This is a genomic window from Parafrankia colletiae, assembly GCF_001854655.1.
Taxonomy (GTDB): Bacteria; Actinomycetota; Actinomycetes; order Frankiales; family Frankiaceae; genus Parafrankia; species Parafrankia colletiae.
The window spans coordinates 1-110,755 of the sequence record NZ_MBLM01000123.1 but is presented as its reverse complement, the minus strand read 5'-3'; the positions used below and the strand labels follow the sequence as shown (position 1 = coordinate 110,755).

The following is a 110,755-nucleotide window of genomic DNA, read 5'->3' as shown; positions in this document are numbered from 1 at the left end:
CCAACGCCGCGAACGCGCCCGCGTCCGTTCCGAACGCCAACAACGCTGGGGACGCCCCCGAACACACGCCGCCTGACCAAACCGAAAAGGATCGCGGTCAACGCACTAGCCCGTGGGGCAGGGGCGCACCTCGACAGAGCCGCCCGCCTCGGACTTCCGGCCGTCGAGGTCGGTGGCCACCACGGTGTAGGCCAGGGTCCCCGGCGCCGGGGCGGGCCCGATCGGGCCGGACCAGGTCGACCGGTCCTCGATGGCGGTCACCAGTGCGAGCGGGGCGGTGGTCTCCGTACCGTCCGGCGCGCGGGTGCGCACCTCGACACCGAGGACACCGGTCGGGTCGACGACGGTCGCGGTCACGGTCGCCTGGTTCGGCCCCTGGCCGGCCGCGCAGGTGGCGACGAGGATCTCCGCCGGGGCCGCGGCGACGCTCAGCGACGGCGCGCCGGACACGGTCGCGGTGATCCGCAGGCTGCCGCCGCCGGACCCGTCGACCGCGCGGACCGGCACCGACAGGTCGACCGTGCCAGGTGGGGCGGTCTCCCTGTCCAGGGTGACCACGAGCGGCACCCTGGCGCCGGGATCGACCACGTCCTGGCGCGGCACGACGCGCACCCAGGCGGGGGTACCGCCGACCCGCACATGCGCCGGCGCGGTCCCGACGCCCAGCAGGTCGACGCTGACCGTCGACTCGACCGCGCCGAACGCGACGCTGGTGCTGCTCAGGCCGATCGCCGGCCCGACCTGCTCGGTCTCGGGCGGGGCACTTCCACCGACGCCGGGTGCCGGGCTCGGCGGGCCGGGCGACGGTGCGTCACCGGGAGCGGGCGCGCCCGCGTCGGTCGGGACGACCGCCTCCCCGGCAGGGCCGGCGAGGGCGTCCGTTCCGGCGGTCGGTGCCGCCGTCGGGGCGGCGGCCGGGTCCGGCCCGGGGTCTGTGGGGGCCGGTCGGTCCGGCTGCGAGGTGACCATCGACGTGGCCGCGACGGCCGGCTCGGAGGCCGACGGTGACTGCCTCGGGCTGCTGTTGTGGACGAGGGCGAGGCTGACCGCCAAGGCCGCGGCGGCGGCGACCGCGGCCACGATCCGACCCCAGCGGATCGGCAGGATCCGCCGGGAACGGCCCCAGGGCAGGCGGTGACGACCCGCCGTCTCGGCCTTGCCCTCCGTCCGTTGCCTCATCGCCCCCGAGCGTAGGCTCAGAAGTGGAAATGGGCGCCCGATTCACTCGTTTCCGTGACGAACCCCCCACCAGATCCACCACACCAGGGTCTGGGTCACCATCGCGAACCCGAACAGCAGGTCCTCGACCGGCGCGTGGACGAGGCGCAGGCCGGTGATGGTGTCCGGGTCGTACCGGACGATGTCGAAGCCGGTCAGGATGCCGTTCGTGACCAGCTGGAAGAACACGATGATCGCGTAGGACGTCCAGAAGAGCCGGCGGGTGACCAGCCGCGTGCGCAGGATCCACAGGTCGAGGGCGAGGGTGACCCCGACGCCGGCGACCGCCAGCACGGTGTAGCTCATGGGTCGGGGCGGTCGGGTTCGTCACCGGCCTGCCAGCCGGTCACCGCCCGCACCGCCTCCAGGGCGAGGATGGCGCACACCGGCACGACCAGGAAGAAGAGGACCTCGTCCAGGGGAATGCCGCCGGGCAGGATGATCCCCGTGGTCCGCCGCGGGTCGAAGGTCCAGTGGCCGTGGGCGATCGCGTAGAGGTCCCAGCCGACGAAGACGGCCAGCACCGGCGCGACGGCCAGGGCCAGCCGGCGGGGCCGGGCGTAGACCCTGGTCCGCAGCAGGATCTCCAGCGGTGCGGTCGCGAGCAGGCAGCCCAGCAGCACCGCGAGGTAGCTGAGGTGTTCCCACCGGCTCACGACGGGCGCTCCGCCACCGGTCAGGCGGAACGAAGGCGCCTGGCGAGGGCGGCCGCGGCGGCCCCGGGGTCGGGCGCGTCGGTGATGCCGCGCACCACCACGACCCGCCGCGCACCGGTCTCCAGGATGGCGTCGAGGGTCTCCAGGTCCATGCCACCGGTGACGAACCAGGGCTTCGCGCCGGGCGCGAAGGGCGGTGCGTGTCGGGCCGCGAGCCGGGGCAGCTCCAACCCGACCGGAGCGCGGCCTTCCTTCGTCGGTGTGGCGTGCACCGGGCCCACACAGACGTAGTCCACATCCGGGTCGGCCAGCGCCGCCAGGAACTGCTCGGGGTCGTGCGTGGACCGGCCGATGAGCACGTCCGGCCCCACCAGCTCCCGGGCCAGCCGCGGCGGGATGTCGTCCTGGCCGACGTGCAGGATGTCGACACCGGCGAAGACGGCGACGTCGGCTCGGTCGTTCGCGCTGACGAGCGCCCCGGCGGCGGTGGCCGCGGCGGTCATCCGGGCCAGGCCGGCGAGCTCGTCACGCCACTCCAGCCCCTTCTCCCTCAGCTGGATGAGGTCGACACCGGGCGCGTCCGGTGTGCCGAGGACGTCGGTGTAGAAGCCGCTGCCGTCGCCGCGGCGCGCGGTGCACAGGTACAGGCGGGCGTCGAGCAGGCGGGCGATCCGGTGGGCGCGGGTACCGGGCATCGACTCAGCCTCCCGCGACAGCACGGACGATCTCCAGCGTGTCACCGTCGGCGAGCCGGACGGAGCCCGCCTCCGACGGGGTGAGCGCGGCCCCGCGCAGCTCCACGACCACCGACCCGGGCCGCAGACCGAGCTGGGTCAGCAGGTCCGGCAGCGCCAGCCCGGCCGGGATGTCACGGGCCTCCCCGTTGACGACGATCCGCGCCCGCGGTGGGCCGGCGGACGCCGCGGAACCGGCACTGGGTGCGGTGGGCTCCGGGGCCGGGCCGGAGCCCACCCCGGTCGGACGATCGACCATGTACCCGACCCTACGGGAGCCGGCGCCGGCGCTCCCGCTCCTTCGGCCGAGCGACCCCGCCCGCGCCGCCACTCCCCGGAACGGCGCTCTCCGGAGCGGCACTCCCCGAGGCGGCACGGAGGCGGTCGGGGCAGCGCGGGTCAGAATCCCAGTGCCTGGGCGCGGCGCCGAACCTCCTTGCCACGGTTCGCGGCCATGGCGGCCGCGGGGGTGCCGGGCAGGCTCGGGTCCTCGCGAAACATCCAGTCGAGCGCCTCGTCGTCGCTGAACCCGGCATCGGCCAGCAGGGTGAGCAGGCCCGGTAGGCCCTTGACCACCGTGTTGCCGTCGATGAACAACGCGGGAATCTTCAGAACGCCGTCGATCCGCCTCGCCAGGAACGTGCGATCGCGGATCATCTGGCGCACCCGGGTGACGGGCACTCCGAGTGCGTCAGCCACGTCGGGAACGTTGAGCCAATCCATGGTCAAGAGTAAACACCCTGGCCAGCGGAAGTCAGGCGGGCGTGGTCAGCGCACCTCCGGCTGCCGCGGACCGGCGGGTCGCCTCCAGGACGGAGACCAGCGTGCGGTCCCGCTCCAGCGGGTCCCGGGACAGCGGCCAGCCGGCCAGCAGGGCGTCCGCGAGATCGCGGTGGAACCGCGCCGGATCAGCCGGCGGGGTGGGCAGCGTGGTGCGCCGCCCGTCGTGCGTGACCAGCCTCGGCGAGCGCCGCCCGCCGGGCCCGCCGCGGGCATCCGCGCCGGGCCGGGTGTCCGGTCCGGCGGCGACCAGTGTCCCGGCCGTGCCCAGCACCCGCATCCCCGGCCGCACACCGGCGGCGACGTCCGAGATCGTCACCTGGGCCTCACAGCCGCCCGCGAAGCGGATCAGAACCCGGGCGTGATCGGCGTTCGTCACGTGGTGCCACACCCGCTTGTGCCCGGTCGCGCTGACCCACTCGACCTGGTCGTCGACGAGGTCGAGGATGCGCGCCAGCGGCGCGGCGCCGCGGTCGAAGATCAGGCCGCCGCTGATCCGCTCGTCGTCGTGCCAGGTGCCGGCGGGACGTCGCAGGCCGCCGGAGAAGATCTCGATCCACATCGGCTCGCCGATCTCCCCCCGCCGCATCGCCTCCCGGACGGCCAGGTGGTCGGGGTCGTCGCGGCCTGCCGGGTAGACGGCGAGCAGGCGCGAGCGGCCCGTGGCCAGCTCGGTCAGCTCGTCCACCTCGTGGGTGGTGAGGCACAGCGGCGCGTGCACGACGACCTGCTTGCCGGCCTCCAGCGCGCGGCGGGCCCACTCCGCGTGGGTGTGGGTGGGCGTCGCGACAATGACCAGGCCGAGCTCCGGGTCGTTGACCAGGTCGTCCGGGTCGTCAACGAGCCGCACGCGCCGCTCGGCGTCCTGCCCGGGAGTGCGGGCCATGCCGCCGTCGCACAGCGCGGCGAGTTCCAGGCCCTCGACGTCGGCCAGGGCCGTGACGTGCACGCCGAACACGTCCGGGGCGCCGACCAGCCCGGCCTTCACCGGCCCGTCGTCGGCCGCGCCGAGCGCGTGCCGCAGCCACCGCCCGACAAGCCGGTGGTAGCGGGGGTCGGCCAGGACGTCCCCGCTGGTCCCGAGCGTGAACACGCCGAGGCCGGTGGACGGCCGCCAGGTGCAGATCGGGTGCTCGCCCATCTCGTGGCGGACCATGAGCAGCCGTTCGACGTCCTCGGCCACCTTGTCGGGGATGATCCACGAGTCGCGGGGGGTGAAGGAGCCGAGGCGGGCCCCGAGGGCGGCGCCGTCCGGGCCCGGCACCAGCGCCAGCTCGTAGGCGGGCGGGACCCTGCCCGGGGTGAGCCCGGACGCCTCGACGAGCGGGCTGTCCGCGGGCAGTGACCGGACCGTGGGGCCCGCCAGCAGCACCGGGACGGACTGGCGGGCTCGATCGAGCAGTTCCTGCTCGACGTGGTCGAGCGGACGGTCGATCAGCACCAGCAGGGCGTCGGCCGAGCGCTGCGAGGTGGGCCCCAGCCCGGCGGCGCGCAGGTGGTCACCGAGCGCATTCACGCCGGGGAGGTTTGATACCAGGTGAATGCTTGGCACGCGGGCACTTTAGTGCAAACGTCCCGGACAGGAGCGAAGTCCGCACGTTCCGTGCGGCCTGCGCCTCCTGAGCGCGGCACCAGGTGTGCGGCTAGGTGTGCAGTTCCTTGAGCGCGATGTCCGGGTCGGCGAACTTCGCCGCGTCGGGAGCGGCGTCGGCGAGCAGCATCCGCCGGCCGGCGACCATGTCCAGCGGCCGGGCGACGGTGACCAGGGCGACCATCCTGCCGTCCGGCGCGAACCAGCCCGCGGACCAGCCCGGCGCCCGCTTGGCGCCGGCCGGGGCGACGGCGGTGGGATCGCCGCGCAGCACCAGGGTGCTGTCCGGGCCGGGCAGCCCGGCGAACTGGACCATCCGGCCGAACTGCTGCGACCAGAAGTACGGCACCGGGTTGTACACGCTGTCGGAGTCAGCGCCGGCCTCCCCGGGGGCCGGCTCGCCGCCGGCGAGGGACCGCAGCAGGGTGGCGACCGCGACCCGGGGGGACTCCTGTGCGCACTCCCAGTGCTCGACGCGCATGCGACGCTCGTAGCGCCGCGACCACCAGGCCGCGCAGTCTCCGGTCGCGACGACCGTCCCGGGCCGGTAGCCGCTCGCCGCGCCGCCGCCGGCAGCGTCACCCGCGCCGGGGACGGCCGAGAGCCACTCGTCCACGACGACGCCGCGGTCGAGCAGCAGCCCGGACGACTCCAGCCAGCGGACGTCGGGACGCACCCCGACCCCGACGACGACGATGTCGGCGGGCAGGAACTCGCCGCCCGCGAGCTCCAGACCGTCCGCCCGGATCTCGGCGACGGCGGTGCCGACCCGTAGCTCGATACCGGCCTGCTCGTACCAGGGCATCGTGTGTCCGCCGATCTCGGGACCGAGCGCCGCCAGCAGCGGGGTCGCTCCGGCCTCGACGACGGTGACGGTCACGCCGTGCGCCGCCGCGTGCGTGGCCACCTCGGCGCCGATCCAGCCGGCGCCGACGATGGCCAGCCGCGCCCCCGGGCGCAGCTCCTCACGCAGCGCGCGGGCGTCGTCGATGGTGCGCAGGACGCGCTGCTCGGGGGCTCCGGGCAGCCGCACCGGCGCCGCGCCGGTCGCGAGCACCAGCCCGTCGAACTCCACCGGGCCGCCGTCCGTCTCCAGCACACCGGGGCGCAGGGCGGTCGCGTGCCGGCCGAGCAGAAGCTCGGCGCTGTCCAGGTCGAGCGGCAGCGTTGTGTCGTCCGTCCGGCCAGAGAGCACCGCCTTGGACAGCGGCGGCCGGTCGTACGGCCGGTGCTCCTCGGCGCCGACCAGCGTGATCGTGCCGGAGAAGCCCTGCTCCCGCAGCTCCACGACTGCTCGCCCACCGGCGAGCCCGCCACCGACGACAACGATGCGGTCCATCAGCCCACCCGATCCATGCGGCCAGAGGCTACTTGGGTTGGATGTCCACCGTCGCGCGCGAGTAGCCCCGGCCACACTCGCGCGCGACGGCCGGCCGCGCGGCGCACCATCGATGGCCGGCGCGGCGGTCAGCCGGCCGCGTCGACCAGCGGGAAGGCGTCCTTCCAGACCGGCTCGTAGCCGGCGGCCACCAGCATCGCGGCGATGTCCGCCGGGGAGCGCTCGTCGGAGATGGAGAACTGTTCCTGCGCGGTGCCGGGCCGGCCGTAGCCGCCGGGTTCGGTGGACGAGCCGGCGCTCATGGTCGTCACCGCGATGCGGACCAGCCCGTCCCGCAGGGCGGCCGGTTCCCGGGTGGACAGCGAGATCACGGCGTCCGGTTCGAACAGCCGCAGCGCGGCGTGCGCCTGGACGAACTCGGCGTCGCCCACCACCACGGTCGGCGGGAAGCCGCTGGCGCTCGGCTTGATCCTCGGCAGCGCCACCGAGACCTCCGTCCGCCAGAAGCGGCGTGCGAGGAAGGCGGCGTGCGCGGCCATCGCAAGCACGTCGGCCCGCCAGTCCGGTGCCAGCCCGAGCAGCACGCCGAGGCCGAGGCGACGCACCCCGGCGCCGGCAGCCGTCTCGAAGGACGCCAGCCGACGGTCGTAGTCGCGTTTCCAGCCGGCGACGTGGACCTGCGCGTAGCGCTCCCGGTCGTAGGTCTCCTGGTAGTGGATGGCGCCTTCGAGACCGGCGGCGACCAGCCGGGCGTAGGTGTCGTCCGACCAGGTCTGGGTCTCGATGGAGATCGAGGACACGAACGGGCGGAGCCGCTCGACGATCTCGACCAGGTAGTCGGCGGAGACCTCGACGCGATGCTCCCCGGAGACCAGCAGGAGATGCCGGAAACCGCGGTCGACGAGCAGCTGTGCCTCGGCGGCGGCCTCCTCTGCCGTCAGCGTGCGGCGGACGACCGCCAGCCCCTTGGCGAACCCGCAGTAGGTGCAGGACGACAGGCAGGCGTTCGAGACGTAGAGCGGGGCGAACAGCCGCACCGCCCGCCCGAAGCGCCGCAGCGTCGTGGCCTGCGCGAGCTGGGCAAGTTCCTCGAGCCGGCCGGTGGCGGCCGGCGAGAGCAGCACCGCGAGGTCCTCGAGGCCCAGCCGGCCGCCCGCGTCACCGCGCGCCGTGGCCCCCCGCCCGGCGGCGGCCGCGCGGCGCAGGACGGCGTCCACCTGCTCGGGGCCCGCCTGCGCCGAGGCCAGGGCCAGCGCGGGAATGTCCAGACCCGCCAGCTCGCGTGCGAACAGCCCCGGCGGGCTCGCCATCAGACGGCTCCGCCGGACGGAGCCCCACTGCCGGACGTGGACCCGAGGAAGCCGGTGAGCGGTGAGGACGCCGAGGCCTCCGTGGCGCCACCGGCCCGCGCGCGGCCAGCCAGCCGGGCGAGCCGGCCGGCCAGGGTGGCCAGGGCGAAGGCGCGGGCCATCGCGACCGGGTCGGCACTGATCGCGATCGCGGTGTTGACCAGGACGGCGTCCGCGCCGATCTCCATCGCCTCGGCCGCGTCCGACGGTGCTCCGAGGCCGGCGTCGACCACCACCGGGATGCCCGCGGTCTCCACGATCGCCTCGATCGCGTCGCGGGTGCGCAGGCCGCGGTTCGAGCCGATCCAGCTGCCCAGCGGCATCACGGTGGCGCAGCCGGCCTCCTCCAGCCGGCGGGCCAGCACCGGGTCGGCCGAGCAGTAGGGCAGCACCGTGAACCCGTCGGCGACCATCAGCTCGGCGGCCCGCAACGTCTCGATCGGGTCCGGGGCGAGGGTGCGGGGGTCGGGCGTGACCTCCAGCTTCACCAGCCCGGTGCCGGTCGCCGCGCGGCCCAGCCGGGCCAGCCGCAGGGCCTCGGCCGCGTCCAGTGCGCCGGACGTGTTCGGCAGCAGCGTCATCCCGGCCGGGACGAAGTCGAGGACGTCGCCCTCGCCGGCCCGGGACAGGTCCACCCGGCGCAGCGCGACGGTGACGATGTCGGCCCCCGAGGCGATCAGCGCGTCGCGCATGACCTGGTGGCTGGCGAACTTGCCGGTACCGACGAGGAGCCGGCTCAGGTAGGTCGTCCCGGCGACCCGGAACGGGTCCTCCCCCACCAGGGCGGCCGCCGCGGCGAGCGCGGAGCCGGTGGCGCCGGTGGCGCCACCGGGACGGCCCGGCGTCGCGGGCTCCTCCCGGGTGGCCTCCTGTGGCCGGGCCGGCGTGACCTGCTGTGTCATCAGACGGTTCCTCCCCACGCGCGCATGACCGCGATCGGGTCTGCGGGTCGCCGGCGGCATCGTGGCCGGCCTCTCAGCCCGCGTCCGCGGGCTCCCCGGTACAGGCACAGTCTAGGCGCCCGACGCGCCGGGACCAGTGGCTCCGGCATGTCCGACCCGACCGTGGACGTCCCGTTGACCCGGATCTCCCGGATCTGTGACGAAGATCCCGCCCGTTCGGGTCGAACGTGAGGGATTCTGCGCAGTAAGACCACTGTCCGACAGCTCGAACGGCCGATCGTAAACTGTCCCCGTGGATGCCACGGTGGCCGACCCTGTGATAGGCCGTCTTCTCGACGGTCGGTACACGGCCCAGGAAAGGCTCGCGGTCGGCGGGATGGCGACYGTGTACGTCGCGCACGACAACCGGCTCGACCGGTACGTCGCTCTCAAGATCATGCATCCGAACCTCAGCCACGACCCGGAGTTCGTAGCCCGGTTCCACCGGGAGGCCAACGCGGTCGCCCGGCTGAGCACCCCGCGCGCCGTCTCCATCCTCGACCAGGGCTCCGACCAGACGCCGACCGGCATCCTGCACTACCTCGTCATGGAGCTGGTCCGCGGCCGGTCGCTGCGCCAGTACCTCGGCAGCCGCGGGCGGCTGTCCGTACCCGAGGTCGTCGAGATCTTCGAGCCCGTCGCCGAGGCACTCGCCGCGGCGCACGCCGCCGGCATCATCCACCGCGACATCAAGCCGGAGAACATCCTGCTCGGCGACGACGGGCAGGTGAAGGTCGCCGACTTCGGGCTCGCCCGCCCGGTCAGCCAGGCCACCCAGGCCATGACCGGCGGCGTCGTCATGGGCACCGTCGGCTATCTGGCCCCCGAGCAGGTCACCCACGGCACCGCCGGGATGCGCAGCGACGTCTACGCCGCCGGCGTCATGCTCTTCGAGATGATCACCGGCTATCTGCCGCACACCGGTGAGACGCCGATGTCGGTGGCCTACCAGTCGGTCCACGGCGACGTGCCCGCACCGTCCACGGTCGTCGCCGGCGTCCCCGCCGAGCTGGACGCGCTGACGCTGCGGGCGACGGCCCGCGACCCCGACCACCGGCCGGCCGACGGTGCGGCACTGCTCGCCGAGCTGCGCGCGATCCTGCCCTACCTGCCGGCGCCGGACGCCGACGAGGACTACCACTCCGGCTTCACCGGGCCGATGGAGTCGCCGAAGCCGCCGGCGCCGAAGCCGGCCCCGCGACCCGGGCCGCCGGTCGCACCCACCAGCGTGATCAACACCGGCGGTGGCCAGGGGCGCCGTCGCCGCCCCCCGGCGGGGCCGCGTTCGGGCCGACTGCCCGCCGGGCCGGCGGTCGTGGCCGGGGTGGTCGTGCTCTGCCTCATCCTCGCCGGCCTCGCGCTGAAGGCGGTCGTGGGCAGCGGCGATCCGCAGGTGCCGCTCCTCACCGGGCTGAGCCGGGAACAGGCCGAGAAGGACCTGAATGAGGCCGGGCTGGTTCCTCGCTACGGCGAGGTGATGGCGAGCACGTCCATCCCCGCGGGCCACGTCGCCGCCCAGGATCCGAAGGACGGCGCCGCCATCAAGGATGGCGCCGTCGTGACGCTGCGGCTGAGCTCCGGGCCGCCGAGGACCAACGTCCCCAACCTCGACGGGAAGCCCGCGGACCAGGCCCCGACCGAGCTGACGGCGGCGAAGCTGTCCGTGGGCGGGCGGACGACCGAGGCGAGCGACACCGTGCCCGCGAACTCGATCATCAGGACCGACCCGGCGGCAGGCACGGAGGTCGATCCGAACACACCGGTCTCCCTCGTCGTGAGCTCGGGGCCGTCGTCGGTCGAGATCCCCCGTGACCTCGTCGGGCTGACCTTCGACGAGGCCAAGGCCCGCCTGGACGCCCTCAACTTCAACCTCACTGTCCAGCAGCAGTCGGTGAGCAGCGACGAGCAGGACCCGGGCCGCGTCGTCCGCACCTCACCGGACCCGGGCCAGCGCGTCGGCTCGGCCAGCACGGTGACCCTGTATGTGGCCAGGGAGGAAGAGGACGACAGCGGCGGCGGCGACGGCAGCGGCGTCAGGGTCACGGTGCCCGACGTCGTCGGGAAGTCCTGGCCGGAGGCCGAGCGGATTCTGAACCGCGCCGGGCTGCGGGCCGACGGATGGTCGCTCTTCGGCGGCACCGTCAGATCGCAGTCCCCCAAGGCCAACAGCAAGGCCGAGCGGGGCAGCACCGTCCGCCTGCAGCTGAGATCCGGGCTGGGCGACTGAGCGGCCCGCCGGCCCGGATCGGCGGGACACGGTCCGCATCACGGGCGGGACCGGCACTGTCAGGTAGAGTCGATCTTCATCGGGCCGGCGATGGCGGCCGGCGACGGACGAGCCAGAGCCCGGGGGGGACGGCGTGGCGGCGAGAGGTGAACCGCGTCGGCGCGGCGCGCGGGCTGACCGGGCGGCCGAGCTGCTCGACGGCCGGCGCCCGCCGCGGAACGAGGCCGAGGAGCAGCTGGCCCGCACCGTCGCCGCGCTGCGGGCGGTGCCGGCGCCGGCGATGTCCCCCGCCGCCCGCGCGCAGACCCGCGCCCTGCTGCTCGGCCCGCAGGCCGCTACGCCTCCCGCCCTGGGCCTGGGCGTGCCGCCCGCTCGCACCGGCTCCTCGCCGGCGCCGCGCCGGGTGACCCGTCCGGACGGGTCGGGCGCCCGGCAGGCGTTGCGCTCCGCCCGGCCGGCGCTGATCGGGGCGCTGGCGGCGTCCGTCACCGCTGTCGGCGTCGCGGTGAGCGCCGCGCACGCTCTGCCCGGCGAGCTTCTCTACGGCGTCAAACGGCAGGTCGAACAGATCCAGGTCAGCCTCGCGGCCAACCGGGTCGACCGCGCCAAGGTCCAGCTCGCCGTCGCCCGCACGCGGATGGACGAGCTCGCCGCGGTGGTCGGCCCGACCGCGACCGCCTCCGGCGCCCGATCCGAGCACGGTGGCGCCGGTGGCGCCGGTGGCGCCGAGGGCCAGCCGGTCGTGACGGGCTCCGCGGTCGGCGCCGGTGAGGCTGACGGCCGCACCGGCGCCGGCGAACTGCCCTCGGGCGGGCTCGAGTCCGGCGGTATCCCGCCGGACGGCTCGCCGCCAGAACCGCCCGCGGCCAGCGGCCAGCCCACTCCGGAGGCCGAGGACCAGCCCGTCGCGCCGAGTGCGGCGGGCGCGTCGACTCCCCCGGGCTCGTCAGACACCTCAGACACCTCAGACACGTCGCGTGCAGCGAGCCCGCGGCGGGACGCCGACGGCCGGCCGCAGGAGATCGGTGGCCGGGAGATCAGCACCGCCACCACACTGCTGCGCGACTGGTGCGAGGACGCCGCCGCCGGCAGCGAGGTACTGATCGACGAGGTCCGATCGGGCAACGCCGACGCCTGGCGCATCCTGAACGACTTCGCGGCAGACCAGTCGACCCGCCTGAACGCGCTGCTCGGCGCGTTCCCGGACAGCTCCGCGCCCGAGGTCGCCGAGGCGCGCCGCATCATCCGCGAGGTCGGTTCGGTCCTGACCTACACGACCCCGGGCGACGGCAGCGCGGCCCCGCGTGATGGCGAGGCCCCGCGCGGCGGCGATCGGGCGCCGGCCAGCTCCTCGATCGATCCGGAACGATCACAGCCCAGCCCGTCCACGGATGCGGAAGGCACTGGCGGACAGCCCGGTCCCGGCCGCCCCTCCACCGAACGCGGCCAGGAACCGGGCGGTGCACTGCCGATGCTGCCGCGGGCCAGTTCCACGCCGCCCGGCCCGGCCGGCAMCCCGCCGGGGGCCCTCGACGTGAACCGGGACCTCGACGTTGATCAGGCCCCGGGCGAGGAGCAGCGCGCCGGCGAGGAGCAGGCATCGGCCAGCAGCCCGGCGACACCCTCGCGGAGGGTGGGGGTCCCCGCCTCCCCGACTGCCACCAGTGATGGCCTTCCGGTGATGCCGGACGTGCTCGACTCGCTGCGGATCTTCGAGGCGCCGGCGGAACCCGATCCGTCCGCCGCGGCCGCGCCGACAGGCCCCGACGGCGGTGCGGCCGGCGGGGAGCCGTCCGATGAGGCCGCACTCGCACCGCCGACATCCTCGACACTGGCGACGCCGGCAACGCCGTCAGCAACGGCAACGGGTGCGCCGCAGTCGGCGGAGCCTGCGGGCGCTGTCGCCGGGATCCCCGCGCCGCCCCCCGACGCCCCGGTACCTGAGGCCGCCACGGCGCCGGCGCCCGACGCGCCTCTGGTCAGCTCCACGGGAGCGGCGCCGGAGGCGTCCACCCAGGTTCCCTGACGCCACCAGCACTTCGCAGGTGCCGACTGGCTAGCTGCTGGTTACCGTCAGCGGTGGTGGCTGTTCCGGTCGGCACGGGTCTGCTGCAGCATCTCGGCGACGAGGAAGGCCAGCTCGAGCGCCTGCCCGGTGTTCAGCCGCGGATCGCAGGCGGTCTCGTAACGGCCACCGAGATCCGCCTCGCCGATCTGCTCGGCGCCGCCGAGGCACTCGGTGACGTTCTCACCGGTCAGCTCGATGTGCAGGCCACCGGGATGCGTTCCGAGCCCCTGGTGCACCTGGAAGAACCCGAACACCTCGTCCAGGACGTCGTCGAAGTGCCGCGTCTTGATGCCACCGACGTCGCGGGTGTTGCCGTGCATCGGGTCGCACGACCAGACCACGGGATGCCCGGCGGCGTTCACCTTGTCGATGATCGCCGGCAGGACGTCCCGCACCCGCTTGGCACCCATCCGCGCGATCAACGTGAGCCGGCCGGGGATGTGGTCGGGGTTGAGGCGCTCGGTCAGCTCCACGACCTCGTCCGGTGTCGCCGACGGGCCGATCTTGCAGCCGATCGGGTTGCCGACCCGGGAGAGGAACTCGACGTGCGCCCCGCCGAGGTCGCGGGTACGCTCGCCGATCCAGATCATGTGCGCGGACAGGTCGTAGACCTCGCCGGTCGACTCCTCGGTGCGCGTCAGGGCCCGCTCGTACTCCATGAGCAGGCCCTCGTGGCTGGTGAACATCTCCACGCCGGTCAGCGCGGCCGTGCGGTCGAGGTCGATGCCGCAGGCGGCCATGAACGCCAGCGCGCGCTCGATGTCGACGGCCATCAGCTCGTAGCGGCGGCCGGCGGCCGAGTCACGCACGAACGCCTTGTTCCACTCGTGGACCTTCGACAGGTCCGCGAAGCCACCGGTGGCGAAGGCACGCACCAGGTTCAGCGCGACCGCGCTCTGGTGGTAGGCCGCCACCATCCGCTTCGGGTCGGGCCGGCGGGCCTGCGGCGTCGCCGCGATGTCGTTGACGGCGTCACCGCGGTACGACGGCAGGCCCGTGGACGCCTCGATGTCGGCCGACCGGGGCTTGGCGTACTGGCCCGCGATCCGCGCGACCTTCACCACCGGGGTGCTCGCGCCGTACGTCAGCGCGACCGCCATCTGCAGGAGGGTCTTGACCTTGTCGCGGATCTTGTCGGCCGTGTTGGCCGCGAAGGTCTCCGCACAGTCTCCGCCCTGGAGCAGAAAGGCCTCCCCGCGGGCGACCATCGCCAGCCGGTCGGTCAGCGACCGGACCTCGGGCGCGGTCACCAGCGGGGGCAGGCCCGACAGCTCGGCGAACGCCGCCGCCAGTTCCTCCGGGTCGGGCCAGGAGGGCTGCTGCCTGGCCGGCAGGGTCCGCCAGATGTCCAGCTCGTTGCTCACGAGTCACCAGGGTACGACCCCGGCGCCGACATCTCCCGTGTTTCCATCAGCCGAAGAAGACTTCGGCCTCCGCATACAGCTGCTCGGGTACCAGCTTGAGCTCGCCGGTGGCCTCGGCGAGCGGCACCCGTTCGACCCTTGTCCCGTGCAGCGCGACCATCGTGCCGAAGTCGCCGTCGTGCACGGCGTCGACGGCGTGCAGGCCGAACCGGGTCGCCAGCCAGCGGTCGAAGGCCGTCGGCGTGCCGCCCCGCTGGACGTGCCCGAGAACCGTCGCCCGGGTCTCCCGCCCGGTCCGCCCCCGGATCTCGGTCTCGAGCAGCGTGCCGATCCCCTGCAGCCGCTGGTGACCGAAGGCGTCCAGCTCGCCCTCCTTGACCACCGTCGTCCCGGCGATCGGAGTGGCGCCCTCGGCGACGACGATGATCGGCGCGTACCGGGTGGCGAAACGCTGCTCGACGAACGCGCAGACCTTGTCGATGTCGAACGGCCGCTCCGGGATCAGGATGACGTTGGCGCCGGCCGCCATGCCACTGTGCAGCGCGATCCAGCCGGCGTGACGGCCCATGACCTCCACGATGAGCACGCGGTGGTGGCTCTCGGCGGTCGTGTGCAGCCGGTCGATCGCCTCGGTGGCGATGTTCACCGCGGTGTCGAAGCCGAACGTGTAGTCGGTGGCCGACAGGTCGTTGTCGATCGTCTTCGGCACCCCGACGACCGGGATGCCCTCGGCGTGCAGGCGAGCCGCCGCGCCGAGCGTGTCCTCGCCGCCGATGGCGATCAGCGCGTCGACGCCGGTGCGTTCCAGGGTCTCGCGCACCCGGGCCGGCCCGTCCGCGGCGGCGTACGGGTTCGTCCGGCTGGAGCCGAGGATGGTGCCGCCGCGCGGCAGGATGCCGCGCACCGCGGCGACGTCCAGTGGGACGGTGTCGTTCTCCAGCGGGCCGCGCCAGCCGTCCCGGAATCCGACGAAACTGTGGCCATAGACGCCCACGCCCTTGCGGACGACGCCGCGGATCACCGCGTTCAGGCCGGGACAGTCACCACCGCCGGTCAGCACACCGATCTTCACGCCCAGGGCCCTCTCTTCCCGAGTCGCCCCCGATCTCTCGCGTTTCCGGTGGAAGCCTAGCCCGCAAACGACGCCGCTCCGCAATCTTTCGCACACACGGCGTGGTCGATCGGTCGACGGGCTGGTCAGGCAGACGGATCGACGGTCAGGCAGGCAGCTGGCTGGTCAGGCTGGCTGYGTCCCGGCCATGACCCGCGCCCGCAGCGGGACGAGGATCTCCCAGCGGGCCAGGTTGTGCCGGGCGTCGGCGAGGGCGTCGTGCGCGTCGGGCGGGGGCGGCGGCAGCGCCGGACTGCCGACGTCCTCCCAGAGCTGGCGCAGGTCATGCGTGAAGCGCGGCATCCGCCGCGGCAGCGCCGGCATCTTCCCGAACAGCTGGCAGAGAGCAACATGGTCGTAGGCGGCGTACCAGGCCCACAGCTCCGGCGCGCCGTCCGTGATCAGGAACCGGGCCACCTCGTCGCGGATCCGCTCCCTCGACATCCAGACCGGGCTTGACGGCGAAGGCAGCCGGTCCAGGACGTTGCGGCGCACCCAGGGCACCGCGTAGGACGGATCGAACTCCGTGGAGACCGCGTAGAACTCACGCGCGCCGTCCTCACTGACGATGCCGATGCTCACCAGGTCCAGCCAGTGATGGCCGGCCTCGTCGCGCTCGATGAACTCGGTGTCGTAGAAGAAGCGGGCGCCCACGGGGTCCAGTGTGCTCCGCCGCTCCGAACGCCCGGCCGGGGCCACCCTCTTCCGGGCCGACCTGCCGACTTCCAGGTCGACCAGCGACCTTCCGGGGGCGCCGCGTGAAGCCGATGGACGTCCGCGGCGGCGTTCAGCGACGGCGCAGGCGCACGAAGACGGGGCCGAGCACCGCCGCCGTCAGCGCGGCGCCCAGCAGTGGAAGGACCAGCAGCAGCAACGACGGGTCGGCGTCCGCTCCCGCTCCCGCTCCCGCCGCCGGCGCCGCGGCCGGGGTGCCGGCACCGGGAGAACCCGGTGCACCTGTCCCGCCCGCCGCGTCCGCCGCGGCAGCCCCGCCGGTCGGGCCGGTCGGGCAGTTGACGGCACCGGCCCTCGGCGGGGCCACCGGGGCAGTGCCCTCCGCCGGCACGATCTCGACCCGCACCTCTGTCGCGCCCGCCGCGGTGACCACACAGAGCACACCCGCGCCGGGCGCCGAGGTGACCTGGCCACCGGTCACCCGAGCCTGGTAACCCGCCGAGTAGTTCCAGCCCGGCACGATGACCGCGGTCGGCGTGCCAGCCGGCAGAGCGCCGCCACCAGCCCGCACCGGCCGGTAGACCAGCCGGAACACCCCGGCCCCGTCGCTGCCGTACGACGTGGGCACTCCGGCCACCGCGGCCGGGTAGGGCCGGACGATCTCCGCCGGCGGCGTCGCCGCGTCCCGGACCTCGCCGGGCCCGATGCCGGTCGCCGGGCGGCCGTCGGCATCCGGAGCGTCATAGAACCAGCCGAGACTGAACGCGTCGCCGGCGGCGGCCAGCTGGGCGGCCCGCGCCGGGGTGCCTTCCGCCCAGGCGGTGATGTATCCGGCGCCGCCGTTCGCGGCGACCTGCGCAGCCGGGTCGAACGGCGCCTGCTGCCCGACCCACAGAGTGCGGTGCGGGTCGGCGGCCCGCAGGGCGGTGGCGAGATCCCCGGCGGCGGGTGTCGGCGGCACCTCGAAACCGATCAGACCACCGGTGGTCCGGAACCGTTCCGCCAGGCGCCGCAGCCCGGCGGTCAGGTCGGACGTCGACGGCTGGTAGCCCCGGGCGCCGGGCACGATGCTCAGCACGACCGTGAGGCCGTGGTCGGTCAGGTCAGCCACCAGCGCGCCCGCCTGTTCAAGCCCGCCCTGCTCGCGGTCGCCCGCCGGCGGCTGCGCACCGGTGGGCGGGAAGCCGCCGCCGACGGTCATCGGCAGCTCCAGCCGGGCGGCGGTGAAACCGTAGTCGAGCCAACGCCGCAGCTCCTCGGCGGTGGGCACGGCCCCGGCCGGCACCGTGACGCCCCGGGGCAGAACAACCCGCCCGGCGGCGTCCGTCAGGAAGTTCGCTGTTCTCGACACCGTTCCCGGCGGGACCTCGGCGGCCGTCGTGGACGCCGCACCGACGCGCCCGGCCAGCCCGACGCCCTCTCCGGAAGCGACCAGAAGACCCGCCAGCAGGCCCACCAGCAGCGTCGCCGGCCACCTCTTCGGGCGCCCGGCCCAGCGGCCGGACCCGATTCGCGAACCACCAGTCAAGCCGCGCACCGTGCAATAGTGCCGTGCTTCCCCCGAACGGGTCAGACCGCCCTGGGTCCAACGATCGGGCCTGGCTCCGGCAACTCCGGCCCGGCCCGCCGCGCGGGACCAACCTTGCTGGTCATGGCCTCACTGCCGGGTGACGGGCGTCGGCTCGGGGTCGGTCGGCTCCGCGGCGAGCGGCTGCTCCGCCCCCGGACGGGACTCGACGGCTCCCGGCGGGGACTCCGCGCGGGACGGCGCTTCGGCGCGGGCCGGGGCATCCGGCCGGGTCGGGGCATCCGGCCGGGTCGGGGAGCCCGGCCGGGCCGGCGGCTCGACCCGGCCCGGGGACTCCGCCGCGGCCTGCGCCTGCGCCTCTCGGGCGACGGCAAGATCCTCCTTGCGCCGCTGCGCGTACATGTCGACGTACTCCTGGCCGGACAGGACAGCGACATCAGCTCGTACATGATCTCGTCCGTCATCGACCGCAGCACGAAGCGGTCGTCGGCCATCCCGGCGTAGCGGCTGAAGTCGAGCGGGCGCCCGATCCGGATCCCGACCCGGCGGATGCGCGGGACGTGCCGGCCGAGCGGCTGTACCTCGAACGTGCCGATCATGGCGACGGGGATGACGGGCACCCCGGCCTCCAACGCCATCCGGGCAACGCCGATCTTGCCGCGGTAGAGGCGCCCGTCCGGCGAGCGGGTCCCCTCCGGGTAGATGCCGAGAAGCTCACCGGAGTCGAGAACCCGGACACCGGTGCGCAGCGCCCCCTCGCTGGCGCGGCCGCCACTGCGGTCGATCGGGACCTGGCCGACCCCCTTGAAGAACTTGCGCTTGCTCCAGCCCTTCAGCCCGACCCCGGTGAAGTAGTCGCTCTTCGCGAGGAAGGTGATGCGCCGCGGCACGACCAGCGGCAGGAAGAACGAGTCCAGGAAGCTCAGGTGGTTGCTCGCCAGGATCGCCGGCCCGCGGGTGGGCACGTGGTCGAGGCCCTCGACCCACGGCCGCCAGAACACCCGTAGCACCGGTGTCAGGATGGCCTTGACGACCCAGTACAACACGCAAGCTCCCAGCTTCGTCGCGCCGCCGCCCAGGGACGGCATTCCCGGACGCCCGCGCCCGAACCCACCCGTGCCCGCACATCGAGGAACGGGCGCGGCCGGGATGCCCGCGGTGACCATATGGACCCCTCACGACATCGTCCACCACGCGGCACCGATGTCGGAGTGTCATTGTCCGTGGCCGGCACGGCCGGGTGAGCCCGGGTCCGCCCGGCGCTACACGAACGCCGCACGATTGCCGCACGAACRCCGCACGATTGCCRCACCAGACGGACACAGTAGGAACACACCGGAAGATCGGCTGGTTCGTCCGGGATGATGGAAAAGCACATGACCATGGCCAGTCGGCCCCCGGCGTGCGAGCATGCGAAGGTCGGTGTCGGTTCCCTCACGACGAGGGGCGCACCGGGCCACCCCTGACGAACCCCGCGGGAGCCGGCCGGCAGCCGCCTCGGCGGCACCGAGGGCGCGCGAACCGGCCGGCCGGTCGGCTCACGGGCGATCGGTGGCACGGCGCCCGCCGTCCACCGGAGCACCCGATCGGTGGCCGCGGCGGGTGCGTTGCGGGCGCTCGAGGCGAAGGGAGCGGATGACCATGGCGGGAGTCCCGGTGTCGGCTGTCCTGCCCGGCGCCGAGCCCTTCGACCTGCCCGGCGGGGGTGACGGCAGCACCGGTGTCCTGCTCGTGCACGGCTTCACCGGTTCGCCGCAGAGCATGCGACCCTGGGGCGATCACCTTGCCGCCGCGGGCCTGCGGGTCCGCTGCCCGCTGCTGCCCGGCCACGGCACCCGCTGGCAGGACATGGCCCGCACCACCTGGCACGACTGGTACGGCGCGGCCGACGCGGCCTTCGGCGAGCTGAGCCGCTCGTGCGAGCGGGTCTTCGTGATGGGCCTGTCGATGGGCGGCACGCTGACGCTGCGCCTCGCCGAGGTGCACGGGTCGCGGGTCGCCGGCACCGTGACCGTCAACGCGAGTCTCGGGACGGACCGGCGGGTGGCTGTCCTGGCCCCGCTGCTGTCGCGGGTACTGCCGACGGTTCCCGGGGTGACGAACGACATCCGCGCCCCCGGAGTCCGCGAGGTGGGCTACTCCCGGGTCCCGACCCGGGCCTTCGCGTCGCTGCGCGAGCTGTGGGCCGTCACCCGTGCGGATCTCGGGCGGGTCGTCTGCCCCGTCGTGGCCTATCGCAGCACCACCGACCACGTGGTGGAGCCGACATCCGGGCGCCTGCTGCTGTCGGGGTTGACCGCCGCACCCGTCGAGGAGCGGCTGCTCCACGACAGCTACCACGTGGCGACACTGGACAACGAAAAGGAAACGATCTTCAAGGGCAGCGTGGATTTCGTCACGGCCCGGTCCCGGCCAGACGAGTCCCGTCCCCACGTGCCGGAGTCGGGTGACCATGACTGAGAGCTCCGCTGGATTCGGGTCCCCCGGCGCGGACCCTGACCGGATCCCCGACGAGCCTGCGCCGCCCGCCGGCGCCACCACGCCACCGGCCGCGGGCCAGGGCCAGGCCGGTCGGGACGCGCTCACTGCGGGCACCGCCGGCCACACCACCGGCGACAGCGGCACGGCGGCCGAGACCGATCCGGGTACCGGCGGTGCCGGTGGGGCTGCCGGTACCGGTAGCGCCGGCGGCGCCGCTGGTGAGGCCGGCGAGGAGCTCGCGCAGGCCTCGACCGAGCAGTCCCCGGAGTCAGCGCCTGCCGGCGGGACCGACCACGGGGGTGGCCGGGGCACCGCCCAGGACCCCTCCCCCGCGAGCGTGCGGAAACCCCGGTCACCGGCTGCGGACGAGGCCGCCTTCCTGGACCTCGTCGCCCGCTTCGACCAGGATCCGGTGCCCGGCGAGCGGCGCTGGCCGGCAGCCGAGGACATCGACGGGCCCCGGCGCCCGTCGGTCATCATCATCCGGCCGGGCGGGCGGCAGCCTGACGGGATGCCTCCCGACGGCAGGCACCTCGTCGACGACGATCCTGCCGAGCGCACCATGCCGCCCGCACCCGCCGGCGACGCCGGGCAGAGCGGCCTGGCCCCGGCCGGTGGGACCGGCGCTGCCGCTGCGGGCGGCGACACCGAGGGCGGCGACCCTGCCGACGGATCCACCGGCGACGGGTCCGCCCGCGACCGGGCTGACCGGGCCGGCGGCAGCAGTGACCGGAGCGAGATCGACCGGCTCGACGACGCCGTGCAGGCCGCGTTCTGGTCAGGTGCGGGCAGCGGCGCGTCGTCCCCCACCGCGAAGGCCTCCGAAGACGACGAGGACGACCACTACGTCCCGCCGCCGGCACCACCGGTCCCGAAGATGYGGCCGGTCACCCGCTGGGCCCTCGGTTCCATCGCGCTGGGGGTGGCCATCCTGGTCGTCCCGTCGCTGATCGGGCTGAGCCAGGCGCGTTCCCGCGACGTCGCGGGTGTGCTGCTCCTCCTCGGCGGCGTGGGAACACTGGTCGTACGGATGGGCGACCGGCTTCCGACCGACTTCGACGGACCGGACGACGGCGCGGTCGTCTGACCACAACCGGTGGACCGGGCGGGCCGCGGGCTCCGCCCGGGCCGTCGGCATTGCCGAACCAGCGCGGGCTGCCGCGGTGGCGCGGGCACGACGACTGGCGAGATGGCAGGCAGGAAGAAGGGCGGCTCCGTGCATTTCCACGAGCAGGTCGAGGTGCACGGGCACCTCATGGATACCGGCGTGCTGGCGCGGGTGCTGGACGACGTCCTGGCCTACGGCGGTGACTACAAGGTCGACAAGATCGACCTCGGGCGGACCCACGACGACGAGTCCCACGCCGTGATCACCATCGGTGCGGACACTGTGTCGACGCTGGCGCGGATCCTCATGCGCATCCAGGTCCACGGGGTCAACAAGCTGGTGACCGGCACGGCCGTGACGCGGCCCGCCGACGCGGACGGCGTGTTTCCCGAGGACTTCTACTCGACCACGAACCTGGAGACCGTCGTCCACCTCGACGGCCAGTGGGTGCCCGTCGAGCACCCGGAGATGGACTGCGGGCTCGTCGTCTCCGACGGCCGGGTACGCACCGTCCCGGTGGCCGACGTCCGCGCCGGCGAAATGATCGTCTGCGGTGTGGACGGCGTCAAGGTCGTGCTGCCCGTCTCGGATCACTCGTCCCGGCTGCACGGCGAGTTCGCCTCGATGTCGTTCAGCTCCAGTGCGGCCCGGCCGCAGGCGGTGCTCGTCCGCACGATCGCCCGCCAGATCCGGGAGGTCAAGGCCGAGGGTTCTCAGGTCCTGTGGGTGGCCGGGCGGGCCGTGGTCAGCACCGGCGCCTCCCGGGCGCTGACCGCGCTGGTCGAGGCCGGCTACGTGGACGTCCTGTTCGCCGGGAACGCCCTCGCCACCCTCGACCTCGAACGCGCCCTGTTCGGCAGCTCGTTCGGCCTGGGCAGCCCGCACAGCAGGCGGGTGCAGCGCGGCAACGAACAGCACATCCGCACCGTCAACACGATCCGGCGCGCCGGGTCGATCCGGGCCGCGGTCGAGTCCGGGCTGGTGTCCCAGGGCATCATGCACGCGATGGTGAAGGCCGGGAAGTCGTACGTGCTCGTCGGCTCGGTCCGTGACGACGGGCCGCTGCCCGACGTCCACACCGACGTCGTGGCCGGCCAGCGGGCGATGCGGGCGGCGTTGCGCGGCATCGGTTTCACCGTCATGGTCGCCACCACCCTGCACTCGGTCGCGACCGGCAACATCCTGCCCGCGTCGGTGCCGGTGGCCTGCATCGACATGAACCCGTCGACGGTGGCCGGGCTGACCGACCGCACCTCGGCGCAGGCGCTCGGCGTGGTGGCCGACGCGGGCCTGTTCCTCGAGCAGCTCGCCGCCGAGCTGGTGCCCGACTACCACGCCTGACACGCCTGGCCGGGCCGCCACCCCTGACCGGGCCGCCGGGCCGCACCCGCTCAGGCCGGAGTGGACGTCCCGCGGGCGAGGTCGGCGGCGCCGACGATGCCGGCGGCCGAGCCCAGGGTGGCCACGACCACATCGGCCTCCGGGCGGTGGCCACGGCCCGACAGCGAGGAACGGAACGCGTCGCGGGCCGGGCCCACCAGCAGCTCCCCCGCGTCCGAGACCCCGCCGCCGATGACGAAGCGGCTGGGATCGAGGATCGCGGCGAGGCTCGCGAGCCCCTGGCCGAGCCAGCAGCCGACCTGCTGCAGGCAGCCCACCGCGGCCGGGTCACCGGCCTGCGCGGCGGCCGTGACGTCGGGCCCGCTCAGCTCGTCGACCGTGCGCCCGGCCAGCATCCGCAACGCGGCCTCCGGTGAGGCCGCGACCACCTCACGGGCGCCCCGGACCAGCGCCCGGCCGCTGGCGTACTGCTCCCAGCAACCGTCGTTCCCGCAGCCGCACCGGTAGCCGCCCGGCATGAACTGCATGTGGCCCATCTCGGCGCCGATCCCGAAGGCGCCGCGGCGTAGCTGCCCGTCCAGGACGATGCCGCCGCCGATACCCGTGCCGACCGTGACGCAGATCAGGTCGCTGTGGCCCTGCCCCGCGCCGAACCGGTACTCGGCCCAGGCCATGGCGTTGCCGTCGTTCTCCACCACCACCGGCAGGCCGACCCGGCCCGCCAACACGTCCCGCAGCGGCTCGTCCCGCCAGGCGAGGTTGGGGGCGAACAACACGGTCGAGCGGTCACCGTCGATCCAGCCGGCTGCGCCTACTCCCACGGCCCGGACGTCGTAGGTCCGGCGGAGCTCGGCGACCAGCTCGGCGATGGCGTCGGCGACCTCGGCCGGATCATGGCTCGGGGTCGGTCGGCGCGCGGAGGCCAGCACTTTCCCCTGGTCGTCGACGACACCGGCGGCCACCTTCGTCCCGCCGACGTCCACTCCGATCGCCAGGTCTCCGTCCCCCACGGGGGCGGTCGCTGACCCGGTGGTCACTGGACGCTCACCTCACATCTATCTTCTGGACGCGGGGCCGGGGCGACCCCGCGGACGTGGCGGGCCGCTCGCCCGACTTTCCCTGCTTTCCCTGTTTTCGTGGTTCTACCGGGATCTGCTCCGGGCCGGCGGTGGTTTCGCCGTCGGACGCCCCCGATCCGGGCGCGGGTGCCGGGATGGCGGCCCCCGCCGCATCGGGGGCCGGGGCTCCTGCGCCTGGCTCGCCGCTGGCTGTCGGGGCGGCGGCGGCTCGGCGGCGGGCGTCGGCGGTCCAGACCCCCCAGGCAGCGCGGGCGGCGGCGCCCAGCGACACGGCGGCGTCGATCAGATGGCCGGTGACCTCGGCGTGCTCGCCGCGCAGACCCGTGAGCACCCGGCACACCGGGCACGCGCAGCACGGACCCTCGTGACCACTGCCGGCCGGCCCTGCCGTGCCGCCCGCGCCCTCGTCCGCATCCGGACCCGTATCCGTATCCGCGTCGTCGGCGTCGGCGTCGGCGCCCGGCGTGCCCTTCGCGGCGGCCATCCACTCCTGCACCGCGGCTGCCAGGAGCGCGGCCTCCTGCGCGAGCGAACCGACGACCTCCCGCGCCGGGCCGGGCTCCGTGGGGCCGTTCACGCCCGGACCCAGCGGGCGGGGTCAGGCACGAACGACACCGTAAGCCGGTCCTCGGCGAGGCGGGCATCGAACACGTCGCACCGGCGCAGTGCCGCGGGGAGCGGGACATGGCGCCGGTCCGCGCCGACGCTCACGACGAGATCGTCACCAACGCGGGCGAGATCCACCTCGGACCGGTCGACGAACGGCAGCTCGAACGACATCACGTAACCGTTCCCGGCGCGTTCCACCAGGGGGGCCGGGCCCGCCCCGGCGCGGTGGTGGCTGAGCACCGCGGCGGGGTCGCGCCCGCCGTAGGCCGCGGCGCCGAACGCCGCGAGCTCCTCCAGACCGAGCGGCTCACCCGCCCGGTAGGCCGCCAGGAGGACTGGCAGCGGGGCGACCACCGTGGCGATCTCGGCCAGCTGTTCGCGGTGCGCCGCGGCCCAACCGGCCCGCCAGGCGTCGCCGCCGTCATGGCCGATGACCCGGTTGACGACCACCGCGTCCACCCCGATGCCGTGCAGCGACAGGCCGCGCAGCGTGCGGCGGGTCTGCGCGAGCGCGGACGTCTCCGGCGTCAGCACCAGCCGCACGCTGGTGACCACCGGATCGGCGAGCAGGGCCCGCATCTCCTGGGCCAGCGCAGCCAGCCCGGACACCGCCTCGTAGGCGGGCCCGGCCATGGCAGCGAGGCGGCCGACGAACCGGCCGGCCAGCGGTAGCGGCAGCGCCGGCCGCATCCACCGGGCGAGCGCGCCTTCGGGAGGGCCGAGCCGGCGGCAGCCCCAGGCGAGCGTCTCCGGGCTTGCCAGCAGACGCAGGGCTGCGCTGGCCGGGCCGGCGTCCACGACGACCACGTCGTAGCGGTCGGCTCTGATCAGGTCACGCAGCTCCAGCAGGGTGAGCGCCTCCAGCGCGCCGGGCAGCCTCAGAAGCTCCTCGACCTCCAGGATGTCGATCCCGGGCTCGGAGGCCCCGGCGGTGATCAGCGCGCGGACCTGCGGCCAGCGCTCGGCGAACGCGTGCCGCAGGTCGGTCTGGAGCGCGAAGAGGCCAGGCTCCAGCTCGACCTCCGCCGGGCCGAGCGGATGGTCGAGGACGCCGGTGAGGCCGGCGGCGGGGTCCACCGAGACCACCAGGGTCCGATGGCCACGCTGGGCTGCGAGGGTGGCCGTCGCCGCGGCGACTGTCGTGGTCCCGCCCCCACCCTTGCCCGTCAGGAGCACACACCGCACTGAACAGTCAGCTCTCGACGAGCTTCTCGACGTGCTTCTTGAGGTCCTTCAGCGCCGCGTCCACGATGCCGCCCTGGACCTTGCGGCGGAGCAGGGCCGGGATCTTGACCTTCAGCTCCACCGTGAGCTCGTAGGTGACCTCGGTACGGCCGTCACCGAGGTCACGCAGCAGGTAGCTGCCGTCCTGCGCGGACATCGCCTGGCCGGAGACGAGGGTCCAGCTGACCTGCTCGTCGCCCTTCCAGGTGTACTCGTTGACGAACTCGTCCTTCATGATAACCGCGTTGATCCGGAACCGGGCCTGGTGCGGGCGCCCGTCCGGCCCGACCTCCAGGATCTCCGCCTCCTCGATCTGCCCGACCCAGGTCGGGTAGGCGGCAAGGTCGGCGATCGTCCCCATGACGACGGCCGGCCGGGCATCGATGACGATCGACGACTGCGCGTGGTCCACCATGAACCGTCCGCACCTCCACATCTCATCGCCCCGGCGGGACCGGCGGATCCGGTCATGGGGCCACTGGCGCCGGCGCATGGCGCCGGCTGACCTGTGCGGCCGACCCGCACCCTGGGGCGCAGGACGAATGCCCGATCGATCGTTGAGGCTACCGGAACGGAAGTGCCACGCAGGGTGTCCTACCACTCGAGGACGTACGGCGTGCCCCGCGCGTTGAAATGCCCGACGTTGACACAGCGCGTGGTGCCGATCTCCAGCTCGGCGACCAGGGGCTGGTGCACGTGGCCGAACAGCACGTACTGTGGCCGCGTGGCGTGGATGGCCTCCAGTACCGCCTCGCTGCCACGTTCGAACCGCTGGGCCACGGTGTCGTACACCAGCTCCGGCACGTGCGGCGGGATGTGGCAGCACAGGACGTCCACCGCGCCGACGGCCGCCACCTTGGCCGCGTAGGCGTCGTCGTCGATCTCGAACGGGGTGTTCATCGGCGTCCGCAGGCCACCGCCGACGAACCCGAAGGTCCGGCCGCCGATCTCGACGGTCTGGCCGTCCAGCAGGTGCAGTCCGTCGCGCAGGAAGTCGGGGTAGAGGTCCGGCCGGTCCACGTTGCCGTACGTCAGGTAGGTCGGCGTCGGGAACGCCGCGAACATGGCGGCGTACTGGCGCCGGACGGCAGCCTCCACGATGTCGGCACGGTCGCCGTCGAGGCTGCCCCAGAGCTTGCGGGACCATTCCCGCGCCTCGTCGAAACGCTGCTCCGTCCGCAGGCTGATCATGCGGCCCACAGCCTCGGCACCAAACAGGTCGCCCATGATCCCGCGGCCGTGGTCACGGTAGTCGATGAACAGAATAAGATCACCGAGGCATATGAAAGCATCGGCTCCCGTCGCTGCGCCGGGAAGCGCGTCCGACCTCCCGTGGACGTCGCTCACCACATGCACCCGCACTCCAGAGAGCTTAGGCGAGCGGCCTTCAGCGGGACCATCCGCGCCTGCCGGGCGAACACGGCACCCGGTCTGCTTCGCCGGGAACGACCCGAAATCCGGAACGACCAATGACTCGCCGTGGCGACGCTCACAGGCTAACGTCACGGGACCCACTGTCGTCACATGRCAGAAAACCGGGCCCTCGATCCTCACCCCGCCCGGCACCCGCAGGCGGGTCCCCGGCCAGACGGCCCTGCCATCGAAGGAGTTCCCGTGCGCGAGTACACCTCTCCCGCCCTGGTCACGGTGGCGGATGACAGGACGCTCAGCGATGACGTCTTCGCCAACGCGGACCGGGTCCCGGACAAGGTCATCGTCCGTTACAAGTCCGGTGACGGGTATGCCGACATGACGGCGCGCGAGTTCCGCGACCTCGTCGTCCGGACCGCTGCCGGACTTGTGGCCCTGGGCGTGGGCCCCGGCGACCGTTTCGCGATCATGAGCCGCACCCGGTACGAGTGGACGGTGCTCGACTACGCGGGCTGGGTCGCGGGCGCGGTCAGCGTTCCGATCTACGAGACGTCGAGCCCCGACCAGATCGAGTGGATCATCTCGGACTCGGAGTCCGTCCTCGCCGTCTGCGAGTCGGCGGAGCACGCCGCCCGGATCGCCCAGGTGCGCGACCACGTGCCCTCGCTACGCGAGGTGCTCGTCCTCGACGACGGCGCGCTGGACGCCCTCGCCGAGGCCGGGGCGCAGGCGGGCATCGGGGTGGACGAGCTCGCGGCCGCCCGGTCCGACGTCACCGCGGCGAGCATCGCCACGATCATCTACACCTCGGGAACGACCGGGCGCCCCAAGGGCTGCGAGCTGGCCCACCGCGCGCTGCTGTTCAACGCGCTGGCCGGCGCTGCGACAACGCCGGAGCACTTCACCGAGGACGCCTCGACCCTGATGTTCCTGCCGCTGGCCCACGTGCTCGCGCGGACCATGCAGTGCATGATCATCAACAACGCACGGTGCATCGCCTACACGCCGGACACCAACACGCTGCTGGCCGACCTCGCGCTGGTGCAGCCGACCTTCATCCTGGCAGTGCCCAGGGTGTTCGAGAAGGTGTACGCCGGCGCACGGGCCAAGGCCCACGCCGACGGCAAGGGCCGGATCTTCGACGCCGCCGAGGCCACGGCGGTCGCCTACAGCCAGGCCCTCGACCAGGGCGGCCCCGGCCTCGCCCTCCGGCTGCGGCACGCGCTGTTCAGCCGGCTCGTCTACGCGAAGCTGCGGTCCGCCCTGGGCGGCAACATCACCCACGGCATCAGCGGCGGTGCCCCGCTGAGCGTCCACCTGGGCCATTTCTTCCGGGGCATCGGCTTCTTCATCCTGGAGGGCTACGGGCTGACCGAGTCCACCGCGGGGGCGACGGTGAACCGGCCCGAGTCGATGAAGATCGGAACGGTCGGCCAGCCGCTGCCCGGGGTCACCGTGCGCATCGCCGACGACGGCGAGGTCCTGATCCGGGGCGATCTGGTCCTCAGCGGCTACCGCAACAACGAGACCGCCGCCAAGGAGGCGATCGACTCCGACGGCTTCCTGCGCACCGGAGACCTCGGCTCCCTCGACGAGACCGGGCACCTGCGCATCACCGGGCGCAAGAAGGAGATCCTGGTGACCGCGGGCGGCAAGAACGTCGCACCCGCTCCGCTGGAGCAGCGGATCGGGCAGCACCCGCTGGTCGGGCAGGCGATGCTCGTCGGTGACCRGCGGCCCTTCATCGCCGCGCTGATCACTCTCGACCCGGATGCGCTCGCCGCCTGGCTGAAGGAGAAGGGCCGCCCCGCAGGCACCACCCCGGCCAGCCTGGCGGACGACCCCGAGCTGCGGGCCGAGATCCAGCGGGCCGTCGACGCCGCGAACGCCATGGTCTCCCACGCCGAGGCGGTCAAGAAGTTCGAGATCCTTCCGCACGACTTCACCATCGAAGGCGGCGAGCTGACCCCGAGCCTGAAGGTCCGGCGCAACGTGGTCCTCGAACGCTATGCGGAGACGGTGGAGAACCTCTACGCCGCGCCCCGCGTGACCGCCTGACCTCTGGTCACCGGGGCACCGCCCGGAGCTGCGCCGCGGGCGCCGGCGCGTTCAGCCCCGCAGGATGTCGCGCAGTTCTCCGGCCAGGACGTCCCAGCGCCAGCGCAGCTCCACCCAGGCCCGGCCGGCCGTGCCCATCGAGCGGGCACGGTCCGGGTCGGCGAGCAGGTCGCCGACCGCGCGGACGAGCGCGTGCAGGTCCCGCCCGTCGACCACCACACCGGTCCGATGGTCGAGGACCGCGTCCGGTGCCCCCCCGCTGCGGCCGGCGACGACCGGCAGGCCTGTCGCCGACGCCTCCAGAAACACGATGCCCAGACCCTCCACCTCCAGCCCTGCCCGGCGGTTGCGGCACGGCATGGCGAACACGTCACCGGCCGCGTAGTGGGCCGGCAGCTCCTCCCAGGGCACCGAACCGGTCAGCACCACGTGGTCGGCGACGTCGTTCTCCCGGACGAGCCTGGTGAGCTCCTGCCGGTACGGCCCGCCGCCCACGAGGAGCAGCGCGGTCTCCGGGACCCGGCGGCGCAGCGCCGGCAGCGCCCGGATCAGCATGTCCTGCCCCTTGCGGGGAACGAGCCGGCTCACGCAGACGACCACCGGACGGCCATCGAGCCCGTAGCGCTTCCGGATCTCGTCGCGACCGTCGCCGGGGCGGAACAACGACGGGTCGACGCCGCTGGGCAGCCGGGCCAGGTCGGGCCGAGGCCCGAGGGCCGGCGCGAGACGGATCCGGGTGTAGTCCGTCAGATAGGTGACAGCGTCCGTCGTCGCCCCGATACGGCGCAGCACCTGTCGGGCCCCGGGCAGTGCCGCCCACCCCACCTCGTGGCCGTGCGTGCTGGCCACCACCCGACGGGCCGGCATCTCCCGGCGCAGCCGCGCTCCCAACAGGCCGAGTGGCGCCGCCGCACCGAACCACAGGGTGTCGCACCGTTCCGCCTGGGCGATCTCGCGGGCCCGGCGGAACACATCCCGCGTGGGCAGCATGAGCGACGTCGGATGCCGCACCACCGGGAACGGCGCCGCGGCATCGAACTCGGCGGCACCGCGCCAGGCGGGCGCGTACACGACGATCTCGTCGGACGGCAGTCGCGAGGCGAAGTTGTGCACATACGCCTGGATCCCACCCGGACGGGGCGGAAAATCGTTGGTCACAGCGAGCACACGCACGCCGTCATGCTCCCGTATGGCCTGGGCGAGGCCGCGGCTGGGACGCGCACCATCTCCCGTCGACACCTGCGGGGTACGCCCACGATGCCTCGCCGCACCCGGCTGCGCACACAGCGCATTCCCCGCCGCGCCCATCACACCCAGGGGACTGTCAGCGACACATCCCTGGAGCGGCGTGTGTGCGGACCGGCACGACTCAGGCGGCTCGGAAACGGCGCGGCATGCGGATCAGCCCGGCAGCGGCGAGGACCTCGAGCGCCCGGCGCTCGTCATCGTCCCAGTCCGCCGTGGAGTGCGGCGCCGCCAACAGGAAACTGACCACGCAGTCCTCACAGGCGGCGCTGCTCCGGGCCTCACACGTCTCACAGTCGATCAGCATCGTGCTCACCTCTCGTCCTTCACCCACCCGAGGCCGCCGGTGCCCACAGGGGCCCGCCGGTCGCGGTGGAACCGGACACCAGTTCGACACCGGTCACGCTAGGAGAGGGGTACGACAGTTTCTGGACCGCCGGAACCGGAATCACCGGAACCGCCCGGACCACCAGGACCGCAGCCGCGGGCCTGGTGCCGTGACCGACAGGTTCGCCCCGGCCGCCACGCCCGGCCGGGGCGAACCTGTCGGTCACGGCACTAGCGGTCCAGCCTGGACAGCATGGCGTCCGAGGAGACCGTGCGGGCGCCCAGCGAGGCGCAGTTCTCGGCCACCTCGCGGTCGGAGGTCACGACGGCCACCGGCCGTCCTGGCGGCTCGGCGCGGACGAGACGTCTGATCTCGTCGTCGGCCAGCTCGCCGGCCTGACTGAAGACGACCCGCACCCCACGTGGCATCGCGACTCCGACCGGCCGGGCGACGACCGCCGTCGCGTCGAAGACGACCGTGACCTCGGCGGTGTCGAGGGCTCGGCCCGCAAGCGCGCCGAGCCCGGCGAGCAGTCGCGCGCGCTGTGCCTGCAGCGTGAGGGCGCCGTAGCCACGCTTGGTCACGTTGTAGCCGTCGATGATCAGGTGCAGGCCCGGGACAGCCAGGACGTCGTCGATGATCGCCGGATCGTCGTCGGCGCGTCCTCTCCCGCCGACCCCGGAGAACGGGTCGAAGCCGCGGTCGTTCTCCGGCCTGCTGATCAGATCAGCGGGCCGCGCGACCGTCGTCGGCAGGGAGAGTTCGCGGCGGACGCCGTTCGCCGCCGCCATCAACGTGTCGAGCAGCACCCGCAGCCGCGCCTCGTCCATGCTGCGGGAATCCCGGTTGTCCCGGCGGGTCGCGGACGCCGCGGCCTCCAGCTCGTGCACCCGCGCGCGCAGCCGCTTGGCTTCGGCCCCGCTGTCCCGCGCGGCCTGCGCAGCGATGTCCCGCGCGGTCTCCGCGGCGACGCTGATCTCGCGGGCGGCGATCTCGGCGCGCCGCACGCGGTCCCCCGAGGCCCGCAGCCGGCGGCGGGCCTCCTCCGCCTCGGCGCGGGCCTCGTCGAGCTGGGCGCGCAGCTGCTCCTGCTCGGTACGGGCGAGTCGCCGGACGGCCTCGATCTGCTCCTGTAGCCGGCTGATCTCCCGGGTGGCCTCGTCCATCCGCGCCGAGGACACCTCCTGCGCGGACGAGCGCGCGGCCTCCTCCACGAGCGCGACCCAGTCGGGCAGACGAAGGATGTAGGCGATCGCGGCCATCTGGGCCGGGGGGGCGGCCGGGGGCGGGCCGTCCGGGGCGGTGATGGCGGCGACGAGGTCCGGATTCGCCCGGCGGACCCACTCGGCGACCCGGCCGCGGAAGTGCGCGTCCTGCTCGATGGCGGCGGCGAGCGGCACGGCACCCAGCCGTGCGCGGCGCGACGCCTTGAAACGACGGACAGCGACCAGACTGGCCGGAACCACAGCGTCAGCGAGCTCGGCCAGTGCCTCCGCGGCGTACACGACGACCTGGGACCGCACATCGGCAGGAAGCGTCTCGGTCATCGGGGCGACCCGGCCGGCCGCGCGCCGCGGATCGCCCTGGGCCGACGCGGGCGTCGGGGCGGGACCACAGGCACGGGAAACTCCGGAACGAGCGACGACAGCGACGGTCCAGAGTATCGGTCGACCCGTCCGGGCCGCTCGGACGCCTTCCCCGCAGCCCACTCCGGCCAGCCGGACGGCAGGGGACGCCAGCAGGAACGCCGCGGGGCACAGCCGGGAACCGGGTGGTGACCGGGACGGTCCGCCGCTCACCGAACGCCTCGGCAGAACGACGGGCAGCACCGGGTGGAATGTCATTCGGGCCGGCCTCGGCGCGATCCTCGGCAATCGGCACCAGGCCATCTGGCCGGATGCGTGTACCTGACATCACCGTCAACGCTGTCATCGCCCGTCGTGCCCGACATCTGCACGAGCCCGGAATCCTCAACGGAAAGACACCCATTGTGGCCGGCGATATCCGGCTTATGTAATCTCGCCGTGTTTATCGTGTGCTCCGCCCGTAGGAAGCGCGGCGGGGGCTGTCGAGAGGACCTCCGTGACCGACCAGACCCCCCCTGGCCACCCCCCGCCCGGTCAGGACAACCAGGAGACCTGGCGAGCGCCCAACAGTTCGTGGCAACAGCCGCCGGCCTCGGAGAGCCCGGCTGGCGGCGGGTCAGCCACGCCGCCGCCCGCGCCGGCTCCGCAGTGGCCCACCCCGGGCGGCGCGCCGGCCCCGGGGCAGCAGGGGGACGGCGGCGCGTGGCCTTCCACCACGCCCGCGGCTTCCTGGGGTACTCCGCCCGCCGCCGGAGCGTCGCCGGAGAGCTCGTGGCCGGGCGCCGGGCAGCAGCCCCAGCAGCAGTGGCCCCAGCAGGGCGCCGACACGCCGTGGGGCCAGCAGGGCCAGCAGGGCACCGGGTGGCAGCAGCCCGCCGGCCAGCAGGGTCAGGCCGGCAGCGGCTGGCCGACCCCGGCGGCGCCGGGGCAGCAGGGCACCGGCTGGCAGCAGGCCCAGGGCGGCTACCCGGGCCAGTACCCGCCCCAGGGCTATCCCCAGGCACCGCAGCAGGGCTACCAGCAGCCCGGGTACCAGCAGGGGTTCCCCGAGCAGCAGCCCGGAGGCTGGCCGCAGCCTGGCGGTACGCCGCCGGGCCGCCGGCGCAACCCCGCCATGATCATCGTTCCGCTGGCGGTCGTCGCCGCCATCGTCCTCGGCGTCATCATCGCGCTCTCCGTGGGCGGCGGTGACGACACGGAGCCGACCGCCTCCGGCTCAACCCTCAATCCGCGGGCCGCCCCGACCGGGCCCGTCATCCCCGGTGTGACGACGCTTCCGGGCGGCTCGGTGCCCACACAGCCTGCGGGCGGGGCCCAGCAGCCCGGGGCGCCCGAGGGCTGTGTGCCGGTCACCCCGGCGGGCCCGCCGCCCGCGGGAGTGGCCGGCGTCGGCGGAGCCGGAACCGTCACGGGCAACGCGCGGTCGTCGGTGAGCGACTTCGAGGCCAAGGTCACCCTGAACTCGATCTGCAGCTCGACCGGCCGTGTCGAGGAGTACGGCGACCCGCCGAGCCGCGGCGCCTTCTACGTCGTGAACGTCACCGTCGAGGTGTCCCGGGGCGAGACGTCGGCGGCGCCGTCGGACTTCTACGTCCAGACGGAGGACGGCAGCCGCTACGACGGCGAGTTCACCTCGGTGGAGCCCGATCTGTACACCAGCGACGTCAAGGCGGGGCAGAAGGTGACCGGCAACGTGGTCATCGACGCCCCGGCCGGCCATCACAAGCTGAACTGGGAGCCGCTGTTCGCGGTGGCACCCGCGACATTCCAGTTCTGACAGCGAGTTCTGACAGCGAGTTCCGGCCGGCCGGCGGCCCGGCCGCGGTCCTTCTGACCGTGGCCGGGCCGCCGGCGGCCCGCGCAACGCCGCCCGTCCGTCCTACTCCGCGCCAACCGGCCTGCCCCGCTCCACAGCGGGCAGTGCCCACTCAGGTCACGCGCCAGCCGGCGCGGACAGCGCCGCACGCAGGCGCTCGGCGACGTCGTCCATCATGGCCGGGTCCGGACTGCTGTCGGCCAGCGCGAAGCTCATCTGCGACTCCGCCTCGATCGGCACGAGATGAATGTGGGTGTGCGGCACCTCCAGGCCCGCGAGCATCGCCGCCACCCGGCGGGGCCGGAAGACCGAGTCGATGGCCCGCCCCACGGTCGCCGCTGCGCTCCACACCGAGCTGAGCACCTCGTCGGGCAGGTCGATCCAGTGGTCGACCTCCAGGCGCGGGACCACAAGGGTGTGACCGGGCCGGATGGGCGCGATGGTCAGGAAGGCGACACTGGTCTCGTCCGCGTACACGATGCGACCGGGCAGCTCGCCGTTGATGATCCGGGTGAAGACACTGGCCATAACGGGACCCTACCGAGATCGCCGCAGGCGCACGCGGAGGTCATCAGGCTGGGGGCGGCCCAACAGCCCGGGAACAAATCGGCGGAATCGAGACCAATTCCCGACAAACAGGCACGACGGGTCGTCGACCCTCTGCCGTAGGACACGCCGGAGACACACCGATGCACCAACGAACCCGGCGATACGGAATGATGCTTCAGGTGGCCAGGTTTGAGACGAACGGCATCAGGGTCGCTCGAATCAGTGTTGACTGCACCGACGTGGGTGTCATGGTCCGTTTCTGGGCCGCCGCGCTGGGTTACGAGATCTCCGAGCAGGCCGGCGATGCCGCGCTGCTCCGCCACCCCGCCGGCGCCGGGCCGAAGCTGCTGTTGCGCCGGCGAGCCCGGCCGCGGCCGCCGCGATGGGCAGGCCGCCGCAGCGGCCGCCGGGAGGAGCGGGCGGAGGAGGACGAGGAGAACCCCAACCGCCTGCACCTGGAGCTGTACGCCGTCGACGCCGAGCGGGTCATCGGCTGGCTCGCCTCGCTGGGCGCCCAGCAGCTGGCCCGCTATGAGGCACACGGGGAGACCGGCTACGTTCTGCGCGACCCGGAGGGCAACGAGTTCCGGGTGATGAACGCGGGGCCCACCGCCTTCGCCCGCCCCTTCTCCTGAGCTGCGCGTACCGGCGTATCGGCTGGCAGACCTGTCGTACCCGCCCCCTAGGGTGTGGCCGGTGCGTCCCGTCCCCGTCCCCACCCCCGCCAGCACCACTGCCGCCAGCACCACCGTCGTCAGCACCACCGTCGTCAGCACCAGTCCCGCCCGTACCGGCGGCCCGCCGCGCCAGGCGAGCCTGGCGGAGCTCGGCCGCCCACTGTCCGACCTGACCTTCGTCGTCGTCGACCTGGAGACCACCGGCGGTTCGCCGGCGACGGCGGAGATCACCGAGATCGGCGCCGTGAAGGTGCGGGGCGGCCAGGTTCTGGGCGAGATGTCGACGCTGGTCCGGGCGTCCGGCCCCGTGCCGGCGGTGGTCTCGGTGCTCACCGGCATCACCGACGTCATGCTGGCCACCGCGCCCGCGCTGGACGAGGTCATGCCCACCTTCCTGGAGTTCTCCCGGGGCGCGGTGCTCGTCGCCCACAACGCGCCGTTCGATCTCGGCTTCCTGCGCGCGGCGGCGACGGCGTGCGGCTACCCCGTCCCCGCCTGGGAGCACCTCGACACGGTGCGGATCGCCCGCCGGGTGGTGACCCGCGACGAGGCTCCGGACTGCCGGCTGGAGTCGCTGGCGATGTTGTTCGGCAGTGCTACCCGGCCGACGCACCGGGCGCTGGCCGACGCCAGGGCGACGGTCGACGTCCTGCACGGGCTGTTCGAGCGGCTCGGCAACCTGGGCGTCACCACGATCGAGGATCTGCGGGAGTACAGCGCGCGGGTCTCCCCCGCCCAGCGGCGCAAGCGRCACCTCGCCGACGGGCTGCCCACCGGGCCCGGCGTCTACGTGTTCCGGGACGGAACGGGCCGGGCGCTCTACGTCGGCACGTCGCGGTCGGTGCGGTCCCGGGTGCGGACCTACTTCACCGCAAGCGAGCCCCGCACCCGGATGGCGGAGATGGTCGCGGCCTCGGAACGGGTCGACGCGATCGGCTGCGCACACCCGCTGGAGGCGGAGGTTCGCGAGCTCCGGCTGATCGCCGAGTACAAGCCGCCCTACAACCGGCGTTCCCGCTACCCCGAGCGAGCCGTCTACCTGCGGCTCACCGACGAGCCGTACCCGCGGCTGTCCCGCGTGCGGTCCGTCGGCGACGGCGTGGCGTTCCTGGGCCCCTTCGGAACCGCCCGGGCCGCGCAGGAGGCGGAGACCGCGCTGTTGGAGGCCGTCCCGCTGCGCCAGTGCAGTACCCGGATCTCACCGCGCCGCCCGACCGCGGCCTGTGTGCTGGCCGACCTCGGCCGCTGCGGCGCGCCCTGTGACGGGCGGCAGAGCCAGCCGGAGTACGCCGAGGTCGCCGAGCTGGCCCGCCAGGCGATGACAGGTGACCCGGGTCCGGTCCAGGAGGCGCTGGAGCGGCGCATCGCGCACCTGGCGGCCGACCAGCGGTACGAGGAGGCCGCCGAGGTGCGCGACCGGCTGGCCGCCTACCTGCGTGCCGCGGCGCGCCGGCAGCGCCTCGTCGCGCTCACCACAGTTCCGGAGATGGTCGCCGCGGCGCCGACCACCGACGCCGGGTGGGACCTGTCGGTGATCCGCCGCGGTCGGCTCGTCTCCGCGGCCTCGGTGCCGCGCGGCATCGACCCCCGGCCCTGGGTCGACGCGGTCGTGGCGAGCGCGGAGACGGTACGGCCCGTGCCGGGGCCGACTCCCTGCGCCTCGGTGGAGGAGACCGAGCGGATCGGCCGGTGGCTCACCGGGCCCGGGGTCCGGCTGGTCCGGTTGGAGGGCGAGTGGAGCTGGCCGGCACACGGCGCGATCCGCGCGGCGAAGCGCTTCGGAGCCTCGCCCGCCTGAAGGCCGCGGACATGACGAAGGGCCGCTCCCGACGGTCGTCGGGGGCGGCCCTTCGGAGGCCTCGTGCGCGTTCCGGCTCCTCCGAGCGCCGGAGCCGCCCGCGGCAGGCGGAACAGCTCCGGGCGACCCGGCGGTCAGTGCCCAGTGGTCAGCTGGTGCACGGCGGTCAGTGCTTGGAACCACCGCCCACCGGAGCGTCGCCTGCCGGCTTCTCGGTCTCCTCGGTGAAGAAACCGCCGACGGCCTTGCCGGCACGATGCGCCAGGCCCTTGCCGTGGGCTCCGTCCGCAGCGCCGGCCGGCAACGGGATCCGGTCGGTCGGGACCTGCGGGTAGTCGGAGACCGGCGGCGGCTTCGGCCGGTGGTCCTCCACGAACTCGCCGTTGGCGAGCTGGCGGATGATGCCGGTCTCGATACCGTGATGCGCGATCTCGGCGTCCCGCTCGTTGAGCGAGATGCACAGCCGCTTGGTGACGACGTAGGCGATCGGCGGGACGACGATGAGCCCGATCCGGCCCGCCCAGGTCATCGCGTTCAGCGAGATGCTGAACGTGTGGGCGATGATGTCGTTACCACCCGATATGAACAGCACCAGGTAGAAGCTGAGGCTCATCGCGCCGATCGCGGTGCGGGTCGGGGCCTCCCGCGGGCGCTGGAGCAGGTTGTGCGAGGCCTTGTCCCCGGTGAACTTCGCCTCCAGGAACGGGTAGAGCGCCGCCAGTGTGAACAGTACGCCGGGCAGCACCGCCGTCGGCCAGAGCACCGCCGGGATGGTGTGCCCGAGGCCCCTGAACTCCCACGGCGGCATGAGCCGGGTGGACCCGTCCAGGAAGCCGATGTACCAGTCGGGCTGGGACGCCGAGCTGACCTTGGCCGGGTCGTACGGGCCGAACGTCCAGATCGGGTTGATCTGGGCGAGGCCGCCGAGCAGGGCCAGTACCGCGAAGGTCAGCATGAAGAAGCCGCCGGACTTCACGGCGAACACCGGGAAGACGCGGTGACCGACCACGTTGTGCTCGGTCTTGCCCGGGCCGGGGAAGTCGGTGTGCTTCTGGTGCCACAGGATGCCCAGGTGCGCCCCGATCAGCGCGAGCAGGATGCCCGGCACGAGCAGGATGTGCACCACGTACAGCCGCGGGATGAAGTTCTCGCCGGGGAACTCCCCGTTGAACACCAGGAACGACGTCCAGGTGCCGATCACCGGGATCGACTGGGCGATCGACGCGGCGATCCGCAGGCCGGTGCCGGAGAGCAGGTCGTCCGGCAGCGAGTAGCCGGCGAAACCCTCGACCAGCGCGAGCATCAGCAGGACGATGCCGATCAGCCAGTTGACCTCACGCGGCTTGCGGAAGGCACCGGTGAAGAACACCCGCATCATGTGGGCGATGATCGACGCGACGAAGACCAGCGCGGCCCAGTGGTGGATCTGGCGGAAGACCAGTCCGGCTCGGGTGTCGAAGCTGATGTCCAGCGTCGACGCGTACGCGCGGCTCATCTCCACGCCCTTGAGCGGGACGTAGGAGCCGTTGTAGATGATCTCGACGTTCGACGGGTCGAAGAAGAGCGTCAGGTAGATCCCGGTGAGAAGCAGGATCATGAAGCTGTAGAGCGCGATCTCACCGATCAGGAAGGACCAGTGGTCCGGGAACACCTTGTTGAAGTTCCGGCGGATCGCGCCCTGCGTCCCGAACCGGTCGTCGATGGCCCGGTTGACCTTGCGGGCCGGAGTCGGCCGCTTCTGGAACTTCGGTACGGGTGCCGATGCGGTGGTCATGAGCGCTCCCAGAACGCGGCGCCGACGGGCTCGGTGTAGTCCCCGTCACGGGCGATGAAGTAGCCCTCGTCATCCACCGCGATGGCGAGCTGCGGCAGCGACCGGCTCGCTGGCCCGAAGATCGCCCGACACCCGTCAGGCACGTCGAACACCGACTGGTGGCAGGGGCAGAGCAGGTGGTGCGTCTGCTGCTCGTAGAGGCTGACGGGGCAGCCCGCGTGCGTGCAGATCTTCGAGTAGGCCACGTGCCCGTCGACAGCCCAGTTCTCGCGGCCCTGGCGCGGCTTGTTCACGCCGGGCTCCAGGCGGATGAGGATCGTGGTGCTGTCCGCCTTGCTGTGCAGGTCCAGCTTCGGCTCGTAGGAGAGGCTGCCGTCCGCCTCCTTCACCGGGATGGCCGGGAGCACGGTCTCGATCCCGCCGATCGCGATGTCGCCGAGCTTGACATAGCGGCCCTGCAGGTTGACGAGACGGGCGCCCTTGACCCAGTGCGTGTGGTCGAGCTTCTTGCCGGGCTTGCTGTTGGTGAGGTTGAGCAGCGGCACCACCACCAGTCCGCCGAGGATCGTGCCGGCGGCGAGCAGGCTGCGCCGCAGCAACGGGTACCTGGCGAGGCCGGTGTCGGCGAAGCCGAGCGCGACCTCCTCCTCGGTGACCGCGATCTCCTCCTGCGGGGAGGTGAACTCGTGCCGCTCCTGCACCGCCTGCTCGTGCGGCATCAGGCGCTTCGCCCAGAGGATCATGCCGACCCCGAGGCCGCCGACCGCCAGCCCGAGCGCGCTGCCCATGGCGGGCGTGTAGTACTGCGCGTGCTTGTCGCCGACGAAGTTGGTGATGATGAAGCCCACCGTGCCGACGATCGAGATGGTGAACCAGAAGGCGATGAGCCGCTCGGCGCGCCGGGCGGCCCGCCGGTCGTACTCGGCCGTGTGCGGCGCGCGGGGGGTGACTCCCCCGCCACCGCCCGCACCCTGCGCCGTGGCGGTGGCGCCGCCGGACCGCACGACCGTCGTCTCCGGGGTCTGGGAGGAGTCGGTCGGGTTCGGCGGGGTCCCGAGCACCTCGGGCCCGTCGTGCCCCGCGGTGACATCCGGACCACCGGCACGGGGGTCGGAGTCGTCCTTCGGGCGCCCCGAGGTGTCGACGGGGTGCTTCGTCCTCTTGAAAATGCTGCTCATCGAATCCTGGTCTGCCTTGTCGGCCGGTTCTCCCTGGTAGCCGGCGTAATGCATGCGCCGTTGCGGCGAGTCCGGTGTCAGGTCGTCGCCGTTGTCGTCGCCGGCCGCGGCCGCTGGCCCGTTCGGGCCCTTCTCGGCGCTCACAGCTTCTGCCTCGCGCCGATCCAGAGGCAGACACCGAGCAGCGCGCCGAGACCGATCACGATCGCGACCAGACCCTCGGGAACCGGGCCGTACTTGCCGATCGAGGCACCACCGGGTGCGGGCGCGTCCTGGAGGTGACGGACGTACGCGGCAACCGCGACGGCCTCCTCCTCGTTGATCTGGCCGGGCCCGAAGACCGGCATCGACTCCGGCCCGGTCCGCATCGCCTCGACGACCTGGTCGGCGGTCGCCTGGCTGAGTGACGGCGCGAACTTGCCGTAGGTCAGCGGCGCACCGGCGCCGGCGGCCTGGTGGCACTGGGCACAGTTCGCCAGGAAGAGCTCACCGCCCTCGGCGAGGTCGGCGTCGTTGAGATCTGCATCCGTCAGGTCGGGGTCCTCAGGACCGCCGCCCAGCGACTGGATGTAGGCCTCCACCTGGTCGATCTGTGTTTCCGAGTAGAGCGGGTCCTTGCGGTCGGCCTGTGCCGCGGGAGCGGCGAGCGGCATACGACCGGTGGACATCTGGAAGTCCACCGCGGCCGCGCCGACACCGATCAGGCTCGGCCCCTCGCTGGAGCCCTGGGCGTTCAGGCCGTGGCAGGTCGCGCACCCCTGTGCGAACAGGGCGCGGCCCTGGCGCACGGCCTCGTTCGCGTCCGGAGTCTCCGTCGCGTTGCCCCCGGGAGCGAGCACCGTCCACATCACCCCCGTGGCCAGCAGGCCGAGGAGAAGGACGATGGACGACGACCGACGGCGGCGGCGCACGGAAGCCGACCGGGATCGCCGGGCGTTCCTGCGCGAGACGAGCCGGGGTCTGCCGGCCGCGCCCGCGGACGAGGACGCCGCGGATTCGGATGCCTTGGATGTGGTCATGTCGCTCACTGGAGGAGGTAGATGGTGGCGAACAGGGCGATCCAGACGACATCGACGAAGTGCCAGTAGTACGACACCACGATCGCCGACGTCGCCTTCTCGGGCGTGAAGCGCCCGTAGGTCGACCTGGCCAGCACCAGAACGAAGGCGACCAGCCCACCGATCACGTGCATCCCGTGGAACCCGGTGGTCAGGTAGTACACCGACCCGTAGCCGTGCGACGCCAGGGTGAACTCGTTCTCCTTGAAGTACTCCCAGGCCTGACCGCCAACGAAGACGATCCCCATGATCAGCGAGATCAGGTACCAGCGGCGCAGCCCGATGACGTCGCCGCGTTCGGCGGCGAAGACTCCGAGCTGACAGGTCACGCTGGACAGGACCAGGATCACCGTGAAGAAGAGTGCAAACGGGACGTGCAGGTGCACGGGGCCGATCTCGGACCCGGCCGGGTCGCCGGTGACCGGCGGCCAGTTGCCGCTGTTGACCGAGCGGATCGTGTAGTACATCGCGAACAGTGCCGCGAAGAACATCAGCTCCGACGACAGCCACACCACCGTGCCGACCGAGACCATCGAGGGACGGTTGGCCGCCGGGTGCGCTGGAGGAGCCTTCTCGAGGACAGGGGCTGAGGCCACGACGGTCATTCTGGCATGTGACGCCGCACGCGCCACCGTAGGTTCGACAATCGGTAGGACTACACGGCGTCGACGACGCGCCGCGAGCGCCCGCCGAGCATCCGAAAATCCGCCGGGTGCTGTCGAAACACCTGCTAACACGCAGGTTCTGGCATGTGATGAGGCGTCGGCCACGCCGCGTGCCGGGCCCGGAACCCGTCGGTTGTTGTGTCCCTCACCCAGAGCGGCGCGCCACGCCGGGGGTGGCCCGGACGGCTCAGTCCGCGAGGGCGGCGAGCGCCCGGATGCCCTCCGCGGGGAACGTCAGACCCTCCTCCGTCCCGGGGTCGACGGCGAGCATCAGATCCTCGGAAGGCCACATCCGCAGCAACACGGCGAGCGCGACCCTGCGGTAGCGGCCGACGCCCGGCAGCGCGTCGGCGAGACGCCGCTCCGAGGTGAAGGTGGGGACGAACTGGCGGCCGTCGGCCTGCTCGGCGACGGGGAGTTTCACCACCCGCGCGTCGCCGTTGTCCCGGGACGGATCGCTGAGATCCGGGACGAGGACGTCCGCGACGGCCAGCGCGCCCAGCGCCGCCGAGTCGTCGCGGTCGAGTGCCAGCCGGTGCAGAGCCTCGCTGGCCGGGGTCGTTCCGCCGGGGCCGAACCCGACCGGGCCGTCGTGGTGATCGGTCACAGCGCCACTCCTGTCGGGCCGGGAATCGAGCCTGTCCTGTGCTCGCATACCCGGACCCGCGGCAGATGAACGGCCCACGCCAGCCTGTCAGCCGGGCAGGACCGTCAGCCGGGCGGAGCCGTCAGCCGGGCAGGGCCAGGTCGGCGATCAGGCTGCGCCGGGTCGCCCCGGTGACAGGGGTCCCGTCGCTGTAGGCCGGATGGTCGACCACCAGCTCGACGGGGACCTCGGGGTCGCGGAAGGCGTCCCGGGTCTCGTCCGTCAGCGGGAAGCGGAACATGTGCACCGACACGGTCTCGCTCGGGGCGTCGGGGTCCTCGTCCACGCCCGGGATCTCGACGGCGGGCACCGTCACCCCGCCGATCTCCAGCGAGATCCGGCTCTGCACCCCGGACAGGCGGACGAGCTCGTCGCGGACGGCGTCCAGCTGGTCGAGCTCGATGAACATCGTGGCGGTGAGTGCGTGGCTGGACGGCAGCAGCCGCGAGTAGGCGTCCACCTCGTGGGCGACCTCGCCGGGAGCGCTGAGACRCTCGGTGTAGACCATCTCCTGCACCTGGTAGCGCAGTGTCTCGGCGTTCTCGAACTCGAACAGCAGGATGTCGCCGACCCGCACGCGCCGCTCGGCACGGATCGGGATCATCCGCGCGCGGGCCTGGCTGCGCCGGGCCGAGTAGGACTGATGGTCCGTCGTGATGTCGGCGATGGTGAACGTCATCGTGCTACCTCCTCCTACCCCGTCGCGACGCCCGTCCCCGTACCCGCCGGTGTCTCCTGCGGGGCGCGGGGGCGCAGAGAGGCCAGGGGCGCATGGACCGCGGCGGACATCCGAAAAGGTACCGGGAGAGCCGGACGTGCCGGGTGTCGAGGCTCCCGGGGCCCGGTGAGTCGATGGGCCGGAGCTCCGGGCCCGGACAGCCCGTCGAGACGGGCCGCCCAGCCCCGGCTCCCGGCCGGGGGKGGCCCGGGTTCCCCCGTGCCACCCCCGGCCGTACGGGCGGCGCGAACCGCCCGGGAACGCGGCCGCGATCAGGCGTCCGCGGTCTCCTCGGCGACCACCGCGTCGAGGGCCTTCTTGAAGCGGCCGGCGTGGGTCTTCTCGGCGCGCGCGAGCGTGGCGAACCAGTCGGCGACCTCCTCGAAGCCCTCCTCGCGGGCGGTCTTCGCGAAGCCCGGGTACATCGCGGTGAACTCGTAGGTCTCGCCGGCCACGGCGCTCGCCAGGTTCTTGGCCGTCTTGCCGATCGGCTCGCCCGTCGCCGGGTCGCCGACCTCGGCGAGGAAGTCGAGGTGACCGAACGCGTGGCCGGTCTCACCCTCGGCCGTGTCCCGGAAGAGGCCCGCGGCCTCGGTCAGGCCCTCGATGTCCGCCCGGCGGGCGAAGTACAGGTAGCGCCGGTTGGCCTGGCTCTCGCCGGCGAAGGCCTCCTTGAGGTTCTCGTGGGTCTTGGTGCCGTCAAGCTTCGGCATGCGGAGCTCCTCCATTTACATCATGATTGGTTCGATCACTGCCGGCGGCCCGGGCCCTGGCCCGCGCCGCCGGACTGACACTCCGGGCACAGACCACGGAACTGCAGGTCGTACCCGGTGATCGTGAAGCCGGACCGCCGTGCGATCTCGGCCACCATCCCGTCGGGGACGGGCTGGTCGATGTCCACCGCCCGGCCACACCGTTCGCACACGGCGTGGTCGTGCCGGCTGGTGTTCGCGTCGTACCTGGCTGCCGTGCCGTCCCCGAGGCTCAGTTCGAGGGCGTGCCCGGTCGACACCAGCAACGCGAGCGCGCGGTACACCGTGGCGCTGCCGATACCAGGGGCAGCGACCCGCACGCGCTCGTAGACCTCGGCCGCCGTGGGATGGTCGTCGGCGGCCTTCAGTACCTCCAGCACGGCTCCGCGCTGGGGAGTGAGGCGTAGTTCGGTCCGCTCCGGCATCGGGTCACGTCCGTCATCGGTCGGTCGGTCAGCGCCCGCCCGCGCACTGGTCCCGCGGGAGGCACAGCCGGGACGGGCGCTCGGACAATCGTTGAGAACGAGTATCAGTATCACGCCTGACGGCGTCCGATGGCAAACCCCTCCGGACCCGGAGGTCCGGCCACCGACCCGCCGCCAGGCCCGTTGCCAGGCCCGTCACCGGCCCCGGGGTCGGGTCGGCCCGGCGGCCCCCGCGGCGATGTTCCCGCCTGCGACGGCCCTGACCGTACCGGCCGCCACGCGGCGCCGGTGACCCGGATGGGCACGCGACCGGCACGCCGCGAACAGATAGCCTTCGGAGCGGATACCGGGCCGGTGGGACGTCCGACACCGCGGCCGGCGCCCTGTGCGGCGACGCCCGGGGTCGCCGCCGGAGACCGGTGCCCACGCAGTGCCCGTACCGGCAGTCGTTCCGATCGCCGCCCACGGCGGTCGCCCACCCGAGAGGCCCGTGGACGCCATGAGCACCGTCCTCGTCTACGCGAGCAAGCCCGACGTCCGAGCGCGTGTCCTGGCGGCCGTCGGGCGCCGGCCCGCGGCCGACCTCGACGAGATCGAGTTCGTCGAGGTGTCCGACGCGGCGACCCTCATCGACGCCGTCGACCACGGCGAGGCCGACCTGTGCATCCTGGACGCCGAGGCCGCGCCGTCCGGCGGGATGGGGCTGTGCCGCCAGCTCAAGAACGAGGTGGCGGACTGCCCGCCCACGCTGCTGCTGGTCGCCCGGCGCGACGACCGGTGGCTGGCAACCTGGTCGCAGGCCGACGCGGTGGTCAGCCACCCCGTCGACCCGGGCGCGCTCACCGACGCGGTCGTCGGCCTGCTCCGGGAGCGTGCGACCGGCTCGGCGGTCCGCCGGCCGGTGGTCAACACCCGCGCCCGCTAGGCCCGGCGGACCCCGTCATGACGAGCACATCGGCACCGCGTCAGGCTGCCGCCGGCACCGGGGCGACCGGGCGTGGGGCGACCGGCAGCGGCCGGCGGGCCGCGCAGAGCTGGCCCGACCTGATCAACCTGCTGATCTCCGGCGAGCCGTTGACCACCGACCAGACCGCCTGGGCGATGGAACAGATCATGGGCGGGCTGGCCACGCCCGCCCAGATCGCCGGCTTCATCATCGCGCTGCGGGCCAAGGGCGAGACCGCGCAGGAGATCGGCGGGCTGGTCCGCGCGATGCTCGGCGTCGGCGAGGCGCTCGCCCTCTCCGACGAGCTGCGGGCCGGCGCCGTCGACACCTGCGGCACCGGCGGCGACCGCTCCAACACGGTGAACCTCTCGACGATGGCGGCGATCGTCGCCGCCGGCGCCGGGGTCACGGTCGTCAAGCACGGCAACCGCGCCGCGTCGTCGGCAAGCGGGTCGGCGGACGTCCTGTCCGAGCTCGGTGTGGTGATCGACCTGCCGCCGGCCGGAGTCGAGGCCTGCCTGTCCAGTGCCGGCATAGCCTTCTGCTTCGCGCAGGTCTTCCACCCGGCCATGCGCCATGTCGGGGCGACCCGCAAGGAGCTGGGTGTCCAGACCGCGTTCAACATCCTCGGCCCACTGGCGAACCCGGCTCGGCCGGGGGCCCAGACGATCGGCGTCGCCGACGCCCGGCTCGCCCCGATCGTCGCGGACGTCCTGGCCGACCGGGGCACCCGGGGCCTGGTCTTCCGCGGCGACGACGGTCTGGACGAGCTCACCACGGCGATGCCGTCCACCGTCTGGGTCGTGACCGCCCCGCCGGGCGAACAGGAGCGGGCGCAGGTGCGCCGGGACCGTTTCGACCCGCGCGACCTCGGCATCGCCCCACCCGACGCGACTGCCCTGCGTGGCGCCGACGCCGCCTACAACGCCCAGGTGGTCCGGACCATCCTCGCCGGGGAGACCGGGCCGGTGCGCGACGCCGTCCTGCTCGCCACGGCGGCGGCCCTGGTCGCCGCCGCCGGGCCGACCGAGGCCCCGGTCACAGAGCAGATAGGGGCGCAGCTCGGCCGCGCCGCGGCGGCGATCGACTCGGGCGCCGCGGCGGAGGCGCTGCGCCGCTGGGCGGAGGCCAGCCAGACCGCGGCGAAGGCCCGCGGCTGACCGCACCGCCGGACCAGCCGCGGCCAGGCAGGGCACGACAGATCACGAGGATCACGAGGATCCACGACAAAGGGCCGCTGCCCCAGGTGACGGACCTGGGGCAGCGGCCCTTGTGCACGACCGACGGGTCGGAACCTCGCTCGCGGCGCCGTACAGGTGTTCGGCGCCTCGCGCTCGGTGCCCGGCGCGCGCGTCAGTGCGTCGGCACCTCGTCCTCGGGCAGCGCCGGGTGCCAGAAGTTCTCCATGACCAGGCAGACGGCGAAGGAGAACGTCAGGACAGCGCCCAGGATGCTCAGCCAGATTCCGAAGGCAAGGCCCATGGCGGTGACCGACGCGCTCGCGCCGAGGAAGAACGGGTAGTAGCTGCCCGGGGTGAAGTGCCCGAGCTCCCCGGCGCCGTCGACGACCTCCGCATCCGGCAGGTCCTGCGGGCGCATGCCGATCCGGCGGCCGGTGAAGACCAGGTAGCCGCCGACGAGGAAGCCTAGACCCGCGCACAGGGTGAGCGCGGCGGTACCGGTCGGATCCTTCGCCCAGAACCAGTAGACCAGGGCAGCCGCCCCGGCGAAGATGCCGAAGAAGTTGAAGATGAAGCCTTCGATCTTCATCGCGCCGCTCCCTGACCCAGTTCCGGTGTGGCGTGGTAATCCGCCTTGCCCGCGGCCCCCGGGAAGTGCAGGTCGAACGCCGGGCGCTCGGAGCGGATCCGCGGCAGGGACCGGAAGTTGTGCCGAGGCGGCGGGCAGGACGTCGCCCACTCCAGGGAGTTGGAGAAGCCCCACGGGTCGTCGACCGCCGCGACCGGACCCTTGCGGTAGGAGTACCACAGGTTGTAGAGCAGCGGCAACGTCGAGAGGCCCATCAGGAACGAACCGGCCGTCGCGACGGTGTTGAGGGTGGTGAAACCGTCGTTCGGGCCATAGTCCGCGAACCGCCGCGGCATGCCCTGGGTGCCCAGCCAGTGGAACACCAGGAAGGTCGCGTTGAAACCGAGGAACAGCGACCAGAAGTGCAGCTTCGCGAGCTTCTCGTTCAGCATCCGCCCGGTGACCTTCGGGAACCAGAAGTAGACCCCGGCGAAGGCGGCGAACATGAGACCGGCGACAACGTAGTGGAAGTGCCCGACCACGAAGTAGCTGTCACTCACGTGGAAGTCGATCGGCGGGCTGGCGAGCAGCACACCGGTCAGACCACCGAACAGGAAGGTCACGAGGAAGCCGACGGCAAAGAGCATCGGGGCCTCGAAGCTGAGCTGCCCGCGCCACATCGTGCCGATCCAGTTGAAGAACTTGATCCCGGTGGGCACCGCGATCAGGAAYGACAGGAAGGCGAAGAAGGGCAGCAGCACGGCACCGGTGACGAACATGTGGTGCGCCCAAACCGCGACGGACAGGGCACCGATGCCGATGGTGGCGAACACCAGGCCCTTGTATCCGAAGAGCGGCTTGCGGGAGAACACCGGGATGATCTCGCTGATGATGCCGAAGAACGGCAGCGCGATGATGTAGACCTCGGGGTGCCCGAAGAACCAGAACAGGTGCTGCCACAGCATCGCGCCGCCGTTCTCGGCGGCGAAGATATGTGACCCGAACCTTCGGTCAGCGGCCAGTGCCAGCAGCGCGGCGGCCAGCACCGGGAACGCCACCAGCACCAGGATCGAGGTGACCAGCAGGTTCCAGCAGAAGATCGGCATCCGGAACATCGTCATGCCGGGGGCACGCATGCACAGGATCGTGGTGATGAAGTTGACGGCACCGAGAATGGTGCCGAGACCCTGCACCGTGAGGCCCAGCACCCACAGGTCGGAGCCGACGCCCGGYGAGTACACCTGGCTGCTCAGCGGCGCGTAGGCGAACCAGCCGAAGGAGGCCGCCCCGCCCGGGGTCACGAACCCGGTGAAGACGGTGAGGCTGCCGAACAGGAACAGCCAGTACGACAGCGCGTTCAGCCGCGGGAAGGCGACGTCGGGCGCGCCGATCTGCAGCGGCACCAGGTAGTTGGCGAACGCGAACGCCAGCGGCGTCGCGAACATCAGCAGCATGAGCGTGCCGTGCATGGTGAAGAACTGGTTGTACTGCTCGTTGGAGAAGTACTGCAGGCCCGGGCGGGCCAGYTCGCCACGGATGAAGACCGCGAGGATGCCTGCGATGACGAAGAACGCGAACGACGTCAGGAAGTACATGATCGCGATGTCTTTGTGGGACGTCGTCCGCAGGTAGCCGAGCAGGCTCGTGATCGGCGGCTTGTAGTGCRTGTCCGCCGAGTCGTGTGCGTGCCCGGCCGGCCCGGCGGGCGACTCGTGCAGAAGGGTCACTGGACACTCCCGGTGGTGGCGCCGGAGGACGGCGACGCGCTGATCGCGGCGCTCTCCCGTTCCTCGATGAAGCGGTCGTACTCGGCACCGGGCACGACCTTGACGTAGAAGGTCATCCGGTCATGGTCGGTACCGCACAGCTCGGCGCATCGACCGACAAAGGTCCCGGTCTTCGTCGCGGTGAGCTCGAACTCGTTGATGCGCCCGGGGACGACGTCCCGCTTGAACAGGAACTCGGGCACCCAGAACGAGTGGATCACGTCCGGCGAGGTGAGCACGAACCGGATCGACCGGCCCTCGGGCAGCACCAGCACCGGTGCCTCACCGGGGCGGCCGGTGACCTCGACCTGGTTGGTACCCGGCGTCTCGCCGGTGTCGAGGTACTGGAACTGCCAGTTCCACCGGAAACCGATGACGTTCACCGTGACGTCGGGATTGTCCGAGAGCTTGGTGATCTCGGTCTCGTCACGGGCGGTGTAGTAGAAGAGGCCCGCCACAATCACAACCGGCACGACGGTGTAAAGGATCTCGACGGGAAGGTTGTACCGGACCTGGCGCGGCAGAACATCACTGCGCTTCCGGAACACGACGACCGCGTAGAAGATGAGAGCCCATACGAACACACCGACGGCCAGGGCTGCGATCACCGAGCCCTGCCACATGTTCAGGATCCGCGGGGTGTGGTTGGTCACACCGTCCGGGAATCCAAAGTTGGGGACGTCGCAGGCGGTAGCCAGCAGCCCTACGGCCGCCAGCATGGCGCCCATGCGCGCGCCCACGCGGCGTCGGGCCGGCCGTCGGTGTCCAACCCGACGGCTCGCCAGCTCGTCCGCGTCAGCGGTGTCAGCCGGGGCCATCGGCGTGTCCTCGACATCCGCGAGCGACGGCCGGGTCCGACCGAAGGATCTCCTCACCAGGTCCTGCCTCCCACGACTAGCGGGCGCGCGGCTGTGGGCGGATTCAGGTTCCGCCAACGCCTCGCGACCGCGTAAACGCTTCGCGGGCCGGCCGGTCCAACCGGCCTCGCTGCTTCGTCTTCCGACTGTCTTCGACACGCTGTAGATGGTGCGGCAGCAGCGTATCCCAGCAGCGGACGAGCTTCTCGCCGCAGGCCCCGTCCGGAGCTGTGAGACACGACCCGCGGGGCGTCGTGGACAGGCCGGAGTGCCCTTGATCCGGGCCAACCACCCGCCCCGCCCGGCCCGCGGCAGGTGTGTGGGCCTCCTGCTTTCCGGTCGGCGCCCCGCAAGGCCTTTCCGTTCCGGGCCCCTCCGCTGCGCGAATGCCCCGGCCGCGCTCCGGCGGGTGAGCCCGGTTACTCCGCAACGGGCGTAGCGTCACTCTCGTGCCGGCCTATCTCGACCACGCGTCGACCACGCCGCTGCATCCGGTCGCCCGCGAGGCGCTTCTCGCGGCGATCGACGACGGGTGGGCAGACCCCGCCCGGCTCTACCGCGAGGGGCGCCGGGCACGGATGCTGCTGGACGCCGCGCGGGAGACCGTGGCCGGGGTGCTGGGTGCCCGCGCCCCGGAGATCAGCTTCACCGCCAGCGGCACCGCCGCGGCGCACCTGGCCCTTCTCGGCACCGCGGCGGCCCGCCGCCGGGCCGGCAGCGTGGTCATGGTCAGTGCCGTGGAACACTCCAGCGTCCTGCATGCCGCGCAGCGCCACGAAGGTGACGGCGGAGAGGTGGTGACGATCGGGGTGGACGGCCTCGGCCGCGTCGACCCGGCAGACGTCGCCGCCGCGCTCGACGCCCGCCCGGACACGGCGGTTGCCGCCCTCCAGCACGCCAACCACGAGGTGGGTACCGTCCAGCCGGTCGCCGAGGTGGCGTGGCTGCTGCACGAGCGCGGAGTGCCCCTGTTCACCGACGCGGCGATGACCGTCGGGCGGGTGCCCGTCAGCCTGGCAGAGCTGGGCGCGGACGTCCTYACCGCCAGCGCGCACAAGTTCGGCGGGCCGCCCGGTGTCGGCTTCCTCGCGGTCCGCACCGGCACCCGGTGGGCCGGGCCACAGCCGGCCGACGAGCGCGAGCACGGGCGGGTCCCGGGTTTCCCGAACGTGCCGGCCGTCGTCGCGGCCGCCGCCGCCCTGGCCGTGCGGGCCACCGAGATCGAGGCCGAGGCACGGCGGCTGGCGGCCTGGTCGAGGCGGCTGCGCGAGCGCCTGCCGGCGCTGATCGAGGACGTCGAGCTGCTCGGGCCGGACAGCACCGACCTCGCCGTGACGCTCCCGCACGTGGTGGCCTTCTCGTGTCTGTACGTGGCCGGTGAGGCGCTGCTCGGGGAGCTCGACCGGGCCGGCATCGCGGTCAGCTCCGGGTCCAGCTGCACCTCGGACACACTGACGCCCAGCCACGTGCTCGTCGCGATGGGTGCGCTCACCCACGGGAACCTGCGGGTCTCGTTCGGGCGGGACTCCACCGAGGCCGACGTCGACGCCCTGCTGGCCGCGCTGCCGCCCGCCGTGCGCGCCGTGCGCGAGCGGGCCGGGGCGGCAGGACTGTGACCGGCGACCGCACTCCCCCGCCGAACCAGCCCCCGCCGGGCCAGTCCCCGCCCGACCGACCGCAGGCTGTCCTGGACGCGCGCGGCCGCCGCTGCCCGATCCCGATCATCGAGCTCGCCCGGCACATCGGCGACGTCGACGTCGGTCAGCTCATCGAACTGTGGGCGGACGACCCTGCCGCTGCGGCCGACGTGGCGGCCTGGTGCCGGATGCGCGGCCACGCCCTGGTCGTCGAGCGGACCCGGGCGGCAGGCCCCGGATCAGTGCCCCCCGGGGAGACGCCCGACGGGGCGGAGTCGCCCCCCGCGGGGGCGTCGCCTCCGGGTGGAGGCGACGCTTACCTGGTCCGCCGGCTCCGCTGAGCGGAGCGCAGGCGGAGATCCGACCGAGATCAGGCGGAGATCAGGCGGAACGCAGGTGCGCGGCGACCTCGGCCGCGGCCTCGGCGCCGTAGGCCTCGGTGAGCCGCGCCACGACCTCGGTCTGCTCCAGGCTGTACTCCTGGGTGCCGACGGTCTCCAGCGCCATGGTCGCCAGCAGCGCCCCGACCTGGGCGGACCGCTCAAGCGGCAGCTCCCACGAGATGCCGGCGAGGAACCCGGCGCGGAAGGCGTCGCCGACGCCGGTCGGGTCCGGCGTGCTGCGCGCGGGAACGACCGGCACCTTGACGGCCTCACCGTCGGCGGACTCGATGACGACACCGTCCTTGCCCAGCGTCGTGACCCGCACTCCGACCGTGGCGAGGATCTCCTCGTCGGTCAGGCCGGTCTTGGACGCCAGCAGCGCCTTCTCGTACTCGTTGCAGAACAGATAGGCGGCGCCGTCGACGAGCGAGCGGATGCTGTCGCCGTCCATGGTCGCGAGCTGCTGGGACGGATCGGCGGCGAAGGGGTAGCCGCGCTCCCGGCACTCCTCCGTGTGGCGGAGCATCGCCTGCGGGTCGTTGGGGCTGACGACGACGAGGTCGAGGCCACCGAAGCGTTCCGCCACCGGACGGAGCTCGATGCTGGCCGCCTCGCTCATCGCGCCGGGGTAGAAGGAGGCGATCTGGCAGAGGTCGTTGTCCGTGGTGCACACGAAGCGCGCGGTGTGGGCGATCTCGCTCACCCGAACCGAGGCGGTGTCCACGCCGTGCCGGTCGAGCCAGGAACGGTAGTCGGCGAAGTCCTCGCCGACTGCTCCGACCAGGATCGGGTTGAGGCCGAGGCGCCCCAGGCCGAAGGTGATGTTCGCGGCGACCCCCCCGCGGCGGATGCTGAGCTCGTCCACGAGGAACGACAACGAGACCCGCTCAAGCTGATCCGCGAGCAGCTGCTCGGCGAAGCGCCCAGGAAAGCGCATGAGGTGGTCGGTGGCAATGGAACCAGTCACGGCGATACGCACGAACACGCAGCCTACCGCCCGCCCCTGAGCCGCCTGGCGGATGGGCGCGGGCAGGACGATCCCTGTGCGGCCCGGAAAAGGCAAAGCCCGGCACGACTGCGATGTCATGCCGGGCTAGCTCCGCGCGAAACGGATTGCGCCGCTTCGTACGGGATCGATCTGTGCGATGCGGACTCCGCCGCAGGTCAGGGTGGGGGCGGCAGCCGCCGAAACGGCGCCGCCCCGCCCCGGACCGATCAGTGGAAGGAGTCTCCACACGCGCAGGAGCCCTGCGCGTTCGGGTTGTCGATCGTGAAGCCCTGCTTCTCGATGGTGTCGACGAAGTCGATCGTCGCTCCGCCGAGGTACGGGAAGCTCATCCGGTCTACGGCGACCTTGACGCCGGAGAAGTCGAGGACGGTGTCCCCGTCAAGCTTGCGCTCGTCGAAGAACAGCTGGTAGCGCATGCCAGAGCATCCGCCGGGCTGCACGGCGATCCGGAGCTGGAGGTCGTCCCTCCCCTCCTGCTCGAGCAGGGTCTTCACCTTGCCGGCGGCCGTGTCGGTGAGAACGACGCTGCTCGGCCTGGTCTCGGTCTCGGTTGTGTCCTGCACGGTCATAGGGGCTGCTCCCTGCCCTGTGGACGTGCCAGGTTCACCAGATTTGCTGGTACCCATGGCGGCCGTACGCGGGGGGGCGCCCGGGCGGCGACCCCCCACGGGCGACACACATGCCGTGTCGCCGTTCCTGCTCAACACCGCGAGCAAGGATCCGCTTCCCATCGTAGCCAGCGATGGGGACGTCGGCCACGACGCGCAAGTGACATCCGTCCCCGGTCCACAGGTCCGACCGGTCCAACTTTGCGCGGACCAGGCGATCCGGAGTTAGAGTCTCAACGACCATTAGTGCACGGGACCCATGGGGACACTGTCGTGAAGGGCACACTTTCGCGGGGGTGGCGCCGCCGCGGCCGGCGGAGGCCCGCCGCGGCGGCGCCGGACCCGCGACGGCCCGGCCGAGCCCATGAGCAGCGAGGCGGCGGCCCACCCGGGCCAGCCCGAAGGAGCGGACATGACCACCAACCCGGCCCTGGAACGCCTGGGCGTCACCGCGTCGCCGCTCGCCCTGCTCCTGCTCGGGCGCGAGGCCGATCCCGGCAGCGAGCGGGGAGTCGAGTGCCCCGGTGACCTGCCGCCGGCCGCCGACCCCCAGCTGGCCGAGCGGGCGGCGGCCGCCAAGGCCGCGCTTGGCGACGACGTGTTCATCCTGGGGCACCACTACCAGCGCGACGACGTGATCACCTTCGCCGATGTGACCGGTGACTCGTTCAAGCTCGCCCAGCAGGCGGCGGCCCGGCCCGACGCCAGCTCGATCGTGTTCTGCGGTGTGCACTTCATGGCCGAGAGCGCGGACATCCTGACCGCCGACCACCAGCGGGTGATCCTGCCGGACCTGGCGGCCGGCTGCTCGATGGCCGACATGGCCACCGCCGAGCAGGTGGCGCAGGCCTGGGACGACCTGCTCGACGCGGGCGTCGCCGCCGACACCGTCCCGGTCAGCTACATGAACTCCTCCGCGGCGATCAAGGCCTTCACCGGGCGTCACGGTGGGACGATCTGCACCTCCTCGAACGCCGAGCGTGCACTGGGGTGGGCGTTCGGCGAGCGGCGCGGGAAGCGGGTCGTGTTCCTGCCGGACCAGCATCTGGGCCGCAACACCGCCATCGACAAGCTGGGCATGTCCGAGGCCGACTGTGTGGTCTAYGACCCGCGGCGGCCGGGTGGCGGGCTGACCCGCGCCCAGCTCCGCGACGCACGCATGATCCTGTGGCGCGGGCACTGCTCGGTCCACGGCCGGTTCACCCGCCAGTGTGTGGACGAGGTCCGGGCCCGCGTCCCGCAGGTGCAGGTTCTGGTGCACCCCGAGTGCCAGCGTGAGGTGGTGGCCGCCGCCGACCTGGTCGGATCCACCGAATACATCATCAAGGTGGTGGATGAGGCCCCGTCCGGGTCGGTGTTCGCCGTGGGAACCGAGCTGAACCTGGTACAACGGCTGGCGAACCGCCATCCCGACAAGAAGATCGTCTTCCTCGACCGTACGGTGTGTTTCTGCTCCACGATGAACCGCATCGACATGCCGCACCTGGTGTGGACACTCGAAGCGCTCGCCCGTGGGGAGACCGTGAACCGGATCACCGTCGACCCCGAGGTCGCGACCTACGCCCGGAAGGCCCTCGACCAGATGTTGGCACTGCCCTGATGGCCCTGTTGAAGAAGCGCAAGACCGATCCGGCGGCGGACCCTGCGAGCGGCGCGGCCGCCGACCTCGTCGAGGTCGGCCCCGCGGACGCCACCGCCGGCAACGCCCGGGTCACGGCGGGCAAGGGCCGCCCGACTCCGACCCGCGCCCAGGCCCGGGCAGCCCGGCCGCGCGGCGCCACCGGTGCCGGGCGCACGACGGCGACCGGCAAGGAGGGCCGCCGGCAGCAGCGCTCCGAGCGGCGTGAGCAGAGCCAGCAGTACCGGGCCGCCATGCTGTCCGGCGACATCAGCAGGCTCCCGCCCCGCGAACGGGCCCCGGAGCGGGTGATCGCCCGCGACTTCGTGGACACCCGGCTGAACGTCGGTCCGGTCTTCCTGCTCATCGCCGCCGTCTACTTCGTCGGCGGCCTGGTACCGAACGACTACGTCCGGCTCTCGGCCACCTACCTGATGCTGGTCGGCATCGTCGCGGTCGTGGTCGACTCGTTCGTGCTCGGCCGGCAGGTGACCCGGCTGGTGGCCGAGAAGCACCCGGACTCGGGCGTCCGCGTGCGGGCCTACTCCGCCCAGCGCGCGCTGCTGCCCCGCCGCTGGCGGATGCCCCGGCCCCGGGTCTCCCGCTCCGGCCGCTGAGGCCCCGGCCGTCGTCGCTGTCGCCGACGCCCGGCCGCGGTCGGCGGCCGCTTCGCGCCCGTGTGCAGGCGGTTCGGCGCCGCCGGGCGACCGGTGCGCCGGGCCGAGTCACCATCGAGGGTGTGAAAAGGTTCGGATGTGAAGCATCGACGCCTCGGACGCAGCGGACTGTCGGTCAGCGAGATCTCCTACGGCAACTGGATCACCCATGGTGACCAGATCGAGGCCGACGCCGCGACCGCCTGCGTGCACGCCGCCCTCGACGAGGGCATCACCACCTTCGACACCGCGGACGTCTACGCCCAGACCCGGGCGGAGTCCGTGCTCGGCAAGGCGCTCGACGGTGTGCGCCGCGAATCCTACGAGCTGTTCACCAAGGTCTTCTGGCCGACCGGCCCGGGCGAGAACGACAAGGGCCTGGGCCGCAAGCACATCATCGAGTCGGCGCACAACTCGCTGCGCCGCCTGAACACCGACCACATCGACCTTTACCAGGCGCACCGCTACGACCCGACAGTGCCGCTCGAGGAGACGCTGCGCGCCTTCGACGACCTGGTGCGCGCCGGCAAGGTCCTCTACGTCGGCGTCTCGGAGTGGACGGCGCAGCAGATCGCCGACGCCGTGCGCATCGCCGGCCAGCTCGGCCTCGACCGGATCATCTCCAACCAGCCGCAGTACTCGATGCTGTGGCGGCCGATCGAGACCGACGTCGTCCCGACGTCCCGGGACCTCGGCATCTCGCAGATCGTCTGGTCGCCGATCGCCCAGGGCGTCCTGACCGGCAAGTACCTGCCCGGCCAGCCGCCGCCGTCGGGCAGCCGTGCGACGGCGGGCAGCGGAGCCGGCTTCATCGCCCGGTTCCTGACCGACGAGGTGCTCGGCGCCGTCCAGGACCTGCGCCCGATCGCCGCCGACGCGGGGCTGACGATGGCGCAGCTGGCGGTCGCGTGGGTGCTGCAGAACACCAACGTGGCCTCAGCCATCGTCGGGGCGTCCCGACCGGAGCAGGTGAAGGACAACGTCGGTGCCTCCGGCGTGGTCCTCGAACCGGCGTTGCTGGCCCGCATCGACGAGGTCCTCGCCCACGTCGCCGTCCTCGAGCCGGAAGGAGACTGACGGGTCCGGGCCATCAGCCGGCGGCGACCATCCGGTCTCCGGCGGCCCGTCAGTCTCCTGCGTGGGCGGTGAAGGCCCTGGCCAGCGCCGCCCACGTCCGGTCCAGATCGGAGCCGGGCAGGAACCGGTCGGACAGTTCCAGCGTCACGGTGCCGTGCGCCGCCGCCCACAGGGCCTGGGCGACGTACGGCTCCGCGGTGGCGCGGTAGAAGGGCTCGCCTGACCAGCCCTCCAGGCCGGGCGTGAGGTCGGCCCGCCCGATCGGGTCGGCAGCGACCAGCCGGTAGAGGTTCGGCCGCGCCAGCGCGAACCGCCGGTACTCGGCCAGCAGCCGGCCCACGACGTCGCCGGGGCCGGCTGCGTCCACCACCCGGTGCAGCGCGTCACCGATCCCCCAGAGCGCGGTCTCGATCAGCGCCGTCTCCACCGCGGGCTTGCCGGGCAGGTGCTTGTACAGCGACGGCGCGCGGATGCCGAGCACCTCGCCGAGCCGGCGCATCGTGAGCGACTCCGCGCCCTCGGTCTCCAGCAGCCGCTGCGCCGCCTCGACGATCTCCGTTGCCCGCGGGGAGCGGACCGGCGGTTCCGGGCGCGGCGCGGTCCGCGGGAGCGGGAGCGCCGGCGCCAGCGCCGAGACGGGCGTGGGCGCACCGCCTGCCGCACTCACCGCCGGGTGAGGACGAAGGCCGGGTGCCTCGGCGCGATCCGCGCCAGCTCCTCGTCCGTCGAATCCGGGCCCACCCCGTCGAAGAACACGCCCACCTCCGCCTTCCACTTCGCCAGGTACGCCCGGAGCACCGGCACCTTCTCCTCGTCGGTCAGCTCGACCGCCTGGTAACCCGTCCGCCGGCGCCCCAGAACGAGCGACAGCTCCCCGCCGGCCGCACGGACGTTGCGGACCCACTGGCCGTGCCCGCGGGCCGAGACGAGGTACTGCTGCCCGTCCAGGTCGAGCAGGTTGACCGGGACCCGGCGGATCTCTCCCGAGGTCCGGCCGCGCACCTCCAGCACCCGGCTCCCCCACAGGCTCAGCCCGATTCTGGTGGACAGCATCACCGACCTGTTGAACAGGTTCCTGGTGAACCAGCCGGGCCTGCGGTAGTGCCTGGCCGTGCTCTGACGGGTCACGTCCTGACGGGCGGTGTCCTGGCGGGCCGTGTCGACATCCTGCACTGTCATGATCTTCGCCTCGCTCGGGTCGTCGAAGCCACCCCACGGCGGCTAACAGCGTTAGCTGATATCCGTAGCTAACACTGTTAGCCCAGGGGGCGYCAACCCCTTCGGGCCCGATCGATGTGACTTCGCCCGCGGGGCTCTGCGGCCCCCGGCACCGGGCCCGCAGGCCCGGTCCGGCAGGTGTACCGGCCGCTCAGGTCACCGGACGCAGGCTCATCGGCCCGTACACGCGGGTGCCTGCCTCCAGCAGGCTCACCTGCGTCACACCCAGGTCCAGCAGCTCCCGCCAGGTCTCACCGATCCACGTCTCGGCGTCGCCCTGACTGGTGAACGACTCCGACCCGTTCGCGCCGCCCACCGCCACGACCGAGCCGTCCTCTCCCTCGTAACGCCAGGTCCAGCTCACGGTCCACGTCCTTCCCGACGTCCGGCGGCGCGGGCCGCCCGGCCGGGGCCACCGACGACCCCGGGAGATGCCCATCCCCCCATCCAAGCGTGTGCACCCCGCGGATGACGGCCACACGCGACCGGAGACCACCAGGACCCTCGGCCCGGCGTCCCCGCGCGCGGTGGCCCGGAGATCCGGGCACAGCCCCACAGATCCTGGCGCAGGCACGGCATCAGCCACCCGCGGGTCGGTAACGTCAGTTCCGGCCGCGGCCCGCGCGCCGCCCGGCACGCTCGACCGACGCACCTCGACCCGGCCCGGGCCAGTTCTGCAGAGAGGAAGGCAGCAGTGACTCCCGCCTACACCGCCGCGGCGGTACTCGCCGAGACAGCCGAGCACCACGAGGAGGGCGGCATGGTCTGGTGGGCCGCCACCCTGGCCACCTTCGGCGCGATCGCCGCACTCGCCGTGATCCTCACGCTGATGACGCTCTGGGAGCGCAAGCGCCACCCGCACGCCCACCACTGACCGGCCGGGGGCTCGTCGACACATGAGGCTCACCCTGCTGGGCACGGGTTCGGCCGACGGATGGCCGAACCCGTGGTGCGAGTGCGCGTCCTGCGGGTGGGCCCGCGTGCACGGGCCCCGCGGCCAGACCGCTGTCCTCGTCGACGGGCGGCTGCTGCTCGACTTCGGTCCGGACGTCCCGCGTGCCGCGGCCCGCTTCGGGGTGAGCCTGGCCGGGCTGCGCCACGTCCTGATCGGGCACGCGCACCCCGACCATCTCGGTCCCGACGCACTGATGTGGCGGTCGTGGTCCAGCGTCGCGCAGGAGCCGCTGGACGTCGTGGCACCGCCCGCCGCGCTGGACGTCTGCCGGGCCTTCCTCCGCCGCTGGGAGGGCCGGGAGCCCGGCGCCGACGGCTCGCCGCTGCGGCTGCTGCCCGCCGTCGCGGGCGGCCCGCTCGAGCTCGGTGAGCCCGGACCGGACGGCGGTTCGCGCTACCTGGTGCGCCCGGTCGCCGCCCGGCACGGCGGCGCCGACATCGGGCCCGCCGTGCTCTACGACGTGACGGCGCCCGACGGGGCGCGCCTGCTGTACGGCTGTGACACGGCCGCGCCGCTGCCGCCCGAGACACTGGCCGCGCTGACCGGCCGCGCGTTCGACGTCGTGCTGCTCGAGGAGAACAACGGCGACCGCCCCGGCTTCGGCGAGCACCTGGACCTGCCGTCGTTCGCCGGGCTCGTCGCCCAGCTGCGCGGCCTCGGCGCCGTCGGGCCCGGCACCCGGGTGCTCGCGGTCCACCTGAGCCACCGCAACCCACCCGGGGACGAACTGGCCCGGCGGCTGGCCGAGCTGGGCGCGCAGGCCCCGCCGGACGGCACGGTCCTCGACGTCCCGGCCGGCAGTGCCTCGGCCCCGGCACCGGCACCGGTGCCGTCCCCGGAGACGGCGCGCCGCATCCTGATCACCGGTGGCACCAGGTCGGGCAAGTCCGCCCACGCCGAGCACCAGCTGCTCGCCGAGCCGGACGTCGTCTACGTCGCCACCGGCCGGCCCGCGGACGGCACCGACGCCGACTGGGCCGCCCGGATCCAGACACACCGGGACCGCCGCCCCGGGCGGTGGGCCACCGTCGAGACCCTCGACCTCGAGCCGCTGCTGCGCTCCCCCGGGCCGCCACTGCTCATCGACAGCATCTCGCTGTGGGTCGCGGCGCGTCTGGAGGAGCCCGGCTTCGAACAGTCCGTGGCCGGCCTGGTCGACGCCTGGCGCGACACCCGCCGGCGGGTGGTCGCGGTGACCGACGAGGCCGGCTCGGGTCCCGTCGCGCCGACCCCGCTGGGACGCCGGTTCGTCGACCACCTCGGCGAGGTCAACGCGCGGCTCGCGGCCGAGTCCGACGAGGTGTGGCTGGCCGTGGCGGGCGTCCCCGTCCGGCTGCGTCCGCGCTGACCCGCCGCTGACCCGCCGCTCGGCCGCCGCTCGGCCGCCGCTCGGCCGCCGCTCGGCCGCCGCTCGGCCGCCGCTCGGCCGCGGGCTCACGGCTCGCCCCGCGGCCGGCCCAGCGCCGCAGGCCGGCTCTCAGCCGGGCAGGAGCGAGTACAGGTACAGCCCGGACGAACCGGCGACCGCGAGACTGGTCCCGTCCGGTGACCAGGCGCAGCCGCGCGCGGCACCCTCGAAGCGGATCATGGTGCGGCAGGCCCAGGTCCGCGGGTCCCAGATGCGCACCGACCCGTCGCCGCCCGCGGTGGCGAGCCAGGCGCCGTCCGGGGAGAAGGCCACCTCCCGCACCGTGTGCACGTGCCCCTCCAGGACGGCCAGCGGCTCGCCGGTCGGAACGTCCCAGATCCGCACGGTGTGGTCCAGCCCGGCCGAGGCCAGTACCCGGCCGGCCGGGTCGGTCGCGAGGCCGAGCACCGGCCCGCGGTGCCCGCCCAGCAGCCTGCGCTGCTCCAGGGTCACGACGTCCCAGATCCGCACGGTCGCGTCGTCGCCGGCGGAGGCGAGCCAGCTGCCGTCCGGCCCGGCCACGGCGGCGAGGACCCGCGCGGTGTGGCCGGTGAAGGTGGCCATCCACTCGCCGGACTCGGTGTCCCAGAGCCGCACCGAGCCGTCCTCGCAGCCACCGGCGACCCAGGTGCCGTCCGCGGCCACGGTGAAGCCGAGCACGGCGACGTCCGCGGCGAGCACCGCCCGCACGTTGCCGGTGGCCGGATCCCACAGCCGCAGTGCGTCCGGCTGGGCCGGCACGACGACCCAGCTGCCGTCGGGGGCGGCCCGGCAGCCGCGGGCCGGGCCGGGCAGCCCCACCATCGCCGCACCGGGCTCGCCCGTCCCCAGGTCCCACGCGGTGACCGTCCCGTCGTCGCTCGACGACACGACGTACCCGGCTGGCACCGCCGACCCGGCCGACCCGGCCGACCCGGCCGGGTCGGCGACGACGACGGCGCAGCCACGGGAGCCCTCGTTGCGCCCCCCGCTCGACGGGCGGGGCAGGTCGCTGCCGGTGCTCCAGACCCGGATCGTGCCGTAGCGGCCGCCGGAGGCGATCCAGGAGCCGTCGGGTGCGACCACACAGGCCCGGGTGCCGATCGCCCCCGTGAGCTCGGCCCGCTGGGCGCCACTGAGCGGGTCCCGCACGGCGATCACGCCCCCGTCCGGCGCGATGAGGAACGCGCCGTCCGGAGCCAGCGCGCAGGAGCGGACCGGGCGGCCACCGTCGCTGATCACCCCGATCTGCCGGCCGGTGCGGACGTCCCAGCGCCGCACCGTGCCGTCCTCGCCGGCCGAGATCAGCCAGCTGCCACCCGGGCCGAGGGCAAGCGCGAGTACCGGGCCGGCGTGGCCGGCGAGCGGGCCACGCCGCGCGCTGCCGCCCGCCGGACCGTCCCGCCCACCGGGTCGTCCCGCCCCGGCTCCGGCCACGCCACCCCGCGCCACCGTCCGCCGCTCGTCGGTGGCCGGCCTGTCCGGGCTCCGCTCGAGCATGCGCCGCTCATCGGTCGGCGGACCGTCGGTACGCGGGTCGAGCAACCAGATGAACCCGTCGTCCCCGGCCACGGCCAGGGTCGGGCCGTCGGGACCGTCGGGGCCGGCCACGCAGCAGCGCAGGGCGCCGCCCGCCACCGGCATGACCAGGCGGGCCCGGCCGGTGACGGCGTCCCAGACCCGCAGGGTGCCGTCGGCACCGACCGAGTACACCGACTCGCCGTCGGCGCTCACCGCACACCCGTTCACCGGGCCGCGGTGCCCGCGCAGCACGAGACGCGCCGCAGGCTCGGCACCACCGATCCCTCCGCCCGTGCCGGGGCCGCCCGCGCCGGCACCGCCGGCGCTGCTGGCACCGCCGCCGGTACCGCCGGCGCCGAGGAACTCTCCGGCGTCCTTCTCGTCAGGCACATCCCAGACCCGCAGGGTGCCGTCCGCACCCGCCGAGACGAGCCAGCTGCTGTCCGGCGCCACGGCACAGCCCTGCACACTGCCGACGTGCCCGGTGAACACCGACCGCGCCGCCCCCGCGCCGACCGTCCAGGTGCGGACCGTCCCGTCCATCCCGGCGGAGACGAGCCACCTCCCGTCGGGTGCCACCGCCAGCGCGTGCACCTGCTGGCTGTGCCCGGCCAGGACCCGCCGCAGCGCGGGGTGCGGCTGGTCGGGCAGTGCCCACCGGTTGACCAGGTGCGGGCCCTGCAGCCGGGCGGCGAGCGCGGCCCGGGCCGGTTCGAGCGTGCGAACGCCGTCCAGCCTGCTGAGCAGGACCGCACCGAGGGCCTCCGGCGGCTCGGTGGGCCCGAGCAGGTGCGCGTTCTGGCCGAGCGCGCGGCTCAGCGCCGCCAGCACCGGGTCGTCCGGCCGCAGCGCGGCGGCGACGTCGAGGTCCGCCTCGACGGCGACCGGCCCGAGCCGGCCCACGGCGAGCTTGCCGACCGTCCAGCGCAGGTCCCCGAGCAGAGCGACCAGCTCGTCGACGCGGCCGGCCCCGGCCAGGTGGCCCGCGAGGTGCCCCCACAGATAGCCGGACTGCTCCGGCGCTGTCCACCACCGCACGGGACGCCGCCCGGCGCCACCACCACCGCCACCGCCAGCTCCGGTCGCACGGTCGATCATGCGTGCGAGCGCGTCGCACAGGACGCCGTCGAGGTCGCGCAGCCGGCCCGGGCCGACCCGGGAGCGCAGGTAGGTCCGCAGCACGTCCTGCAGCACCAGGGAGGGCGGGTCGCGCCGGTAGGCCACCACGAGCGACAGGTCGGAGAGCTCCTGGCACAGGTCGTCGACCTCGTCGCGGTCGAGGTCGCCGGTGGCCGCCCAGTAGGTCTCGAGGACGTCCCGCGGGATCTCGACATCCTCGCCGAACACCGCGAGTTCCAGGTAGCGCTCCAGGTCGTCGCCGGTGAGCAGGCCCAGGCTCGCGGACAGCGTGGCCTCGACGGCGAGGGTGCGCTCCTCGACCCGGCTGACGTCCAGCGCCGTGGGGCCGCGCCGCTCGAGCCTGCGCAGCACCCGCTCGGCCGCCCGGCGCACCGGCATGCCGTCCCGGGCCTGGCGTGCCACCGCCCGGTTGACCAGGGAGAGCAGCACCGGCCAGCGACCGGTGACCACCAGCAGCCGCCGCAGCAGCGGCTCGGGCAGCCGGGCCGGCAGGTCGCGGGAGAGCAGGCTGGCGGCCTCGCTGTCGGCCATCGCCGGCACCTGGAGGATGTCGCCGTCGGGGACCAGCCCACGCATCCGGGTGGTGATCAGCCGGACRCACCCGGGGCCGCCGGCGAGGAACGGGCGGAGCTGGGCCCGCCGCCACACGTCGTCGAGGACCAGCAGGCGGCGCTCCCGGCCGAGCAGCTCGCCGAGCCGGAAGCCGGCCTGCTCGGGGTCGGACAGGGTCGGCCTGACCCCGGACAGCGCCTCGCTCAGGTCGTTGATCCGGTCCGCCAGGTGCGGGCCGGCGAGTGACTCGCCGAGGGTCACCCACAACACGCCACCGTCGAACCGGGACGCGATGCGCGGACTGCCACACACGGCGACCGCCAGCGTCGTCTTCCCGAACCCGCCGGCACCGGCGAGCACGACCGGGCGGGGGATCTCGCCGCCGCCCGGCAGGCCCGCGGTCGGCGGGGCGGCGGCCAGCAGCCTGCCCAGCACCTCCTCGGCGAGCTCGGGCCGCTCGACGAGCCCCCGGACGGCGGGCACCATCAACGGTGGCCGCACCGGTGCCGCCAGCGCCGGCCGGACCAGCGGGGCGGGCCGGTCACTCTGCTCGCGCAGCTTGACCAGGGCATCCAGCACCGCCGTCTCCAGCAGCCCGTCGCGGAAGTCGGCGACGATGACGCCGACGTCGCGCAGCCGCCGGCGGAACGCCTCCTGGCGATCCCCGTACTCGCGGTCCAGGAACTCGCGGAACGGCACCTCGGCGTCGTCGTCCAACAGGAACACCAGCCGCGGCAGGCCCGCCTCGGTCGCCGCCTGGAACTCCAGCTCGGTGTAGGAAAGGTGCGGCATCTCCCGGACGGGTGACCCGTAGCGGAACCCGATGAGGCCGATGTAGACGTCGCATTCCTTGACCTGGCGCACGCAGAAGTCGGCGGGGCTCTGCGCCCGGGCACCGAAGTACTCCATGTCGACGGCCCGGTCACCGGCGAGCGCGATCGCGCGCTCGGCGGCCGCGACGAACGAGCGGTCCCGAGGGAAACGCCGCAGTTCGGTGGTGTGGCTCAGGAAGACGGATCTGCCACGAACAGGGTCCAACGGGTCCCCCCTCCCCCAGCGCGCAGCGCCCGGTCACATGTCCGCCACCGTCCGGCGGGCCTGAAGGATGTCGGCCGCCCCGGCACAGACACACCGGCAAATTACCGGATCACTCTCCACCCGGCTCGCCCGGCGATCGGCCACCAGGTGACGATCAGGTAATAAGGACCTGTGGACACCACCTCGCCCGAGCCGCCCGCGGCATCCACGGCGCCCCTCGTACCCTCCGCGCCCGCCGCGCCCGCTCCGGCGTCGGCGCCTGGGTCAGCGCCAGGGCCAGCGCCGGGCGCCGTTCCCGCCGTGCCGGACCTCGACCGGGCGGCGATGGACGCCGCGCGCCGGCGCCAGGGCATCCTCACCAAGCCGCCGGGCGCCCTCGGCCGGCTGGAGGAGCTGTCGGTCTGGATCGCCGGCGCCCAGGGCCTGTGCCCGCCGCGGCCGCCGGCCCGCATCCGGGTCGTCGTCATCGCCGGTGACCACGGCATCGCCAGTGCCGGTGTGTCCGCGTTCCCGGCTGAGGTCACCGCGCAGATGGTGGCGAACTTCGCCGCCGGCGGCGCGGCCGTCAACGTCCTCGCCCGCGGGGTCGGGGCGTCGGTGCGGGTGGTGGACGTCGCCGTCGACACCCCGCTGCCGACCTCCCCGGGCGGGGTGGACGGCACGGCCCCGCCCGAGCGGTACCGGGTCCGGCGCGCGAGCGGCCGGATCGACCAGGGGGACGCGCTGACCCCGGCCGAGGTCGACGCGGCGTTCGCCGTCGGCCGCCTGATCGCGGACGAGGAGATCGACGCCGGGGCGGACCTGCTCGTCCCCGGCGAGATGGGCATCGGGAACACCACTCCCGCGGCGGCGGTCGTCGGCACCCTGCTGGACCGGGAGCCGGTGGACGTCGTCGGGCGCGGCACCGGCATCGACGACCAGCGCTGGATGGTCAAGGTGGCGGCCATCCGCGACGCGATGCGCCGCTCCCGGCCCTACTCCGGCAACGCGCTCTCCGTCCTGCGGGTCGCCGGAGGGGCGGATCTCGCCGCGCTCGCCGGGCTGCTCGTGCAGGCCAGCGTCCGGCGCACCCCGGTGGTACTGGACGGGGTGATCGTCTGCGCGGCGGCACTCGCCGCCGAGCGGATCGCGCCCGGGGCGAAGGAGTGGTGGGTCGCGGGCACCCGCTCCCCGGAGCCGTCGCAGCGCTTCGTGCTCGACCACCTCGGGCTGGAGCCGCTCGTCGACGCCGGCCTGCGCCTCGGGGAGGGCACCGGCGCGCTCCTCGCTGTGCCACTGCTGCTGGCGGCGCAGCGCACCCTCGCCGAGATGGCCACGTTCGACCAGGCCGGCGTCAGCAGCAAGGACGCCCTCCCCACCGGAGCGGACCCCGACGGCGCAGGCAGCGACGGCGCAGGCACCGGCCAGACCGGTCCGGACGACCCTGCCCACGACGACTCCGTCTACGACGGCAAGGACTTCGACGGGACCCTCCTGGACGGCAAGGGCTTCGACGGCTCACGCACCGTCGGTGGGGGCGTCGACGGCAGGAGCGTCGACGGCGCCGGCCCGGGTACCGCATGACGGCCGCGTGATCGGGGCACGCGCAGCCGTCACCCTGCTCACGGTCGTGCCGATCCGCGGCCCCGAGCGCCTGGACCGCACCGTGGCCGGCCGGGCCATGGTCGCCGCCCCCGCCGTGGGGTTCGCTCTCGGGTTCGTCTGCGCCCTGGCGGTGGTGGCGATGCGGATCATGACCAAGCCGCCGACCGGCGGCGCGCAGACGCTGCTGCCGGCCGTCGTCGGTGTGGCGCTGCTCGCCGGGCTCACCCGCGGCCTGCACCTGGACGGGCTGGCTGACGTGGCGGACGCGGTCGGCGTCCGCGGCGGGCGCGAGCGGGTGCTGGCCGTCATGCGCGAGTCGACCATCGGTGCCTTCGGCGCGGTCACGGTGCTGTTCGTGGTGCTCGTCCAGGTCTCGGCGCTGAGCACCGCGATCGCCGCCCACCGCGGCACGGTCTCCGTGCTGGTCGCGGCGATGACGAGCCGGCTCGCGGCGACCTGGTCATGTGTCGAGGGAGTGCCCGCGGCCCGGCCGGACGGCCTTGGGGCGCTGGTCGCCGGCACCGTGCGGCGCCGGGACGCGGTTCTGGCCACCGCCGGGGTGTTCGCGGTCGCGGCGCTGGCCGGGCGGTTCGACTTCCACGGCGGAGACAACGGCCGGGCGGTCCGCGCCGTGGTCGCCGCGGCCGTCGCGCTGGGCGCGGCCTTCCTGCTCCGCCGCCGGCTGGTCCGGCGGTTCGGCGGCGTCACCGGCGACACGCTCGGCGCGACCATCGAGATCACCACCATGGTCAGTCTGGTCACGATGGCGATGACCATTCCGACCCCGGCCCTGCGGCTCGTCGGCCTCGACTAGTGCCAGCGCTTCAGCGCGGTGAGGCGGAGACGAACGGCGGGCGGACGACCGTCATCGCCGAGCTGCGGCCGCGGACGTCCACCGTGACGGTGTCGCCGGCGGTGACCGACCGGTCGAGCAGGGCGAGGCCGATGCCCTGGCGCAGGGTCGGCGAGAAGGTGCCGCTGGTGACCTCGCCGAGTTCGGCACCGTCCGCACCGTTCACCCGCATGTGCGGGCGGGGGATGCCGCGGTCGTTCGACCGCAGGCCCCACAGCGACCGTGCCGGCCCGGCGGCCCGCTCCGCGAGCAGCGCGTCGCGGCCCCAGAAGGCCGGCTTGTCCCACCCGACAGCCCAGCCGGAGCGAGCCTGCACCGGGCTGATGGTGGACGAGAGGTCCTGGCCGTGCAGCGGGTAGCCCATCTCGGTCCGCAGGGTGTCACGGGCACCGAGACCACAGGGAAGACCACCGAGCCGGGCCGCGACCGCCAGCACCTCGTCCCAGAGCGGGACCGCGTCCTCCCAGCGGGGCAGCAGCTCGAACCCGGTCTCGCCGGTGTAGCCCGACCGGCAGACCACGACCGGCCGCCCCTTCCACTCCGCGTCGGCGAAGGTCATGTAGGCCCCGTCGGCGGGCAGGCCGAGCGCGCCCAGCACCTCGACCGAGGCCGGCCCCTGCACGGCGAGGACGGCGAACCCGGTGTGCAGGTCCGTCACCGCCACATCTGCCGGCGCGGCGGCGGCCAGCCGCCCGACGACCGCGCCCGAGTTCGCCGCGTTCGGGACGAGGAACACGTCGTCGTCGGCGTAGTAGTACGCGATCAGGTCGTCGACGACGCCGCCGGTCTCGTCGCAGCACAGCGTGTACTGCGCCTGGCCGGGACCGATCCGGCGCAGGTCGTTGGTCAGGCAGGCGTTGACGAAGTCGACGGCACCGGGCCCGGCGACCCGGGCCTTGCCCAGGTGGCTCACGTCGAAGACACCGACGGCGGAACGCACGGCCGCGTGCTCGGCCAGGACCCCGTGCCCGGCGTACTCGATCGGCATCTGCCACCCACCGAAGGCGGCCAGTTTGGCGCCCAGCTCGACATGCCGCTCGTGCAGCGGGGACCGGCGCAGCTCTGTCATGCCGGCAGCGTAACCGCCCGCGGAGCGCTCCGGCGGGTCAGCCGGGTATCGCCCGGATGGTCGAGCTGTACCACCGGGAGTACTGCCCGGCCGGTCACCGGCCCGCCCGCGACGCAGCCGGGCCGGCACGTGATGCCACACCGAGGCACACGCGCGGGGGGCCAATACGCTGAGGCCATGACCGTCACCGCTGCCTCCGCCACCATCCTCACCGATCTTGACGTCGACACGATCGTGATCGGCATGGCCAGCGGCGACGACGGCCCGGTCCCCCTCGGCGGGGCCGGCGCGATCGACGCCGCGCTCGGCGGCCGGCTGGCCCGGATCCTCACCGACCTCGGGGCGACCGGCGCGATCGGGAACACCGTGCGCTTCGCGACGCTCGGCGCCACGAAGGCACCCACCGTGCTCGCGGTCGGCGTCGGGGACCACAGCCCGTTCACGGCGAGCTGGGCCGCCGGCGGCAGCGAGGGCAGCCAGGGCAGCCCCGCGCACGAGACGTTGCGGCGGGCCGCCGGCGCGGCGGTGCGCGCGCTGGCCGGCACCGGCCGGGTCGCCACCACACTGGCGCTCGCCCCCGGTGGGCTGACGCCTGCGTCACTGCGGGCCGCGGCCGAGGGCTCGCTGCTCGGGGCCTACGCCTTCGACAGCCTGCGGTCCGCCGCGAACGGGCCGGCGCCCGTCCGGGAGATCGTCCTGGTGGTCGACGACCCGACCGGCGTGGCGCCGGCGGAGGCCGCGCTGGAGCGGGCGGGCATCGTGGCCGAGGCCGTCGCCCTCGTTCGGGACCTGGTGAACACCCCGCCGAGCCACCTCTCCCCGGCACGGCTCGCCGAGATCGCGACGGAGCGGGCCGCCGCCGCCGGTGTCGAGGTGACGGTGCTGGACGAGACCGCCCTCGCCGAGGGCGGTTACGGCGGCCTGCTCGGCGTCGGCCAGGGATCGGCCAACCCGCCGCGGCTCATCCGCCTGCGGTACGCGGGTGCCGAGGCGGCGGGTACCGCCGGGGCGACCTCGGAGGGCGGCGGTCCCGACACCGATCTGGCACTGGTGGGCAAGGGCATCACCTTCGACTCCGGCGGCCTGTCACTCAAGCCGCCGGTGTCCATGGAATGGATGAAGAGCGACATGGCCGGCGCCGCCTCGGTGCTCGCCACGGTCGTGGCCGTGGCCCGGCTGGGCCTCCCGCTGAACCTGACCGGCTGGATGCCGTGCGCGGAGAACATGCCCTCCGGCGACGCCATCCGCCCGTCCGACGTGATCACTCTGCGCGGCGGCAAGCGGGTCGAGGTGCTCAACACCGACGCCGAGGGCCGGCTGGTGCTCGGGGACGCGCTGGCCAGCGCCGCCGAGGAGGAGCCGACACTGATCGTCGACGTCGCCACCCTCACCGGCGCACAGATCGTGGCGCTGGGCACCCGCACCGCCGGGGTGATGGGCCGCGGCGACGCGCCGGACACCGTCGTCGCCGCCGCCGGCCGGGCAGGGGAGACCGTCTGGCCGATGCCGATGCCCCAGGAGCTGCGCAAGAGCCTGGACTCGGCCGTGGCCGACCTGGCGAACGTCGCCCCCGGCGGCAACCGGGACGCCGGCATGCTGCTGGCCGCCCACTTCCTCGCCGCCTTCGTGCCCGAGGAGATCCCGTGGGCGCACGTCGACATCGCCGGTCCGTCCTGGAACGGCGGCGAGCCCTACGGCTACACCCCCAAGGGCGGCACCGGCGCCATCGTCCGCACACTCGTCCAGCTCGCCGAGGACCGCGCGGCCGCCGGCGTCACCGCCAGTGACGCCGGCGGTGACGCCGCCGACGGGTGAACTCGACGTGGCGTGATGCGGCACAGTCGGCGCCGGCTGTCCAGACAGCGCGCGTCCTCGTGAAAGACTGGTCCCAGCCGGAGCGGTGTGGGCGGGGGACGTCCGTCCCCTTTCCGCACAGTCGTTCCGGCCAGGCTCACCGGTCCTGACGGCGGCTGCGCTCCCGCCGCCGCCGGGCCGTGACCCGCAGTCCGCAAGCCGACGAAGAAGGGACCCTCGCGTGGCGGACACAGCGGACGGTCCTGTCGACCTCGTCGTCCTCGGCGGCGGCAGCGGCGGGTACGCCGCCGCGCTGCGGGCGGCCGAGCTCGGCCTGCGGACCGTGGTGGTCGAGAAGGACAAGCTCGGTGGCACCTGCCTGCACCGCGGCTGCATTCCGACCAAGGCCCTGCTGCACGCGGCGGAGGTCGTCGACACCGTCACCGGCAGCGCCGCCGTCGGCGTGCACGCCACGCTGGACGGGATCGACATGGCCGGCGTGGCCGGCTACCGCGACTCGGTCGTGGACGGCCTCTACAAGGGCCTGACCGGCCTGGTGCGCTCCCGCGGCATCGAGGTGGTCGAGGGAACCGGCCAGGTCGTCTCCCCGACCGCCGTGGCCGTCGGGGACCGTCTCGTCGAGGGCCGGCACCTGCTGCTCGCCACCGGCTCCGCCCCGCGCGCCCTCCCCGGCCTGGACATCGACCACCACACGGTGATCGACAGCAACGACGCGCTCGCGCTGGAGCGGGTACCTGCCTCGGTGGTGGTCCTCGGTGGTGGCGCGATCGGGTGTGAGTTCGCCTCGCTGTGGCGCTCGTTCGGCGCCGAGGTGACGCTCGTCGAAGCCCTCCCCCACCTGGTGCCCGCCGAGGACGAGGCCAGCTCGAAGCTGCTGGAACGCGCCTTCCGCGGGCGCGGCATCACGCTGCGCCTCGGGGCGGCGCTCAGCGACGCCAAGGCCACCGACCAGGGCGTGACAGTCGCCCTGGCGGACGGCTCGACGTTCGACGCCGAGCTGCTCCTGGTCGCGGTGGGACGCGGCCCGGTGTCCGCCGGGCTCGGCCTCGCCGGCATCGGGGTCGCCACGGACCGCGGGCATGTCGTCGTCGACCGGCACCTGCGCACGAACGTCCCCACGGTCTCCGCACTCGGGGACCTCCGGCCGGGGCTCCAACTGGCCCACGTGGCGTTCGCCGAGGGCATCCTGGTTGCGGAGCGTCTTGCCGGGCTCGACCCGGTTCCGGTCGACCACGACAACGTCCCGAAGGTCACCTACTCTCATCCCGAGGTGGCGTCCGTCGGCCTGACCGCGGCCGCCGCCCGGGAACGTCACGGGGAGATCAGCACCGCCACGTACCACCTGGCCGGCAACGGCAAGGCCCGCATCCTGCGCTCGACCGGAGCGGTGACCGTCGTCGCCGCGAAGGACGGCCCCGTCCTGGGCGTCCACATGGTGGGCGACCGGGTCGGCGAGCTGATCGCCGAGGCCCAGCTCATCACCAACTGGGAGGCCTACCCCTCCGACGTCGCCCAGCTGCTCCACCCGCACCCGACCCTCTCCGAGGCGCTCGGCGAGGCGCACCTCGCTCTCGCCGGCAAGCCACTGCACGTCCACAGTTAGCCTGCGGTGCCCGCCGTCCGCGCCGGCCGCCCGACCGGGCACCGGGACGGACGTCGGGCGCGACGAAGGAGTCGTTGTCAGCATGTCAGTATCCGTCACAATGCCCCGCCTCGGGGAGAGCGTCTCCGAGGGGACGGTCACCCGCTGGCTGAAGAAGGAAGGCGAGCGCGTCGAGGCCGACGAGCCGCTGCTCGAGGTCAGCACCGACAAGGTCGACACCGAGATCCCCGCGCCCGCCTCCGGCGTCCTGAGCTCGATCAAGGTCGCCGAGGACGAGACCGTCGAGGTCGGCGTCGAACTGGCTGTCATCGAGGACGGGGCGGCAGGCTCCGGTGACGGCGCGGCCCCGGCCGCGCAGCCCGAGCCGGCCCCGACGCAGGCCGCCGCGCCCGCACCGCCGGCTCCTGCGCCGACCCCGCCGCCCGCGCCCGCACCGACTCCCACTCCCGCGCCGACGCCGCCGCCGGCCCCGACTCCGCCGCCTGCACCGGCCCCCGCGCCCGTCCCGGCGCAGGCCCCGGCCGCCGCGTCCGCCCCGGACGCCGGAGCGGACGGCCTGGGCCGGTACGTGACGCCGCTGGTCCGCAAGATGGCGGCCGAGCTCGGCGTCGATCTCGGCTCGGTCACCGGCAGCGGCCCGGGCGGACGCATCACCAAGCAGGACATCCAGGACGCGGCGCGGTCGCAGACGGCCCCGGCCCCCGCACAGGCAGCACCGCCCGTTCCCGCCGCACCCGTGGCCGCGGCCGCACCGGCAGCGCGGCCGGCCAGCGCACCGGCGGCTCCCGCCGCGGCCGCAGCCCGCGGTCGCACCGAGAAGCTCACCCGGCTGCGTTCCCTCGTCGCCCGCCGGATGGTCGAGTCACTGCAGATCAGCGCGCAGCTCACGACCGTCGTGGAGGCGGACGTCACCCGGATCGCGAAGCTGCGCGACCGGGCCAAGGGTGCCTTCGCCGCCCGCGAGGGCGTGAAGCTGTCGTTCCTGCCCTTCTTCGCGGTCGCCGCCTGTGAGGCGCTGCGCGAGCACCCAGTGATCAACTCCAGCATCGACCTGGAGGCGGGCACCGTCACCTACCACGACTCGGAGAACCTCGGCATCGCGGTCGACACCGACCGCGGCCTGGTCGTCCCGGTCATCCACAGCGCGAGTGACCTGAACCTGAGCGGCATGGCGCGCAAGATCGACGAGCTTGCCGCCCGCACCCGTGCCAACCAGGTCTCCCCGGACGACCTGGGCGGGGGCACCTTCACCCTCACCAACACCGGCAGCCGGGGTGCGCTGTTCGACACCCCGATCATCAACCAGCCGCAGGTGGCGATCCTGGGCACCGGGACGGTCGTGAAACGGCCGGCGGTGGTCACGGACCCCGAGCTCGGCGAGGTCGTCGCGGTCCGGTCGAAGGTCTACCTGGCGCTGACCTACGACCACCGGATCGTCGACGGCGCCGACGCGGCCCGTTTCCTCACCGCGGTGGCCAGCCGGCTCGAGGAAGGTGCCTTCGAGGCCGAGCTGGGGCTGTAGGCAGGCACGACGCAGCGGTGGCGGTCAGCCACAGGTCACGGGCCGCGGGTCGGGTCACGCCGGCCTCACCCCAGCCCTCCTGGCCGCCACCGCCGTCGCCGTCGCTGGTCGGCGCTGGCCGGCGACGGTCGGCGACGGCGCTGAACGTGCCGGGCACGGCGGTCGAGGTGGTTGATCGAGCAGACGAGGAGCCCGGCGCATGAAGGTGGCCGTCACCGGATCATCGGGGCTGATCGGCTCCGCGTTGCTCCCCGCACTGCAGGCAGACGGCCATGAGGTCGTGCGAATCGTCCGCCGCCCCCCGGGCGACCCGTCGGAGATCCGGTGGGATCCGGCCGCCGGCGTGCTGGATCCCACCGCGCTGCGGGGCGTCGACGCGGTGGTGAACCTGGCCGGCGCGGGCATCGGTGACCACCGGTGGACCTCCGACTACAGACAGCGGCTTCGGTCGAGCCGGATCGACGGCACCCGGCTGCTCGCCGAGACCCTGGCGGGTCTCTCCCCGGCCCCACGGGTCCTGCTCTCGGGCAGCGCCATCGGCTGGTACGGCACCGCGGCAGGCTCGGCAGCGGTCGCTCTGGACGAGTCCGCCGCCCCCGGTGACGGGTTCCTCGCCGGCCTCGCCCGCGACTGGGAGGCCGCCACCACGGCAGCCGACCAGGCCGGCCTCCGGGTCGTGCATCTGCGCACCGGCATCGTGCTTTCCGCCCGCGGCGGCATGCTCCCCCGCCTGCTCCCGATCTTCCGCCTCGGGGCGGGTGGGCGGCTCGGTTCCGGTCGGCAGTGGCTGAGCTGGATCAGCCTGATCGACACGGTCGGAGCGCTGCGCTTCCTGCTGGGCGCGGAGGAGGTGCAGGGGCCGGTGAACCTGGTCGCCCCCCACCCGGTGACCAACGCCGAGTTCACCACCGCCCTGGCCCACGCCCTGCGCCGCCCCGCCGTGGCACGGGTGCCGCGGGCGGCGCTGCGCCTGGCCCTCGGCGCGTTCGCGGACGAAGGGGTGTTCGCCTCCCAGCGTCTCACCCCGGCCGCCCTGCTCGGAGCCGGTTTCGCTTTCACCCACCCGGATCTGGCCTCCGCGCTCTCGGAGGCGCTCCGCTCCGGCACCTGACCGGCTCAGCCGGGCGCGACCGACGCGCTGCTGGCCAGCCGCCACCCACCCTCTGTCCGCCGCAGGGTCAGGTCCCTGGTGCTCGGCGGCACCCGGGGTTCGCTCGCCTGCACCGCGCCCGAGGCGTCGACGAAGTCGTAGGGCTCGATGCTCTCGGTGACCCGCAGGACCACCTCGTCCGCACTCTCCGACCGGATCACCAGGTCGACGATCTGGACCCGGACCGGAGTGGCGTGCACACCGCGCTCCCGCATCTCGCCGATCAGCCCCTCGTCGTGGCTCAGCGCCGGGCTGCCCGGCGCGTCGGCACCGGCAAGGGTGGCCGGGTCGGCCCGCTCGAAGGCGGTGCTGCGCGCACCGTTGAGCTCGTCCAGGACCGCACGCCAGGCCTGTTCCGGGGAGCGGCCGTTCACCGGGGTGGCGCTCGGGTTCCCCTGGCTGCCACCGCCGGCCGTAGTGGCGGCCGGTCTCCCCTCGGAACCCTCGGGACCACCACCGCTCATCAGCACGGCGGCGATGACGACCGCCACGAGCCCGACGCAGCCGACCACGGGAAGCAGCAGCCGGCTCCGCGCGGTGCCGGCAGCCCGCCGCCCCGCGCCGCTGCGCCCGCCGTCACGCCCGGCACCGCCGTCGCGCCCACCGCCGCGCGCCCGGACATGGCCTGCTCCGCCCGGTGCGCCACGGCGCCCCGACGCGGCTGGGCGCCCGTCCCGGCCTGCGGCCGACCGGCCCGCCCGCCCGCCGCTGCGAGGAGGCCGGGGCCTGCGTTCCCGCCCGGTCGGCGGCAGCGCACCCACCAGCTGGGACGGGTCGGACGGCGCCGTGCGGCCGTCGTGCGGCCACCCGCCGCCCGCCCCGATGTCGTCGCTGTCGCCCTCGTGGGCGGCCTCGACCTGCGGTTCCCCGGCTCCTGTCTGGCGGGCGGGACCGCCCGCGTCGCCGGGATCGTCCCAGGCGGGATCGAGCCCCGCCGGCTCACCGCCGGACAGGTCGCCACCCATGTCGGCATCGCCGGTGACCGCCTCCGGGATCCGCCCGCTCTGCCACTCGGGGCCGGTGGCCCACGGGTCGTCCCTCTGCTCGGCCTCGCCGTGGCCGGCGCTCGCGCCGGCCGGCTCCCCCCACCCGTCGTCCGGGAGAGGTTCGACGTCGATGACGGGCGCGTCGGCCGGCACGGCTGTCATCCGGACCGGCAGCGGGGTGGTGCTGCGGGCCAGGCCGGCAGCCAGCTCGGCCGCCGAGGGCCGGCGCCGCGGGTCGTCGACCAGCGCCAGCGCCACCGCGACCGCCACCGCGGCCGCGTCGGGGCCGGTGGCCTGCCGCATCGCGCCGAGCAGGAGGTCGGCAAGATCGCGCACGTCGTCGGCGGCCGACAACCCGGGGCTGGTCAGACCGGCGATGCCGGTACCGGTGAGGAGCGGCCGACCGTTCGCCTCCAGCAGGATGTCGAGTGCGGTCAGCTCGCCGTGGACCAGCCCTGCCTCGTGCGCCACGGCGAGTGCCTGCGCCACGGGCAGGCCGATCGTCACCACCTCACCCGGATCGAGCCGGCCGCGGGCCGCGAGGAGCCTGGACAGGCTGATGGTCTCCTCCACCGGCTCGGAGACAACGGCCAGCCCGTCGGGTGTGGGGATCGCGCCGGTCACCGCGGCCAGGTGCGGATGGCGGACGTCCAGCTGCCGGCGGGTCTCGTCGACAGCCTCGGCGCGCAGCAACGGATCGGCCGGAAGCCGCACGTAGCGGACAGTGACATCCGTACCGAGGCGCTCGGCGCGGCCTGACCAGACCTCGCCGGCGCCGGCGTCGTAGTGGCGGTGGCGCAGGAAGATGCCCGGCACCACGGGATCGCCGCCGCGTCGCCCGGGCCGTTCGCCGGATTCGTCGGTGAAGGTCACGAATCGACGCTAGGCGCAACGGGCCCCCCACGCAGGAGAGTTTTCCGCGCTGTGGATAACTTCCTCCCGCAGAACCGCAACGGTCCGCCGGGACACCCGGCAGCGCGGCCTGCCACGCTGCTACCCCACCACCTGCCACCCCGGGTCACCGGGCCGGTCAACCAGGAGTCCTGACGTGCAGATCCTCGCGGCAAGCGGCGGCTTCCAGCCCGACGGCCGGTGGGGCGCCCGGGTGGGGCCACTGCTCGACCATGCGATCGCGGTCGCGGCGACATCCGGCCGGCCCCGGCTGTGCCTGCTCCAGACCGCGCTCGGCGACGACCAGTCCGCCTACGCCCGCGCCTACGCCGCGCTGAACCGGGACCGGCCCGAGGTCGTCGTCTCCCACCTCGCCCTGTTCCCGATGCCGTCGGTCGCCGACGTCCGACGGCATCTGCTCGCGCAGGACGTCGTCTGGGTCGGCGGCGGCAGCGTGGCGAACCTGCTCGCCGTGTGGCGGGTACACGGCCTGGGCGAGATCCTGCGCGCGGCGTGGGAGGCCGGAGTGGTGCTCGGCGGCGTCTCCGCCGGCTCGCTGTGCTGGCACGTCGGTGGCACCACCGACTCGTTCGGCCCGGACCTTCGCCCGGTGACGAACGGGCTGGCCCTGCTGCCCTACAGCAACACCCCGCACTACGACTCCGAGGCGGCCCGCCGGCCGCTGTACCAGCGGCTGGTGGCCGACGGGACGTTGCCCGCCGGCTGGGCCACCGATGACGGCGTCGGCCTGCACTTCCGCGGGACGGAGCTCGTCGAGGCGGTCGCCGACCGGCCCGACGCGTACGCCTGGCGGGTCGAGCCGGGCCCGGACGGCACGGCCGTCGAGACACGCGTCACCCCCCGGGTGCTGTCCGAGGCGCGGGCGGGCGGGGGAGGCGGCGCGCGCTGACGCCAGCGCGGCGGCGGCGGGGCGGCGGCAGCCCGGCCTGTTCGCCCCACCGGCGTACGCTCGGGCGGTGGATGTCCTCCGGTTGGGTGTCGTTCCATATCACGAGGCCTGGAGCATGCAGCGGGCCCTGGCCGAGGAGCGCCGCCACGGGCGCGGCGAGGACACACTGATCCTGCTCGAGCATCCCGAGGTCTACACCGCAGGCCGGCGGACCGGCGCGGGTGACCGCCCGGTCGACGGCACTCCCGTCGTCGACGTCGACCGGGGCGGCGGCATCACCTGGCACGGCCCGGGGCAGCTCGTCGGTTACCCCATCGTGCGGCTGCCGATGCCGCTGGACGTCGTCGCCTACGTCCGCGCGCTGGAGGCCGGCCTGATCACGGCCTGCGCCGAGTTCGGCCTGCCCGCCCGCCGCGTCGAGGGCCGCACCGGCGTCTGGACGTCCGACGGGCAGCGCAAGCTGGCCGCCATCGGGGTGCGGGTCAGCTGGAAGGTGACCTGTCACGGCTTCGCGCTCAACTGCGATCCCGCGCTGTCCGCCTTCGGTCGGATCGTGCCCTGCGGGATCTCCGACGCGGGGGTGACCAGTCTGAGCCGGGAGCTGGGGCGGCCGCTGCCTGTCGCCGAGGCCCGTCCGGTGGTCGAGCGGCACCTCACCCGGGCGATCGGCGACTATCTCGCCGCCGGCCGTGAGGCGCAGGCCTGCCACACGCCGAAGACCGACAGTGACCAGACCAGCGCGCCCGACCTGATCGGCGTCGGGCGCGCCGACGGGAGGACGACCCGATGACCGCCGTCGCACCGGAGGGCCGGCCGTTGCTGCGTCTGGAGGCGCGTAACGCGCAGACGCCGATCGAGCGCAAGCCGCCGTGGATCCGTACCCGAATGYGCACCGGCCCCGAGTACACCGACGTGCGCAGTCTGGTTCGCGGGGCGGGCCTGCACACGGTGTGCGAGGAGGCCGGCTGCCCGAACATCTACGAATGCTGGGAGGACCGCGAGGCGACCTTCCTGATCGGCGGGGACGTCTGCACCCGCCGCTGCGACTTCTGCCAGATCGACACCGGCCGCCCGACACCGCTGGACGTCGACGAGCCCCGCCGCGTCGCCGAGTCGGTGGCGACCATGGGGCTGCGCTACGCCACCGTGACCGGGGTCGCCCGCGACGACCTGGCGGACGGCGGCGCCTGGCTGTACGCCGAGACGGTCCGCCGCATCCACGAGCAGTCCCCGGGGACCGGGGTCGAGGTGCTGATCCCGGACTTCGCCGGCCACGCAGACCAGCTCGACGAGGTCTTCGGGGCCACGCCGGAGGTCCTCGCGCACAACCTGGAGACGGTGCCGAGGATCTTCCGCCGGATCCGGCCCGGATTCCGCTACGAGCGCTCGCTGGAGGTCCTCACCCGGGCCCGCGCCGCCGGTCTGGTCACCAAGTCGAACCTGATCCTCGGTCTCGGCGAGACCGACGAGGAGGTCGAGGAGGCCATGGTCGCGCTGCACGACGCGGGCTGCGACCTGCTGACCGTCACCCAGTACCTGCGCCCGACCCCGCGCCACCACCCGGTGGAGCGCTGGGTCCGGCCCGAGGAGTTCGTCGCCTGGGAGCGGCGCGCGACCGCGATCGGCTTCGCCGGGGTGATGTCCGGGCCGCTGGTGCGCTCGTCCTACCGGGCGGGGCGCCTCTACCAGCAGGCAGTCACATTCCGTAACGGAAATGTGGCCTCCGACGGGGTTCCGCCCGAAAGTGTGTCGCACGACTCTCACGCGGGGTGACGGTCGCGCTGGTGAGGACTACCTCCGGCGACTAGGCTCGGAACTGCGTCACGCGGTCGTCACGAGAAACGCGGCGTCCGCGGTGTAGGGGTTGCCGCCATCCTGTGGATATCCGGATGACACCTGCGCCGTTCACACTCAGTGCTGTTCCGGCGGGACATGTCCCGCCCCGGGCGCCACGACCGCGTCGGGAGGTCGTCGACACCGTGCTCCGCTCACTGCTCAACGCACTTGAGGAACTGACCCTTCTCGTTCTCCCCCACGGGGGCCAGCGCACGGCCCGCCACAACGCCTGGCGCGCCGCCACCGACCTTCACGTCACGACCGGCTACCAGTGGGTCGACCAGATCTCCGTCTCCGCGTTCGAGCCTGCTCCCGACCCGTCGGCGCAGCCCGTGCCGGTCGGCGCGACCGTGCCGTCCGCGACACCCGCGCCGTGTGTGCCGCCGCGTGTCCCGGCGGCCGCCGGGACACGGATCTCCAGGCCGCGGCTCGCCGCGGCCCGCCCGCCGGCCACCGCGGGCGCGCCTTCCTGAACCACCTGGCGTCGACCACCCGCCAGGCGGGCGTCGCGAAGCCGTAGGCTCGCGGCTATGGCGCTGCGGAGGAAGCCGTCCGGTGCCGGCGGGGAGCCGGTACTGGCGGCCGCGGGTAAGGACGGGACATCGGGTGGCGGGGCATCCCGCCGGTCGGGGCAGTCGGGCGGTACCGGTAAGGGCGCTGCTCGGGCGTCGGGCGCCGGTAGCGGCTCGCGCGGTGCGGACCGCGGCGAGAAGTCGCCTGACGCGGGCGGCGGGAAGGGCGCGGGCGGCGGCGGGACCAGCAAGCTCGCCCAGATCCGGCTCGTCTACAAGATCACTCGCGAGCGCGACCCCAGCGTGCTGTGGTGGACCCTGCTCGGGCTGGCCGTTCCCGTCGTGGTCGGTGTGCTCCTGGGTGTCTTCGTGGGCCCGATCTACCTGTGGCTGCCGATCGCGATCCTGCTCGGCGTCGTCGTGGCGCTCAACGTCTTCAGCCGCCGGGTGCAGCGGACCGCGTATGCCGAGATGGAGGGCAAGCCCGGCGCCGCGGCAGGTGTGGTGGAGCGGATGCGCGGCGACTGGCGCCTCACCCCGGCGGTCGGCGTGAACCGGCACCAGGATGTGGTCCATCGCGTGGTCTGTCGCGCCGGGGTTGTGCTGATCGCCGAGGGCCGCGGCCGCGGTCCGCGGGAGCTGCTGGTCGCCGAGAAGCGCCGCATCCGCAAGATCGTCGGCGAGGCGCCACTGACCGACTACATCGTCGGCACCGGCGAGGGCGAGATCCCGTTGCCGAAGCTGCAGAGCACCCTCATGCGGATGCGCCGCGAGCTGCGCAAGCGGGACGTCGACGCCCTCGAGCGCCGACTGCGGGCCGTGAGCGCCCCGGCCCTGCCCATCCCGAAGGGCCCGATCCCCCGCAACATCTCTCGCGGCGGTCGCCCGCGCTGACCCGCACCCGCAGACCCGCACTCACGCGTCCGGCGGACCCGCGCTGACCCAGCGCGGGTCCGCTCTGTCTTCTCCTCGGCCGGCTCTCTCCTCGGCCGCGGCGTCTACCTGCCTGCCTGCGGCGCTACGGCCAAGGCACAGCAGAAGAGGGCAAGCCGCGCTCAGGCGCCGGCGGAGACCACCGCGTCGCGTACCACGACCGTGCCGGCGGCGCGGTCGTGCGTGCCGCGCAGATCGCGGTCCCAGATGAAGGCGGGCACCAGCAGGGCGAGCAGCAGTGTCCGCACGGCGATCCAGGACCAGCTCTGCCGCGCGCCGTCGCGGGCCCGGATCACCCGGATGCCGGCGAGGCGCATGCCGATGGTCTGCCCGGCCACGGCGACCAGCAGGAACTCCTCCAGGAGGAAGGCCCCGTAGACCGCCAGCCCGCGAATGTCCGCCGCTGCGTCGAGCCCGACGATGAACAGCACGCCGACCAGCAGGTTCGCGATGACCGCGTCGACGAGGTAGGCGACGATGCGGGGCCCGAAGCCCACCACCGACCCAGGCCCGTCAGYCGGTAGCCCGAGCCGGGCTCCGGGCGGTGTGTCCCGGGGCAGCCCGGGCCCTTCCAGCCAGCCTCCGAGTGCGCGTCCCACGACGCAAGCCTATGCGGCGCGCCCGCACCATCCGGGTGATGACACAACGTCACAGACACCGCTAAGGTAACATCCCGGAAACAGTGTAGTGATTTCCCGGGTACGCCATGCCGTGCCGTCATGCTAGCGATCAGAGCGTACTCTGTCAGTCATTGGAAGCCTGAACAACGCTGGAGGGTGGATGTTCACGAACGCCGACGACGTGCTCCGTTATATCCGGGACGAAAAAGTTCTGTTCATTGACGTACGCTTCTGCGACCTTCCCGGCGTCATGCAGCACTTCACTATCCCGACGGAGGTCTTCTCCCAGTCGGTCTTCAGCGATGGCCTCATGTTCGACGGATCGTCGATCCGCGGGTTCCAGGCGATCCACGAATCCGACATGCTGCTGCTGCCGGACCCCCGCACGGCCTTTGTCGACCCCTTCCGCGAGCACTCCACCCTCGCGATGACCTTCTTCATCCACGACCCGATCACCAAGGAGCAGTACTCGCGCGATCCGCGCAACATCGCGAAGAAGGCCGAGGAGTACCTGCGCGGCACCGRCATCGCCGACACCGCGTACTTCGGGCCGGAAGCCGAGTTCTACATCTTCGACGACGTCCGGTACGACTACAGCCCCTCCGGCTCGATGCACGCCGTCGACTCGGTCGAGGCCGCGTGGAACACCGCGCGCAAGGAGGAGGGCGGCAACCTCGGGTACAAGCCCCGCTTCAAGGGGGGCTACTTCCCGGTGCCGCCGACGGACCACTTCACCGACCTGCGCTCGGAGATGACCCGGGTGCTGTTCGACGTCGGCATCACCGTCGAGATGCAGCACCACGAGGTCGGCACCGCCGGCCAGGCGGAGATCGACATCAGGTACGACACGCTGCTCAAGACCGCCGACAACCTGATGCTCTACAAGTACGTGATCCGCAACGTGGCGCGCAGCCGGGGCAAGACGGTCACCTTCATGCCCAAGCCGCTGTTCGAGGACAACGGCTCCGGCATGCACACGCACCAGAGCCTCTGGAAGGACGGCGAGCCGCTCTTCTACAGCCCCAACGGGTACGGCGGTCTGTCCGRCACCGCCCGGCACTACATCGGCGGCCTGCTGCACCACGCCCCGGCCCTGCTCGCGTTCACCAACCCGACCACGAACTCCTACCGGCGGCTGGTGCCCGGCTACGAGGCCCCGGTCAACCTGGTCTACTCGGCCCGCAACCGCTCGGCGTGCTGCCGGATTCCGCTCGGCGGCGACTCCCCGAAGGCGAAGCGGGTCGAGTTCCGCGTGCCCGACCCGAGCTGCAACCCCTACCTGGCGTTCGYGGCGATGCTGATGGCTGGCCTGGACGGCGTCAAGAACAAGATCGACCCACCGGACCCGATCGACAAGGACCTCTACGAGCTGCCGCCGGACGAGCTCGCCGCCGTCCCGCAGGTGCCCGGTTCCCTGGAGAAGGTGCTGGACGCCCTCGAGGCCGACAACGAATTCCTGCGTGCCGGGAACGTGTTCACTCCCGACCTGATCGAGACCTGGATCGACTACAAGCGGGTGAACGAGGTGGATGCCATCCGACTCCGCCCCCACCCCTACGAGTTCAGCCTCTACTACGACATCTAGCCCCGGACAGCCCCGGATTTCGGGCTGGTCCGGACCAGCGCCACCATCGGGTCCCGGCATCTCTCGTCACACCGTGCCGACCCCCGGGCGACCGCCTCGGACATGACCTGTGGCCCCGCCCGCCGGGCCATCGGTCTCCCCACCGGCGACCTGCACACGGGTCTTACCAGAATAGGTCCGGGGCTACCCCGCCGGGATCGGCCGACAACGGACGGCCCGTGTCCATGAACCCCCGGACACGGGCCTTCTGTCGTTACGACAACTTTTCCGGCCGCCGTCTCCCGCACCCCGCCCACTATTCGGCCCGCCGCCACCGCCACGCCACCCCCGCAACGCCCGAGTGACCGAGAATTAACAATGCGGGAACTGATTGGAAACCAGGCCCGACCAAGCTCCGGACGAACCCTCCCGTCAGTCGCGGCCGGGGGTCGGCCTTCCCCCGGCCGATCACACAGTCGCTCCGTCACGTGACACGTCAACCACGGGGAGTATGAGTGAGCTATCAGGCCGAGTACATCTGGATCGACGGCACCAAGCCGGAGCCGTTGATGCGGAGCAAGACCCRCATCGTGAAGAGCGGCAAGGAGCCGGAGATCTGGGGCTTCGACGGCTCCAGCACCAACCAGGCCCCGGGTTCGAACTCCGACTGCGTGCTGCAGCCCGTCTTCACCGTCCCGGACCCGCTGCGCGGTGGCGACAACGTCCTCGTCCTGTGCGAGGTACAGCTGACCGACTTCACGCCGCACCCGACGAACACCCGCGCCGCGGCCCGCAAGGTGGCCGAGAAGTACGCGGACATGACGCCGAACTTCGGCATCGAGCAGGAGTACACGTTCTTCCAGAACGGCCGGCCGCTGGGCTGGCCGGCGACCGGCTTCCCCGAGCCGCAGGGCCCGTACTACTGCGGCGTCGGCGGCGAGAAGATGCCCGGCCGTGCCATCGTCGAGCGGCACACCCAGGCCTGCCTGGACGCCGGTCTCGCGATCGAGGGCACCAACGCCGAGGTCATGATGGGCCAGTGGGAGTTCCAGATCGGCGTCCTGCCGACGCCGGCGATCGGTGACCACATCTGGCTCGGCCGCTGGCTGCTGCACCGGATCGCCGAGGACTTCGACACCACGGTCTCCTTCGCCGCCAAGCCGGTGCTCGGTGACTGGAACGGTGCCGGCGCGCACACCAACTTCTCCACGAAGCAGACCATGGAGAGCTGGGACGCGATCGTCGCCGTCTGCGAGGCGCTGGGCACCCGGGTCATGGAGCACGTCACCCACTACGGGACGGGCATCCAGGACCGCCTGACCGGCCAGCACGAGACCGCCCCGTGGAACAAGTTCTCCTGGGGCGCCTCGGACCGCGGCGCGTCCATCCGCATCCCGTGGGCTGTCGAGAAGGCCAAGAAGGGCTGGATCGAGGACCGCCGACCGAACGCGAACATGGACCCGTATGTGGTCTCCGCGCTGATCGTCGACACCTGCTGCAGCGCGTTGGCCGGCGACAAGCCGACCCTGTTCGTACCGTCGCAGACCGCCGACGCGACCGTCTCGGTCTGACCGACCACCGACCAGCGGACCCACCGCACGGCCCGCTGGTCACGACAGCACAGGTCGCGGTTCCGGCGCCGCACGCGCCGGGGCCGCGGCCAGTTCCCTGAGCCGACGGGCGTCGTCGAGGGCCGCCCGCTCCACCCGCCCGCCCTGCTTCGGTCCGCTCCGGTCCGCCGCTAACCCGCCCGTTCGTGGTTGAGGACGTCGTCAGCCACCGACCGCGCCCGGGCGGCAGCCCGGCGGTAGTCATCCGGCAGCGCCTCCACCTTCTCAGCCGGGTAGCCAAGGGCACGGGCGACCCGCTCCAGCCCCGGCCGGCTGGCCGGCAGCAGGTCGCCGGCCTGGCCGGAGGTCAGCATGATCCCGTTGCGGATCCGGGACGCCAGCGTCCAGGCGGCATCCAGGGCGGCGAGCTCCCCCGGAGTGAGCAGGCCGGCGTGGGCGGCGGCGCGCAACCCCTCCCGGGTCGCCGTCGTGCGCAGCGCAGGCAGCCGTGCCGCGTGCCGCAGCTGCAGGACCTGCAGCGTCCACTCGACGTCGGTCAGCCCGCCGGGCCCGAACTTCACGTGCAGACCGTGGTCCACCCCACGGGGAATGCGCTCCTGCTCCATCCGGCCGCGCAGCCGCAGCACCTCGGCGATGGCACCGTCCGGCAGGTGGTCGGGGTAGCGGACCCGGTCGACGAGCCGGCACAGCCGCCCGCCGAGTTCCCGGTCGCCGGCGACCGGGCGGGCGCGCAGAAGTGCCTGTGCCTCCCAGCCCGCCGACCAGCGGCCGTAGTAGGCCGCGTAGGCGTCCAGTGTGCGGGAGAGCGGGCCGCCGCGGCCCTCCGGGCGCAGCGCCGCATCCAGCCGCAGCGGCGGGTCCGGGCCGGGCAGCGCGAGCAGGCGGTGCAGCTCCCCGATGATCGCGGCGGCGAGCCGGGCCGCCTCCACCTCGTCGAGACCCGGGCCGGGCTCGTGCACGAAGAGCACATCGGCGTCACTGCCGTAGGACAGTTCGGCTCCGCCGAGGCGGCCCATGGCCACCACGCCGAGCCGCAGCAGGCCGCCGTCCGCCTCCCCCGCCTCCCTGTGCTCCCCCGGTTCCCTGTGCTCCTCCGGCTCACTGCCGAGAACCTGGCGGCGGGCGACGAAGAGGGCGGCCTCGATCGTGGCGGCCGCCGCGTCCGACAGGGCCCGACCGACGGCGCCGACGTCCAGCAGGCCCAGCAGGTCCGCGCAGGCGACCCGGACCAGCTCGACCCGGTGCACGGCCCGCGCGCGCCCGACGGCGTCCAGGGCGTCGGGGTTGCGGTGGGCGACCGCGAGCAGGGTCCGCGCCAGTGCCTCGCGGGGCACCGGCCGCAGCTCGTCCTCGGTGCGCAGCAGCCGTACCGACTCGGGCGCGCGGGTCATCAGGTCGGCGACGTACCGGCTCGTCGCGAGCACCCGCGCGAGGCGGTCGGCGGCACCGGCGGAGTCCCGCAGCAGCCGCAGGTACCACGGCGTGCGCCCGAGCGCCTCGCTCACCTGCCGGTAGGCCAGCAGGCCGGCGTCCGGTTCGGGTGCGTCGGCGAAGGCGGGCAGCATCGCCGGCAGCAGGTGCCGCTGGATGGTGGCGGTCCGGCTCACCCCGTTGGTCAGCGCCTCGATGTGGCGCAGCGAACGGGCGGGGTCGGCGAAGCCGAGTGCGGCCAGCCGGTCGGCGGCCTCCTGCGGCGTCAGGCGCATCTCCTCCGCCGACAGCCGGGCGACGGCCTCCAGCAGCGGCTGGTAGAAGAGCTTCTCGTGCAGGCTGCGGACGGACCGGGCCACCCGCCGGTGCTCGTCCGCCAGCTCGGCGGCGCCCGGCAGCCCCATGCAGCGGGCGAGCCAGCGCAGTTCGGCCGGGTCACGCGGCAGGGTGTGCACGCGCCGCAGCCGCTGCAGCTGCAGGCGGTGCTCGGCCGTGCGCAGGAACCGGTACGCGTCGGCGAGCCCGGCGGCGTCCCGGCGCCCGACGTAGCCGCCGCGGGCCAGGCCGTCGAGGGCGTCCAGCGTGGACGCCACCTGCAGCTTGCCGTCCGTCCGGCCGTGGACGAGCTGCAGCAGCTGCACCGCGAACTCGACGTCCCGCAGCCCGCCGGGGCCCAGTTTGAGGTTGCGGTCGGCCTCGGAGCGCGACAGGGAGCGCTCCACCCGGCGCCGCATGGCGCGGATGTCCACGACGAAGTCCGGGCGGGAGGCCGCCGTCCACACCATCGGCGCGATCATCGCCGCGAAACGCTCCCCCAGCTCGCGGTCGCCGGCGATCGGCCGGGCCTTCAGCAGCGCCTGGAACTCCCAGGTACGGGCCCAGCGACGGTAGTAGACCCGGTGGCTGTCGAGGGTACGCACCAGAGCGCCGTGGCGGCCCTCGGGCCGCAGGTTGACGTCGACCTGGAACAGCTCCCCGGCCGGGGTCGTCAGCCCGCAGGCCCGCACGACGCCTTCGGCCAGCCGGGTGGCGGTCCGCAGCGCCGCGTCGAGGCCGTCGTCCGTCCCTGGTTCGGCGATGAACAGGACGTCCACGTCGCTCACGTAGTTCAGCTCGCGCCCGCCGCACTTGCCCATGCCGATGATCGCCAGGCGGACGGGGGTCTCGACCGGGCCGAGCCCGGCGCGGGCCACCGCGAGGGCGGCGTCGAGCGCCGCCCCGGCGAGGTCGGCGAGCTCCGCTGTCGCATCGTCCAGCGACACGGCGCCGGTCAGGTCACGGGCGGCGAGGACCAGCTGGGCTCGCCGGTAGGCGAGCCGCAGCGCGTCAAGCACCTCCGGGCCGTCGCCGCCGGCCCGGGGCTGGGCGGCCGCGGGGTCGGCGCCGACGGCGTGGAGCAGATCCGCCCGGGCGGCCGCCGCATCCGGCGGGCCCGCCAGCGCCGTGTCGGAGGCAAGAACCGCCCAGTCGGCGGGATGCACGGCGAGATGATCACCGAGCGCCGAGCTCGCCCCCAGGACGGCGATCAGCCGGCGGCGCAGGCCCGGGCTCCCGGCGAGCGCGGCCAACACCCGGTCGCCCTCCCCCGCCGGCTGGGCGGCGAGCAGCCGCTCCAGGCTGCGCAGCGCCAGATCGGGATCGGCCGCCGCGGCGAGCTCGCCGACGATCGCACTGACCGGGAACCCGGCGGCGCTCCCGCCGCCCGCCGCCGCCTCGCGCGCCGCCGCCTCGCGCGCCGCCGTCTCGCCCGCCGCCGTCTCGCCGGCAGCCGGCAGCAGCCCGATCCGCCGCATGGTCGCCGCGACCCGCTCGACGTCGGAGAAACCGAGCCGCGCGAGCTGGGCGGCGACGGTCGCCCGCCGGGCGGTCACAACGTCGGGAGGTACCGGTCGATCTCGAAGGGCGTGACCTGCCGGCGGTACTCCGTCCACTCGGACCGCTTGTTCCGCAGGAAGAAGTCGAACAGCTCGTCGCCGAAGGTCTCGCGGACGAGCGACGAGCCCTCCATCGCCGTGATCGCCTCGGCCAGCGAGCCGGGCAACGCGGTGATGCCGCGCTCGCGGCGCTGGGAGTCGGTCAGCGTCCACACGTCGTCGGCCGCCGGGGGCGGCAGCTCGTACCCGTTCTGCACCCCGCGCAGCCCGGCGGCGAGCATGAGCGCGAAGGTGAGGTAGGGGTTGCAGGCGCTGTCCGGCGAGCGGAACTCGACCCGCGCGGCGTTCGACTTGTTCAGCTTGTACAGCGGGACCCGCACCAGCGCCGACCGGTTGTTGTGACCCCAGCAGACGTAGGCGGGGGCCTCTATGAGCTCCCCGGCGCGCTGGTCACCGACGAGGCGCTTGTAGGAGTTGACCCACTGGTTCGTCACCGCGGTGATCTCCGCGGCGTGCGCCAGCACTCCGGCGATGAAGGCCTTCGCCACCTTGGAGAGCTGGTACTCGTCCGTCGGGTCGTGGAAGGCGTTGCGGTCCCCCTCGAACAGGCTCATGTGGGTGTGCATGCCCGAACCGGCCTGGGCGCTGAACGGCTTGGGCATGAACGTCGCGTAGATGCCCTGCCGCAGCGCCACCTCCTTCACCACCTGGCGGAAGGTCATGATGTTGTCGGCGATGGTGAGCGCGTCGGCGTAGCGCAGGTCGATCTCCTGCTGGCCGGGCGCGACCTCGTGGTGGCTGAACTCCACCGAGATCCCGAGCCGTTCCAGCACGCTGATCGCCTGCTGGCGGAAGTCGTGGCTGATGTCGTTCGGGGTCAGGTCGAAGTAGCCCGACTCGTCGACCGGCTCCGGCACCGGGCGCCCGCGGGTGGGCGGCTCCTTGAGCAGGAAGAACTCGATCTCCGGGTGGGTGTAGAAGGTGAACCCGGCGTCCGCCGCCTTCGCCAGCGTGCGCCGCAGCACCCAGCGGGAGTCCGTGGCCGCCGGCAGGCCGTCCGGCATCACCAGGTCGCAGAACATGCGGGCGGTCATCGGGTGCTCGCCGCGCCACGGCAGGACCTGGAAGGTGGACGGGTCGGGCCGGGCCAGCATGTCCGCCTCGTGCACCCGGGCGAAGCCCTCGATCGCCGAACCGTCGAAGCCGATGCCCTCCGCGAGCGCGCCCTCCAGCTCGGCCGGCGCGATCTCGACGGACTTCAGCACCCCGAGCACGTCGGTGAACCAGAGCCGGACGAAACGGATGTCCCGTTCCTCAAGTGTGCGAAGAACGAATTCCTGTTGCTTGTCCATGGGCCCTCCGCGCGCAGTGCGGACTCGTCGGCACGGCGAGCCGAGTCATCTACCGGCAGTCTGGCCCGGAACCGCCGCCCGCCCGGACGGCTCCGGGCGGGGGCTCGGCGCCACCGGGTACTTTGCCCGAGGGTAGCGACAGATCCCGCTCCAGGCGTCGCGCGTCACGGCGAAGTTGCGCGGCCGCAACCGCCTGGAGCACCACCCGCGCTCCGGATCCCTGTCAGTCCCGCCGCCCGCCGAGCCCGTGCCGGGCCAGCTCGGCTCCGACCGGCTGCCGGACGGAGTAGCCCACGCCGGCCCCTCGGCCATCCAGCAGCCCGCCAGCCCGGCAGCCCGGCCCCGCGGTCTCCGGCCCTGGTCAGACCTGGATGCGGCGGTCCACGGCGTCGAGGATCTCGGCGACCGCCTCGTCCACCGGCACGCCGTTGCGCTGCGTGCCATCCCGGAAGCGGAACGACACCGCCCCCTTGGCGACGTCCTCGTCGCCGGCGAGCAGCATGAACGGCACCTTCTGCTTCTGCGCCGTGCGGATCTTCTTCTGCATCCGGTCGTCGGAGGAGTCGACCTCGACCCGGATGCCGCGCTCCCGCAGCCTGGCGGCGACCCCGTCCAGGTAGGGCACGTGCTCGTCGGTGATCGGGATGCCGACGACCTGCACCGGGGCCAGCCACGGCGGCAGCGCCCCCGCGTAGTGCTCCAGCAGGATCGCGAAGAAGCGCTCGATCGTCCCGAACAGCGCCCGGTGGATCATGAACGGGCGCTGGCGGGTGCCGTCCGCCGCCTGGTAGGTCATGTCGAAGCGCTGCGGGAGCTGGAAGTCCACCTGGATGGTGGACAGCTGCCAGGTACGCCCGATCGCGTCCTTCGCCTGCACCGAGATCTTCGGCCCGTAGAACGCGCCGCCGCCCGGGTCCATGACCAGTTCGAGATCCTGCTTGGAGGCGGCCTCGCGCAGCAGCTCGGTCGCCTCCTCCCACTCCTCGTCCGAGCCGATCGCCTTGCCCTCGGGCCGGGTCGACAGCTCCAGGTAGAAGTCCGCCAGGCCGTAGTCGCGCAGCAGGCCCAGCACGAACTTCAGGACGGTGTCGAGCTCGGTCGGCAGCTGCTCCCGGGTGCAGAACAGGTGCGCGTCGTCCTGGGTGAGCCCGCGGACCCGGGTCAGGCCGTGCACCACGCCGGACTTCTCGTACCGGTAGACGGTGCCGAACTCGAACAGCCGCAGCGGCAGCTCCCGGTACGACCGGCCGCGCGACCGGAAGATCAGGATGTGCATCGGGCAGTTCATCGGCTTGAGGTAGTAGTCCGCCCCGCCGTCGAGCTGCATGGGCGGGTACATGCCGTCGGCGAACCAGTCGAGGTGCCCGGAGATCTCGTACAGGTCCGACTTGGTGATGTGCGGGGTGTTGACGAACTCGTAGCCGGCCTCGATGTGCCGACGCCGCGAGTAGTCCTCCATGACGGTGCGGATCGCACCGCCCTTCGGGTGGAAGACGGCGAGGCCCGGACCGATCTCGGTCGGGAAGGAGAAGAGGTCCAGCTCGGCGCCGAGGCGGCGGTGGTCACGCTTCTCCGCCTCGGCGAGGCGGTGCTGGTAGGCCTTGAGCGCGTCCCGCGACTCCCAGGCGGTGCCGTAGATGCGCTGCAGCTGCGGGTTGCGCTCGCTGCCCCGCCAGTAGGCCGCCGCCGAGCGCTGCACCGCGAACGCCGGGATGTGCCGGGTGGTGGGCACGTGCGGCCCGCGACACAGGTCCTTCCAGCACAGCTCGCCGGACTTGGGGTCGAGGTTGTCGTAGATGGTGAGCTCGCCCTCGCCCACCTCGACCCCGGCCTCGTCGTCCGACCCGGCGCTGGACTTCAGCCCGATCAGCTCGATCTTGTAGGGCTCGTCGGCGAGCTCGGTGCGCGCCTCGTCCTCGCTGACCACCCGGCGGGAGAACCGCTGCCCGGCCTTGATGATCTCCTGGGCGCGCTTCTCCACCGCCTTCAGGTCCTCGGGGGTGAACGGCCGCTCGACGTCGAAGTCGTAGTAGAAGCCGTCCTGGATCGGCGGGCCGATGCCGAGCCGCGCCTTGGGGAACAGGTCCTGCACAGCCTGGGCCACGACGTGGGCACAGGAGTGACGGACGATGGCCCGCCCGTCGGGCGAGTCGACGGTGATCGGCTCGACGACGTCGCCCTCGGCGAGCGGATGGGCCAGGTCACGCTGGACCCCGCCGACCCGGGCGGCGACCACCGACCGCTCGCCCTCGAACAGCCCGGCGGCCGTGGTACCCGTCCGCACCACCCGCTCCTCGGCCTGCTGACCTCGCTGGACGGTAATGCGGACGTCGGACACCGGACTCTCCTGCTGTGTGGACGGATGGCCGGGCGCGTCCCCCGCGCCCCGGACACGACTTGTGACGTGCACCACTTGTGACATGCATGGCTTGTGACGTGGACGCCAGGTGCGTCCCGACCGCGATGCTACCCGTGCGCTCCGACACCCCCAACGGGATTACGCGCACGGTCGGTGACCGCCGGGCAGCCGGCCGCCGCGACGCGGCCCACCCGCGACCCACCCGCGATGCGACAGCCGGTCAGCGGGCGCGGATGCCGCCCAGGACGGTGTCCACGATCTGGCCGATCCGGGTGCCGGTCACCTCGTGGCTGCCGCCGGTGTACTGCCGGTAGGAGACCGGGCCGACGAGCATGTCCGTCGCCAGGTCGATGTCGAGGTCGGCCCGCAGCTCCCCGGCGGCCACCCCGCGCCGCAGCACGCTCGCGACCTGCTCCCGGGACGGGACGATCACCTGCTGGCGGTAGGTGTCGAACAGGTCCGGGTGGCTCTCCTTCTCGGCGAGCAGCCGCGGCATGATCCGCCCGGACAGCGTCTGGATGTTGTGCCGGCGAACCGCGTTCACCGCGGCGACCAGATCGTCGCGCAGCGACCCGGTGTCATGCGGCTCGTGCGACTCCGCGAGCGTCGCCAGCGCGTCGGCGACCAGGGCGCCCTTCGTCGGCCAGCGGCGGTAGACGGTGGCCTTCCCCACACCCGCGGCCGCGGCGACCGCCTCCATCGACAGGCCCCCGAAACCGTTGTCGGCCAGCGCCGCGAGGGTCGCCTCGATGATCAGCGGGTCACGCCGGGTGTCACGGGGCCGGCCCGGAGGCCGGCCCGGGGGGCGGGCCACCCCCGAGGGTGGGGGTGCCTGGCGTCCACGGGGATCCGTCCCGCTGGCATGCGCCACCGTCATCCGACCGCCATCCGCATGCCCGTATGCCACCCGCGCCTTCGTCGCACCGCCGCGCGCCCGTGGAAGCACGGCCGCGTTCCTTCGGCCCGGTGCCGACCACGCGCCGCGGCAGCGGGCATGGTGCAACCGGGCACCTGGCGCCGGCCCGTTCCCGGCCCCAGCGTTCCCAAGATCGTAGAGTACGTCCGCGCGCCGCCGGGCGCATCCGATTGCGACGGCGACACCGCCGGCGTTGCAGGCCGGTCACAGGCCTATCGGCGGCGGCCCGATCGGTGGCAGCATGGAGACACGCCGGGACGCGATCCCGCGCCCGGACGGATCACCGGGAGTTCGCATGACGTCATCGATCAGCAACCCCTCCGCGATCAGCAATCCCTCCGGCCCCGGAGAGGGGGCCGGCTCCCCCGCCGGCCCGGACGAGGCGGCGACGCTCTACGGCGCGCCGACCCCGGCCCGTTCCGCCGCGGCGACGGCGGCCCCAGCTCAGCATCAGCCTCAGGCGCCAGCCGCTGCGCCGGCGCCGGCCTCGCTTCGCGGCGCCCGCCCCGGGCGGACCACGGTCCGCGACGTGCGCGCGGCCAAGGAGCGGGGCCAGAAGTGGGCCATGCTCACCGCCTACGACGTCACCACGGCCGGGATCTTCGACGAGGCCGGCATTCCGGTCCTGCTCGTCGGCGACTCGGCGGCCAACACCGTCTACGGCTACGAGACCACCGTCCCGATCACCGTGGACGAGCTGATCCCCCTGGTCCGCGCGGTCGTGCGCGGCGCCCCGAACGCGATGGTCGTCGCGGACCTGCCGTTCGGCTCCTACCAGGCCAGCCCCGAGCAGGCGCTGGCGACCGCTGCCCGCTTCCTCAAGGAGGGCGGCGCGCAGGCCGTCAAGCTGGAGGGCGGCGCCCGGGTGCTGCCCCAGGTCGAGACGCTGGTGGCTGCCGGCATCCCGGTGATCGGGCACCTGGGCCTCACTCCGCAGAGCGTGCACGCCTTCGGCGGCTATCGCGTACAGGGCCGCGACCAGGCCGGTGAGGTGCTGCTCGCAGACGCGCGCAGCCTGCAGGAGGCCGGCGCGTTCGCGGTCGTGCTGGAGGTCGTCCCCGCCGACCTGGCGGCTCGGGTCACCAAGGAGCTGGTGATCTCCACCGTGGGGATCGGCGCGGGTGCCGACTGCGATGCCCAGGTGCTGGTCTGGCAGGACATGGCCGGCCTGACCGGCGGGCCCGCCCCCCGCTTCGTCAAGCGCTTCGCCGACCTGCGCACGGCGCTGGCCGAGGCGGCCACGGCGTACAGCGACGAGGTGTCACGCGGGGTCTACCCGACCGTCGAGCACAGCTACTGAGTCCTGGCACAGCTACCGGGTCGCGACCGCACCTGCGTCAGCGCTGCTTCTGCGTCAGTCACCGCTCCTGAGCGGCTTCGGGGCCCGGGCTGGCGGCCAGTGCCGCGGCCAGGCCGGTCCGGGCCTCGACCAGTGACGGGCCGTACCAGGTGAGCAGGCGTCCGGAGACGCACACCGCGGGCACCGCGAACGCCTCCGGGCCGTCGGACGGGCTGAAGGCGTACGGCTCGTCCGGCAGCACCACCAGATCGTGCGGCGGCAGCGCGGCGACGTCCACCCGCGGGTAGCGCTGGTCGGAGCCGCCGAGCGCGTTGTCCACACCGAGCCGCGCCAGCACGTCACCGGTGAAGGTGTCCCGGCCGACCGCCATCCACGGCCGGCGCCAGATCGGGATGACCGCGCGGCGGCGCGGCCCCCGGTACGGCTCGGCCCAGGCCTGCTCCGCGGTCGTCAGCCAGGCCGGACGCGGCAGCCGGCAGCCCAGGCGCAGCAGCCGGTCGAGGCTGCGCAGCGCCGCGGGCACGGTCGTCGGCGCGGTCACCCAGACGGCGAGCCCGGCGGCGCGCAGCGCGTCCAGATCGACCTGGCGGTTCTCCTCGGCGTTGGCGCAGACCAGGTCCGGTGCCAGCGCAGCGATCCGCTCCAGGTCCGGGTTCTTGGTCCCGCGGACCCGGGTCACCGCCAGACCTTCGGGATGGGTGCACCAGTCGGTCGCCCCCACCAGCAGACCCGGCGCGCTCGCCGCGACCGACTCGGTCAGGCTCGGCACCAGCGAGACGACGCGCCGGACCTCCGCCGGGACGGGCACCGGGTTTCCCAGGTCGTCCCGCGGCTGCGTCGACTCGTCACGAGGCCGCGCCGGGTCGACCGGCGGCACTGCCGAACCCGCCGCCACGGGCTCAGACGTCGGTGACGCGCAGGCCGGCGTGCGCCTTGTAGCGGCGGTTCACCGAGATGAGGTTCGCGGTGAGCGCCTCGACCTGGCCGGCGTTGCGCAGCTTGCCGGCGTAGATACCGCGCATGCCGGTGATCTGGTTCGCGAGCGCGATCACCGTGTCGGTCGCGGGGCGGTCGTCGCCGATCACCAGGATGTCGGTGTCGATCGACGCGACCGTCTCGTCCATGAGCAGGACGGCGGAGACGTGGTGGAACGCGCCGACGACGGTGCTGTCGGGCAGCACGGCCGCGGCCTGCTGCGCGGCGCTGCCCTCCGCGACGGGCAGCGCGAAGGCGCCGCCCTTGTCGAAGCCCATCGGGTTCACGCAGTCGATGACGATCTTCCCGGCGAGCTGCTTGCGCAGATCGGCGAGGAGCTCGCCGTGGCCCTCCCACGGCACCGCGACGATCACGACGTCCGCCCGCTCGGCGACGTCGGCGTTGTCCCCGCCCTCGATGCGGCGCCCGGAACCGGCCAGCTTGGCGGCGGCATCCCGCCCGCGGTCAGCCGAGCGCGAGCCGACCAGCACCTGGTGACCCGCCAGGGCGAAGCGGACCGCGAGGCCGCCACCCTGCGGCCCAGAGCCGCCGAGGATACCGATCACAAGGGACGACACGTCAGGGAGAGGGGTCGAGACTGAGGTCACGGACCTCATCCTGCCCGAATCCGCCCGCACATGCCGACCCGTGTCACAGCCTGTGACCCCGCTCCCAGTTCCCGGCTTCCGCGGCCGGTTCCGGCAGGCGTCCGGTGGACTCGGGCGGGCGGCGCCGGCCGGGGGCGGCGCCAGCTCCGCGGGCCCGGGCCCCTGCCGCTGCGGCGGCCGCGGCCCGGCCCTCACGCGGCGTCGCGGTGGCGTCGCACCGCCCGAAGGGGCGTCCGGCGGCCACCGTGGCTGGCCGCAAGCCCCCACAGCACGGGGCTTACAGACGCACAGGCTCGACAACGGCAACCGGGAGGACATTTCCCCGACCCCCCGAAAGGGGCACTCACCCGATAGTGGACTATGAGGGAACAACGGGGCAGCTACGATCGCGACCGCGCTCCCAGGGCCCGTCTGAACCCCGGCCCGTCGGGTGGCAGCCCGGACACCCCGGCGATGCGTCGCGACCGGCGAAGGAGCAGCACGAGTGGCAGATCCTCACAGAACTCTGACCACAACATGGAGCGCCGGCGATGCGACGCACCGTGAGGGGCGGCATGTTTCGGGGAACCCCGAGCGTGCGTTCGTCCGAGATGGGCCGTACCGTTCCGAGTCACATGCACCACACAGATCTTCGGTAGGCAGAACTTCCGAGTCAGGCGAGAGAGGTCGAGCAATGGCGGACGTGTCGGTTCGCTTCGCGATGACGAACGACAGCGAAGTGGTGCTGAACCTGTCGCTGCCGCAGGCACTGCGCCTGATGGAAGCGATCGCGCGCAAGGTGGGCGAGACCCTTGCCGAGCGCAGCAACCAGTCGGTGGGCGGGGTCGGCGGGGTTCCTTCGCCCGCGCCGTCCAACGGGATGCCGAGCTTGGGGCCGTACACACCGTCCTGAGCACGCCGCGACGCGGTCCCGGGCGCCCGCGCAGGGCGCCCCGCACGAGTACGGCAGCCGGTCATGCGCCGGGGGCGGGCGGTCCCGTCTCCGGCCGGCGGGGTAGCCCGTCGACCGGCAGATCCGCAGCGGCGTCCGGAGTGACCAGCGTGTAGATCTGGGTCGTGCTCACCGAGGCATGGCCCAGCAGCTCCTGGACCACCCGCACATCCGCGCCGCCGTCGAGCAGGTGGGTCGCGAACGAGTGCCGCAGCACGTGCGGTGACGCCCCGTCCACCCCGGCGGCATCCGCCGCGGCCCGCAGCACCGACCAGGCGCTCTGCCGGGACAGCCGGGTCCCCCGGCGGGACACGAACACGGCCGCGCCCGGGCCCCGCGTCACCTCGGGCCCGGAGCCGGCCAGCAGCGGCCGGCCGCGTCGCAGGTAGCGCTCCAGTGCCGTCACGGTGCCGTGGCCGAGCGGGACGACCCTGTCCCGACCACTCCGGGCACGCAGCCGCACCGCGGACCGTTCCAGGTCGAGGTCGTCGAGGTCGAGCCCGACCGCCTCCGAGATCCGCGCACCGGTGCCGTAGAGCAGTTCGAGCAGGGCTGCGGCGCGCAGCCGCCGGGCCAGCCCGGACGGATCCGGGCCGGCGGGCACCTTCGCGCCGGCAGGCGGTCCAGCGGGTGCCACCACCGGGGCCGGCCTGCCACCGGCCCGCCCGGATCGGGCCTCCCCCGCCGGCGCGGCTGGCATCTCCCCAACCGACGGCTCCCCAGTCGGTGCTTCTCCAGCCGATGGCTCCCTGGCTGGCGTCTCTCCCGCCGGTGTCGCTCCAGCCGGCGAGGTCCCGATCGGGAACGCCGCGTCCTGGCGGGTGGCGAGGCCGGCGGCGGCAAGGACCGCGGCGACCTGTTCCACGGTCAGCGCGCGCGGCGGGCGCCGCGGGGGCAGCGGTGCCCGGACCGGGAGCGACACGTCCGCGTCGACGTCCCCTTCACGGACCGCGAACCGGTGCAACGACCGGACCGCGACCAGCATCCGGGCGACCGAGGTCGGTGCCAGCGGCGGGTGCTCGGCATCGCCGGTGCGCAGCGCGGCGGCGAAGTCCGCGATCTGGGCTGCGCCGACCGCGGCCAGTGCATCAAGGTTCCGCGCCGCCAGGTACTCTCGGTAGCGTCGCAGGTCGCGCCGGTAGGCGAGGATCGAGTTGCGGGCCAGCCCCCGCTCGCGGCCAACATGATCCAGGTAGCGGTCGATGACCTGGTCAGGATGGGTCGGGTCGTCCACTGACCCACGGCGGCCGGCATCGTCGCCGCCCGCCGTGGTCATCATCGAACTGATATTAGGGGGCGGCGGCTCCGGTTCGTCGTTGCCCGCCCCCACGGCGCCGGGAAGCGTCTATCGTGCACCTTGTGCGGACGGACGCGGGATCGTCACGCCGCGCCGCATCCCCGGGGGTCGTCATCGCCGCCGTCTCGGTCATCCTCACTCTCTGCGCGGGCCCGCTGCTCGCCGGTTGCGGGGGCTCGGGCCGGTCGGACGGCGCGCCGGCCCCGCCCCGCCCCGGCTCCACCACCGGCGCCGCGGAAGCGGGGGAGGCAGCGGATGCGGGCGGCAGCGGTGCCACGGCCTCGGGCGGTCCAGCGGCACCCGGAGGGCCCGTCCCCTCCGCCTCCGCCGGGAGCGGAACCCCGGTGCCGCCCAGCTCCCCCGCTCGCGCCGCCCAGGTCGTCGAGGCCTACTTCGCCGAGATCAACGCCGCCGCGCGCGACGGGCGCGTCGCCGACACGGCCGCCACCGCGCTGCCCGGCTGCCAGACCTGCGCGCTGGACGTCGGAATGACCCGCCACCTCGACCAGAACGGCGTGCGGGCCGCGACAGCCCCCTACGAGATCACCGGCCTCGCCGCGGGCGAGCGGCGGGGCACCGTCGTCGACGTCCGGTTCACCGCCACGGCCCGCCCGGCGCGGCTCCTCGACCCGGCGGGCCGCGACGCCGGCCTGGAGCCCGGTGTCCCGGCCCGGGCGGCCACCGCCCGGCTCGTCCTGACCGGCCCCGGCTGGCGCATCCAGAACATCATCTACGCCGCGGGAGCTGGCCGGTGAGCCGCCGCCGCCCGGCGCGGGCCGCCGCCGTGGCGCTGACCGCCGTGGCGCTGACCGCCGCCGGGCTGACCCCCGCGGTGGTGGGACCCGGGTCGGGGCCGGGCCTGCTGCCCGGTCTGGCGGCCCGGCCGGCCGCGGCGGCACCGCAGCCCCCCTCTCAGACCGGCTGCGCCAGCGCCCACTGGGGCAGCTGCGACACCCGGGCCACAGACCGCGGCTACCAGTACCGCTACCACAACGGCCTGCTCGAGCAGGTGCCGATCGACAGCGGGGGTGGCGGGGGCGGCGCCGGCTGCGGCGACGACTGCCCGCCCGACCCGGACGCCCTCTGCGAGCTGCTGACCGGTGTCGGCGCCGCCCCGGAGATGACCGAGGCCGAGCGGGCCGAGTACGACGCCCTCGTCGCGGAGTGCGGGCCGGTGCTCTACGACCCCGACGGGATCGCGGTCGACGACCTCGCCGCCCAGTTCGCCGACTACCTGCGGGAGGAGCTGCTGCCCACCCCGGGTGTGGTGATCCAGCCGGTCGGGAACAGCTTCGCCAACCTCCCGTCGATCATGCACACGGCGGTGCCGGCGGCGTTCACCTTCGACGTCGCCGAACCGGTGCTCGCGACGATCAGCGCCGCGCCGCACTACGCCTGGCGCTTCGGCGACGGGGAGAGCGGCCCCGACGCACCCGGCCGGCCCTACGACCCGACGATCTCACCGCGTGACCACCCGGACGCCTACGTCGCCCACTCCTACCGCCGCCCCGGCACCTACCAGGTCACGCTCACCGTGACCTGGAACGGCTACTTCACCGTCCCCGGGGTGGGGCAGGCGTTCCCGCTGGACGACGTGGTCCTCACCGCCACCGAGACGATCACGGTCGAGGAGGCCGGCGGCGTCCTCGTCGGTAACGACTGACACGCCGACGGCGGCCGGCGGCGGCCGACTGGCACAGCGCCGCCGGCCGCCGCCGGCCGGATGGTGACGGGAGCGGACGTCAGCCGGTCGCGGTGGGCCGGGCCGACCAGGCGGCGTCGACCGGTCGCAGGTCGCGGAACCCGTCCGCCCGGGCGCGGTAGGCGGCCAGCAGGCCGATCATCGCCATCGCGTTGGTGATCTCCCCGCGCATGACCTGGTCCACCGCGTCGGACAGGTCGACGCGGGTGATGGCCATCTCCGCCTCCTCGTGCACCCCGACGTACCGCTCCGCCGCGGGGATCTCCCGCAGGTCTCGGGCGAGGAACACGCGGTAGGCCTCGTCGGTCATCCCCGGCGAGGCATACACGTCGACGAGCAGGTCGATGCGGCCGGCGTGCAGACCCGCCTCCTCCGCGAGCTCCCGGGCGGCCGCGAGGGACGCCGGCTCCCCGGGGACGTCCAGCAGGCCCGCCGGCAGCTCCCAGAGCGGGCCGCGCACCGGGTGCCGGTACTGGCGCACCATCACGACCCGTTCCCGGTCGTCCAGTGCGACCACCCCGACCGCGCCGGGGTGCACCACGACATCCCGCTGGGAGGTGTCGCCGTCGGGCATCCGCACCATGTCGCGCCGGACGGCGATGATCCGCCCCTGGTAGACGACGGAGCTGTCGGCCACCTCGTAGTTGTGTGCCGCCGCGCTCACGGGGAGACCAGCTCCCCGTCGGTCACGCCGGTGACGTCCGCGCCGGACGGTGTGCCGCTCGCCGGGCGGGCCAGCTCGGAGGCCGCGATGTCGACGGGCAGCAGGCCGCGCCGGCGGTTCGCGTGGGCCACCGCCGCCCGGGCCAGGCCGCGGAACAGCGGATGGGCCCGCGTCGGCCGCGACCGGAACTCCGGGTGCGCCTGCGAGCCGACGTAGAACGGGTGCGTGTCGGCGGGCAACTCGACGACCTCGACCAGCCGGCCGTCCGGGGAGGTGCCGGAGAACACCAGCCCGGCGGCGGACAGCCTGTCCCGGTAGGCGTTGTTGACCTCGTAGCGGTGGCGGTGCCGCTCCAGGACCTCGGGCTCGCCGTACTCGCGGCGGGCGACCGTGTCCGCCCCCAGGGCGCACGGGTAGAGGCCCAGCCGCATGGTGCCGCCCATGTCACGCTCCCCCGCCACGACGTCGCGCTGGTCGGCCATCGTGGAGATCACCGGGTGCGCGGTCTGCGGGTCGAACTCGGCCGAGTTGGCGTCGGTGAGCCCGGCCAGCGAACGCGCCGCCTCGATCACCATGCACTGCAGGCCCAGGCAGATCCCCAGGGTGGGGATGCCGTGCTCGCGGGCGTGCCGCAGCGCCTGGATCTTGCCCTCGATCCCGCGGATCCCGAACCCGCCCGGCACGATGATCCCGTCGACGCCCTCGAGCAGGTGGGAGGCGGCCTCGGGCGAGGTGAACTCGTCCGAACCGATCCAGCGGATCTCCGGGCGGGCGTCGGCGGCGAACGCCCCGGCCCGTAGCGCCTCCGTCACCGACAGGTAGGCGTCGGGCAGGTCGATGTACTTGCCGACGATGGCCACCGTCGCCGTGTTCGCCGGGTGGTGCACCCGTTGCAGCAGGGTGTCCCACTCCGTCCAGTCGACGTCGCGGAAGCTCAGGCCGAGCCGGCGCACCACGTAGGCGTCGAGCCCCTCGCGGTGCAGCACCTTCGGGATGTCGTAGATGGAGCCGGCGTCCGGCGCCCCGACGACAGCCTCGTCGTCCACGTCGCACATCAGCGCGATCTTGCGCTTGAGCGCGTCGGGCAGCGGCCGGTCCGAGCGGCAGACCAGCGCATCCGGCTGCAGGCCGATGCTGCGAAGCGCGACGACGGAGTGCTGGGTCGGCTTGGTCTTCAGCTCACCGGACGGTGCCAGGTACGGCACCAGGCTCACGTGCACGGTGAACGCGTTGTCCCGCCCCACCTCGTGCCGGACCTGACGGATCGCCTCCAGGTAGGGCAGCGACTCGATGTCGCCGACCGTGCCGCCCACCTCGGTGATGACGACGTCCACCGCGTCGGTCGCCAGCCGGCGGATGCGGTCCTTGATCTCGTCGGTGATGTGCGGGACCACCTGCACGGTCTGGCCGAGATAGTCACCTCGGCGTTCCCGGGCGATGACCGCCGAGTACACCTGCCCGGTGGTCACGTTGGCACTCGCGTCGAGATCGACGTCGAGGAACCGCTCGTAGTGCCCGATGTCCAGGTCGGTCTCGGCCCCGTCGTTGGTGACGAAGACCTCCCCGTGCTGGAACGGGTCCATCGTGCCCGGGTCGACGTTCAGATACGGGTCGAGCTTCTGCATCGTGACCCGCAACCCGCGGGCCTTCAGCAGACGGCCGAGGCTGGACGCCGTCAGCCCCTTACCGAGACTGGAGGCGACGCCCCCCGTCACGAACACGTGCTTGGTCATATGCGCCTGCGCCACGCGGACTCCCGTGGTCACGCCGCCGGTACCGGCCCCGGCGCCTCCACGGGTCTTCACGGTAACACCGAGCTGAACAGACCTGCCGGGCGCCCTGCCGCAGGCCACCGCACCGCAGGCCGCCGCACCGCAGGCTGGCGAGCCACGGGCGGGACGGCTGCCGTCATACGGCGGGGGTCACGGGCGGGTCAGCTCGGCCTTGTCCGCCGCCGCGGCGGCGAGGAGCTCCTCGGCGTGGCCGCGGGCCAGCGTGCTCTCCTCCTGGCCCGCCAGCATCCGGGACAGCTCGCGCACCCGCTCGGACCCGTCGAGGGCCACCACGCCGCTGCGGGTCACCGAGCCGTCGTCGGCCTTGTGCACGACCAGGTGCCGGTCGGCGAACGCCGCGACCTGCGGCAGGTGCGTGATGCACAGGACCTGGTGGGTGCGGGCGAGCCGGGCGAGCCGGCGGCCGATCTCGACCGCGGCGCGGCCGCCCACACCTGCGTCGACCTCGTCGAACACCATGGTCGCGCCGGCGTCGGCGGCGGCGAGCACCACCTCGATCGCCAGCATCACCCGGGAGAGCTCACCGCCGGAGGCGCCCTTCTCGACCGGGCGGGCGGGAGCGCCCGGATGCGGCACCAGCCGCAGTTCCACGTCGTCGATCCCGCTCGGGCCGAAGGCGACCGTCCGGCCACGGACGGGCAACCCGGTGGGGTCGTCGCGCTGCGCGACGACCGCCTCGACCCGCGCCCTGGGCATCGCCAGGCCGGCGAGCTCGGCCGCCACCGCCGCCCCGAACCGCTCGGCGGCGGCGGACCGGGCGACGCTGATCCGCTCCGCCAGCGCGGCGAGCTCGGCGGTCAGTTCGTCGCGTTCGGCCGCCAGCGCGCCGGACTGGTCGCCGTCGCCGTCGAGCTCCAGCAGCCGGCGCCCCGCCGTGTCCGCCCAGGCCAGGACACCGTCGACGTCCGTACCGTGGGCGCGGGCGAGCGCCGTCAGCTCGGCCTTGCGCGCCTGGGCGTGCGCAAGGCGCGCCGGGTCGGACTCGACCCCCGCCCCGTAGGACGCGAGGTCGGCGGCGACGTCGGCGAGCAGGGTCGCGACCTCGGTGAGCCGGTTCGCGAGCTCGCCGAGCGCCGGGTCGAGGGAGGCGTCGCCCGCGACGACCCGGCGGGCGGCACCGACCAGGTCGACCGCCCCCGGAACATCGTCACCGGCGGCGGGATCGCTGACCAGGGCGCCGTGCGCGGACCGCGCGGCCTGCACCAGCGTCTCGGCGTGCTCCAGCCGGCTGAGCTCGGCGCCGAGCGCCACGTCCTCCCCCGGCTGCGGGGCGACCCGTTCGACCTCGTCGAGCCCGAGGCGCAGCAGCTCGGCCTCCTGCGCGCGCTCCCGGGCCCGCCCGGTGATCTCGGTGAGCTGCGCCCGCACCTTCGCCAGCCGCGCGTGGACCCGCCCGTAGCGGGCGAGCGGCTCGGCGACGGCGGGCCCGGCGAAGCGGTCGAGTGCGTCCCGCTGGGTCGAGGGACGCCGCAGCCGCTGCGCCTCCGACTGGCCGTGGACGGCGATCGCGTTCTCGGTGATCTCGGCGAGGACACTCGCGGGCACGGACCGGCCGGCGAGCTGCGCCCGGGAACGGCCCTCCGCGGTCAGCGTGCGCCCCACGATGATCACATCGTCGTCGAGCTCCCCGTCGAGCTCGCGGACCCGCTTCACCAGCGCGGAGTCAGGCGGCACGACAAGCCGGGCCTCGACGGAGGCACGCCCCAGCCGCGAGGAGACCAAAGCGTAGTCGGCCCGCCCGCCGGTCAGCAGGCCGAGCCCCTGCACGATCATGGTCTTGCCGGCGCCGGTCTCACCGGTGACCACCGTCAGCCCCGGTGCCAGATCGAGGACCGCGTCATCGATCACGCCGAGCCCGCGGATGCGAATCTCCTCGAGCACGCCCCGAACTCTAGCGTCACCCACCCCTCACCCGGCACCCGGAAAACGGGGAATGACCGGCGAGCCGCCGATTCCCGTCACGTCCCAGGCGGGCGCAGGTGCCGGTCAGCGCGCCGCTCGCCCCGCCAGCCGGCCACCGGCAGGTCGAACTTGGCGACCAGGCGGTCGGTGAACTGCCGTGGTCTGATCACCGCGAGYCGCACCGGGCGCCGCCCCCGGACCACCTCGACCCGCGACAGCTGGGGGACGTCCAGCAGCCGCCGCCCGTCGCAGTACAGCACCGCCGGGACGTCCGGCAGGACCTCGATCGCCACGGTCGCCCCCGGGGCAAGCACCAGCGGCCGGGCGAACAGCGCATGGGCGCTGATCGGCACGACGAGCAGCGCCTCCACACCCGGCCACATCACCGGCCCGCCGGCGGAGAACGCGTACGCCGTCGACCCGGTCGGCGTCGAGCAGATCACGCCGTCACAGCCCCACCGCGACAGCGGCCGCCCGTCGATCTCCAGGACGCAGTCCAGCATCCGGGCCCGCTCGGCCTTCTCCAACGACATCTCGTTGAGCGCCCAGCCGCTGTAGATCAGCTCACCCTGGTGCCGGACCGTCACGTCGACGGTCATCCGCTCCTCGACCGAGTACTCCTTGCGCACCACATGCTCGACCGTGGCCTCCAGCGCGTCGGGTTCCGCCTCGGCCAGGAAGCCCACATGTCCCAGGTTGACGCCGAGCAGCGGGATGTCGGCCGACCGCGCGAACTCCGCTCCCCGCAGCAGACTGCCGTCGCCCCCCAGGACGAGCACCAGCTCCGCCCCGACGGCGGCGTCGACATCCGCCGGGACCACGTTCGGCGCAGCGAGGTCGAGCAGCTCCGCCTCGTCGCGCAGGACCCGCGGGGAGACGCCGGCCGCGCCGAGCATCTCCAGCACCCGCTGTGCGCTCTCCCGCACCACGGAGCGGCGGGGATGGGTGACGACGAGCACCTCACGGGTCATCAGCCGGTCCTCGGGGGGGTGGTCGGAGAGGCGGACCCGGTCGGGCCCGACGATCCCGGGTCCGGCAGGCCGGGCCCCGGGCCGAACGGCTGCGGGCCGGAGCCGGCCCGGTCACCCGCGGGTCCCGCCGCGATCGCACCGGCGATCATCGCCTCGACCTCCCCCGAGCCCGGCACGGCATCGGCACGCAGCCACAGAAGGTATTCGACGTTGCCCGCGGGCCCCGGCAGCGGGCTGGCGACCACCCCGCGGACGCCGAGCCCGAGGCCCAGGGCCGCCTGGGCGACGGACCGCACCGCACTCGCGTGCAGGGCCACATCACGGACGACACCGCCGGCGCCGAGGAGCTCCCGCCCGACCTCGAACTGCGGCTTGACCAACAGGACGAAGTCGGCACCGGGCACAGCGCACGCACGCAGCGCCGGCAACACCAGCTCCAGCGAGATGAACGACAGATCACCCACGACCAGTTCCACCGGCTCCCCGACCTGCTCGGGGGACAGGTTGCGGGCGTTCGTCCGGTCCAGCACGAGCACCCGCGGATCCGCGCGCAGCCGCCAGACGAGCTGCCCGTAGCCGACGTCGACAGCCACCACCTCCCGGGCGCCGTACCGCAGCAGCACGTCGGTGAAACCGCCGGTGGAGGCTCCGACGTCCAGGCAGCGCCGCCCCGCCACGACCAGCCTGGGCCGCGGGTCCGGCATCGATCCCGACTCCGCGGGGTCGGGATCCGCGGGGCCGAGAGGAGGCGGGCCGGGAGGCGGTGGCGGGCCGGGAGGCGGTGGCGCGGCGCCGAACGCCTCGAAGGCGCCGACCAGCTTGTGCGCCCCGCGGGAGGCGTAGCCCGGATCGTCCTCGGTCACGACGACGATCGATGCCGACGTGTCGACCATCGTCGCGGCCTTCGCCGCCGGAACCCCGCCAACCCGGACCCGGCCGGCGGAGATCGCCTCGGCCGCCCGCTCCCGGGAGGACACAAGCCGGCGACGGACGAGCTCGACGTCCAGACGGGTCCGACGTGCCATCGACGATCCCGCCCGCCTCACCGGGGTGCCCGGGCGCCACCCGCGCCGGGCACCCCGGGCACACCCGAACCCGCGTGCGGACCGGAACCGGCAGGCGGGCCCGGCACACCGCGACCAGCGGGCCCACCGGCAAGATCCTGCAGGGACTCCTCCAGGAGCCTGTGCACGTCCTCGAACACCTCCAGGTGCTCGGCGGCCGGCCGGCCGGGGAGCGTGGCGAGCCGCGCGAGTGCCGCTGTCAGCTCGGCGGGCAGTTCGTCGGTGTTCACCGGACAAGCCTCTCRCATTCGGTGTGACGCTGGTGGCCGGCCACCGCATCAGCCGGGGCGCACGTGGCTGCCCTCACATCCGCCGTGCCCGCCCCGCCGCTCCCGCCCCGCCCGCCGGGCCGAGCGGGTCCGGTCGGGGAGCGTGTCCGGGCGTTAGTGTCTCTGGCCGGGGGATCCGAGCCGTCCGGGTCCCGGCCCGGTGCAGAGGAGGGGAACGTCCGGCATGGCCGACCGTGTGCAGTGTGAGGCCGCGCTGCGCGCCCTCGCCTCCCGCCTCGACGAGCTCGCCCGGGGCCGCCGCCCGCCGCGCACCCCCGACCGCGTCATCTCATGCCGCATCCCGGACCTGGCGACCACGTTCTCCGGCCATCTCCGCGACGGCTTCCTGCAGGACATCGGCGAGGGCGAACATCCGGGCGCTCAGATCACCCTCACGCTCAGCAGCGACGACCTGCTTGCCGTCACCGAAGGAACGCTCTCGGTGAGCACCGCCTGGGCCAGCGGACGACTCAAGGTCGACGCGAGCATCCGTGATCTCCTGCGGGTCCGCTCACTGCTCTGAGGTAGCTCATCGGGTCGCCGGCAGGCGAAGATCCTCACATCCCGGTGGGCGTTCGTCCGCCAGCGCCGTCAGCTCGTGCCCGGCGTCGGCGGCCGACCAGGCCAGCGCGCAGGCCGCCCGCAGCGCATTCAGACCGTCGCCGTCGGTGTCGTCCGCACTGGCGGTGTCCGCACCGGCGGTGGGGCGCCAGCGCAGCGTCCGCCCGTCGAGCACACAGGCCCAGGAGCCGCAGCGCGACGCCCCGTCCGCTGCCACCGCGGCCGGCTGCGGGCGCAGCAGCCCGCGCAGGTCGGCGGCGAGGAACGTCGGACGATGCTGCGGTGGCGCCGCGAGCAGCTCCGCCGGCCCGGTCACCCCCGTGAAGACCAGCAGTGTCGGTGTCCCGGACCGAGACCCCGCCTCGATGTCGGTGTCGAGCCGGTCCCCGACGATGATCGGTTCGCGGGCGCCGCTGCGCCGCACCGACTCGGCGTGCATCGCCAGCTCCGGTTTTCCGGTCACCACCGGCTCGGCCTGGGTCGCGGCGCGGACGAACGCGACCAGCGCGCCGTTACCGGGCGCCAGACCACGCTCGGTCGGCACCGTCAGGTCCGTGTTGCTCGCGACCCACCACGCGCCCGCCCGGACAGCCAGCACCGCCTCGACCAGCCGGGCATAGGTCATCTCCGGATCGAAGCCCTGGACCACCGCGGCCGGCCGGTCATCGGCCGAGGACGTCGGCGACAGGCCCTCCGCCCGCACCGCCTCCCACAGCCCCGCACCGCCGGCGACCAGCACCGCCGCGCCCGCCGGCAACCGTTGCGCCAGCACGTGCGCGGCCGCCTGCGCCGATGTCACCACCTCGGCGGCGGTAGCCGGAACACCGAAGCCGGTCAGCCGCTCGGCGACGGTCTCCGGCGTGCGCAGCGCGTTGTTCGTCACGTAGACGGAGCGCATCCCGTCACGGCCCGCGGCCTCGATCGCGGCCGCCGCGTGCGGGACCGCCCGCTCCCCGCGGTTCACGACGCCGTCCAGATCGAGCAGGGCGACGTCGAACAGCGACGTGAGCGGGCGGGACGTCCCCGACAGCGGCGCCATGACCGGCGCCGACAGTGGCGTCATGCGCGGTTCAGCGCGGCACGTGCCCCACGCAGTGCGACGCCGTAGTGGGCCAGGTCGGGCCGCATCGCCACGGCGAGCGCCAGGTGCTCCACCGCGACCCGCAGGTCACCGGTGCGACGGGCGGCCATACCCAGACCGAACTGGGCGTAGTCGTCGGTCGGGTGCCGGTCGACGATCCAGGCGAAGGTCCGCACCGCGTCGTCGTACTGCCCCGCTTCGAACTGCGCCCGGCCGAGCGCCTCACGGACGCTGGGCGACGCCGGCTCGGCGGCGACCGCGTGGCCCAGCAGCTGCACGGCGGCGTTCGCGTCCCCATGCCCGAGCAGGGCCATCCCGCGGGTATACCAGTCGTAGACCTCCCCGGCCGGGGAACCGTTGCCCGCGAAACCGCTGCCGCGCGGAACGCCGTTGCCTCCGGGAAAACCGAACTCCTCCGTCATGGCACCTCCACGTCGTCCGGACCGCCACGGCTGTGGCCACCGCGGCGGCGGCACCAGTACCACCAGGACGCCACACCAGGCCGCGCCACGGGCCCGCGCGATCAGTGCCGAGCACGATCGACGCGGCGCGACGACCGCACCGGAGCCAGCCGGCCCACACCCGACCGACCCCACCGGCCGGCGTCCTCGGCGACACAGGTGGGAGGGAGGCGTCCCACCCTCCTCACCAGTGTCACCGTAAGCGCCACTCAGATGCCTCAACATCGGAATAACGGCCTGTCTTCCGCGCCACCCGGACCCGCGGCGCCGGCCCTGCCGCCGGGCCCCACCGCCGGACCCCACCGCCGCCGTCCGACGGACGGATCTGCGCCACGGCCGCACACGGCGGGAGTGCACAAGCACCTACGATGCGCGTCATGGTTGCCTCCGACGCCGCCGTGCCCGTTCCTGCCGGCCTGGTCCTCGCCCCGTTCCGCGCGGCACGTTTCGCCGCCGCGGGCCCGGAGCTCGCCGCGCTGACCTCGCCGCCCTACGACGTCATCGACGACGACGAGCGCGCCGAGCTGGAGGCCGCGGCGGAACACAACGCCGTCCGACTGATCCTGCCCCGCGACCCGGACAGCGCCGACGACGGCGCGGACCGGTACGAACGGGCGGCGCGGACGCTCCGACGCTGGCTGGCCAGCGGAGTCCTGGTCCGCGACACCAGCCCGCGGCTCTACGTCTACGAGCAGCGTCAGGACGGCCACGTCCAGCGCGGGCTCGTCGGGGCGCTGGCGCTCGCCGACCCCGACGCGCAGATCGTGCTGCCGCACGAGAACACCATGGCCGGCCCGGTCTCCGACCGCCTGGCCCTGACCCGGGCGACCGCGGCGAACCTGGAACCGATCTTCCTTCTCTACGACGGGGCGGCGCCGCCAGCGAGGCCGTCGCGGCTGCCGTGCGCACCGAACCGCTCATGGACGTCAGCACCGCCGACGGTGTGACCCACCGACTGTGGACGATCGAGGAGCCGGCCGCCCTGGACGTCATCGCGGCGGACCTGCTCCCCCGCCGGGCGGTGATCGCCGACGGTCACCACCGCTACGCGACCTACCGCCAGTACCAGGCCGAACGCCACACGGCGGGCGACGGAGACGGCCCCTGGGACTACGGGCTCACCTTCCTGGTGGACGCGACCGTCAGCGGCCCGCAGGTGCACCCCATCCACCGCGCCGTCCGGGGCCTCACCCTGGCCGACGCGGTCGCCCGGGCCGAGCAGTTCTTCACCGTGCGCCCGCTCACCACCGGCGGCGGCACCGCGGGCGCCCTCGCCGGCCTGCTGGACGATCTCGCGAAGGCCGGCCTCGACGGCCACGCCTTCGTCATCGCCGACGGCTCGGCCGCCTACCTGCTGACCCTGCCCACGGCCGACCTGCTCGGCCGGGCCCTGCCCGCGGACCGGTCAGCGGCCTTCCGCGGCCTGGATGTGACCGTGGCGCACCTCGCCCTCATCTCCGACGTCTGGGGGCTGGAGGACACGGTCGGCGTCGTCGACTACCACCACGACGCCCCGGCCGCGGTCGCCGCGGCCCAGGCGCACGGCGGCGTGGCGCTGCTGCTCAACCCGACCCCGGTCACGGACGTCATCGCCGTCGCCGGGGCCGCGGAGCGGATGCCCCGCAAGTCCACCCTCTTCACCCCCAAGCCACGTACCGGCCTGGTGATGCGCCCGCTGGACTGATCGGCGACACCGCCCGGGACGTCCGCACACGTCGGTCCCGGGCGGTGGATCACCGTCAGGCCGGCGGCTGCTCCTGCGCGCGGGACGCCGCCGCGGACTGTTCCCCGCCGTCCGGAGCATCCGAGAAAATGATCTCCGGGATGGGGGCGGCGCTGTCGGCGGCGACGGTCGCCGCGGCCCCCTCGCCAGCAGCTGAGAAGTCGACCGCGGCCTCGGGCACAGCCGGCGTCGCCTCGTCCGCACCCGGTGCGGATCCCTCGGAGTCGCCCCCGGTGTCGGCGCTCTCGTCCGCCGGGCCCTCGAACGCGGGCACGGCCACACGCTCCGCCGACTCTGCCTCGCCGGTCCCTGCATGCTCGGGCAGCTCGTCCTCGGGCAGCTCGTCCTCGGGCGGTCCGGCCCCGTCGGCTGACTCGTCCGCGGAAACGTCCACGCCCGCCGGTCCGTCCTCGGCCCGCGCCGCAGCAGCAGGTTCGCCCGCAGCCGTCCGGCCGCTCTCGCCAGCCACCGCGCCAGCATCGCCCGACCCGGTCACCCGTGGTTCGGCCGGGGTCCGCCCAGCGGCCTCCGCTCCCCCGGCAACCGCCTCGGCCACATCTGTCTCAGCCACGTCCGTTGGAGCTACCTCGGCCTCCGTGCCGCGGATGTTCGCCGCTCGCTCCGCTCCGTCAGTTCCGGCGTCGGTGGCGTCGGCACTGACGTCGTCCGCACCATCGGCATCGTCGTCGTCGTCGATCACGGTGAGCTCGTAGATCCGTTCGGCTGCGTCGGTCTCGTCCTCGTCGATACCGGCCGTCGCCGTGAACCAGCGCAGCGCCTCGACCGGACGACCCGAAGCCAGCAATGCCTCGGCGTAGGCGTACCAGAGGCGGGGCGTCCAGGGCTTGGGCTCCGTCCGGGCCGTCGCGTGCTCTCGGAGAAGCACCGCAGCGGCTTCCGGCTGGCCCATGTCGCGTCGGGCACCGGAGACGACGATCAGCAGTTCGATGCGCCCCGCGGCGTCGAGCTCGGCAGCTCCGGGGTCCGACAGGCAGTCCACTGCGCGCTCCGGCCGGCCGAGGCCACGCTCCGAGTCGGCGATCAGCGGCAGGTTGTGCGGCGAGCCGTCGATACGGCGAGCTGCGCGCAGTTCCAGCAGCGCCGCCGCGTACTCGCCGGCGTGGTACGCGGCGACACCGACCGCCTCGCGGACAGCCGCCATTCTCGGCAGCCTCGCGGCAGCCGCCCGCGCATGTTCCAGAGCCAGCGCGGGATCCTCGTCGACAAGCATCGCGGCAGCAACGAGATGCCGGGCAATGGTCTCCGCCAGCGGTGCCGGCACGCTCCGCAGGTCGCGCCGGATGTCCCGGTCGAGCAGCTCGGCCCGGGCCTTGTCCGGCAGCGGGGGAGCCGGCGGGCGGCGGCGCGGAGCCGCACCGTCCCGTGCCGGCCCCGACCGGCCGTGGCCGCCGGCACCGCCACGGGCCGGCCTGTCCGCGTTTGCGCCTCCGCGGGCCTGCCGGTCGAAGCCGCCGCCAGCGCTACGGGCAGGGCGGCCGACGCCTCCGCTACCTCCACGGGCCGAACGGTCGGGCCCTCCGGTACCACCGCGAGCCGGCCTGTCGGTCGCGAACCGACCCCGGGTCTCCGGTCGCCCAGCCCCGCTGGACCCGGTTGGCCGTTCTCTGCGCTCAGGGGCCGACCCGTCCGGGCGGGTCCCCCGGGGCCGCTCGGGTCGGTCACCCGCAGGGCGGTCAACGAAAGGACGCTCCCCCGGACGACGATCATCCGGGCGGCGACTGGTGACCGCGCCGCCCGCCGAGCCACTGTCACCGCCCGCTCGTTCCGGCGAAGGCCGATCGGAGGACGGACGACTGGCGGGACCACTGGGCCGGTGATCACCGGCCGCGCCCCCAGCTGTCTGGGCGGGGCCGGTGCCGCGCTCGGGCCGCTCACTGTTGTACGGCCGCGAGGACCG

At 73.6% G+C, this 110,755-nt stretch carries 95 protein-coding genes and 2 pseudogenes; 37 read left to right on the top strand and 60 right to left on the bottom strand.

What is annotated here, in order from left to right:
• Positions 1-105 precede the first annotated feature (105 nt).
• The 10 genes from CC117_RS18560 to CC117_RS18515 form a co-directional block, all read right to left on the bottom strand.
• Positions 106-1,179, bottom strand: coding sequence for a hypothetical protein (locus CC117_RS18560; protein WP_071085830.1), 1,074 nt, complete (start codon positions 1,177-1,179; stop codon positions 106-108).
• A gap of 42 nt (positions 1,180-1,221) precedes the next feature.
• The gene (locus CC117_RS18555; protein WP_071085828.1) at positions 1,222-1,524 is read right to left on the bottom strand and encodes a lycopene cyclase domain-containing protein; all 303 of its coding nucleotides are present in this window, start codon (positions 1,522-1,524) and stop codon (positions 1,222-1,224) included.
• On the bottom strand, positions 1,521-1,874 hold the full coding sequence (locus tag CC117_RS18550) for a lycopene cyclase domain-containing protein (RefSeq protein WP_071085826.1): 354 nt from the start codon (positions 1,872-1,874) through the stop codon (positions 1,521-1,523). Before CC117_RS18550 ends, CC117_RS18555 begins: the two co-directional genes overlap by 4 nt.
• A gap of 20 nt (positions 1,875-1,894) precedes the next feature.
• Entirely contained in the window at positions 1,895-2,569 is a 675-nt protein-coding gene (locus CC117_RS18545; protein WP_071085870.1) for a thiamine phosphate synthase, read from the bottom strand.
• Between the two features lie 4 nt (positions 2,570-2,573).
• Positions 2,574-2,867 carry a sulfur carrier protein ThiS gene (gene thiS, locus CC117_RS18540; RefSeq protein WP_018635863.1) on the bottom strand — a complete coding sequence of 98 codons (294 nt, stop codon included), beginning with the start codon at positions 2,865-2,867 and terminating at the stop codon, positions 2,574-2,576.
• Positions 2,868-3,007: 140 nt separating this feature from the next.
• A complete protein-coding gene (locus CC117_RS18535) occupies positions 3,008-3,331 on the bottom strand; it encodes an Rv2175c family DNA-binding protein (protein WP_071085825.1) in 324 nt (107 codons plus the stop codon).
• 31 nt (positions 3,332-3,362) lie between these two features.
• Positions 3,363-4,940, bottom strand: coding sequence for a Gfo/Idh/MocA family protein (locus CC117_RS18530; protein WP_071085823.1), 1,578 nt, complete (start codon positions 4,938-4,940; stop codon positions 3,363-3,365).
• A 91-nt stretch (positions 4,941-5,031) separates the two neighbouring features.
• On the bottom strand, positions 5,032-6,318 hold the full coding sequence (locus CC117_RS18525) for an NAD(P)/FAD-dependent oxidoreductase (RefSeq protein ID WP_071085821.1): 1,287 nt from the start codon (positions 6,316-6,318) through the stop codon (positions 5,032-5,034).
• A 128-nt stretch (positions 6,319-6,446) separates the two neighbouring features.
• Positions 6,447-7,628, bottom strand: a complete 1,182-nt coding sequence (gene thiH, locus CC117_RS18520; RefSeq protein WP_071085819.1) for a 2-iminoacetate synthase ThiH — start codon at positions 7,626-7,628, stop codon at positions 6,447-6,449.
• Positions 7,628-8,569, bottom strand: coding sequence for a thiazole synthase (locus tag CC117_RS18515; RefSeq protein ID WP_241830227.1), 942 nt, complete (start codon positions 8,567-8,569; stop codon positions 7,628-7,630). The genes thiH and CC117_RS18515 overlap by 1 nt, the downstream gene beginning before the upstream one ends.
• 304 nt (positions 8,570-8,873) lie before the next feature.
• Here CC117_RS18515 and pknB point away from each other — a divergent pair, with 304 nt between their 5' ends.
• Both pknB and CC117_RS18505 read left to right on the top strand, forming a co-directional pair.
• Entirely contained in the window at positions 8,874-10,835 is a 1,962-nt protein-coding gene (gene pknB, locus CC117_RS18510) for a Stk1 family PASTA domain-containing Ser/Thr kinase (protein WP_071085817.1), read from the top strand.
• 133 nt (positions 10,836-10,968) lie between these two features.
• Positions 10,969-12,861: a DUF5667 domain-containing protein gene (locus CC117_RS18505; protein WP_071085815.1), complete on the top strand. Its 1,893-nt coding sequence runs from the start codon at positions 10,969-10,971 to the stop codon at positions 12,859-12,861.
• A 47-nt stretch (positions 12,862-12,908) separates the two neighbouring features.
• On the opposite strand, the gene CC117_RS18500 is transcribed toward CC117_RS18505, so the two are convergent.
• From CC117_RS18500 to CC117_RS18480, 5 genes and pseudogenes are all read right to left on the bottom strand, one after another.
• Positions 12,909-14,267 carry a class II 3-deoxy-7-phosphoheptulonate synthase gene (locus CC117_RS18500; RefSeq protein ID WP_071085813.1) on the bottom strand — a complete coding sequence of 453 codons (1,359 nt, stop codon included), beginning with the start codon at positions 14,265-14,267 and terminating at the stop codon, positions 12,909-12,911.
• 46 nt (positions 14,268-14,313) lie between these two features.
• On the bottom strand, positions 14,314-15,339 hold the full coding sequence (locus CC117_RS18495; protein ID WP_071085811.1) for a 6-phosphofructokinase: 1,026 nt from the start codon (positions 15,337-15,339) through the stop codon (positions 14,314-14,316).
• 165 nt (positions 15,340-15,504) lie between these two features.
• Complete coding sequence (locus CC117_RS18490) at positions 15,505-16,032, bottom strand: polyadenylate-specific 3'-exoribonuclease AS (RefSeq protein WP_071085866.1); 528 nt, start codon at positions 16,030-16,032, stop codon at positions 15,505-15,507.
• A gap of 133 nt (positions 16,033-16,165) precedes the next feature.
• A complete protein-coding gene (locus tag CC117_RS18485) occupies positions 16,166-17,590 on the bottom strand; it encodes a glycoside hydrolase family 5 protein (protein ID WP_116287831.1) in 1,425 nt (474 codons plus the stop codon).
• A gap of 120 nt (positions 17,591-17,710) precedes the next feature.
• Positions 17,711-18,627 (bottom strand): annotated as a pseudogene (locus tag CC117_RS18480) (1-acyl-sn-glycerol-3-phosphate acyltransferase).
• Between the two features lie 595 nt (positions 18,628-19,222).
• Here CC117_RS18480 and CC117_RS18475 point away from each other — a divergent pair.
• The 3 genes from CC117_RS18475 to CC117_RS18465 all read left to right on the top strand — a co-directional run bounded on the left by CC117_RS18475 (position 19,223) and on the right by CC117_RS18465 (position 22,511).
• Positions 19,223-20,041, top strand: coding sequence for an alpha/beta hydrolase (locus tag CC117_RS18475; RefSeq protein ID WP_071085809.1), 819 nt, complete (start codon positions 19,223-19,225; stop codon positions 20,039-20,041).
• Positions 20,034-21,149, top strand: a complete 1,116-nt coding sequence (locus CC117_RS18470) for a hypothetical protein (RefSeq protein WP_071085808.1) — start codon at positions 20,034-20,036, stop codon at positions 21,147-21,149. The genes CC117_RS18475 and CC117_RS18470 overlap by 8 nt, the downstream gene beginning before the upstream one ends.
• 129 nt (positions 21,150-21,278) lie before the next feature.
• Entirely contained in the window at positions 21,279-22,511 is a 1,233-nt protein-coding gene (locus CC117_RS18465) for an ornithine cyclodeaminase family domain (protein ID WP_071085862.1), read from the top strand.
• A gap of 50 nt (positions 22,512-22,561) precedes the next feature.
• Here CC117_RS18465 and CC117_RS18460 read toward each other — a convergent pair whose 3' ends face one another.
• The 5 genes from CC117_RS18460 to CC117_RS18440 all read right to left on the bottom strand — a co-directional run bounded on the left by CC117_RS18460 (position 22,562) and on the right by CC117_RS18440 (position 26,785).
• On the bottom strand, positions 22,562-23,548 hold the full coding sequence (locus CC117_RS18460) for an ROK family glucokinase (RefSeq protein WP_071085806.1): 987 nt from the start codon (positions 23,546-23,548) through the stop codon (positions 22,562-22,564).
• A 7-nt stretch (positions 23,549-23,555) separates the two neighbouring features.
• Positions 23,556-24,167, bottom strand: a complete 612-nt coding sequence (locus CC117_RS18455; protein ID WP_071085804.1) for a hypothetical protein — start codon at positions 24,165-24,167, stop codon at positions 23,556-23,558.
• Positions 24,164-25,384, bottom strand: coding sequence for an ArsA family ATPase (locus tag CC117_RS18450; protein ID WP_321572624.1), 1,221 nt, complete (start codon positions 25,382-25,384; stop codon positions 24,164-24,166). Before CC117_RS18450 ends, CC117_RS18455 begins: the two co-directional genes overlap by 4 nt.
• Before the next feature lie 7 nt (positions 25,385-25,391).
• Positions 25,392-25,838, bottom strand: a complete 447-nt coding sequence (locus CC117_RS18445; RefSeq protein ID WP_071085800.1) for an SRPBCC family protein — start codon at positions 25,836-25,838, stop codon at positions 25,392-25,394.
• A 179-nt stretch (positions 25,839-26,017) separates the two neighbouring features.
• Entirely contained in the window at positions 26,018-26,785 is a 768-nt protein-coding gene (locus CC117_RS18440; protein WP_071085798.1) for a metallophosphoesterase family protein, read from the bottom strand.
• Between the two features lie 252 nt (positions 26,786-27,037).
• Between CC117_RS18440 and CC117_RS18435 the strand changes: the two genes are divergently transcribed.
• Positions 27,038-28,852, top strand: coding sequence for an AMP-dependent synthetase/ligase (locus CC117_RS18435; protein WP_071085796.1), 1,815 nt, complete (start codon positions 27,038-27,040; stop codon positions 28,850-28,852).
• A 51-nt stretch (positions 28,853-28,903) separates the two neighbouring features.
• Here CC117_RS18435 and CC117_RS18430 read toward each other — a convergent pair whose 3' ends face one another.
• The 3 genes from CC117_RS18430 to CC117_RS18415 form a co-directional block, all read right to left on the bottom strand.
• The gene (locus CC117_RS18430; protein ID WP_071085794.1) at positions 28,904-30,025 is read right to left on the bottom strand and encodes a glycosyltransferase family 4 protein; all 1,122 of its coding nucleotides are present in this window, start codon (positions 30,023-30,025) and stop codon (positions 28,904-28,906) included.
• A 196-nt stretch (positions 30,026-30,221) separates the two neighbouring features.
• Positions 30,222-30,404, bottom strand: coding sequence for a hypothetical protein (locus tag CC117_RS18425; RefSeq protein ID WP_071085860.1), 183 nt, complete (start codon positions 30,402-30,404; stop codon positions 30,222-30,224).
• Positions 30,405-30,655: 251 nt separating this feature from the next.
• Complete coding sequence (locus CC117_RS18415) at positions 30,656-31,972, bottom strand: NYN domain-containing protein (RefSeq protein WP_071085858.1); 1,317 nt, start codon at positions 31,970-31,972, stop codon at positions 30,656-30,658.
• Positions 31,973-32,507: 535 nt separating this feature from the next.
• Here CC117_RS18415 and CC117_RS18410 point away from each other — a divergent pair.
• Positions 32,508-33,788, top strand: coding sequence for a DUF4352 domain-containing protein (locus tag CC117_RS18410; RefSeq protein ID WP_071085790.1), 1,281 nt, complete (start codon positions 32,508-32,510; stop codon positions 33,786-33,788).
• 156 nt (positions 33,789-33,944) lie between these two features.
• Here the strand turns inward: CC117_RS18410 and CC117_RS18405 are convergent, their stop codons facing one another.
• Positions 33,945-34,355, bottom strand: coding sequence for an HIT family protein (locus CC117_RS18405; RefSeq protein ID WP_071085788.1), 411 nt, complete (start codon positions 34,353-34,355; stop codon positions 33,945-33,947).
• A 188-nt stretch (positions 34,356-34,543) separates the two neighbouring features.
• Between CC117_RS18405 and CC117_RS18400 the strand changes: the two genes are divergently transcribed.
• A complete protein-coding gene (locus tag CC117_RS18400; RefSeq protein WP_071085785.1) occupies positions 34,544-35,011 on the top strand; it encodes a VOC family protein in 468 nt (155 codons plus the stop codon).
• 61 nt (positions 35,012-35,072) lie between these two features.
• Positions 35,073-36,851, top strand: a complete 1,779-nt coding sequence (locus tag CC117_RS18395; RefSeq protein WP_084132343.1) for a DEDD exonuclease domain-containing protein — start codon at positions 35,073-35,075, stop codon at positions 36,849-36,851.
• Positions 36,852-37,017: 166 nt separating this feature from the next.
• Here the strand turns inward: CC117_RS18395 and qcrB are convergent, their stop codons facing one another.
• The 8 genes from qcrB to CC117_RS18355 form a co-directional block, all read right to left on the bottom strand.
• Positions 37,018-38,625 carry a cytochrome bc1 complex cytochrome b subunit gene (qcrB, locus tag CC117_RS18390; RefSeq protein ID WP_071085783.1) on the bottom strand — a complete coding sequence of 536 codons (1,608 nt, stop codon included), beginning with the start codon at positions 38,623-38,625 and terminating at the stop codon, positions 37,018-37,020.
• Positions 38,622-39,947, bottom strand: coding sequence for a cytochrome bc1 complex Rieske iron-sulfur subunit (qcrA, locus tag CC117_RS18385; RefSeq protein WP_071085780.1), 1,326 nt, complete (start codon positions 39,945-39,947; stop codon positions 38,622-38,624). The genes qcrB and qcrA overlap by 4 nt, the downstream gene beginning before the upstream one ends.
• Positions 39,944-40,822 carry a cytochrome bc1 complex diheme cytochrome c subunit gene (gene qcrC, locus CC117_RS18380; protein ID WP_071085855.1) on the bottom strand — a complete coding sequence of 293 codons (879 nt, stop codon included), beginning with the start codon at positions 40,820-40,822 and terminating at the stop codon, positions 39,944-39,946. Before qcrC ends, qcrA begins: the two co-directional genes overlap by 4 nt.
• A gap of 5 nt (positions 40,823-40,827) precedes the next feature.
• The gene (gene ctaE, locus CC117_RS18375; RefSeq protein WP_071085778.1) at positions 40,828-41,466 is read right to left on the bottom strand and encodes an aa3-type cytochrome oxidase subunit III; all 639 of its coding nucleotides are present in this window, start codon (positions 41,464-41,466) and stop codon (positions 40,828-40,830) included.
• 247 nt (positions 41,467-41,713) lie between these two features.
• On the bottom strand, positions 41,714-42,133 hold the full coding sequence (locus tag CC117_RS18370) for an SseB family protein (RefSeq protein ID WP_084132341.1): 420 nt from the start codon (positions 42,131-42,133) through the stop codon (positions 41,714-41,716).
• Between the two features lie 121 nt (positions 42,134-42,254).
• Positions 42,255-42,851 (bottom strand): DUF3501 family protein, encoded by a 597-nt coding sequence (locus CC117_RS18365; protein WP_071085776.1) that lies wholly within the window; start codon positions 42,849-42,851, stop codon positions 42,255-42,257.
• Between the two features lie 311 nt (positions 42,852-43,162).
• Positions 43,163-43,603, bottom strand: a complete 441-nt coding sequence (locus CC117_RS18360) for a rubrerythrin family protein (RefSeq protein ID WP_026310774.1) — start codon at positions 43,601-43,603, stop codon at positions 43,163-43,165.
• Positions 43,604-43,638: 35 nt separating this feature from the next.
• Complete coding sequence (locus CC117_RS18355) at positions 43,639-44,067, bottom strand: Fur family transcriptional regulator (protein WP_071085774.1); 429 nt, start codon at positions 44,065-44,067, stop codon at positions 43,639-43,641.
• A gap of 499 nt (positions 44,068-44,566) precedes the next feature.
• Between CC117_RS18355 and CC117_RS18350 the strand changes: the two genes are divergently transcribed.
• Entirely contained in the window at positions 44,567-44,992 is a 426-nt protein-coding gene (locus tag CC117_RS18350) for a response regulator transcription factor (protein ID WP_071085849.1), read from the top strand.
• Positions 44,993-45,009: 17 nt separating this feature from the next.
• Complete coding sequence (gene trpD / locus CC117_RS18345; RefSeq protein ID WP_084132339.1) at positions 45,010-46,173, top strand: anthranilate phosphoribosyltransferase; 1,164 nt, start codon at positions 45,010-45,012, stop codon at positions 46,171-46,173.
• 193 nt (positions 46,174-46,366) lie between these two features.
• Here trpD and CC117_RS18340 read toward each other — a convergent pair whose 3' ends face one another.
• The 3 genes from CC117_RS18340 to ctaC are packed head-to-tail and all read right to left on the bottom strand — an operon-like array spanning position 46,367 to position 49,346.
• Positions 46,367-46,783 (bottom strand): cytochrome c oxidase subunit 4, encoded by a 417-nt coding sequence (locus CC117_RS18340; protein WP_071085772.1) that lies wholly within the window; start codon positions 46,781-46,783, stop codon positions 46,367-46,369.
• Entirely contained in the window at positions 46,780-48,489 is a 1,710-nt protein-coding gene (gene ctaD, locus CC117_RS18335) for an aa3-type cytochrome oxidase subunit I (RefSeq protein WP_071085770.1), read from the bottom strand. The genes CC117_RS18340 and ctaD overlap by 4 nt, the downstream gene beginning before the upstream one ends.
• Entirely contained in the window at positions 48,486-49,346 is an 861-nt protein-coding gene (gene ctaC / locus CC117_RS18330; protein WP_071085847.1) for an aa3-type cytochrome oxidase subunit II, read from the bottom strand. The genes ctaD and ctaC overlap by 4 nt, the downstream gene beginning before the upstream one ends.
• A 488-nt stretch (positions 49,347-49,834) precedes the next feature.
• On the opposite strand from ctaC, the gene CC117_RS18325 reads away from it, so the two are divergent.
• Together CC117_RS18325 and CC117_RS35025 are read left to right on the top strand one after the other, a co-directional pair.
• Complete coding sequence (locus tag CC117_RS18325; RefSeq protein WP_071085768.1) at positions 49,835-51,001, top strand: cysteine desulfurase family protein; 1,167 nt, start codon at positions 49,835-49,837, stop codon at positions 50,999-51,001.
• On the top strand, positions 50,998-51,363 hold the full coding sequence (locus tag CC117_RS35025; protein WP_241830225.1) for a sulfurtransferase TusA family protein: 366 nt from the start codon (positions 50,998-51,000) through the stop codon (positions 51,361-51,363). Before CC117_RS18325 ends, CC117_RS35025 begins: the two co-directional genes overlap by 4 nt.
• Before the next feature lie 40 nt (positions 51,364-51,403).
• Here the strand turns inward: CC117_RS35025 and CC117_RS18315 are convergent, their stop codons facing one another.
• Together CC117_RS18315 and erpA are read right to left on the bottom strand one after the other, a co-directional pair.
• On the bottom strand, positions 51,404-52,384 hold the full coding sequence (locus tag CC117_RS18315; protein WP_071085844.1) for a carbohydrate kinase family protein: 981 nt from the start codon (positions 52,382-52,384) through the stop codon (positions 51,404-51,406).
• 236 nt (positions 52,385-52,620) lie between these two features.
• On the bottom strand, positions 52,621-52,983 hold the full coding sequence (gene erpA / locus CC117_RS18310) for an iron-sulfur cluster insertion protein ErpA (protein WP_066063380.1): 363 nt from the start codon (positions 52,981-52,983) through the stop codon (positions 52,621-52,623).
• 451 nt (positions 52,984-53,434) lie between these two features.
• Between erpA and nadA the strand changes: the two genes are divergently transcribed.
• The 3 genes from nadA to CC117_RS18295 all read left to right on the top strand — a co-directional run bounded on the left by nadA (position 53,435) and on the right by CC117_RS18295 (position 56,373).
• Complete coding sequence (nadA, locus tag CC117_RS18305) at positions 53,435-54,622, top strand: quinolinate synthase NadA (protein ID WP_071085766.1); 1,188 nt, start codon at positions 53,435-53,437, stop codon at positions 54,620-54,622.
• Positions 54,622-55,257, top strand: a complete 636-nt coding sequence (locus tag CC117_RS18300) for a DUF3043 domain-containing protein (protein WP_071085764.1) — start codon at positions 54,622-54,624, stop codon at positions 55,255-55,257. The genes nadA and CC117_RS18300 overlap by 1 nt, the downstream gene beginning before the upstream one ends.
• Before the next feature lie 138 nt (positions 55,258-55,395).
• Positions 55,396-56,373 (top strand): aldo/keto reductase family protein, encoded by a 978-nt coding sequence (locus CC117_RS18295; protein WP_071085762.1) that lies wholly within the window; start codon positions 55,396-55,398, stop codon positions 56,371-56,373.
• A 49-nt stretch (positions 56,374-56,422) separates the two neighbouring features.
• On the opposite strand, the gene CC117_RS18290 is transcribed toward CC117_RS18295, so the two are convergent.
• From CC117_RS18290 to CC117_RS18280, 3 genes are all read right to left on the bottom strand, one after another.
• Complete coding sequence (locus CC117_RS18290) at positions 56,423-57,040, bottom strand: TetR/AcrR family transcriptional regulator (protein WP_084132337.1); 618 nt, start codon at positions 57,038-57,040, stop codon at positions 56,423-56,425.
• Positions 57,037-57,552 carry a nitroreductase/quinone reductase family protein gene (locus tag CC117_RS18285; RefSeq protein ID WP_198541901.1) on the bottom strand — a complete coding sequence of 172 codons (516 nt, stop codon included), beginning with the start codon at positions 57,550-57,552 and terminating at the stop codon, positions 57,037-57,039. The genes CC117_RS18290 and CC117_RS18285 overlap by 4 nt, the downstream gene beginning before the upstream one ends.
• 190 nt (positions 57,553-57,742) lie before the next feature.
• On the bottom strand, positions 57,743-57,955 hold the full coding sequence (locus CC117_RS18280) for a hypothetical protein (RefSeq protein ID WP_018635814.1): 213 nt from the start codon (positions 57,953-57,955) through the stop codon (positions 57,743-57,745).
• A 330-nt stretch (positions 57,956-58,285) separates the two neighbouring features.
• On the opposite strand from CC117_RS18280, the gene CC117_RS18275 reads away from it, so the two are divergent.
• Entirely contained in the window at positions 58,286-58,465 is a 180-nt protein-coding gene (locus tag CC117_RS18275) for a hypothetical protein (RefSeq protein ID WP_018635813.1), read from the top strand.
• A gap of 22 nt (positions 58,466-58,487) precedes the next feature.
• Positions 58,488-59,894 carry a bifunctional adenosylcobinamide kinase/adenosylcobinamide-phosphate guanylyltransferase gene (locus tag CC117_RS18270; protein ID WP_071085761.1) on the top strand — a complete coding sequence of 469 codons (1,407 nt, stop codon included), beginning with the start codon at positions 58,488-58,490 and terminating at the stop codon, positions 59,892-59,894.
• Between the two features lie 129 nt (positions 59,895-60,023).
• On the opposite strand, the gene CC117_RS39945 is transcribed toward CC117_RS18270, so the two are convergent.
• Positions 60,024-64,184 (bottom strand): DUF4062 domain-containing protein, encoded by a 4,161-nt coding sequence (locus CC117_RS39945; protein WP_071085760.1) that lies wholly within the window; start codon positions 64,182-64,184, stop codon positions 60,024-60,026.
• Positions 64,185-64,484: 300 nt separating this feature from the next.
• On the opposite strand from CC117_RS39945, the gene cobT reads away from it, so the two are divergent.
• Together cobT and CC117_RS18255 are read left to right on the top strand one after the other, a co-directional pair.
• A complete protein-coding gene (cobT, locus tag CC117_RS18260; RefSeq protein ID WP_256385391.1) occupies positions 64,485-65,747 on the top strand; it encodes a nicotinate-nucleotide--dimethylbenzimidazole phosphoribosyltransferase in 1,263 nt (420 codons plus the stop codon).
• 7 nt (positions 65,748-65,754) lie between these two features.
• On the top strand, positions 65,755-66,582 hold the full coding sequence (locus tag CC117_RS18255; protein WP_071085838.1) for an adenosylcobinamide-GDP ribazoletransferase: 828 nt from the start codon (positions 65,755-65,757) through the stop codon (positions 66,580-66,582).
• A gap of 10 nt (positions 66,583-66,592) precedes the next feature.
• Here CC117_RS18255 and gcvT read toward each other — a convergent pair whose 3' ends face one another.
• Positions 66,593-67,690, bottom strand: a complete 1,098-nt coding sequence (gene gcvT, locus CC117_RS18250) for a glycine cleavage system aminomethyltransferase GcvT (RefSeq protein WP_071085758.1) — start codon at positions 67,688-67,690, stop codon at positions 66,593-66,595.
• A 177-nt stretch (positions 67,691-67,867) separates the two neighbouring features.
• Between gcvT and CC117_RS18245 the strand changes: the two genes are divergently transcribed.
• The 4 genes from CC117_RS18245 (at position 67,868) to CC117_RS18230 (ending at position 73,741) form a co-directional block, all read left to right on the top strand.
• Positions 67,868-69,505, top strand: coding sequence for a leucyl aminopeptidase (locus CC117_RS18245; protein WP_071085756.1), 1,638 nt, complete (start codon positions 67,868-67,870; stop codon positions 69,503-69,505).
• Between the two features lie 220 nt (positions 69,506-69,725).
• Complete coding sequence (gene lpdA / locus CC117_RS18240; protein ID WP_071085754.1) at positions 69,726-71,108, top strand: dihydrolipoyl dehydrogenase; 1,383 nt, start codon at positions 69,726-69,728, stop codon at positions 71,106-71,108.
• Between the two features lie 82 nt (positions 71,109-71,190).
• The gene (gene sucB, locus CC117_RS18235) at positions 71,191-72,630 is read left to right on the top strand and encodes a 2-oxoglutarate dehydrogenase, E2 component, dihydrolipoamide succinyltransferase (protein WP_071085752.1); all 1,440 of its coding nucleotides are present in this window, start codon (positions 71,191-71,193) and stop codon (positions 72,628-72,630) included.
• 199 nt (positions 72,631-72,829) lie between these two features.
• Positions 72,830-73,741: a TIGR01777 family oxidoreductase gene (locus CC117_RS18230; RefSeq protein ID WP_071085751.1), complete on the top strand. Its 912-nt coding sequence runs from the start codon at positions 72,830-72,832 to the stop codon at positions 73,739-73,741.
• Between the two features lie 5 nt (positions 73,742-73,746).
• Here CC117_RS18230 and CC117_RS18225 read toward each other — a convergent pair whose 3' ends face one another.
• The gene (locus tag CC117_RS18225; RefSeq protein ID WP_084132336.1) at positions 73,747-75,639 is read right to left on the bottom strand and encodes a protein kinase; all 1,893 of its coding nucleotides are present in this window, start codon (positions 75,637-75,639) and stop codon (positions 73,747-73,749) included.
• Positions 75,640-75,814: 175 nt separating this feature from the next.
• Between CC117_RS18225 and CC117_RS18220 the strand changes: the two genes are divergently transcribed.
• From CC117_RS18220 to CC117_RS18200, 5 genes are all read left to right on the top strand, one after another.
• A complete protein-coding gene (locus tag CC117_RS18220; RefSeq protein WP_071085749.1) occupies positions 75,815-76,567 on the top strand; it encodes a Type 1 glutamine amidotransferase-like domain-containing protein in 753 nt (250 codons plus the stop codon).
• A gap of 67 nt (positions 76,568-76,634) precedes the next feature.
• A complete protein-coding gene (gene lipB / locus CC117_RS18215; RefSeq protein ID WP_084132334.1) occupies positions 76,635-77,357 on the top strand; it encodes a lipoyl(octanoyl) transferase LipB in 723 nt (240 codons plus the stop codon).
• The gene (gene lipA, locus CC117_RS18210) at positions 77,354-78,340 is read left to right on the top strand and encodes a lipoyl synthase (RefSeq protein ID WP_071085745.1); all 987 of its coding nucleotides are present in this window, start codon (positions 77,354-77,356) and stop codon (positions 78,338-78,340) included. Before lipB ends, lipA begins: the two co-directional genes overlap by 4 nt.
• Positions 78,341-78,456: 116 nt before the next feature.
• A complete protein-coding gene (locus tag CC117_RS18205) occupies positions 78,457-78,876 on the top strand; it encodes a hypothetical protein (protein WP_241830223.1) in 420 nt (139 codons plus the stop codon).
• 57 nt (positions 78,877-78,933) lie between these two features.
• Positions 78,934-79,809, top strand: a complete 876-nt coding sequence (locus tag CC117_RS18200; RefSeq protein ID WP_071085741.1) for a DUF4191 domain-containing protein — start codon at positions 78,934-78,936, stop codon at positions 79,807-79,809.
• Between the two features lie 161 nt (positions 79,810-79,970).
• On the opposite strand, the gene CC117_RS18195 is transcribed toward CC117_RS18200, so the two are convergent.
• Positions 79,971-80,447, bottom strand: a complete 477-nt coding sequence (locus tag CC117_RS18195; RefSeq protein WP_241830222.1) for an RDD family protein — start codon at positions 80,445-80,447, stop codon at positions 79,971-79,973.
• A 181-nt stretch (positions 80,448-80,628) separates the two neighbouring features.
• On the opposite strand from CC117_RS18195, the gene glnA reads away from it, so the two are divergent.
• Positions 80,629-82,053 (top strand): type I glutamate--ammonia ligase, encoded by a 1,425-nt coding sequence (gene glnA, locus CC117_RS18190; protein ID WP_071085737.1) that lies wholly within the window; start codon positions 80,629-80,631, stop codon positions 82,051-82,053.
• Positions 82,054-82,547: 494 nt separating this feature from the next.
• Positions 82,548-83,603: a glutamine synthetase GlnII gene (gene glnII, locus CC117_RS18185; RefSeq protein ID WP_071085735.1), complete on the top strand. Its 1,056-nt coding sequence runs from the start codon at positions 82,548-82,550 to the stop codon at positions 83,601-83,603.
• Positions 83,604-83,773: 170 nt separating this feature from the next.
• Here the strand turns inward: glnII and CC117_RS18180 are convergent, their stop codons facing one another.
• The 4 genes from CC117_RS18180 to CC117_RS18165 all read right to left on the bottom strand — a co-directional run bounded on the left by CC117_RS18180 (position 83,774) and on the right by CC117_RS18165 (position 91,496).
• The gene (locus CC117_RS18180) at positions 83,774-86,905 is read right to left on the bottom strand and encodes a bifunctional [glutamine synthetase] adenylyltransferase/[glutamine synthetase]-adenylyl-L-tyrosine phosphorylase (RefSeq protein ID WP_071085733.1); all 3,132 of its coding nucleotides are present in this window, start codon (positions 86,903-86,905) and stop codon (positions 83,774-83,776) included.
• Complete coding sequence (locus tag CC117_RS18175; RefSeq protein ID WP_018635793.1) at positions 86,902-88,260, bottom strand: glutamine synthetase family protein; 1,359 nt, start codon at positions 88,258-88,260, stop codon at positions 86,902-86,904. The genes CC117_RS18180 and CC117_RS18175 overlap by 4 nt, the downstream gene beginning before the upstream one ends.
• 361 nt (positions 88,261-88,621) lie before the next feature.
• A complete protein-coding gene (thrS, locus tag CC117_RS18170; RefSeq protein WP_071085731.1) occupies positions 88,622-90,598 on the bottom strand; it encodes a threonine--tRNA ligase in 1,977 nt (658 codons plus the stop codon).
• Between the two features lie 241 nt (positions 90,599-90,839).
• On the bottom strand, positions 90,840-91,496 hold the full coding sequence (locus CC117_RS18165) for a TetR-like C-terminal domain-containing protein (RefSeq protein ID WP_026310769.1): 657 nt from the start codon (positions 91,494-91,496) through the stop codon (positions 90,840-90,842).
• A gap of 334 nt (positions 91,497-91,830) precedes the next feature.
• Here CC117_RS18165 and panB point away from each other — a divergent pair, with 334 nt between their 5' ends.
• Complete coding sequence (gene panB, locus CC117_RS18160; protein ID WP_071085730.1) at positions 91,831-92,835, top strand: 3-methyl-2-oxobutanoate hydroxymethyltransferase; 1,005 nt, start codon at positions 91,831-91,833, stop codon at positions 92,833-92,835.
• Between the two features lie 58 nt (positions 92,836-92,893).
• On the opposite strand, the gene CC117_RS18155 is transcribed toward panB, so the two are convergent.
• Complete coding sequence (locus CC117_RS18155) at positions 92,894-93,712, bottom strand: helical backbone metal receptor (protein ID WP_071085834.1); 819 nt, start codon at positions 93,710-93,712, stop codon at positions 92,894-92,896.
• A 22-nt stretch (positions 93,713-93,734) separates the two neighbouring features.
• On the bottom strand, positions 93,735-94,427 hold the full coding sequence (gene npdG / locus CC117_RS18150; RefSeq protein WP_195905254.1) for an NADPH-dependent F420 reductase: 693 nt from the start codon (positions 94,425-94,427) through the stop codon (positions 93,735-93,737).
• A gap of 664 nt (positions 94,428-95,091) precedes the next feature.
• Between npdG and CC117_RS18145 the strand changes: the two genes are divergently transcribed.
• The gene (locus CC117_RS18145) at positions 95,092-95,310 is read left to right on the top strand and encodes a hypothetical protein (protein ID WP_006542192.1); all 219 of its coding nucleotides are present in this window, start codon (positions 95,092-95,094) and stop codon (positions 95,308-95,310) included.
• Positions 95,311-95,371: 61 nt separating this feature from the next.
• On the opposite strand, the gene CC117_RS18140 is transcribed toward CC117_RS18145, so the two are convergent.
• On the bottom strand, positions 95,372-96,628 hold the full coding sequence (locus CC117_RS18140) for a tyrosine-type recombinase/integrase (protein WP_071085729.1): 1,257 nt from the start codon (positions 96,626-96,628) through the stop codon (positions 95,372-95,374).
• A 71-nt stretch (positions 96,629-96,699) separates the two neighbouring features.
• Here CC117_RS18140 and CC117_RS18135 point away from each other — a divergent pair, with 71 nt between their 5' ends.
• Together CC117_RS18135 and CC117_RS18130 are read left to right on the top strand one after the other, a co-directional pair.
• Complete coding sequence (locus CC117_RS18135; RefSeq protein WP_321572623.1) at positions 96,700-97,401, top strand: hypothetical protein; 702 nt, start codon at positions 96,700-96,702, stop codon at positions 97,399-97,401.
• Complete coding sequence (locus tag CC117_RS18130) at positions 97,398-98,309, top strand: PKD domain-containing protein (RefSeq protein WP_071085725.1); 912 nt, start codon at positions 97,398-97,400, stop codon at positions 98,307-98,309. Before CC117_RS18135 ends, CC117_RS18130 begins: the two co-directional genes overlap by 4 nt.
• Positions 98,310-98,388: 79 nt before the next feature.
• Here the strand turns inward: CC117_RS18130 and CC117_RS18125 are convergent, their stop codons facing one another.
• From CC117_RS18125 to CC117_RS18100, 6 genes are all read right to left on the bottom strand, one after another.
• On the bottom strand, positions 98,389-99,012 hold the full coding sequence (locus tag CC117_RS18125; protein WP_071085723.1) for an NUDIX domain-containing protein: 624 nt from the start codon (positions 99,010-99,012) through the stop codon (positions 98,389-98,391).
• A complete protein-coding gene (locus tag CC117_RS18120; RefSeq protein WP_071085832.1) occupies positions 99,009-100,760 on the bottom strand; it encodes a CTP synthase in 1,752 nt (583 codons plus the stop codon). Before CC117_RS18120 ends, CC117_RS18125 begins: the two co-directional genes overlap by 4 nt.
• Positions 100,761-100,934: 174 nt before the next feature.
• Entirely contained in the window at positions 100,935-102,686 is a 1,752-nt protein-coding gene (gene recN / locus CC117_RS18115; RefSeq protein ID WP_071085721.1) for a DNA repair protein RecN, read from the bottom strand.
• A 77-nt stretch (positions 102,687-102,763) separates the two neighbouring features.
• Positions 102,764-103,678: an NAD kinase gene (locus tag CC117_RS18110; protein WP_071085719.1), complete on the bottom strand. Its 915-nt coding sequence runs from the start codon at positions 103,676-103,678 to the stop codon at positions 102,764-102,766.
• The gene (locus CC117_RS18105; RefSeq protein WP_071085717.1) at positions 103,678-104,703 is read right to left on the bottom strand and encodes a TlyA family RNA methyltransferase; all 1,026 of its coding nucleotides are present in this window, start codon (positions 104,701-104,703) and stop codon (positions 103,678-103,680) included. Before CC117_RS18105 ends, CC117_RS18110 begins: the two co-directional genes overlap by 1 nt.
• Before the next feature lie 17 nt (positions 104,704-104,720).
• Positions 104,721-104,972, bottom strand: a complete 252-nt coding sequence (locus CC117_RS18100) for a hypothetical protein (RefSeq protein WP_071085715.1) — start codon at positions 104,970-104,972, stop codon at positions 104,721-104,723.
• Between the two features lie 223 nt (positions 104,973-105,195).
• Between CC117_RS18100 and CC117_RS18095 the strand changes: the two genes are divergently transcribed.
• Positions 105,196-105,534, top strand: a complete 339-nt coding sequence (locus tag CC117_RS18095; RefSeq protein WP_071085713.1) for an alkyl sulfatase C-terminal domain-containing protein — start codon at positions 105,196-105,198, stop codon at positions 105,532-105,534.
• A 6-nt stretch (positions 105,535-105,540) separates the two neighbouring features.
• Here CC117_RS18095 and CC117_RS18090 read toward each other — a convergent pair whose 3' ends face one another.
• Together CC117_RS18090 and CC117_RS18085 are read right to left on the bottom strand one after the other, a co-directional pair.
• Positions 105,541-106,635, bottom strand: a complete 1,095-nt coding sequence (locus CC117_RS18090; RefSeq protein ID WP_071085711.1) for an HAD hydrolase-like protein — start codon at positions 106,633-106,635, stop codon at positions 105,541-105,543.
• Positions 106,632-107,075 (bottom strand): tetratricopeptide repeat protein, encoded by a 444-nt coding sequence (locus tag CC117_RS18085; RefSeq protein WP_071085709.1) that lies wholly within the window; start codon positions 107,073-107,075, stop codon positions 106,632-106,634. Before CC117_RS18085 ends, CC117_RS18090 begins: the two co-directional genes overlap by 4 nt.
• Positions 107,076-107,482: 407 nt before the next feature.
• Here CC117_RS18085 and CC117_RS18080 point away from each other — a divergent pair.
• Positions 107,483-108,798, top strand: a pseudogene (locus CC117_RS18080) (DUF1015 family protein).
• 55 nt (positions 108,799-108,853) lie between these two features.
• Here the strand turns inward: CC117_RS18080 and CC117_RS18075 are convergent.
• Positions 108,854-110,119 (bottom strand): hypothetical protein, encoded by a 1,266-nt coding sequence (locus tag CC117_RS18075; protein WP_071085707.1) that lies wholly within the window; start codon positions 110,117-110,119, stop codon positions 108,854-108,856.
• Positions 110,120-110,755: the final 636 nt, after the last annotated feature.

Excerpts from the sequence above, each read along its gene's own strand:
- CC117_RS18560 (WP_071085830.1), bottom strand. The coding sequence starts at position 1,179 with ATGAGGCAACGGACGGAGGGCAAGGCCGAGACGGCGGGTCGTCACCGC.
- CC117_RS18555 (WP_071085828.1), bottom strand. The coding sequence starts at position 1,524 with ATGAGCTACACCGTGCTGGCGGTCGCCGGCGTCGGGGTCACCCTCGCC.
- CC117_RS18545 (WP_071085870.1), bottom strand. The coding sequence starts at position 2,569 with ATGCCCGGTACCCGCGCCCACCGGATCGCCCGCCTGCTCGACGCCCGC.
- thiS (WP_018635863.1), bottom strand. The coding sequence starts at position 2,867 with ATGGTCGATCGTCCGACCGGGGTGGGCTCCGGCCCGGCCCCGGAGCCC.
- CC117_RS18535 (WP_071085825.1), bottom strand. The coding sequence starts at position 3,331 with ATGGATTGGCTCAACGTTCCCGACGTGGCTGACGCACTCGGAGTGCCC.
- CC117_RS18525 (WP_071085821.1), bottom strand. The coding sequence starts at position 6,318 with ATGGACCGCATCGTTGTCGTCGGTGGCGGGCTCGCCGGTGGGCGAGCA.
- thiH (WP_071085819.1), bottom strand. The coding sequence starts at position 7,628 with ATGGCGAGCCCGCCGGGGCTGTTCGCACGCGAGCTGGCGGGTCTGGAC.
- CC117_RS18515 (WP_241830227.1), bottom strand. The coding sequence starts at position 8,569 with ATGACACAGCAGGTCACGCCGGCCCGGCCACAGGAGGCCACCCGGGAG.
- CC117_RS18475 (WP_071085809.1), top strand. The coding sequence starts at position 19,223 with ATGGCGGGAGTCCCGGTGTCGGCTGTCCTGCCCGGCGCCGAGCCCTTC.
- CC117_RS18445 (WP_071085800.1), bottom strand. The coding sequence starts at position 25,838 with ATGGTGGACCACGCGCAGTCGTCGATCGTCATCGATGCCCGGCCGGCC.
- CC117_RS18425 (WP_071085860.1), bottom strand. The coding sequence starts at position 30,404 with ATGCTGATCGACTGTGAGACGTGTGAGGCCCGGAGCAGCGCCGCCTGT.
- CC117_RS18415 (WP_071085858.1), bottom strand. The coding sequence starts at position 31,972 with ATGACCGAGACGCTTCCTGCCGATGTGCGGTCCCAGGTCGTCGTGTAC.
- CC117_RS18405 (WP_071085788.1), bottom strand. The coding sequence starts at position 34,355 with ATGGCCAGTGTCTTCACCCGGATCATCAACGGCGAGCTGCCCGGTCGC.
- CC117_RS18400 (WP_071085785.1), top strand. The coding sequence starts at position 34,544 with ATGATGCTTCAGGTGGCCAGGTTTGAGACGAACGGCATCAGGGTCGCT.
- qcrB (WP_071085783.1), bottom strand. The coding sequence starts at position 38,625 with ATGACCACCGCATCGGCACCCGTACCGAAGTTCCAGAAGCGGCCGACT.
- qcrC (WP_071085855.1), bottom strand. The coding sequence starts at position 40,822 with ATGACCACATCCAAGGCATCCGAATCCGCGGCGTCCTCGTCCGCGGGC.
- ctaE (WP_071085778.1), bottom strand. The coding sequence starts at position 41,466 with ATGACCGTCGTGGCCTCAGCCCCTGTCCTCGAGAAGGCTCCTCCAGCG.
- CC117_RS18360 (WP_026310774.1), bottom strand. The coding sequence starts at position 43,603 with ATGCCGAAGCTTGACGGCACCAAGACCCACGAGAACCTCAAGGAGGCC.
- CC117_RS18355 (WP_071085774.1), bottom strand. The coding sequence starts at position 44,067 with ATGCCGGAGCGGACCGAACTACGCCTCACTCCCCAGCGCGGAGCCGTG.
- CC117_RS18350 (WP_071085849.1), top strand. The coding sequence starts at position 44,567 with ATGAGCACCGTCCTCGTCTACGCGAGCAAGCCCGACGTCCGAGCGCGT.
- trpD (WP_084132339.1), top strand. The coding sequence starts at position 45,010 with ATGACGAGCACATCGGCACCGCGTCAGGCTGCCGCCGGCACCGGGGCG.
- CC117_RS18340 (WP_071085772.1), bottom strand. The coding sequence starts at position 46,783 with ATGAAGATCGAAGGCTTCATCTTCAACTTCTTCGGCATCTTCGCCGGG.
- ctaC (WP_071085847.1), bottom strand. The coding sequence starts at position 49,346 with ATGGCCCCGGCTGACACCGCTGACGCGGACGAGCTGGCGAGCCGTCGG.
- erpA (WP_066063380.1), bottom strand. The coding sequence starts at position 52,983 with ATGACCGTGCAGGACACAACCGAGACCGAGACCAGGCCGAGCAGCGTC.
- CC117_RS18300 (WP_071085764.1), top strand. The coding sequence starts at position 54,622 with ATGGCCCTGTTGAAGAAGCGCAAGACCGATCCGGCGGCGGACCCTGCG.
- CC117_RS18285 (WP_198541901.1), bottom strand. The coding sequence starts at position 57,552 with ATGACAGTGCAGGATGTCGACACGGCCCGCCAGGACACCGCCCGTCAG.
- CC117_RS18270 (WP_071085761.1), top strand. The coding sequence starts at position 58,488 with ATGAGGCTCACCCTGCTGGGCACGGGTTCGGCCGACGGATGGCCGAAC.
- gcvT (WP_071085758.1), bottom strand. The coding sequence starts at position 67,690 with ATGACAGAGCTGCGCCGGTCCCCGCTGCACGAGCGGCATGTCGAGCTG.
- CC117_RS18245 (WP_071085756.1), top strand. The coding sequence starts at position 67,868 with ATGACCGTCACCGCTGCCTCCGCCACCATCCTCACCGATCTTGACGTC.
- sucB (WP_071085752.1), top strand. The coding sequence starts at position 71,191 with ATGTCAGTATCCGTCACAATGCCCCGCCTCGGGGAGAGCGTCTCCGAG.
- CC117_RS18230 (WP_071085751.1), top strand. The coding sequence starts at position 72,830 with ATGAAGGTGGCCGTCACCGGATCATCGGGGCTGATCGGCTCCGCGTTG.
- CC117_RS18205 (WP_241830223.1), top strand. The coding sequence starts at position 78,457 with ATGACACCTGCGCCGTTCACACTCAGTGCTGTTCCGGCGGGACATGTC.
- CC117_RS18200 (WP_071085741.1), top strand. The coding sequence starts at position 78,934 with ATGGCGCTGCGGAGGAAGCCGTCCGGTGCCGGCGGGGAGCCGGTACTG.
- CC117_RS18175 (WP_018635793.1), bottom strand. The coding sequence starts at position 88,260 with ATGGACAAGCAACAGGAATTCGTTCTTCGCACACTTGAGGAACGGGAC.
- CC117_RS18165 (WP_026310769.1), bottom strand. The coding sequence starts at position 91,496 with ATGACGGTGGCGCATGCCAGCGGGACGGATCCCCGTGGACGCCAGGCA.
- panB (WP_071085730.1), top strand. The coding sequence starts at position 91,831 with ATGACGTCATCGATCAGCAACCCCTCCGCGATCAGCAATCCCTCCGGC.
- npdG (WP_195905254.1), bottom strand. The coding sequence starts at position 94,427 with ATGAGGTCCGTGACCTCAGTCTCGACCCCTCTCCCTGACGTGTCGTCC.
- CC117_RS18145 (WP_006542192.1), top strand. The coding sequence starts at position 95,092 with ATGGCGGACGTGTCGGTTCGCTTCGCGATGACGAACGACAGCGAAGTG.
- CC117_RS18140 (WP_071085729.1), bottom strand. The coding sequence starts at position 96,628 with ATGATGACCACGGCGGGCGGCGACGATGCCGGCCGCCGTGGGTCAGTG.
- CC117_RS18105 (WP_071085717.1), bottom strand. The coding sequence starts at position 104,703 with ATGGCACGTCGGACCCGTCTGGACGTCGAGCTCGTCCGTCGCCGGCTT.
- CC117_RS18095 (WP_071085713.1), top strand. The coding sequence starts at position 105,196 with ATGGCCGACCGTGTGCAGTGTGAGGCCGCGCTGCGCGCCCTCGCCTCC.
- CC117_RS18090 (WP_071085711.1), bottom strand. The coding sequence starts at position 106,635 with ATGACGCCACTGTCGGCGCCGGTCATGGCGCCGCTGTCGGGGACGTCC.
- CC117_RS18085 (WP_071085709.1), bottom strand. The coding sequence starts at position 107,075 with ATGACGGAGGAGTTCGGTTTTCCCGGAGGCAACGGCGTTCCGCGCGGC.